We start from the raw sequence: 115,343 nt of genomic DNA on the forward strand, positions 1-115,343 counted from the left end.
TGTCTCCACCCGAGACTCAGTGAAATTGAAATCGCAGTGAAGATGCTGTGTACCCGCGGCTAGACGGAAAGACCCCGTGAACCTTTACTACAGCTTGGCACTGAACATTGAACCTACATGTGTAGGATAGGTGGGAGACTTTGAAGCAGAGACGCTAGTTTTTGTGGAGTCGTCCTTGAAATACCACCCTTGTAGTTTTGATGTTCTAACGTTGGCCCCTGAATCGGGGTTACGGACAGTGCCTGGTGGGTAGTTTGACTGGGGCGGTCTCCTCCCAAAGAGTAACGGAGGAGCACGAAGGTTGGCTAAGTACGGTCGGACATCGTACGGTTAGTGTAATGGTAGAAGCCAGCTTAACTGCGAGACAGACACGTCGAGCAGGTACGAAAGTAGGTCATAGTGATCCGGTGGTTCTGAATGGAAGGGCCATCGCTCAACGGATAAAAGGTACTCCGGGGATAACAGGCTGATACCGCCCAAGAGTTCATATCGACGGCGGTGTTTGGCACCTCGATGTCGGCTCATCACATCCTGGGGCTGAAGTCGGTCCCAAGGGTATGGCTGTTCGCCATTTAAAGTGGTACGCGAGCTGGGTTTAGAACGTCGTGAGACAGTTCGGTCCCTATCTGCCGTGGGCGTTTGAGAATTGAGAGGGGTTGCTCCTAGTACGAGAGGACCGGAGTGAACGAACCGCTGGTGTTCGGGTTGTCATGCCAATGGCATTGCCCGGTAGCTACGTTCGGAACTGATAAGCGCTGAAAGCATCTAAGCGCGAAGCAGGCCTCGAGATGAGTTCTCACTAGACTTTTAAAGTCTCTGAAGGGCCGTTGAAGACTACAACGTTGATAGGCAAGATGTGGAAGTGGTGTGAGCCATTAAGCTAACTTGTACTAATTACCCGTGAGGCTTAACCATACAACGCCAAACGCGTTTTATGTGATAGTGAAACAAGCGAAGAAGTTAATAGACTAAAGTAGATTACTGAAAACTTTTATTATCAGAATTCCAAATTTTAGTTAGTGCGTAGCGATACGGACTGACACCCAAATTTGCTTGGTGACAATAGCGTTTTGGACCCACCTGACCCCATGCCGAACTCAGTAGTGAAACGAAACAGCGCCGATGATAGTGTAGCATTTGTTATGTGAAAGTAGGTCATTACCAGGCTCCAAATAAGAGAAACCCGTTACAGAAATGTGACGGGTTTTTTTACGTCTGCAGGAAAGTGAAAATATTAGCTATCAGCCGTCAGCTATCAGTTGCACTGCGTCAAACTGACCACCGTATCGTGGGTTTAGTATCTCGACAATATTCTAGGTGATTGCCGTAATTAAGTAGCGCACCGACTCCAATTAGTCGGTATTTACTTTGAGGTTTTTTATGATCATTAAAGCGAGCTTAATGGCGTTAGTGACTGAGAAAAATATAATTTTGCTTTGTTAGTGGCTTTGATTTAGGATCAAAACAGTTTAAAACCATGAATGATTTGCCTGTGTATAGATTATTAATTAGCGCCTTATCCATTTTCTTTTGTGTTTCTGTATCAGCAGTTGAAGTAACTGATCTATATCAAGATATTTTGGTCGTAGAAGATAAATCTCGTGATACTCGTTTAGACGCTAGCCGCAAAGCGTTACTTAACGTATTAGTAAAAGTGAGTGGTGACAAAAGCGCAGATGAAAATCGAGTCGCTAAGCAACGCACTAAAGATATATCCGATTATATGCTGAAATTTGAATATGATGAGCGTATCCCCGGAGAGCTTAAATTATTAGTTAAGTTTGAAGCACGAAAAATCGATGCACTAATCAAAGAGCTTAATTTGCCATTGTGGGGAATGCAACGACCACTGGTTGCAATCTGGTTAGGGATTGAAGATAACAGGCAACGAGAGCTAGTAACTCAAGAAAGTTACCCACAGTTAGAGCAGCTCATTTATGATAAGGCAAGCCGTCGTGGATTACCTGTCGTTGTACCTTTGCTTGATTTACAAGATAGACGCCTTGTTGGTGTCCCTGAGGTTTGGGGGAACTTTTCTGAACCAGTAGAAGAGGCATCTAAACGTTACAGTGCTGAGCGCAGTATTACTGCTAGAATGTATCAAGAGTTTAACTCCGATAATTGGGTATTAGATTGGCGTTTTACTAATGACGAAATGTTTGAATCTAACCGAATTATTGGCTATAGACAGCAAATCGTTGCGCAAATGATTGATGATTTAGCGCAAGGTTTAGCTGGCGAATATGCGATCGATCCGAATGCGTATTATGAGCAACGTACTGCCAATTTGACCTTAAAAGGGACAGATAATTTTGTGGATATAGAGTTGGCAAAGCGCCGTCTACTCAACCTAAGTGTTGTCACCCAAGCGGTTATTATACGTAAAACTCCCGATTCTGTTGAATTTAAGCTAGATCATACCGGCACTGTAAACGATCTTAAAAAAGCCCTTGGTCTTGATAATGCCTTTAAAGATTATGTCGACCCCCGTGCTTTTTATCACATAGTTGATAAGCAAAGCCTAGAGTATCAATGGGTTGAAAACTAATGCTAACTCAAGAGCCAATGCAAATGGCGCTACCGGTTACTTTACCGGATGATGAAACATTTGCCTCTTATTTTGGGGGAGAAGACTCATTAGAGGTTAACCACCTTAAAGATAGCTTTTCTAAGCTATCTCAAGCTTTTCAGTATACTTATTTGTGTGGCTTAGGAGACTCAGGTAAATCCCACTTGTTATACGCCACCTGTATTCAAGCCCAAGAGCGTGGCTTATCGAATATGCTGCTATCAATGCGAGAAGTTCTACATTTTGGCCCGATGGTTTTAGATGGTCTTGAGGCGCTAGATGTATTATGTATTGATGATGTTCACTTAGTGGCGGGTAATGATGCATGGGAAAAAGCGTTATTTAATTTCTTCAACCGCTTTAATGAGCCTAATAAAATGCTGGTAGTAACTGCTGATTTACTGCCAAATATGCTTAATATTAGCTTGCCTGATTTAGAATCACGCTTGAAGTGGGGGACCACCTTTCAAATTCGCTCCATGAGTGATGATGATAAAGCACAAGCGCTAGTAAAGCGGGCTAACATGCGCGGTCTTGAACTGAGTGACGAATGCGCGCGGTTTTTATTAACCCGTTTAAGTCGTGATATGCGCGCATTATTGGATGTATTAGACAAATTAGATCACGCATCCATGGCTGCACAGCGAAAATTAACTATTCCTTTCATAAAATCAACGCTAAAGCTGTAGTAGGTCTAGAATCTAGACCCCGCTTTCAGTTATCATTAGCTAACTAAATTGTAATCACCTTCTTTGAAAGATCAGGTATCGAATGAACTTAGAAAATATATTAGCGCAAGCACTTGAGGCAGTTGCCAGTGCCAGTGAAATCGCGCAACTAGAAGAGATCAGGGTTAACTACCTTGGTAAAAAAGGCGAGATCACCAGCTTACTTAAAACACTGGGTAAAATTGCTCCTGAAGAACGCAAAGAAGCAGGCCAGGTAATCAATCAAGCTAAGCAAGATGTGCAAAGCGCAATTAATGACAAGCGTGAGCTTTTAGCGAGTAAAGCACTAGAAGAAAAACTAGCTGCTGAAACTATCGATGTAACTTTACCAGGGCGCGTTATGCCTTCTGGTGGCCTTCACCCAGTAACACGTACAATTGAGCGTATTGAAAGCTTTTTTGGTGAACTAGGCTTTGAAGTTAAATCAGGCCCTGAAGTTGAAGATGATTTTCATAACTTTGATGCCCTAAATATTCCTGAGCACCATCCTGCTCGCGCCGACCACGATACCTTTTACTTTAATCCTAAGTTGGTGTTGCGTACTCAAACTAGTGGTGTGCAAATTCGTACCATGGAAACAGAGCAGCCGCCGCTTCGTATAATTTCACCAGGGCGTGTATATCGTAATGACTACGACCAAACACATACACCTATGTTCCATCAGGTGGAAGGTTTAATGGTCGATACGGACGTTAGCTTTACTGAGCTCAAAGGTATTTTACATGACTTCTTACGTAACTTTTTTGAAGAAGATATGGAAATTCGTTTCCGTCCTTCATTCTTCCCATTTACAGAGCCCTCAGCTGAAGTTGATGTAATGGGTAAAGATGGTAAATGGTTAGAAGTATTAGGCTGTGGCATGGTTCACCCTAACGTACTTAAGTCTGTTGGTATCGATCCTGAAAAATACACCGGTTTTGCTTTTGGTATGGGTGTAGAGCGCTTAACTATGTTGCGTTACGGCGTAAACGATTTACGTGCGTTTTTCGAAAACGACTTAAAATTCCTAAACCAGTTCCGTTAAGAGTGAAGAAATAAAATGAAATTTAGTGAAAAGTGGTTAAGAGAGTGGGTAAATCCTGCAATTGATACGCAAGCTCTTTCGGAACAGCTTTCAATGGCTGGTTTAGAAGTAGATGGCGTAGAGCCGGCAGCAGCCAAATTTAATGGTGTTGTTGTAGGTGAGGTGGTTGAATGTGGCCAGCACCCTGATGCAGATAAACTACGTGTAACAAAAATTAATGTTGGTGGTGATGAACTGCTTGATATTGTTTGTGGTGCACCAAATTGCCGCCAAGGTATTAAAGTTGCTGTTGCCACTGTTGGTGCAGTATTACCAGGTGATTTTAAAATTAAAAAGGCCAAACTTCGTGGTCAACCATCATACGGCATGTTGTGTGCGTTTGATGAGCTAGGCATTAGCGAAGAGGGCGATGGCATTATGGAATTGCCGCTTGACGCGCCGATTGGCACAGATTTACGCGAATACTTAGGATTAGATGACAACATCATAGATGTAGATTTAACCCCTAACCGTGGTGACTGTTTAGGTATTAAAGGCCTTGCTCGTGAAGTTGGCGTACTGAACAGCATTGATGTTAATACATTAAGTATTCCAGCGGTAGCACCGACAATTGAAGATAAAGTATCAATAGAGTTGGTTAACGATGAAGCTTGTCCTCGTTATTTAGGGCGTGTTATCAAAGGCATTAACCTTAATGCTGAAACACCTCTATGGATGGTTGAAAAGCTACGCCGTAGTGGTGTGCGTTCAATCGACCCGGTAGTTGATGTGACTAACTTTGTGTTATTAGAGCTTGGTCACCCAATGCATGCATTTGATTTAAATGCGATTGAGGGTGGAATTAAAGTACGTAGTGCAAACGCAGGTGAAGAATTAGTTTTACTTGATGGTAACACTGCAAAGTTAAATGAATCGACATTAGTGATTGCCGATCATCATAAAGCGCTAGCCATTGCTGGTATTTTTGGTGGTGAGCAATCTGGCGTTACTGAAAAAACAGCTGATATTCTGTTAGAAAGCGCATTCTTTAACCCTGTTGCCATTGCTGGTCAAGCACGTAGCTACGGTTTACACACCGATGCATCTCATCGCTATGAGCGTGGTGTAGACTTTGCTCTACAACATGATGCAATGGAGCGCGCTACAGCGTTACTGCTTGAAATTGTTGGTGGTGAAGCGGGTCCTGTTGTTGAAGCTGTGGCTGCTGATAAGTTACCAAAAGTAACTGAAGTACGTTTACGTCGTTCACGTTTAGACCGCGTTATTGGTCATCATATTGAAGATGCGAAAGTAACCGATATTCTGACGCGTTTAGGACTTGATGTTAAATTTGACAATGATAGCTGGAGTGCTGATGTACCAAGCTACCGTTTTGATATTCGTATCGAAGAAGATTTAATTGAAGAAGTTGCACGTGTATACGGTTATAACAGCATTCCTAATGTTGCACCAACTGCAAAACTGAAAATGACCACGCATGATGAGTCAACTGTTGCCCTGAGCCGTTTTCGTAATGCCTTAGTAACACGTGGCTATCAAGAAGCCATTACTTACAGTTTTGTTGACCCTAAAGCGCAAGCTATTTTACACCCTGAGTGTAATGCATTGGTATTGCCGCACCCAATTTCAATTGAAATGTCAGCGATGCGTGTAAGTTTAATGCCAGGGTTGCTTTCATCTGTTGCGTATAACCAAAACCGCCAACAACCTCGTATTCGCTTATTTGAACACGGCCTTAAGTTTATCAGTGATGTAAATGCTGAAAATGGTGTATACCAAGTGCCTGTTATTGGTGGCGTTATTACTGGTTTGGTTCATGGTGAGCATTGGGTTGAAGAAAAACGTAACGTTGATTTTTATGACCTAAAAGGGGATGTTGAAGCATTACTTGCAATTACCAACGATGTTAGCCGCTTTGAAATTAAAGCTGAGCAATCTGATGGTCTTCATCCTGGCCAGTCTGCCGTTATTTATGTTGATGGTAAAAAAGTAGGTTTCTTTGGTGCATTACATCCTCAAGCGCAAAAATCGTTAGATATCAACAATGCTACTTTTGTGTTTGAAATTGAAATGTCGGCATTAGAAAAAAGAAATTTACCTCAAGCTGTAGGGGTGTCTAAATTCCCATCAAATCGCCGCGACATCGCGATTTTAGTACAAGACAGCGTTAAAATTGGTGATATTTTAAACGTCATCGGAAAAGTTGGCGGAAATCAATTGGTTGACCTAAACTTATTCGATGTGTATAAGGGCAAAGGTATTGAGCCAAATTATAAGAGTTTGGCGATTGCTCTAACACTGCAGGCGGTTGATAGAACACTCGAAGAGAAAGATATCAATCAGGTAGTTGATAACGTGGTGGCCGCACTGGCCGAACAGTTTAATGCATCGTTGAGGGACTAGATATGGCGCTTACTAAAGCCGACATAGCTGAACACCTATTTGAAAAGCTCGGGATCAATAAAAAAGATGCCAAAGATTTAGTTGAAGCGTTTTTTGAAGAAATCCGCTCAGCGCTTGAAAAAGGCGAGCAGATTAAGCTCTCTGGATTTGGTAACTTTGATCTTCGAGATAAGAAAGAAAGACCGGGACGTAATCCGAAAACGGGAGAAGATATTCCAATTTCAGCGCGTCGCGTAGTTACTTTTAGGCCGGGGCAAAAGTTAAAGACCCGTGTCGAAGTAGGCACAAGCAAAAAATAAACAAAAAGGCAGCGCAAGCTGCCTTTTTTGTATCTGTTGTATTATTTCCGGGGAGAAATAAATTTTCCTTGGTTTATTTGGTGTAATGTTTGCTCCGCGAGGGCATCTAAACTCTCTAAATTCTTTCCTTGTGCTATTAACTGCTGTTCAATTAATAATATATCGATATTTTTTATTCCAGAAAGCTCTGCTATTTTGGCAAAAATGTACGCGTGCTTATATTGGCGGTGCTTGTAAAAAAGACTAATTAAAGAGGTGTAAATTTCTGGATCAGGTATTTGCTTAGCTTGATTTAACGCCAGTGTGTTGTATAAAAAACCAATCGCTTTTTGCTCATCAACTTTAATGTAATAAGACGCTAAATAAAATTGCATTTCAGCACTTGTTTCCACCGCGGGGGTATTTTCTAGAGCAAGTAGCCGGGTGAGTGCCGTTTCATCATTGTTTCTTGACCAATGGTAATAGAGTAGGCCAGGGTGAGTGGTTGCATGTGTTTGCTGATAAATACGTGCCATTTCTCTATTACTGGTGAGGTAGGCTCGTCGACGGGCGGTAGTTTTACCTTTCAGTTTTATATGCTGAATATTAGCGGCTAAGCCAATACATTGGTTGTAATGCTCAAACGCTTTGAGTAGTTGATATTTGTTCTCATCGGCTGGTTGTAAGGATTCGCGGTAGCGAGAAAAAATAGTACGCTCTCGCAGTGCCTTACAGTGGCTATCGTGGTTAAGATCATTGCACATGGCGGGTGATTGCACACAAATATCTTCAACGGTAAAAGATTCTTCACATCCTGCAAGCAACAATGCAAAAGTGAGGGTTATGTGCTTAAAAGCCATCCGAGCCTCTCAATTTATTAGGGTCTGTTGACCTTTCAAGGTTGAATTTGCAGCAGTCTGTTTGGTATAGAGGCAAGGCAGAGCCTATGTGGTGTGGTTATTCCCCATAAATAGGCGATAACGCAGCATCAATGCCAAACAGGCGCTGCCCGAAGGGTTCTGCCTAGGGGCGATTTACTCTTTGTTGCCTACATGGATGTAGGTAAGGGGCGTGAGCAGGACGCGGAAGCTTTGCTCGGTTTTGACTTAGCCCACTAGGTTACAAACCTCGCGCCGCGATTAAACAGCCCCTAGTTTGAACAAATTTTAATCCGCAAAGGTCAACAGACCCTCATATAATATTATTCTAGCCTAAACTTTAGTCTCTAACAGTAGAGAATAAAATGAGATTAAATTAGAATAGGCCTGCCCGAAGGAATGTGTTGCTCTCAAAATTCGATACATTCTTAGGCTATCCGTTCAAAATTGTTTAATTAGGTAAAAAAAATGACCTCATCTCACGAGTTAGAATACACAAGTAGCTGGCAAGAACGTCAAGATTACGCTGAAAGCATGCAACCAATTATTGGTAAATTGTACCGTAATCGTGGTATTGAAATCGCTGTTTACGGCCGTCCATTAGTAAACTCAAGCACTATTGATATTATTAAGTCTCACAAATCAGTAGCCCAGTTTGAAGGAACTAAACTTCGCCTACGTGAAAGCTTCCCATTCTTAGAAGCTATCAGCAAAATGGAATTAAATTCTGCCCGTATCGATATTGGTAAATTAGCATACAGCTATTTATACACAGATGCTGCGAATGGCCGTTCAGTAGAAGAGTTCGTTAAAGACGAACTAGCTGAAATTGTTAATTCTGAGCCTAAAGCGCCACGTGACGTAGTACTTTACGGCTTTGGTCGTATCGGCCGCTTATTAGCACGTTTGTTAATTGAAAAATCAGGCCCATACGCCGACTTAAACCTACGCGCTATTGTTGTGCGTGGTGGTAAAGACGGCGATTTAGAAAAACGTGCAAGCTTATTGCGTCGTGATTCTATCCACGGTCCGTTCAATGGTTCAATTACCATTGATAAAGAACGTAATGCTATTAAAGCTAATGGTAGCTACATTCAAGTTATCTACGCTAATTCGCCAAGCGAAGTTGATTACAGTGCCTACGGTATCGAAAACGCACTTGTTGTTGATAACACTGGTATTTGGAAAGATGAAGCTGGTCTTGGTCAACACTTAGAATCTAAAGGTGCTGCAAAAGTATTATTAACAGCGCCAGCTAAGGGCAACATTAAAAATATCGTTTACGGTGTAAATAACCAAGATATTTTACCTGAAGATAAAATTGTATGTGCTGCAAGCTGTACAACTAATGCAATAACGCCAACATTGAAAGCATTAAACGATCAGTTTGGTATTAAGAATGGTCACGTTGAAACAGTTCACTCATACACTAATGACCAAAACTTAATTGATAACTACCACAAAGCAGAACGTCGTGGTCGTGCTGCGGCATTAAACATGGTTATCACTGAAACAGGTGCAGCTAAAGCGGTATCTAAAGCATTACCAGAGCTTGAAGGTAAACTAACAGGTAACGCAATTCGTGTACCTACACCAAACGTATCGTTAGCTATCTTAAACTTGAATCTTGAAAAGAGCACGACGGTTGAAGAACTTAATGCGTTTTTACGTGAAACAGCACTTCACTCAGACCTACGTGATCAAATCGATTACACAGCATCAACTGAAATCGTGTCTACCGATTTAGTGGGTAGCCGTTACGCAGGTGTTGTTGATTCTCAAGCAACGATTGTTGATGAAAACCGTGTTGTACTTTACGTATGGTACGACAATGAGTTTGGTTATAGCTGCCAGGTAGTTCGCTGTATGCGCGATATGGCAGAAGTCTCATTCCCAAGTTTACCTCGATAAACACTTGAGCAATTAAAAAAAGCCAGCACTTGCTGGCTTTTTTAGGTCTGAAGATTTTTAAAGTGTAGTGGTTATGGTACGCTTTATTAAATTGAGTACGTAGTAATAGCCGTTTAAAGTGCATTAACACGTACTTACCTCTTGGCTAAATCCTTTGGTCAAGACACACAGTTAACTAATAGGTTTGTTGTAATGAAAATCAGTAGCAATTTTGACAGTGGTAATATTAAAGTTATTGAAGCCACCGATCCGTTAAATATTCAGTTAGAAATTAATAAAGATCATCAGTCTGAGTTTTATCAGTGGTTTCACTTTCGTCTTGAAACAACGCCTTATCAATTACATCAGTTAAATATTAATAATCTTGATAAGTCTGCATACCCAGATGGTTGGGTAGACTACCAAGCTGTTGCCTCATACGACCGTCAAACATGGTTTCGTGTACCGTCTTCGTATGAAAATGGCACACTAACATTTGAGCTTGAGCCTGAGTGTAGCAGCGTTTACTTTGCCTATTTTGCTCCTTACAGCTACGACCGCCATTTAGACTTATTATCATGGGCACAAAGCCAAGAGCTTTGTCAGTTAGAGACGCTAGGTCAAACCCTTGATGGCCGTGATATGAGCGTGCTTAAAATTGGTCAGCCAAGTGCAGATAAAAAAATCATCTGGGTCACGGCTCGCCAACACCCGGGTGAAACTATGGCAGAGTGGTTTGTAGAAGGCTTATTACACAAGCTGCTTGATGATGAAGACCCACATGCAGCAGCCTTACTATCAAAAGCGGTATTCTATGTAGTGCCAAATATGAATCCAGATGGCAGTGCACGTGGTCACTTACGTACTAATGCTAAAGGGGTTAACTTAAACCGTGAATGGCAAACACCAAGCATGGAAAATAGTCCTGAAGTTTACTTAGTGCTTAATAAAATGCGAGAAGCAGGTTTAGATATGCACCTTGACATTCACGGGGATGAAGCCATTCCATATAACTTTGTTGCCGGTAGTGAAGGCATACCAAGTTATGATGCACGCCTAAAAGGCCTTGAAGACAGCTTTAAAGCCGCGCTTTTAACTATTACTCCAGAGTTTCAAGATACGCATGGCTACGATAAAGACGAACCAGGTCAAGCTAATTTAACAGTAGGTTCATCAGCGACCGCTGAAGAATTTAAAGCACTAACTTACACCGTTGAAATGCCATTTAAAGATAATAATGACTTACCAGATCCAGATTACGGCTGGTCAGATCGTCGTTCATATCAATTTGGTCAAGATACCTTAGCAGCCATTGTTAATGTTGTAGACAACTTAAGATAAAACGCTTGTTTTAAAGGGTATCAATAATTTTGATGCCCTTTTTATTTTAGGCTAAACCGGCCGTATCAAAAAATAAAAATCATTTCCCACCATCACACTAAAACGTTTCAATACACCTTCTCGACAGATTTAATAACCTATAATTTTAATCAATTCCCACTTAGTTAAACGTTGTCTTAGCAGGCTCAATATAAATAAACAATAAGTTGTTTTGAAAATTAACTGTTAACAAGGTTGGGTACTTAAGTTAATATCGATTGAGCAATAAGAAAGACGAAAAAGATTAACCCCTTATTTCGTAAAGCTTATGACAGGTATTCTGAGTAGCAGAGTATGGTAATTAATAATAATAAATATAACTGTGAGGATGTTCATGGAAGCTTTTGTAAGCGCCGTTAATGATGTTGTTTGGAGTGATGCACTCATCTATTTATGCCTAGGCGCAGGCTTATTTTACTCCGTACTAACTCGATTTGCTCAAGTTAGACATTTTAAAGAAATGTGTAAGCTATTATTTAGCCCCAACACCTCAGAAAAAGGGATCTCATCTTTTCAAGCTCTTGCTGTTTCATTGTCTGGCCGAGTAGGGGTTGGTAATATTGCCGGTGTTGCAGCCGCAATCGGTTTTGGTGGTCCGGGCGCTATTTTTTGGATGTGGGTTGTTGCTTTTTTAGGTGCAAGCACTGCATACGCAGAATCAACATTAGGTCAAATTTATAAACTAGAAGAAGACGGCCAATACCGCGGTGGTCCAGCCTATTATTTTGACCGTTGCTTAGGGCAAAAGTGGCTGGCTGTATTATTTGCTGTGTCGGCAATTATAGCCTGTGGAGTTTTTCTGCCGGGCGTACAAGCAAATGCTGTGGGCAACGCATTCACTCAAGTATTTGGTGATGGCGCTATGGTGTCTACAACTTTTGGTGACGTAGGCAGTTTTAAACTCGTTGCATTGGCCATTATTCTAATCGTTTTAGCGTTTATTATTTTTGGTGGTATAAAGCGCATTGCTAATTTTACCCAAATTGTAGTGCCATTTATGGCGCTTGGTTACATCGTATTGGCTTTAATTATCGTATTTTTAAACATAGACAAAGTACCAGGCATTTTCTCGCTTATTATTGGTGATGCATTTACAGCCCAAGCAGGCTTTGGTGCTGCAATTGCTTGGGGTGTTAAGCGTGGTATCTATTCTAATGAAGCCGGTCAAGGTACAGGTCCTCATGCTGCGGCGGCAGCAGAAGTTGATCACCCTGCACAGCAAGGTTTAGTGCAAGCTTTTTCTGTTTATGTTGATACACTTTTTGTATGTACAGCAACGGCATTAATGATCTTAATGACGCAGCAATACAATGTAGTCGGCACTTTGCCAGAAGGACAATTCATTATACAAAATGTTGATGCGGCAACTGAAGTGGGGTCAGCAGCATTTACCCAAATGGCGTTGTTTAGTGTATTTGGTAGCTTTGGAGAAGCGTTTGTAGGTATCGCTTTATTCTTCTTTGCTTTTACCACTATACTTGCTTATTACTTCATTGCTGAGACTAATATCGCGTACTTAAATCGCTACTTTAAAGGAAGTATTCCGCTTGTAGTGGTAAAACTTATGATTATGTTTATGGTAGCCTACGGCATGGTTAACAGTTCCGGTTATATATGGACTATTGGCGACATAGGCGTTGGCTTAATGGCGTGGATCAACATATTGGGTATATTAGCCATTTTCTTTGTCGCTAAACCGGCCTTATCATGTTTGAGCGATTATGAAGAACAAAAGAAAAAAGGTGGAAAAATCATATTTGATCCTGTTAAGTTAGGGATTAAAAATGCTACCTTCTGGGAAAAGCGCCTTGAAAAGCAATCAAAAGACGCTGAATAAACAGACCCTAATAACCTAATATGAACTATTGGGTTAAATTCAAAAAAGACAAAGAGCAATAAAACAAGTACAATGAAAAGCGCCGAAAGGCGCTTTTTTTATGCGTAGTATGGAGAGAGATGTATGGCGATTATTCGTTGCCCCAAATGTGCAAAATCAATTTCAGATAAACATCCGCAGTGTCCACATTGCCAAAGTAACGTTGCTGAATTAAATGCCGAGCAAGTTCAACAACTTCAACGTGAGCAGCGAATTAAAAAGCAGCAAATGTTTATGAACCACTCCTTTTTAGCGCTGATCTTATTTTTAGGTGGCTTCTTTTGTTTGTACTTCCTACAACCTCAAGAAAAAACACTTCAGTGGTATGCGTATACCTCAGCTATAGGCATTGGCTGTATTTGGTACCTTATTAACCGTATTATTTTAGTGACTCTGAAAAAGAAAAAATGACATGAATATTGACAACTTAGTACAGAATATTACTCCAGAATTATTTGAGCGCCTACAATATGGCGCATCAACAGGAAAGTGGCCAGATGGCACACCTTTATCAGATGAACAAAAACAACAAACAGTCCAACTTGTGATGTTGTATCAAGCAAAAGTAGCACAATCAAACGAGCAGTTTACCATTGGTGCAGATGGAGAAATGATCCAAAAAACCAAAGCGCAACTACAAAAAGAATTTAAATCAGATAACGAAATAGCTAGGTTCAGTGAAAATGATCTTTAAACACCTTTTTACACCAAAATGGAAACACCCGAAGCAACAAGTTCGTTTAGATGCGATTGAAAAACTTGATGTAGCACGCGACGTAACAATTTTAAGCACCTTAGCGCTTGAAGACTCATCGGCTGAAATTCGTCGTAAAGCACTGCAAAAAGTAAACGATTTACCGCTTTGGTGGAAAGCTTACAAGCAAGATCAGGCATTAAAAGATGTAGCTGAGCAGCAAATATCGTCTGCTGTATTAAACAGTGAAAGTAGCTTATCGGCGCAGATTAAAAATGAGTACATTGAACGTTTTGCACCGGTTAAAACCCTTGAAAAACTAGCATTTGCAGAAAAAGAACTGCAAGTGAGAGTTAAGCTCTTAAAACGCCTAGCAAACCCTAAACTGATTGAAAAAGCTTTTAAAGAAGCCAATGAAGAGCTGCAAAAGCAGTTAGTTGACTTAGTCATTACACAGCAGTTAACTAAAGCTTTGTTAAAGCATGCTCAAGGTGAAGCTAAAACGGCCCTTGAAAGCCATCTTGAAAACGAGCGTTTAGCGCTTGAAATGCCAGCGCAAGTTGAAAATGCTACCCGTGTTATTTTAGCCAAGCTTAATGCATTGCGTGATAAAAATGACTACGCCATTGTTGACCCACAAGCCGCAGAGCTCATGGCACAATGGCAAGCTCTAGAATTAAAATGGCTAAGTGAAGAACATGTAAAAACCCTTGATGCTAAGTATATTTCAATTACCGATAAGCTTGATGCCCACATTGCCATACTAAAAGCGCAGCACGAAGTAGAGCAGCAATGTTTAGCTCAGCAACAGCGCCAAGTGTTAGCGTTAGCTACGTTAGAAGCATTAAGTGAAGAAATTGAGAATGCATTACAGTTAGGGTTAGAAACGCCAGAGCAAATTCAGCAAGACTGGCTTAATGCAAAAGTAGCGCAAGCGAAAGACACGCTAGATAAAACGGAACTGGTGGCTGATCAGCAATCAAAACAAGTGATTAATAAGCTTGAGCAATTATTCTCACAAGTTGCTAAGTTGCCTGAGCTAACTGCGGCGATTAAAGAATATAAAATTGCCTACAATGCGCTTAGTGAAATAAAACCTGCAGAGCAACTTAGCGATTACGATCAACAGTTAACAGCATTCAATAATACCTTTAAAACTGCACGCAGCCACTTAAATTTACTTAGCGCTGATTTACAAGCGTCATTCAAAACTCAGCTTAATGCGCATAAGAAGCAGTTCTTAGCTTCAATGAGCGAACTCACTAAGCCGCTAGAAAAAACTCAAAGCCAAGCTAAGCGAAAAGCGCGTGATGTTAAACGTTTAATTGAAGAAGGGCGTTTTAATGTTGCATTTGGTGTATTTAAAGGCTTCGAAGAGCTATTTAATGCCCTAACTGAGAAATACCAACAGCCGCTGGTTAACTCAAAAGCTGATCTAGAAGCGCAGCTAGCTGATGCTAAAGATTGGCAAAAATATGCAGCGGCCCCTAAACGCACTGCACTTTTAGAAGAAGTAACACTGCTAGTTGATGAGCCTTGTAACGATCCGCAACAGCGTGCTGACCAAGTTAAAGTATTGCGTAAGCGTTGGAATGAACTAGGTCGTCTTGATACAGAGCAAGAAAAGCAGCAAGGAAATGAGTTTGATGAAAAAATTGAGCTATTGTTCGCACCTTGTCGTAGTTATTTCGCAGAGCAAGAAATCCAGCGTGAAGCGGCTAAAGTAGAGCGTGAGCAACTAATAGCGCAAATGCATGCACTGCATTTACAAGCGACAGAGGATGCTGATTTAGATTGGAAACAATTCGAAAGCCACTACAACCGATTACAAAAAGCATGGCGTAGTGTAGGTAAAGTTGATCCTAAAACATACCGAATTTTAAACGAGCGTTATAAGGCAGAACAGCAGCTAGTTGTATCTTCACTTAATGCGTTTCATAAAGGCAATGCCGCACTTAAAAATGAGCTCGTTGAGCAAGCGCAACAGCTATCTCAAAGTGAAAACCTAGCAGAGGCGTGTCAGCAGTTAAAGCAGTTACAGCAACAATGGCAGAGTATAGGGTTTGCAGGCTTAAAAGCTGAGAATGCACTATGGCAAAAATTCCGTGAGTTTAATGATGCAACATTCACTAAACGCAGCGAAGAGTTTGAGCAGCAAAAACGCGAGCAAGGTGAATCAGATAAGCTAGCAACAGCCGAACTAAATGAGCTCGAAGCGGTTTTAAATAGTGTTGAAGGTAAAGCCCAATTACTGGATCTGCAAACCAAAGTTAAAGGGTATATGCCATTTAAATCGTTAACGCCTAAAGTATCCGCTTTATTGTCAGCTATAGATGAAAAGCTAACCGGATTAGCCGCCAAAAACGAACAAGCTAACTTAAACGCATTATTTGTTGCGCTTGAGAATAATGAACCAGTGCCAAGTCAGTATACTGGTGTGGTAAAAACGGCATTAAGTATCGAGCAGTTGCTAACGCGTATGGAAATACTAGCCAACGTTAGTTCGCATGACTCAGCGCAAAGAATGGTTGAGCAAGTGGCAATGCTAGATGACAAGCACCGTGGAGACCACGCTGATTTAAACTATTATTTAAAGCAATTAATTGCACTCAGCGAAGGTTCAGTCAAAACTGACACACTAGCAAGGTTAAAAGTTATTTTTGCTGTAAATTAACTTTTATCAACTAAAATAAAAAAACCGCTATTAAAGCGGTTTTTTATTATGGCTACTTACTGCCAATACGATTAATGAATAGGGTTTTGTATGAAAATTTTTGTTTTTATTTCACTATTATTTTTAACTGCCTGTAACAGCACTCAGGGTATTTCGGTTTATTCATTTACAAATTCAGAGGTTGAGTCGTTACTAAATAAAGAGTTACCTAAATTAAGTGAAAAAGTTAGCCTGATGGGCTTACCTGTGCAGTTTGATGTAAATGATTTAAGCGTTAATATTGGTCCCGACAACAGTGATTATGTTTTATTAGGTGCTGATTCGAGCGCCGAGATTAATGCCTTTGCATTGAAGTATCCTGTGCGTTTAAAGTTACAAATACAAGGCACGCCTTTTTATGATAGCGAGAAAAAAGCCGTATTTTTACGTAATGTTAAGTTACGCGATTCAAGTATCGATGCAGGGGGTTTTAAAGGTAATTTAGAAGTGCTGGATAATGAGGCGATGGATGTCATGAATGCATTTTTAGCGGTTAACCCTGTTTATAAGTTAAATATGAACGACCCTAAAATGGCACTGTTAAGTAATTTACCCTTAGATTTAAAAGTAGTCGAAGGCGCGATTAAGCTAGTACCTCGGTTATAATTTAGATCTAATAAGCGTAATAAAACGTATTAATTGACCTTATTATTAATAGATTAGGTTAATTATGGCTAATGAGCGATCCGTTCCCACCTCTCGACTTTCACGATTTGCAAAGTTAGGCTCATTAGCCACAGGTGTTGCCACAAATATGTTAGTAGGTGGTGCCAAAAGTGCGCTTAGTGGTAAAGGCTGGGATAATAAAAGCTTATTACTCCAGCCGAAAAATATTGAAAACTTAGCCACTCAGCTGTCGCACCTTCGCGGTGCGGCAATGAAGCTTGGGCAGTTACTTTCAATGGATGCTGGCGACTTATTAACTCCCGAGCTTGCGCAGTTACTGTCTTTGTTGCGTGCCGATGCCAACCCAATGCCACATAAGCAATTAGTGAGCGTGCTAAAAGAGCAATGGGGGGATGATTGGTTATCGCGTTTTTCTCATATTGAACTAAGGCCGTTTGCAGCTGCATCAATTGGGCAGGTTCATTTAGCTTATATAGAAAATGGTGATCAATTAGCCGTTAAAATTCAATATCCAGGTATTTCTAAAAGTGTGGTAAGCGACGTAGATAATGTGATCACTTTACTTACTTTATCGCGATTATTACCTAAAGAATTGGATATAAAACCCTTAGTTGAAGAAGCGAAAGCGCAGTTACTAGCTGAGACTGATTACACCCTAGAAGCTCAGTATTTAGCAAGATACAAAAACCTGTTATCGACTAACCCCCATTTTAAAGTGCCTAGTGTGTATGTAGAGCACAGTACTGCGCAAGTGCTAACCATGGAGTATGTAGATGCCAAGCCTATAGAGGGCATTACATATTTACCACAATCAGATCGAAGTCGGGTTGCTGAGCAACTAATTGATTTGTTTTTTAAAGAAATGTTTGAGTTTAAGTTAATTCAAACCGACCCTAACTTTGCTAATTACCATTACCAACCAGAATCACAAAAAATCGTGTTATTTGATTTTGGTGCCACCCGAGAAATTACAGCTACCCTAAGTGATGCCTATTTAGCCTTGTTTAAAGCCGGCAGTAATAATGATCGTGAAGGTGTGCTCAATGCCGCCACTGCTATTGGCTATTTTAAAGACGCTCTAAAAGATGACTATAAAGAAAGAGTGATTGATTTATTTTTAATGGCTTGCGAGCCACTTCGCTATAATGGTGAGTTTGATTTTAAAAACAGTGAACTTGCTAGCAACATCAAAGATGCTGGAATGCAATTAAGTGCCCAGTCGCAGCAGTGGCATACCCCTCCTGTGGATGCATTGTTTATTCACCGTAAATTAGCTGGCTTATATTTAATTGCAGCGCGTTTAGACGCCAAAATAAATATTAAGGCGTTATTTAGCCATTATTAAGTGCTAAAGCAGGATAAAATTGGCATAATGCTCGCGATATTTCGCGAGGTTGTATTATGATAAAAAACTTTTTAAACGATCCTACCTTATTGCTCAATGCGGTAGGTGAGGGTATATATGGATTTGATTTGTCCGGTAATGCGGTATTTGTAAACCCAGCTGCAGAGCGAATGACTGGGTGGACGGCCGATGAATTATTAGGAAAAAAAATACATCAATATCATCATCATAGTCATGCCGATGGCACCCCTTACCCTGCCGATGAGTGCCAAATTTATTGCACTATGTTTGATGGCAAACGCCGCGAAGTAAAAAACGAAGTATTTTGGCGCAAAGATGGTAGTGCCTTTGCAGTTGAGTACACCTCCACTCCCGTTTATAAAAATAACCAGCTTATTGGTGCTGTGGCAGTATTTCGCGATATATCAGCACAACAGCAAACCCAAACCCAGTTGCACGAAGCGTTAGCTCAAGTAAAGCATCTAAGCGAGCAGCTAAAAGATGAGAACGATTACCTTATTGCCGAGCTTAACGAGGATTGGCAAGATTCAGGACTGGTTGGCCACAGCGCTGTATTCCAACGCATGTTAGATCAAATACAGTTAGTGAGTGAAACCGACAGCACCGTACTCATTCTTGGTGAAAATGGCACTGGCAAAGAGTTGGTAGCGCGTAACTTGCACCGTCTCAGTAAGCGCAACGAACAAGCATTCATAAAAGTAAATTGTGCGGCATTCACTCCAAGTTTATTAGAGTCAGAACTTTTTGGGCATGAAAGGGGCTCATTTACTGGCGCTAACGAGCGTCGTAAAGGACGTTTTGAACTTGCCGATCACGGCACCTTATTTTTAGATGAAGTCGCAGAGCTGCCGTTAGAGTCCCAAAGTAAGCTATTAAGGGTATTACAAGAGCGTGAATTTGAACGCGTTGGCGGTAGTCAAACCCTAAAGGTTGATATTCGCATCATTGCTGCAACCAACCGTAACTTGTGGGAAATGGTACAAGCAGGGCAGTTTAGAATGGACTTATATTACCGTTTAAATGTATTTCCTATTCATGTGCCAGCACTTAAAGAACGAAAAGAAGACATTCCTTACTTGTGTCAAAACTTAATTGCACAAATAAACAAGCGCTTAGGTAAGCAATTGCAAGGGTTAAGTACAAAAGCGATCAGACAATTACAAGCCTATGACTGGCCAGGTAACATTAGAGAGCTACAAAATGTACTCGAACGAGAAGCTATTTTATCTAAACACTCTACATTACAGTTAAGTCAGTCGCTCAAAGCGGGCGATGATAACGCCATAAACCCAACGCTTACACTTGATGAAGCACAAAAACAGCATATAAGTAGCGTATTAGCACTGTGTAATTGGAAAATTGCAGGTGAACAAGGCGCGGCAAATAAGTTGGGCTTACCAGAGAGCACCTTACGCTCAAAAATGCAAAAGTTAGGACTGCGTCGTCAGAGCTAACTCGTGATATATCGCGATAGTCGCTAAATATCGCGATATTATAGTTCGGTTTTATTTTTAAAGTCATTTAATATCAATGCTTTAGTTTAACTTTCAGTGTGGTCTGAAAGTTGCAAATACTTGTTTAGTACCCGTCACTATGAAGTAAGTAGCATGAAGTTTGATATTAAAGAAGAAGACATGATCATAAAGCCCTATAAAGAAGAGGGGCCAATTTATATACGCGAGCAAAAAGGTTTTTTTCAACGTATACGTCGCAATTTAGGCTGGTTGTTAATGCTGAGTTTTATTGCCATTCCGTGGGTTCAATATAACGGCCAGCAAGCGGTTTTATTGGATGTGGCCACCCAAAAATTTACTATTTTTGGCCTTACCTTGCTCCCTCAAGACTTTATGATTTTAGCCATGCTGTTTATGGTGGGAGCGTTTGCCCTATTTTTTGTTACCAACTGGCTTGGCAGAGTATGGTGTGGTTATACCTGCCCACAAACCATTTGGATGTTAATGTTTTCTTGGGTTGAGCAACGTATAGAGGGTACGCGTAACCAGCGTATTAAGCTTGATAAAAGCCCTTGGGATATTACCAAATTGCGAAAAAAAATCACTAAGCACAGTGCTTGGCTGGTTATTTCGATACTCACGGCGACCTCATTTTTAGCGTATTTTATCCCCGCTAAAACCTTGTATCTCGAAATGTTAAATTTAGAGTGGTCTGGGATCACCAGTTTTTGGGTATTTTTATTTGCGTTTTGTACTTATGGAAATGCGGGCTTTTTACGTGAAAAAATGTGTACTGTGGCGTGTCCGTATTCGCGCTTTCAATCGGTGATGTTTGATAAAGACACTCTGGTGGTTACTTACGATAGCGAACGGGGTGAAAATCGCGGCCCACGTAAACGCAAAGCTGATCCTAAAGCGCTTAATTTAGGTGATTGCGTAGACTGTAACTTATGTGTGGAAGTATGCCCTGCAGGGATTGATATTCGCAATGGCTTGCAATATGAATGTATTAACTGTGGTTTATGTATTGACGCTTGTGACGACACCATGGATAAGTTTGGCTACGAAAAAGGCTTAATTAAATACGCCAGTGAAAAGCAAATGGCAGGGCAAAAAACGAATCCATTTAGGCTTAAACTTGTAGGCTATGGGGCGTTAACTGCGCTATTAATTTTATCTATGTTTGCTTGGATGTTACAACGCACCCCTATAGAAGCTTCTGTGCTTAGAGATAGAAACGCATTGTATCGGGTAAATTACGAAGGCTTAGTTGAAAACCCTTACACACTTACTATTATCAATAAAACTCAGCAACCGCTGCATTATTCAATTTCAATTAGCGGTTTAGAGGGGGCTACATTGCAAAGCCCAAATGCTATATTAGTAGAGCCTGGGCTGATGAAAAGTGTGCCGGTAACGGTGACTGCAGACGGTTACGATTTAGCACGCAAAGTGAGTAAGCTGAGTTTTGTGATCACTTCGCAAGAAGATCCTGCAATTACTATTACCAAAGACAGTCAGTTTTATAAAAATTAATAAAGTATGAGTCCTAGCCAGTTAACAACCTGACTCGGCTAGGGCTAGCTGCTTAATTACAAATTTTTTGGCGCTTTGAAAATCATCAAACAAGCACTCTTGTAAATGAGCATCACGGCCTGAGCTGTGCATAATCCGCTGCAATTGCCTTATAGCAATAGGCGAGGTGAGGACAAACGCACTGATCAAACAGTTATTAATCCCCATTGTTTGGCTTACATCTATCATGTTTTTTTCAGCATCGGGGGTAGCAGCAATCACCTCAGGAGAGTGGCTAATATAACCCCAAGACAAATGTTTAAAAGGTTCAATGGTATTTAATAAAGCGGCTTTAAAATGATTTAATAACTGAGGGTTTAAGTTACCTTTAAACTGCCCAATAACTATATTACCTTCAACGCGCAAGCTATAACTGCCGTAGTTATTTTCAAATTTCAATAGCCGCTCCTTTTATTGATTATCTACTGCATTGGTCACTTATTTATAATGTAGTCTAAGGCACCTGAAATTGCAGCAACTTGCGCTAATATACACTCTTCAGGGTTAGCCGTTGCACTGTCTGGATATACTTCAGTGGTGGTGACATACGCAGCTTCAGAAAATCCCATACATAAGCCTAAATCACGGGCCGCGTAATTAATTACCCCAAATTGCGCTTGTGGTACACCAATTAATTGCTGATTTTCATCGCTAGGTGCAATATGCGTTACTTTTTCAACATGTTCAATAATTGCTTTTTGAAAAGCAGGCTCTGGTTTGTTGCTATCAGCCACTAAATAAAAGCCATCAGGAATGTTCCAGTTGGTGTTTACTTTGCCTTCACGAGCCGCGAGTGCTGGTCTAAATTCACTGTTATCAGAATCTGTTGTTTCATGTAAATCGATATGCGCGATTAAATCAGTATTTAAAGATTGCACATAGTTCATTACTGCCGCTGATTCTTGTGCTGGACTGCCCTGATAAAAAGAGCGGTTAGGGTCTACCGCATCTGGGTTCCAACGATTAATCGTTTCATAACCCCATGGGCTAATACAGGGGGTAATTACAATATTAAAGTGCTCAGCGTACTTATTTGCCAATGTTTTAGCGAATCTTAAAGCGCCATGAACACCACTGGTCTCGTAGCCATGTACGCCGCCAGTAATTAAAACAGTGGCTTTGTTTGTATCAAAATTAGTGGTTTTTAACGCGTACAAAGGGTAGCTACCTGCGGCATAATTAAGCTCACCGTATTGCTGTACTTCTAGAGTGCTTTTAAGTTCATCAATTAATGTTACGACTTCTTGTTGATAGCTTCGCTTAATTTTTTGTGCCTCAAGCCATTGGATTTTATTATTGTTGTTCCACTTCTCACCAGGCGTACCAATTGGGTAACTACTGTTATTCATATTAAACCTTTAAGTTGAATTATCTCTGCGGGCTATAGAGCACATAGACCATAATGACGAAAATAAAGCGTTAGCTTAACGCTGACTAAAATAGCGCGCAAGTATATGCGATAGTCACTGCATTAGTTAATGGCTGAGCTTGAATGCGGATAGTACCTTTGTTGCATAAAGTCTTTTAAAAACCATGCGGCAAACTCATGTCTGCACTCTACATCGGCTTTGCTGTATATGTAACACAGTGCATTTTAGATGTTGCAAGTAGGCGGCTACGCCCTGTATTAATGACCGCTACAACCGCTATGTTTGGTTTATTGCCGCTGGTGTTTGCAACAGGTCCAGGAGCTGAAATACAAAAGCCATTAGCTATCGTGGTTATTGGCGTGTTAATTACCTCCACTATTACTACCCTTTATTTATTACCTATCTTCTATGGTTGGTTGGAGAAAAAATATGGCTGAACAGTTACTTTTTACCCTAAATGCACCCACAAATATAAAAGATGACGTAGTTGATATATTAATAGGCATAGACTGTATAACCGGCTTTAACTTAAAAAAATTCAAGGCTATAGCAAAGAGCACAGCGAGTTTGATATTGCCGAGCAAGTAGAAGGGTATCGTAGTTTTTATCAATTTGAGGTGCATATTTTATTATCTGAACTTGCCATACTAAAAACGACGCTAAGCCCTGTTTGTAAGTACACACCGTTAAATATTGGGTAACCCCGGTTTATGAAAGTGAGCATATTGGATAGTTACCATATATTAGATTAACTTTGAGAGTCACTTCAATTGGATTAGTTATTAGACTTATTTAATTGATTTTGACAACTTATCAATGTTTAATTGAATGACATGTATTAATTGTTGTTTATTATGCACTTTCTCCATAAGTACTTCTTACTTAACGATCATCATACTGCCCATGATGAAGTCGCACACTGGCGGGTGAGTGCACTGCGGATAATTTTAACTCTCGTTACTTTGCTCTGTTTTTTGGTAGTTTGTTATACATACACCCGCGCAATTGAATTCAACCTAATTTACATTGCAGTTATTACTATTAGTTTTTTCACTATTGCTTTTAGTCTTTTATTAGCAAGTAAGCGATTTTACACATTTAGTGCAAACGCACTTTTATTAACTATCGTTGCTGGTAGTTTATCAATGAATTTATTTTTAACTGACTTAGAGCTTGCAAAGGTGGGTTCTATGTTTATGTATTCATGTCCCATCATTGCTCTTATGCTACTCGGTTACAGAACGGCTTTGGCCTACGGTATTTTAAACATCATACCTTTTTACATGATTATTAATAATGTTGATTTATCTGGCTATTCAGGAATATCAAGCCAATTACCAGAAGCTGACTTATATATTACAGGCCTGATATTTTTATTTTTTAATATTTGTATTCCACTGGCTACTGCGCGAACAATTGTTGCTGCCAAACGTTTAAACAAAACCATGTTAAATGCTAATAGCTTCCTTAAAGATAAAAACGAGCTTTATCGCACCTTATTTACTGAATCTAATAAAGCTAAAATTATTGTCGACGAAAATTTAGTAATTACAGATTTAAATCAACATGCTATTGAAATGTTTGGATTAAAAAACAGCTTGAAAGAAAAGGCTGAGAGAATTGATGGATTATTCCCTGCACTTAATAGCAAAGAGTTAAATATAAAAAATCAAATCATAGAATATAAGAGTCGCTACTATAAGAGTAATTATCAGCAAATAGCAATGAGTACAAATTACCGAGTGTATGACTTTTATGATTGCACGCAAGAGCAGTTAATTAAACAAAACTTGTCTATGATGGAGCAAGAGAACAAACGTCTAAGGTTTAGAGACTCGCAGACGAAATTGCCTAATCGAGAGTGGTTTGAGATGCAATGCGATAGGTTAACGTCTAAATATCAAAAAGGCTTTTATATCGTAGTCACACAAAGCGCAAATAGTGAATATTTAAATTTAAAACTTAAAAAGGCTGACTCCCAATCATTGCTAATTACTGCTTATAAGCGCTTAAAAGCAATGCCTGAAGGGCCCTTGCTTTGTGCGTATATAGAAGGTAGTAAACTTTGCTTTATTGTTGGTTCAAGCTCAAGTGAACAGCAAAACAAGTTATTAATACAAATTAAAAGCACTTTAGATCAAACTTATGATGTATTTGGTACTAATTACCAACAATCATTTTTATTTGGTTTTGCTAAGTGTCCTGAGCACGGTGAAGATAGTGCTATTGTTCTTAGTAATGCGTGTGAGGCGCTCAAGCTCGCAGACTATAACTTGCCTTTTAGTGGTTACAACCAAAAACAATCACAGGCTTTTATGGAAAAGTATGAAATTTCCATGTTACTTGATGAAGCTTTGCAACAAAATGATCTGTCAGTACATTATCAACCTAAAGTGAATGCAAAAGGTGAATGTATTGGGCTTGAAGCATTAGCTCGTTGGCATAGCTCTGTGCTTGGTAATATATCGCCAACTGTCTTTATTCCTATTGCAGAAGAGTACAGAATGATTAGTAGATTAACGGATTTAATTATTCAAAAAGTCTGCGCTCAAATTGCCCAATGGAATAAAGTTGGTTTGCCACTTTTACCTATAGCAATAAACATATCTTTGCTCGATTTTAGCCAAGCTGACTTTATGTCAAAATTGGTGAAATATTTGGCGGATTTTAATGTAAAACCGAATCAAATAGAATTAGAGCTTACCGAAACATCACTTGAGGCTAACCAAGCCCACTCTCTAAAACTTATGCAAACTTTGCAAGATTGGGGGTTCTCTATTACTGTGGATGACTTTGGTGTTGGCTACTCAAATATTGCACGCCTTGCTGATTACCCTATTGATAAACTTAAATTGGATCGCTCTTTAATAAGTCAGGTTACACGCTCTACACGCCAGAAAAGCTTAGTTAAAGCTATGCATGTGATGTGTGATGAACTCAATATCAAGTGTGTAGCCGAGGGAGTAGAAACCGAAGAACAGGTCTTAATAATGTCCGAAATGGGATGTAAAGAGTTTCAAGGTTATTACTTTTCTAAACCCATGAGTGCTCAGGTGTATGCTGAATGTATAAATGAAAATGGTCTTGTTTTTATGACAAAAAACTCAGCTACAATGAAAGGTAGTTGAATTTAATAACTATGTTCTAGCGACCTTTTCGGATTAAAATTTCAAACTAGGGTAACGAATTTTTTGGCGTTAAATGCTGCTGAAATATTTCAGCAGCATTTGAGCTGTTCTAGTTTATTCAAACAATCCTTTTATAACCGCGTGGCGGTTTTGCACCATTAATATGCCGTTAGCCCATACATACTCAGGGGTTAAGGTCTCTTTATCGAGAAGCACAACATCCGCGTCGCTTGTTGCTTTAAGGCGGCCTTTATCAAGTCCTAAAATATCGGCAGGGTTACTGGTTATGCTCATTAAAGCCTGCTCTATAGGGACGTTATATTCTTTGACTGCTTGCTGAAACGAACTCAGTAGGGATGCCTCTTTGCCCACCTCAAGCCCTAATAAATTAAAGTCTTTATCAAAAATAGGTAAACTAGCATGGCCATCTGAGCTCATAGTGAGTTGATTTGGTGCTACGCCTTGTTCTAAGCAGTAGGCAAGGGCATGGGCTGCTGCATATTCACCATGTGCTAAATCGTAGTCGGTGGTGCTGGTGGTAAAGTCGATAGTACCGCCCTGATCACAAAAGTGAATACCGGCATCAAGAAGTGCTTTATTGCGGTTCATATGCGTAGGATAAAACTGTTTAAGCTTAATATCACTTTGCTGAGCCACCTGATGCAAAATACTCAAGTGACTATCGACAGGGCCGACATGAATACTCACGGTGCCTTTTTTACCACTGAGCATACCGGCTACTTTGGCCTCGGCTGCCAATTCTGCTAATTGCTGGACCGTAGGTTGGCTACTGCGATGATCAGAAATAGCCACTTCGCCAACACCTATAAACTCCTCTATATACATGATGTCGTCAGTGATTGAGTGAGTAAGAGTTTTAGCGGGTAAATGATACGAACCGGTATGGCAAAATACATTCAGCCCTTGCTCTTTTAGGCCTTTTGCTTTGGCAACCAAATTGGTAAGCGTACGTGAGCTTGAGTCGGTACCCAGTGCGCCCACCACTGTGGTAGTGCCCGATAGGGTTGCATCGGTTAGGTTCATTTCAGGGGTGCGGCTGGCAAATCCAGCTTCGCCACCGCCACCGGTAATATGCACTAACGAGTCAACAAACCCCGGCGTAACAAGCTTATTTTTACCGTCAATTCGTTTGACGAGTACACTGCTGTCGAGGATTATATTTTCGTCAATAGCAATGATTTTACCACCGCCAATTAAAACATCTTGTGTGCCTAGGTAGGTAGGTGCATAAACGTTTGCACCTTGAATTAAAGTTAACATAACAAATTCTTTTTATTGATAATTAATAAAGTAAGCAAGAAATATAAAGCCGCTTGCTAATACAAAAAGTGCTAGAGCAAAGCGCCAAATAAACGCAGCCCATTCTCCCCAATCTAATTTCACGACCCCTAAACAACCAATTAAACTAGCTGAGGTGGGAATTAAAATATTGGTTAATCCATCACCTAATTGAAAGGCCAATACCACAATTTGCCTTGATACATTGAGCAAATCGCCAAGTGGAGACATCAGCGGCATAGTGATGGCAGCTTGGCCTGAACCCGATGAAACAAAAAAGTTAAATACACTTTGAAACACCAGCATTCCCCAAGCTGCAATGTAATCTGGCACACTGGCTATGCTACTTGCACAGTAATAAAGCAGGGTGTTGAGAGTTGAGGGAGTGGTTAAATCACTACCGCCTAATAGTAATACAATGCCTTTAGCCAGTGCGACTAATAACGCCGCTGGCAATAATTCTTGTGCACCGTGTTTAAACGCATCCGCGCACTCATTCGCGGTTAGCTTTTTAAACACGATGGCAATTATTGCACTGATAAGGCCAATACAAAAAAACTGTGCCGCAAGCTCAGGAATATAATATTGGCGAGCCATCACTCCCCATACAACCCAGGCTATGCCCAATACAAACACTAATAATGTGAGTGCATCGGCTAGGCTGAGTTTAATCGTTGGCTGATCACCCGTTTTTAGGGATTGTGTTTTTATCCGTTTTGCATAGCGCATAGTAAACACAAGGCCTACAAGGGTAAAACAAGCCCACGCTAACATACGAAAGCCCGCACCAGAAAATACTGGAATTTCAGCTATCGATTGCGCTATAGCAATGCTAAAAGGGTTCATCCATGAGGTGGCAAAGCCTATTTGCGTAGCCACATAAGTTGTAAGTACAGTGACTTTAGCGTCGTAGCCAAGTTGTTGCATAATAGGGAGCAGCACAATACAAAATGCAATAGCCTCTTCGCCCATACCAAATACCGCGCCGCCTAACGAAAATAGTAAAAACAGTAAGGGAATAAACAGCCATTCAACCCGCTTGGTTTTATTAATAAGTGCCATAATGCCGTTATTAATCGCACCGGTTTTCATAATAATGCCAAAGGCACCGCCAGTGATTAAAATAAACGCCATTACGCCAATAGCTGCACCATATTTATCACCCGACACTAAGCCTTCAAACAATACATTTGCTAAACCAATGTCCCCACCTTGTGCAAAAACAGGTGGTGATTGTTGGTCGTTAACGGCTTGATATTGTGAAAGCTGCACAGTGTGGCTACCAGATTCTGCATTAAATACCCCGGGGGTAATAAATACCGTGGCCATATAGGCAATCACTGCCACACACAGCAAAATGATGCTGGCATCGGGCATAGAAAATTGTTTTTGTTTCATAATTTCACTTTAATAAAAGGTCATTGTGTTGATGCGTAAATAAACGCTTAAACGTACTTTAGCACTTAATAGGCAGTGTCACTGTAGCCATGACCTGTAATAAAAGGAAGGCCGCAAAGCGTTTGCTTTGCGGCTAAGTGGTTAAAAACGGTAGCTAATACTTAATTTGTAATTAGCACCTAGGGCATTATGATTAATTGAATCAAAGCCACGGTTTGAGCCATAAAGAGTGGGTGGCTGTTTATCAAAAATATTATTGATGCGCGCACGCAAAGTCAGTGATTTATTAACATAAAAACCCGCTGATAAATCCCAAACGAGCCAGTCATCAACCTGATGCTCACCTTTTGAGTCTAATACGCCAAGCGAATCTAGCTCATCAATTTCACGACCACGCAGGCCTTTTATATCATCTTCGTAGCTGCTGGTGTAGTTTGCACCTAAGTTAAGGTAGTAATTTTGCGCTTCCCAATCTATTGACATACGCGCAACATTTTCAGGATAACGATAAGTTCCTACCAACTTCTCTAACGAGTCAGACCCCGGTTTATTACGTTCAAACTCAAGGTAATGAGTACCGTCAAACGCAAAGGTCAAATCGCCGCTTGGTAATACAAACCTATGGTCAAACTTAAAGTCTATGCCTGCTAATGTTTGTGTACCAGTGTTTTCAAGTGGGATAGCATGATCGCGAAACAACGGTAAAAATAGCTCGTCATCACGTGGGTTAAATTCATCTATATAACTGCTTAAAATTTCAGTTAAATTAGCGCCGTCTTGCTCTATGTTTAAACCACTGGTGTCGGTGACATCACATAATGCTTCATCGTACGATATGCCTTGCTCGCCCGGTGGGACAATGCCACAGTGACGAAGTGACGCATCAGTTATAGCGCGGTCGAGCACTGCGGTCATGTTGGTATCGATTACTTCTTCATGATCAAACTGCCAATAATCAATGGTTAAATTAGTATTAGCCGATGGACTCCATGCAAAGCCAACACTGATAGCCTCAGATTCTTCTGCATTTAGATTAGGGTTACCTAACTCTAACGAATTAACACTCACTTGGGTGCCATCACCCATACAGTATAAATCGGCTACAGCTTGGTTGGCACCACAGTCAAAAGTAGATTGCGTGGTTCTTAATTTAACGCCAGCTTGAGTTAATGATGGTGCTCTAAACGAGGTTGACCATGAACCACGAACAACTAACGAATCAGTCGGGCGATAGCTCAAACCTATTTTAGGATTAAAGGTGCCACCAAAATCATCGTAATGATCGTATCGACCCGCTGCTTGCAGCTCTATTTGCTCACTCAGTGAAATACTTAATTCAGCAAAGGCGGCATATTGAGTGCGCTCGGCTTCTGATAAGCTAGAGCCAAAGCCAAATACATCAACAAGGTAGTCTTTGTCTGCTTGAGCTTGTGAATTAAGCGAAGGAAAGTCGCTTAGCTCTTCACGGCGTGCTTCTACCCCAAATGAGGCATAGGCTGGTAGGTCGTTAAAGGTAAATAGTTCACCATTAAAGTTAGCATCCCAGCCGTAAACAGTACTTTCTCCACTGCGTGTTGGGCGAGCTTGCGCTGTTGCCAAAACGGCATCATTAGCGGCGTCGCCTTGAAGGAAAGGGTTGTAAAAAGGTAGCAACTCCCCAGATACACAATTTAAGTCAGTACCGTCATAACTTGCCAGCGTACCGTCTGAACATAGCTCGCCTGTAATCGCGCCATGAAACTGGTAACGATTATATACCCCTGCAATCGCTTCTTGCTCTGAACGTGAGCGAGAAAGAGTAACACCAGATTCCCAACCCCAATCACCAATTTCACCACTTAGACTGCTTACCAAGCGAAAGTTTTTCGTTTCTACTTCCACCGTTCTTGGGGCATTAAAGCGCGCGTCAAACGCAAAGCCATATACTTCTCGGCCACTTTGAGTATCAAATGGGTCAATATAAAGTTGATCCATTAAATCATTACTACCATCGGCATTATCGTAAATAAATAAGGCGTCTTCTAAAACATACGGGCCGTCGTCATCATTAATTTGGTTAATAGGTGAGGGCGATGAATACGCTTTTGCCTTGGTCTGACTGTAAAAAAAATCAGTATGCCATTGTAGACCACCAAGCTCACTATTAAACATAAAGCCAGTTGAAAGGCTTTCAAATGGCGTTTCTAGGTAATCATCTTGATTTGGGTAGTAAGCACAAATTTGTTCATCAAGTTCAGTAGTAACTAACTCGGTTTTGCAGTTTGGTGATGGAAGTTCGTTACCATCTCGGCTGCTGAAATAATAAATATTAGGTGAGTTCTCCAGCTTAGGTAAATAGGAGTAACCATTCACTAAAGAGGGAGAGGCCGTGTAATTACGATCGGTGGCTTTAAAAGCGTTACGGTCATATATATCTGCAAATACCGTTAAGTTACTCTCGCCTATTTTTGTACCATACACTAAGTTTAATTGTTTTTTACTTTCGTCATGTTGATCAAAGCTATCGGCAAACGAAGTATTGATTTCAGCGCCTTCAAAATCATCTTTTAAAATATAGTTAATAACACCCGCTACAGCATCGGCACCATAAACGGCTGATGCACCGGTGGCTAAAATATCAATACGTTCAATGGCCGCAAGTGGAATAGAATTAACATCTACAAAGTTTTCAGTGCCTGCAGCAAATGAGCTAGGCGCAACTCTTCGCCCATTTATTAATGTAAGCGTTGCTGATGGCCCCATGCCTCTTAAGCTCGCTGCTGATTGACCCGCTGGTGTTGAGGTAGACGTACCGCCACTTTCAGAGGTTGAAAATGTGCCACTTCCGCCTTTAAAAACAGATAAATCTTTGAGTAATTCATGAATGGTATTAGCACCAGAGCGTTTGATTGCATCTTGGTCTAGCACGGTTAGTGGAATAGTGCCTTCCAGATCAACGCCTTTTAAGCGAGATCCTGTTACTTCTACTCGTTCAATGTTGGTATTAGTTTGAGTTTCTTGTGCATACACACAAGTGACAGGGCTCAGTAAAGTGCTTACTGTGGCCGCAATAGTTAGTTGACGAAACATTGTAGTACCTTTTGTCTTTTTTAAGCGCGCAGAAATAGGTTTAATATTTCTTAAGGCTTTAATTATTATGGTTTTTTAGACAGGGCAATGGTGAAATGACACGCTGAGCCCCTCACAGAAATTAGTGAGGTGGTGGGCTACTCGTCAAACCACTCCGAAAGGTAGTGTGGTGAGTAGAAATATGTTGTAAGCAGTGTTGCTTTTTTAAACATAATTCTCGTTCCAAAAAGGTTTTTGACAAAGCTAGCAAATGGGTGCTAGCTTACTCGCGTTTTAAAGTTCCTTTTTTTTATAGCAAGTGAGAGACGCTCTCGCAAGTTATTTCTTATAATTTTTCACATGAGTGTAACATAATGGAACGAATAAATTTACCAAACAAGCGGTTAGTTAAATCGCGAATAATAACCGCTTTTTACTCAATTTTAATTGCTTTTTCGCTACAGTTAGGCGCAAAAGAGTCTAATCAAACTCTTGTTTTAGTGGGGGGAGCTCTCACAACATGCGCCAGTTTAAGCTCTAAAAACTGTGAAAAAAATACTCAGATCTCGGGTAAAACGCATAATGTATTTGCGCTCTCTCACACTAAAATTAGCCAAATAAAGCAACAATGGCCCAGTAAAAATAGCCAAGCTAAAAATAACACTATTAAAAATTTAGCAACAATGCAGGCTAAGTCATCGCCCACATTATCGAAAAAAGAACTGTTATGGTTGTGGCGCGATATTGATAGCAAACAGCTCAATAGTTTATCGGATCAAGAATACAATTTTGTAATAGATATGCTTGAAGTAGCTCAAATAAAAAGCGACAACACACGGCTAAAAGAGCGGGTAAATACTGCGCTTAATAGCGAATCGGCAGCGACAGAGATTTTGCAGTTTATATCGGGTAGTTTAAAAGTTAATAACTCCAACCCGAGTATACTGGCCATTACCGCCTCAAGCAGAGACCCTTATGAATCTGCTGATTTTTACGAAGGATTACTAAGCTTCCCTAATGTAAATTCGCAATGGCTTGCATTAACCCCTGCGCTTGCTAAAGCAATAACCACCAACAAGTGTGATGATTTAACCACGCTTAGGCACTCCGAAATGGGGCTATATCAACGCGAACATATTTACCCTGATCGCACACAAGCTGAATATCAATTGTGTAAAAAAGGCATCGACGCTTTAGTAGAGCTAATAAAAAACAGTACCGGTGTGATGTTTAATGGTGGCGATCAAAGCCTAACTCGAAAAGTATTATTTGATGAAAATAACCAGCCTTACCCTTGGACAAAAGCATTACAGTCTCGCCCTGTTATTGTTGGAACAAGTGCAGGTACCGCGGTGCAAAGTGGTGGGCAAGCCCACGCCGGGAATGTGGTGATGATCACCAATGGCACTAGCTTGTCGGCATTGAAAGAAGGCGCACAAGCCATTGATGCCCCAAGTGAACGCTCAAACAGCGATAGTTTAACTTACAACCGCTTTGGGGGTTTAGGCACATTTAGTTACGGTGTACTCGATACACACTTTAGCGAGCGAAACCGTACATTAAGACTAGGCACTTTGCTCGACGACTTAAGCGCAAACCAAGATCAGCCGACATTCGGTTTTGGTGTAGACGAAACCACAGCCTTAGTGGTGATTAAATCTGAAGCTGGCAATTTAATGACCGTAATTGGTAAAAATGGTGTAGTGATGGTTAAATCAACAGGGCAAGCTCAGGCTAAAACTAAAACCTATAGTTACTCTTATTGGCCTGTGGGAAGTGTGATTGATATTAAAAATAACGATTATACCTTAAGTCAGCGCAGTATTAGCCAAGCATTACCAGCAATTAAAATACCGCCTTTACCAGTTCAGCGTTTTGGCAGTATTTTAATGGATGCCAAATTACGCTCTTTAACGCAAGCCATGTGCCTTAGCCAAGAACAAACGGCTGTTGGTCAGCAAGGTGAGTTTATTATTAGCCTATCTACCACGCCTGAGTCGGCATATCATCGTATTAGTGCTGCGCAGTATGGCTGTGCGGTGAGTAATTTAGAAATTGCAGTGAGTACCTTTTAATTTAATGCCACGCAAGCTAATTTAATTAAACACGCTGCTTAGTTGATTTTAACTTTAGCGGCCATACTATATTTAAAGCGTGTTTATTAAATCACAACAAAAGGAAGGTTCATGAGTAAAGTAGCGGTTATTTATTTTTCGGGATATGGCCATACCAAAAAAGTGGCTGAATTTGTAGCTGATGGAGCAAACGCTCAACTTATTGCTATTGATGAAAATGGCGATATACAAGACGCCGATTGGGATACGTTAAACAATGCAGACGCCATTATTTTTGGTGCACCTACCTATATGGGCTCATATCCTTGGCAGTTTAAAAAGTTTGTTGATGCTACCTCTAAAGTATGGTTTACCATGGGGTGGAAAGACAAAATATTTGGCGGGTTTACTAATAGCGGCAGCCTAAATGGCGATAAACAAGTCACTCTAATTAGTATGCAAACATTGGCTTCGCAACATGGTGGAATTTGGGTAAGCCTAGGGTTACCACCGGCCAATAAACTGGAATCAACTCGTCAAGACATCAATAATTTAGGCGGTTCAGTTGGCGTATTAGTGCAATCACCTACTGATGCAGATGAATCTGCTATTCCATCAGGCGATTTAGAAACGGCCCGTTTATACGGCGAACGTGTAGCTGATATAGCCAAACGCTTAAAGTAAAAGTCACTCGATAAAATAAGTTAAAAAAGCCACATTGTGTGGCTTTTTTAGTTTGATAATTCCAATTTTTGTTGTTTGTGCTCTAGCTGGTATAGGCTTGAAAATTGACGTTTATGAACTTCAAATAAATACGCTCTTAGCTGCTCTTTACCATGGTGAATGTGTTTAATTTTTGCTGCTATGCCACACTTACTCTGCCTAACCGGTTCTATATCTAATGATATCGCCGCTTCGTTGGGTAAAATAAATTGCATATTCTGCAACTCATCAAGTTCACTGTGTACTGATGTGGGTTTTAAAAATATCCCTGTGCTAGATATAGATTCAATGCAAAAACCTTGGCTTTGGATATTTAATTCGCTCAACCGCCAGCTGCGCTGAATACCTTTAGTGTCAATTACTTCGGGGGCTTCTAATACAGTACTGAAATGGCCTAATTCATCGGTTTTAAATTGAAGTGGGAACCATAGTTGGTAGTGGGCTACTTCTGCTAATAAGGTTAATTTAGCTTGACCAAGTAAATGCGCAATACCATCTGGTATTGATGCTTGTACTGTTAACTTTGTTTCATTGATTAATGCACTACTTTGACTAGGTTCAAATAAGCCAGATAAAAAGTTAATTTCTTCGTCAGACAAATCCATGTATTTTCCTTAATACCTAAATTGTGGATTCTATTCCTCACAAGGTTACTGCCCAATGAATGAACAGTTTATTATTTTGTAAGCTCCGCATAGCGCGGCTAAATTTTTATACAATTAAAAATTTCAACCTTCCTGATTGAAATTTTAAGCTGTTGATTTTAATTGGTTTTGTTTGTTTTTAAACTCAGTGAGTTAAATAGTTGTATGCGTTTTTTAGTATTTTAACCTTATTATCACCAATAAGTTAAGTAATAAAGTGTACAAAATTAAAACGCTTCGCGATGTTTTTATATCAACAATGCGTAAATGAGACTTAGGTCTAGCTTACGAAGCATAAGGAAATACTTAGAATAGCGCCAAATAAAAATGGGGTTTAAGGGGTTCCAAATGCAATTAGAACGAATTCGTCGTAGCGACTTACACAACAAAGTAATGTCTGCAGAGCAGGCCAGTTTATTTATTAAAGACGGTATGACCGTGGGTATGAGTGGTTTTACTCGTGCCGGTGAAGCGAAAGCTGTACCACGTGCGCTTGCAGAGCGAGTGCGTGAAAACCCAATGAAAATTAACTTAATGACGGGCGCGTCATTAGGAAACGACTTAGATAAGCTACTAACTGAATCAGGTGCGTTAGCGCGTCGTATGCCATTTCAAGTAGACAGCACATTACGTAAAGCGATTAACAACGGTGAGGTCATGTTTATTGACCAGCATTTATCTGAAACCGTTGAACAGCTACGTAATCATCAGTTAACTATGCCTGATGTAGCGGTCATTGAAGCCGTAGCTATTACTGAAGAAGGCCACATAGTACCTACAACATCAGTGGGCAATTCAGCCAGCTTTGCTATTTTTGCCAAACAGGTAATTGTAGAAATTAATATGTTACACCAGCCAGAGCTTGAAGGGCTGCACGACATTTATATTCCATCTTATCGTCCTACACGTACGCCAGTGCCGCTAGTGAAAGTAGATGACCGCATTGGTAGTACTGCAATTCCAATTGATCCGGCTAAAATTGTGGGTATTGTATTTACCAATCAAAGTGACTCATTTTCAACCGTTACCGACCCAGATGCAGATACAGCCTCTATTGCACGTCACTTAGTGAACTTTTTTAAAGAAGAAGTAGCACAACAGCGTATGCCTGAAAACCTAGGCCCATTACAAGCCGGTATAGGTAACATTGCCAACGCAGTAATGATGGGTTTATTAGACTCTGATTTTAAAGACCTCACTATGTATTCAGAGGTACTACAAGATTCTACCTTTGATTTAATTGATGCGGGTAAACTTAATTTTGCATCAGGGTGTTCAATTATTTTATCAGAGCGTTGTAACTCACAAGTATTTAATAACCTTGAAAAGTATCGTGATAAGCTAGTACTTCGTCCACAAGAAATGTCGAACCACCCTGAAATTGTGCGTCGTTTAGGTATTATTGCAATTAACACTGCACTTGAGTTTGATATATATGGCAACGTTAACTCAACCCATGTGTGTGGTACTAAAATGATGAACGGTATTGGTGGTTCAGGCGACTTTGCACGTAATGCGCATGTATCGGTGTTTGTAACTAAATCAATTGCCAAAGGTGGCGCTATTTCAAGTGTTGTGCCTATGGTAAGCCATGTTGATCATACTGAGCACGATGTTGATATTTTAGTAACCGAGCAAGGCCTTGCTGATTTACGCGGTTTAGCGCCACGCGAACGTGCAATTGAAGTCATTAAGCACTGTGTACACCCAGATTATCGCAACGCCATGCTTGACTACTACGAGCGTGCATGTGTTCGTGGCGGTCATACGCCTCATATTTTAGAAGAGGCATTCAGCTGGCATACCCGCCTTGAGCAACAAGGCACAATGAAGCAAAGTTAATACATAAAACCCCGCATCTGCGGGGTTTTTATTTTGTAATTAGTCTAAAATATTAGACTCAGACCAAACCCTAAGATCGTGAAGAATTCCTAGTGCAGAGCGCCCAAACTCAGTGAGCTCGTAGGTGACAGCAATAGGTCTAGTGCTGATCACCGTCCTTAAAACCATCTTATTGGCCTCTAACTCTTTTAAACGTTGATCTATCATTTTTTTGCTCGCTCCACCTAACATTCGAGTTAGATCATTAAAGCGAACAGGTTCATCTTTTAAGTGATAAATAATAGAGCTTGTCCACTTCCCGCCAATTAAGCGCATTCCTTTTTCAATAGCACAAGGTTCTAAGCAGGCATTTAAAACTTTTTTTCTTCCCTTACTATCTGTTTCTATAGAGCTTTCCAAAATTTAACCTCTAAAATAGGGTGGTTACTAAAAGTATACTAATTGAATCTATTCTTCAGGTAACTATTATATACCACATTAAAGTAAAGACCAATTTTTGTACTATTTTTGGAGAGATCACATGAGCAAGGTACTCATTATAAATGCACACCAATATTATTCTTTTTCAGAGGGCAAATTAAATGCCACCCTAGTTGATGTAGCATCATCGATACTGATAGAAAAAGGCCATGAAGTTAAAACCGTAACTATGACAGATAGTATTGATGTAGAGGCACAATTAGCACTTCATAAATGGGCTGACGTTGTCTTACTGCAATCACCTATTAACTGGATGGGCGTGCCATTTTCGTTTAAAAGATATATGGACGAGGTGTATACAGCCGGTATGGGTGGCGCCATGTGTAATGGCGATGGTCGTCACCAGGACGACCCAAAAAGCGGTTATGGCACAGGTGGCACACTTAAAGATACTAAATATATGATGTCACTCACATTTAACGCACCAGAGGAGTCATTTAACAATTTAGAAGAATTTTTTAATGGTAAAAGTGTTGACGACTTAATGTTCCCAATGCATATGAACTTTAAGTTTTTTGGTATGACAGCAATGCCTACCATTGCTTGTTTTGATGTTATGAAAAACGCCGATATAGATACTGACTTAGCGCGCTTTAAAGCACATATAAGTACACACTTTTGAGAGGAAACACAATGACTAATGCATCACAGTATACAAATAAACTTCTTCCGGGGAGTCGTTTCCCAAAGATTAATTGCCCTGTACTAAATAGTAACGAAGTAGAGTTAGGGCGTGTCCAGCAAGACGCTGCTTGGCAAATGGTGGTTGTGTATCGTGGCCAGCATTGTCCTATGTGTACGCAGTATCTAAATCAGTTAGAAGAAATTAAACAGTCATTACAAGACATTGGAGTTTCTTTAATTGCTGTATCGGCCGACAGCGAAGCGCAGTTGTTAACACATAAAGAGAAGTTATCAGTGAGTTATCCCATTGCGTTTGAATTAAAGCCTGAACAAATGAATGCGTTAGGGCTGTATGTTTCTCAACCTCGCAACGCTCAAGAAACAGACCATTTATTTGCTGAGCCTGCTGTGTATGTAGTGAATGAACACGGTACAATACAAGTTGTTGATATCTCAAATAACCCATTTGTAAGACCAGATCTGTCTACTTTATTGCGAGGTATAACTTGGATTAAAAACCCTGATAATAATTACCCTATTCGTGGAATGCATAAAGGTTAATGTTTGATGGTTTAAGTTTGCCACTATGATCTGTAAAATAACTGCATATTATTTACAGACTCGCTATGGCGAGCAACACAGAGTAACCATAATGGAAAACAAACTAACTGCAATCGATACACTCGCTGAACTTGAAAGTTTTTTACTGCAAGTTGAAAACGGCGGCCTAGGTTTAACCGGCGTAGCAGGCGTGGGTATGGCAACTAACAATGCTGACGGCAGCCGTTTTGTAGCCGTGTTTGATGACAAGCAACAACTTTTATTAGCACGTGAAATTACCGAAGAGATCTTCCAAAGCGGACAAGACATGGTGCGCAACGGCGTAGGGCGTAAGCACTAGTACCTTACTACTAATTTAAAAAGCGCCAAATGGCGCTTTTTTTGTGGTTTTATTTTAAACAGGTGTTAAATATAAAATAAATTTACACAAATGGCACGCTATGTAATGGTTTCACTAGTTTTATTATGTAAAAGCGAAATAGCTCAGGTGAAATCATCAATATTCAACCGTTATCAGGTGTTAGTTAGTATGGACTTTATTGCTATCGGACTTTTCTTTTTAGTTCTTCTAATCGCTTTATCTATTGTTTGGAGCACGCTAAAAACGGGAATTTCACCGATGATGAGCTCAAGCAAAGCGCGCCAAACTATGCTTAATGCAATAAGCATGGATGAAAAAGGCGCATTAATTGATTTGGGTTCAGGTTGGGGGACGCTCGTTATAGCGGTTGCTAAAAATTATCCTAATAAACATGTTATTGGCTATGAGTTATCGTGGTTTCCTTGGATGGTTTCAGTGCTTTTTAAATATAGTTTGGGTTTAGGTAATCTTACCCTCTATCGTAAAGACTTCAAAAATGCCGATCTTAGTTCTGCGTCTACTTTGGTATGTTACTTGTTTCCTGGTGGTATGGTAGCGCTTGAAGATAAGTTAAAGCATGAAAAAGTTAATAATAAAATCACTATTGTGAGTAATACCTTCGCTTTACCTTCATGTAAACCAACTAACGTTATCAAGCTTAAAGATTTTTACCAAACGCCTATTTATGTATACCACTGGCAATCCAAATAGAGGGATATTATTTGGATTCAGTGCTTAGTTGATGTCATATTTTTTATCCATAAGTTCATGTTATCTGCAGACATTGGTTTGGCAATATAATAGCCTTGCCCATGATAGCAACCCATATCTATAAGTACTTTTTCGAGCTCTTGCGACTCGATCCCCTCTGCTATTAGGTTAAACCCAAATGCTTTACTTAGCGCCACGATACAGGTAACGATGGACTTGTCTTCATGGTCTGATAGGAGCTTTTTAACAAAGCTTTGATCTATTTTTAATGTATCTAAAGGTAATTTTTTTAAGTAACTCAAAGAGGCGTAACCTGTACCAAAGTCGTCTAACGCAATACTTACCCCTAAATTTCGACAGCCATTGAGAACGTCGACTGCCTGTTCAACGTTTCCAATGGTGGTGCTCTCTAAAATTTCTAATTCGAGGGTTTTTGGTTTTATATTATTAGTGCTGATGAGTAACTCTCTGAGGTTTTCAACAAAGCCCTCACTAAGTAAATGAGCTGGAGAGATGTTTACACTCATAGAAAGATGATTTCTAGTCCAAATTTTATGTTGTTTTAAGGCTTCAGCAAGTACCCATTCACCAATTAATATACCAATGTGTGGGTGCTCTAATGCCTCTGAAAAGTGACCAGGGTAAAGTAAACCCAAAGTAGGGTGATTCCAGCGTATTAAGGCTTCAACGCCAATCAACTGGTGATCCATTAAATTTACCTTTGGTTGATAATGTAGAATAAACTCTTTACGAGCAATGCCTTTTTCAGCAGCCAATAACAAATCATGTCTTGCATGCCTTAGGCTTTCTTCCTCTGGATCAAAAAACAGAATCCGGTTTGTTCCTGATCTTTTTGCTTGGTACATAGTTTGATCGGCTCTTCGTAAAATGTCATCACAAGTTAAGCCATCATCACTGGGAAGTGCAACGCCGATGCTGACTGAAATTTGAACGGAGCACGAAAACTCTGCTAATTTTATCGGATCATTTACCTCAATTAGCACGTCTTGTAACAGAATCTCATATTCTTGTATTGTGTGCGCAGCCCCTCTTAATAAAAGGATAAACTCATCTCCACCAATACGCGCTAGTGTATCTTCCTTGCGTAATGTGTTTTGTAGCCTTTGGGCAATGGTTTTCAACACGAAATCTCCGATTTCGTGACCGTATTTGTCATTAATAGGTTTAAAGTTATCTAAATCTAAATAGGCAACGGCGAGCTTTTGGTGAGATGTAATAGCTTGTTGAAGTTGATCGATTAAAATAGGGCGGCTTGCTAGGCCTGTTAGGCTATCGTAATGTGCCATGTCATGAAGTTTTTTCTCTGAGCTTGCGCGTTGAATAGAGCTAGATATAGAGTGTATCAACTGAGCGCTTTTTAATTGGTTTTTAAGTAAATAATCGCTTGCTCCTAGCCGCATAGCTTCTGCTGCTATTTGTTCATCTCCCAATCCCGTGATCATAATCACAGCGCAATGATTATTTACAGACTTTCTAATATTATCTAGCAGGGTAAGCCCGGAGCCGATACCTAATCGATAATCAACTATGACGCAATCAAACTCCCCATGTTCAAGATAAGACATCGAGCTTTCAATAGAGGATGCTTCTGAAATTTTCGCCTGTATGTTAGAGCGAGATATCATACGACGTATATGTTCTCTATCAACCGCATCGTCATCAACAATGAGTAGGTTAATAGTGTCGCAGCTTTCAAAATCATCTATTGAAGTTCTCATATCCATATCTCTTGCAAAATAGCTTATTCAAGCTCAATGGCATGTATATAAGCATCCATAAGTATCGCTAATTTGGCAAACTGCGGGCCAATTGCATGTTTAACCATATAACCTGCTACGTTGTTATGATACGCGCGAGTACGATCGTTATCCTCATTGGAGGTCGTTAGTATAAATACAACGGTATTGTTTAAGTTTTTATCTTTACGAATATGGTCTAAAAATTCAAACCCATTCATCACTGGCATATTTAAATCAAGTAATACCAAGTAAGGCTCCGATATTTCTTTTTGTTGCGCTTTTTCTCGTAACGCATCTAGCGCAAGTTTTCCGTTTTGTTTCCAAATTATTTTAATTTTAGGATCAACTTTTTTTAAGCTTCTTGTAACGGCTTCCGCGGCAACATCGTCGTCCTCAACAAGTAGTATGGATAGATTTTTGATCATAAATTCTCTTTCCTAGCAAAGCGTGGCCACCAAACATGAAATGTTGACCCTTTGTGCGGTTCATTTGAACTAACTGAAATGCGCCCACCATGGGCTTGTGCAAGGCGCCGACTAATAGACAGCCCTATACCTGAAACCGACTTATCATCGGAAGTTGTTTGAAACAAACTAAAAATACGCTCGTAAGCCTCTGGTGGTATACCGGGTCCATCATCAGTCACAGTGATATGGCAAAGCGTATTTTCTGCTACACAACTAATCTCTATAGTTCCTTCTTTACTGTCATGGTGTTTAATAGCGTTACTTAATAAATTACGGACCACGGTTTCAAGTGGCGTCCATGCAGTCACGATGGTATTTAATTGAATGTCTTTATGAATCTTCATTCCAACTGGTAAATCTAACAGTTCGGTAACGTTATAAATTAATTTATGCATATCGATTACTTGAGTATCTAGGCTGGCTTTACCAGCTCTTGCATAGGCCAATAAATTATCTATTAACGTCTCCATTTTGTGAATACGATCATCAATACGCGTTAAGTTATATTCGACTTCAGGCGTGGTAGTGCCCAAATCTTCTTTTACCCATTCAATTAAGTTTGAAATGCCTCGCAATGGAGAGCGTAAATCATGAGAGGCCACATAGGTAAATTCTTTCAGGCTAGTGTTATTTTCTTTTAGCTCGGTTTCCATTCGTTTTCGTTCTGTTATATCTAACAAGGACACAAATACCATGTCTTCGTCATTGGTGTTTATAAAAGGACTCAGGCCCACTTCAACTGGGAATTCTTTTCCATCTTTGTGTAAGGCGGTTAAATCTCTGCCTACTCCCATACTTCTGACACTGGGTTCACGATGAAATGAATGGCGAAGTGCTGAATGGTGCCCTTGATAGCGCTGCGGTAATAGCATTTCCATTTTTTTATCGAGTAATTCTATTTCACTGTAGCCAAAAGATTTACATAACGATTGATTAACCGCTTGAATAATGCCCGCTTGGTCTACTATTAACACACCATGTGGTGCAGCCTGAATAGAGCGTTGAAACATATTGTTAGCGCGCAGCCTTTGCGATATATCAACCAGTGTGGCTAAAACTAACTCTTGTTGTCCGTGTATTGGGTTTAAGCCTATTTCGATTGGGATTTGCTTACCATTTTTTTGACTCGCAAATAACTCACGACCTTCACCCATTAAGCGTTTTCGAGGGTTAACAAAAAACTGACTCATCAAATGGGTATGGTTCGCTTTAAATTGCGCTGGAAGTAAACTATCTATGTTCATTCCTATGAGTTCTGAATCCTCATACCCCAGTATTTCAGATAGTTGACTATTGGCAAAAAGGATCTGAGCATCAGTATTAACTATCATTGCCCCCATGGGTAAACAATTAACTAGCTGAGTTAAAAATGCTTCATCCATATTTACATTTACACTTGGCGAATTAGATTTTTTATTTACTTTTTTAAGGTCCATCAAGCATCCCGCAAGTAAATGTAGTTCCTATAGTATAGTAATAGTCGAACAAGTAATGAACAGCAAATCTAGAGGATGATCATATTGTTTAAATGCTAATTTTAATAATTTCTTCTTGTATTTTAGCGAGTCATTATGAACGTACTGTTCAGAGTGAGGTGTATAAAAGACGTGTTTCTTTCAGCTTTTAATAAAAATCATTTCACACCAACACAAAGAGTTTAGGTTGACACTTGACCTGTCTATTACTCTATAGTTTACATTTAACATCGCATTTAAAAATGTATGGAGTCATATGTGTATCGTATTTCTGAGCTAGGTGCATTAGTTGGTTTATCGAGGACCACTTTACTTTATTACGAAAAGCTTAAGCTAATTTCTAGTAAGAGGTTAGAAAGTGGCTACCGAGTATATAGCGAAAGAGTTTTACAGCAGGTGCGTTTAGTTCAACACCTAAAAAGTGGTGGACTGAGCTTGGCTGAATGTAAGTCTTGCCTCGATAGTAAGTTAGATAAGTCTGTTCTTAAGTTTCGTTATAACGAATTAGAAGAAGACATTAAACGAAAACAAAAGTCATTGGCTTTGCTGTCGTCTCTGTTAGGAGAAAACAGTAGCAAGTCATGGCATGAAATGCTTAGCGAAGTGGCTCCAGATGCGCATATTGACTGGTTAAAAACTCAAGGGTTTAACGAAAAGCAAGCTCTAAGAATTAGGTGGTTATCAAAAGATATGAACGAACATGACAAATATATGCAAGATTTTATGAGCGTATTTGCAGCACTAGAATCTTGGGGGCCTAATAGTGAAGAGGACACGAAAAAAGCGTTTCATTTACTTAGTACCAATCCTAAACGAATTTTAGAGATTGGCTGTGGCAAGGGTTACTCAACAATATTACTCGAAAGGTTATCGAACGCAGAAATAATAGCGACTGACAATGAGCAAAGTGCGCTTGATAAAGTAGAAGATAAAATAAAGCAGCATAACTTGAGTGAGCGGGTATCAACTAAATGCACCAGCATGACAGAATTAAACTTTGGCACTAAAAAGTTTGACGTTATTTGGGCTGAAGCCTCGGCTTATATAATGGGTATAGAAAACGCCCTAAAAAAATGGAAATCGTTACTCACCGACGATGGTACTTTGGTTTTTAGCGATTTAGTTTGGTTAACTGACAGCCCAAGTCAAGATGCTATTGATTATTGGAAGAGCGATTATCCAGATATACAAACAGTTAATACACGTAAATCACAAATAGAAAAAGCTGGCTACCAGCTTCAGCATACATTTACGGTATCAGTGCAAGCTTGGAAGAATTATTACGAGCCACTCGAACTGCGCTTACAAGATGTTGCATCAAAAATGACTGGGTCACAAGCTGTGGTTGATATTCAAAATGAAATAGATTTATATAAATCTCATTTAGGCGAATTTGGTTATCAGTTTTTTATTGCTAAAAGGCTTTAAGAAATCAATAACCATGGGCTAACCCATAGAATAAATAACTTTAGCTTAAACACCATTCATATTAACCGGTTGAATGGTGTTTTTAATTATTATTTGAAAAGTATTTAACTGTGGCGTCACATAATCTCAATACCATGGAAATCAAAAAGCAGAAAAACAGTCAATAAATTAGTCGGTGCGATAAATGTGCGATATTTTTTATTATTAAATTAGGTAGTACGAAAGGAAAGCAGTTTTTATTGAATAATATAGAATTATGAAAGGATTTAAATGGTCGGTATGGAGAGATTCGAACTCTCGACCCCTGCCACCCCATGACAGTGCGCTACCAAGCTGCGCCACATACCGACTTTGATAGCAATAGTACGTGTATTTATAAAAAAATCAATAAGCTTTTGTTTGTTTGGATGTTTATTGCGCAAGCGCTTAGTTTTAAGGACTTGCGCAGGAGACTCTTTACGGCCCTAGTCTTTATTTAACCACTGGTTGATCGTGTTATACATTTCATCTCGTAGTATTGGTTGTGCAGTTTTGTTAGGGTGTAAGTTATCGTTTTGCATTAGCTCGTTTTTTCCTGCTACTTTAAGTATAAAAAACGGCATTAAATGTGAGTTAGTAGCTTCACTAACACTGGCAAAGCTATCGGTGAACATTTTACTGTACCGAGGGCCATAGTTAGGTGGAATATATATTTCCATAAGTGCGGTTTGTGCATCTGCAGCTTGGCTTTTTTTAATTAAAGCGGTTAAGTTAGTTTGCATTTTAGTGATTGGAAAACCGCGCAGGCCGTCATTGGCACCGAGCTCAATAAGTACGTGAGTGGGTTGATATTGCTCAAGTAGCGCGTCTAATCGGCGCAATGCTCCGCCGGTGGTTTCGCCGCTAATACTGGCATTTACTAAGTTGATAGGGCGTTGCTCGGCATCGTATTTATCTTGTAACAATTGCACCCAGCCTTGTTCTTGTTTTAAGCCATAGGCTGCGCTTAAACTATCACCAAGTATTAAAATCGTGTTGTTAGCTGCCGCGTGTAGTGGGTTAATAACTAAAAATAAAATGAATACACAACGTAGGATTGAATGAGTCATATGTCAGCGCTTTCTCAATTAAATATAATTCAAGTAAATGGTTTGTCTAAAGTGGTTTCCACCTTTGAAGGTGAGTTGTCCATCCTCAGCGACATCAGCTTTAATGTCAAGCATGGTGAGTCTGTTGCTGTTGTTGGCACATCGGGTTCTGGTAAGTCTACATTATTGAGCTTGCTAGCAGGGCTTGATACCGCCAGCAGTGGCGAGGTAATGTTAGATGGTGAGCCTTTGCACAAGTTAGATGAAGAAGCGCGAGCAGCACTGAGAGCCGCTAAAGTCGGTTTTGTATTTCAGTCTTTCATGTTGGTGCAAAGTTTAACCGCACTTGAAAATGTGATGCTACCTGCAGAGCTTGCTGGCGAACATGACGCTAAAGAGCAGGGACTCGCCTTGCTTGAAAAAGTTGGTTTGAGTCATCGTATTGATCATTACCCATCGCAGTTATCTGGTGGTGAGCAACAACGTGTTGCTATTGCTCGTGCATTTGTGGGTTCGCCTAAAATACTGTTTGCCGACGAGCCATCAGCTAACCTAGATAGCAAAAACGGCCATATGATTGAGTCGTTATTATTTGATTTAAATAAGCAAAATGGCACAACGCTTATTTTAGTTACCCACGATGAAGCACTGGCGCAAAAGTGTGAACGTATTATTCAGATTGAAGCCGGTGAGCTGGTACATAATTCAACTGAGGAAATGGCAAATGTGGGCTAAATTAGCACTTAAACTATTTTCTCGAGAGTTTCGCCGTGGTGAACTAACCGTTATAAGTGCAGCCATTGCTTTAGCGGTGTTAACGGTGCTTACTTTATCTATGGTGACCGAGCGAATTGCACAAAGTATTGCGCAAAAAAGTAGTGCCTTTATTGCAGCCGATAGGGTGTTGGCCAGTAACCATGCCATAGATACCGCTTATATTACTCAAGCCAAACAGCAAAACCTCAAAACAGCGCAAATGGTGTATTTTGACACTATGCTGTTTGCAAACGATGAAATGCAATTTAGCTCAGTAAAAGCTGCGTCAAACAGTTACCCGCTTAAAGGCCAGTTAAAGGTTAAGTCGGGCTTAAACGCAGAAACAGAAGTTGCCCCGGGGGCACCAACCCCCGGTAACGTGTGGCTAAGTGAATCGGTTTTTTACAGTTTAAATATAAACGTAGGCGACCAAGTTGAGCTAGGTGCTGCGTTATTCAATGTGGAAAAGGTGATTGTTGAAGAACCCGATGCGCCGTTTAATGTGTTCTCTAGCAGCCGCAGGGTACTAATTAATATTGACGATGTACCAAAAACTGAAGTAATACAGCCCGGTAGCCGTGTATTTTACCGCCAGTTGTATGCAGGTGATGAAAGCGAAATAAATAGTTTTTACGATTGGTTAAAACCGCAACTTAAAGAAAACCAAAACTGGTATGGTGTTAAAGACCGTCAATCGCCCATTTCAAATAGCTTAAATAGAGCTGAAAGCTTTTTGTTATTAGCCGGTTTGCTAGGGATTATTTTAGCCGCGGTTGCTATTGCAGTATCGGCTAAGCGCTATTGTGAGCGTCAATACGACCCAGTCGCAATGATGAAAACTTTAGGTGGCAGCCGAGATATGATCCGTAAAATTTACCTTATGCACCTATTAATGGTATGTACCATGGCGGTGGTTGTTGGCCTAGCTATTGGCTATGGTTTGCAAGAGATGGCTACCGGTTATTTAGCTAAAAGTATGGGTACCGAACTGCCCATGGCTGGTTTTAAACCTTGGCTGGTGGCGATTAGTACAGGGGTTATTTGTGCGGTTATGTTCTCTATTAAGCCACTTTTAGATTTATTTGATATTCCACCGCTCAGAGTACTTCGCCGTAATTTAGGCGATCGACTAGCGGTAAGTAAAATTCATTTAGGGCTAAGTGCACTCACCGTGTTTTTATTAATGTGGTTATTTAGTAATAACATAAAAATTACGCTTATTTTGTTTGTCTCAACGCTTGCGCTTATTTTGGTGTTATTTTTAATCTCTAAGTTAATATTTGGCGGTGGCCGCAAGCTTGGCTTAAAGCCGGGTAACAGCTGGTCTTTGGCTATTGCGTCTATTCAAAAGCGCGCCAATGTTAATGCAGTGCAGTTAATTAGTTTTTCGTTAGCTATTAAATTACTGTTATTTTTAATTGTGCTTAAAAATGATATTATTTCTGATTGGCAGTCACAATTACCAAGTGATGCACCTAATGCTTTTTTAGTGAATATTACGCAAAATGAACTGGACCCAGTTAATGAATATTTAGCACAAAAAGGCATTCAGGTGTCGGAGTTTTACCCGACTATTCGTGGTCGCGTAAATGCCGTCAACGGTGAAGCGGTTGCGCGTGAAGTGTCACTGCAAGATAACGAGAAAAAAGACGAAGAAGCCCGCTCAGGCATTGGCCGCGAGCTCAATTTAACCTGGCTTGACGAAGTCCCTTCGCAAAATGACATTATCGATGGCCAGTGGTTTGGCGATGACGCCGTTGCCGAGGCCTCACTGGAAGAGTCGATGATGCAGCGCCTCGATGTTAAATTAGGCGATACTCTTACATTTTTAATCGGTGCGCAGTCGTTTGATGCTAAAATAACCAGTGTGCGAAAAGTAAATTGGGCCACACTCAAGCCTAACTTTTTTATTATTTTAAGCCCAGATGTACTTAGCGACTTTCCGGCAACCTATATTTCATCGGTACGCATTGAACCTGAGCAAAAGCGCGACTTTAGCCAGTTATTACGTTCATACCCCACTATTACAGCAATTGATGTAGATAATTTTGTTAAGCAAATACAGTCGACTATTGAGCAAGTGTCGTTAGCCATTGGTTTTGTATTGGCTATTGTGGTGTTATGTGGTGCGTTGGTACTAATATCGCAGGTGCAAGCAAGCTTAGGTGAGCGCATGCAAGAAATCGTAATATTGCGTACGTTAGGTGCTAAAAGCCGATTAATAAAAAATGCCACTTTATATGAGTTTTTATTACTGGGCGGTTTAGCCGGACTGGTCGCTGCATTTTTTAGTGATATTGCACTGTTAATAGTGCAGCAGCAAATGTTTGATTTGGCGGGTAAGCTGCATCCAAATATTTGGATTATTGGCCCCGTTGCTGGTGGCGTGTTTGTAGCAGGTTTAGGTTATTTTATGATTGCCCGTACGCTCAAACAAAACACCCAAGGCTTAGTGCGCGCATTGGCGTAAACTTTTTGGCCAAATAGAGTTTAAATGCCTACTTTTTAAGTAGGCATTTTTGTTTTGGCTTGGTACTGGTAATTTATACAGTGCTCTGGCATTATTAGCATTATTAATAAATAACAATAATGAGAGTGCTGTTTGGCCATTATTTTAGGGATCGATCCGGGCTCGCGTTTAACGGGTTACGGTGTGGTTGCGCACCAAGGTGCTAAGTTTACATACTTAGGCAGTGGCTGTATTAAATTAGCCGATCATGACTTTCCCACCCGACTTAAAATGATCTACCAAGGTATTACGCAGCTTATAGAGCAGTTTTCGCCTGAAACCTTTGCCATAGAAAAAGTATTTATGGCACATAACCCCGATTCTGCTTTAAAGCTTGGGCAAGCCCGTGGTGCTGCCATTGTGGGGGCCTCTATGGCCGACTTACCGGTGTTTGAATACTCTGCACGGCAAATAAAGCAAGCCGTGGTGGGTAACGGTGGAGCAGATAAATCGCAAGTGCAACATATGGTTAAAAATATACTTAAACTGCCAGGTACGCCGCAAGCCGATGCAGCAGATGCACTCGCGATTGCAATTTGCCATGCTCACTCTGAACAAAATTTAATAAAACTAGCGGGTAGCGCAAGCAAAACCGTTAGAGGACGTCTAAGGAAATAACAATGATAGGTCGCTTAAACGGCGTGTTAGTTGAAAAACAGCCCCCAGAAATATTATTAGAAGTGAGTGGCGTTGGCTACGAAGTACAAATGCCAATGACCTGTTTTTATGATTTACCCAAAGTGGGCGACAACGCCATTGTGTACACTCACTTTGTTGTACGCGAAGACGCACAGTTATTGTTTGGCTTTAATAATAAAACCGAACGAGCCTTATTTCGAGAGCTGTTAAAAGCCAATGGCGTAGGACCTAAGTTGGGTTTAGCTATTTTGTCGGGTATGTCGGCGCAGCAGTTTGTAAGTTGCGTAAATAATGAAGACGCTACCGCCTTGGTTAAACTGCCAGGGGTAGGTAAAAAAACCGCCGAGCGCTTAGTGCTCGAAATGAAAGACCGATTAAAGAATTGGGGCAACGACTTATTTACCCCATTTAGCGACAGCGCCGTAATAGAGCCTGCGAGCGATGCAACTATAGCTAATAATGCGGCCGATGATGCGGTTTCGGCGTTAGTGGCGCTCGGTTATAAATTGCCACAAGCGCAAAAAGCAGTAAAATCAGTAAGCAAACCCGATATGTCGACTGAGGTTCTAATTAAAGAATCTTTGAAATCAATGCTGTGAGTAAATTATGATCGAAGCTGATCGCTTAATAGATGCTGCTGAAAAAACCAATGAAGACACCATAGATCGTGCTATTAGGCCTAAGTTACTGGCCGATTATCGTGGTCAGCCGCATGTTAAGCAACAAATGGAAATATTTATTGAAGCTGCGCGTAGCCGCAGTGAAGCGTTGGATCATTTATTAATATTTGGCCCGCCAGGCTTAGGTAAAACCACGCTTGCTAATATTGTAGCAAATGAATTAAGCGTAAATATTAAAACGACCTCGGGCCCTGTACTTGAAAAAGCCGGCGATTTAGCTGCATTGCTTACTAATCTTGAAGAAGGTGATGTACTGTTTATTGATGAAATTCACCGCTTAAGCCCACAAGTAGAAGAAATACTTTACCCTGCAATGGAAGATTACCAACTCGATATAATGATAGGTGAGGGGCCTGCAGCACGCTCTATTAAGCTTGATTTACCTGCATTTACCTTAATTGGCGCAACCACGCGTGCGGGCTCATTAACCTCACCACTGCGTGATCGCTTTGGTATTGTACAGCGTTTAGAGTTTTATTCTGTTGAGGATTTGTCGCATATAGTGGGGCGCTCAGCGCATTACCTTGATTTAGAAATGTGTGACGATGGCGCAGCTGAAATTGCCAAGCGCTCTCGTGGCACACCGCGTATAGCAAACCGTTTATTGCGTCGCGTGCGCGATTACACCCAAGTTAAATCAGATGGTACGGTTAATGCCGAGGTTGCTCAACAAGCCCTCGATATGATTGATGTTGATAAAAGCGGCTTTGATTACATGGACCGTAAATATTTACTCGCCATCATCGAAAAATTTATGGGTGGCCCGGTTGGCCTTGACAACCTAGCCGCTGCCATAGGCGAAGAAAAAGAAACCATAGAAGATGTGATTGAACCGTTTTTAATTCAACAAGGGTTTATTCAGCGCACGCCTCGCGGACGAATTGTGTCGGATAATGCGTATCATCATTTTGGTTTACTTCCCAAGCAAGACTAATTAGCAGCCTGAGATAGATTTATTATCCAGAGTTTAGGTTAAATACTAAAGCCATTGTCTTTTTAACGACAGTGGCTTTTTTGTATGAGCAAACATTACGTATTTTACTTTGCCAATAATTCACAGAGCGTTAAGACATACCAGGCTATTGTTCGACTGCTTATTTAGCCCGAGTTGAGATGGTTTGATAAATTGTGGGCAAAAAAAAGCCCGCAAATAATGCGGGCAAACAACAAGTTTAAGGAAGTAATCTAGGGAACTACGTTTTACTTGTTGAGGTCATACCCCAAGAAGTAAAAAAGTAATACGAAATAAATCATATTACGAAGAACTGGATTCAATGAAATAGCTTTCATTTAATGCGCTAGCTCGGTATGGGAGAATAATACCGAAGCGACACAATTTGTTCAAACTAGAAAATTTATATTTTCAGATTAAAAAAACTAATAGCAGCGGTTTTTTGTTTTTGCTTATTGTTGCATGTTAATTAATCATTAATTCTATAAGTTAATGAAATGCTTTGTTTATGTATATTAACATATTAACGTTCGGTATTAGTTTTACTATTACGTTAAGGTAAGCATGTGCTGGTTATGAGTGCTTATGCATTAATTTTGAATAAACAGCGCATTTTGTCACTCTTTAGTGAAACTAAGCGCGCTTCCATAAAGCTTTGTTGTTATTTATTTATACAGTAGAACAAGAGTTAAGTAGTAAATATTGAGTAAAGCTGTTTTTTTTAACGTTTTTTGTTGTCTATTCACAGCAATATCGTTGTCAGCAGTAAATACACTAGATACACTAGCAAAACTTTAATGGTGGCTAATGTATTGCTAAGTTACCTTACTCAAATAAATCAATTTGATGTTTTTAATTATTTAGGAGTTTAACGTGGGATCAGGGCTTAATTTTTTAGATCTAATTCTAGAAGCCAGTTTGCTTGTGCAATTAGTAATGCTAGCGTTGGTTGCTATGTCGGTTATGTCATGGGCTATTATTTTTCAACGTAAAAAAGCCATCTCTGACGCCTTAGCAAATGCCAAAAAATTTGAGCAACGTTTTTGGTCTGGTGTTGACCTAAGTAAACTATATAACGAAATCTCTTCTCGCGGTGGCCAGTCTGCTGGTATTGAGGCGTTATTTACCTCAGGCTTTAAAGAGTTTGCACGTCATAAAAAAAATACTTTTCAAAGTGCGGGCATTGTAATGGAAGGCACACACCGTTCAATGCGGGTTGCGCTTTCTCGCGAAATAGAAAAACTAGAATCAAGCCTATCGTTTTTAGCAACGGTCGGTTCAATTAGCCCTTACATCGGCTTATTTGGTACGGTGTGGGGTATTATGAATGCCTTTATTGCCTTAGGTGAGGTAAAGCAAGCGACCTTACAAATGGTTGCTCCTGGTATAGCAGAGGCACTAATTGCTACAGCAATGGGTTTATTTGCGGCAATTCCAGCCGTTATTGCTTACAACCGCTTTGCTAACAAAGTTGAAAAGTTAGAATCTCACTATATTAACTTTATGGAAGAATTTGCCAATATCTTACACCGTCAAGCAGCTACCCAAATAGAGGCTCAAGCGAATGTACCAGCGTAAAAAGCGTCGCCCAGTCGCAGAAATTAATGTAGTACCATACATTGATGTAATGTTGGTGCTGCTTATTATATTTATGGCCACTGCGCCGTTAATTACTCATGGTGTAAAAGTAGACCTGCCAAAAATGGAAGAGTCGGACTTAGTCGATACCAAAGACACGCCACCCATTATTGCTTCTATTGATGCCGATGGTAAGTATTATGTGAGTGTCGGTACCGATCCTGAGGAGCCGATGGAAGCATTAGATGTAGCCGCAGTAATTAAGCTACAACTAATGAAAAACCCAGATGTGCCTGTGATGATCAAAGGCTCGGGTAAAGTGTCGTATCAGGAAGTGTTACTGTTAATGGACTTTTTAAAAAATGCAGGTGTACCGTCGGTAGGATTAATGACCGAATCCTTTGAGGGGACCAAGTAACTGTATGAGTAGTTCATTAATTAAATCAGTATTGCTGCATTTAGCGTTAGGCGGGTTTTTGTATGCATCAGCAAACATTCATCCTCCTAAACCTAAAGTAATGGAAGTGACGCTTAATGCGGCTATTCCTGAACCAGAGAAAGCGGTTTCAGCGGTTACGGTTGATCAAAAGCAAGTTGAGCAAAAAATAGCTGAGCTTAAAAAGAAAGAAGATGATAAAAAGCGTGCTGAAGATAAACGCATTCGAGATTTAGAACGCAGAGCTGCCGATGCACGTAAACAGCGTGAAGCTGAAGCAAGACGCATTAAAAAGCTTGAACAGCAGCGCAAAGCGAAAGAAAAAGAAACCGCAGAGGCGCAAGCACAAGCTAAAAAAGCCCGTGAAATAGAACAACGCGAGCGAGCAAAAGCGAAGCAAGCCGAAAAGCAAAAGCAAGAAGCTGAAAACGCAGCAAAAGCGGCTGCCGATAAACGCAAAGCGGAAGAAGCGGCACTTAAAAAAGCCGAACAAGAGCGTAAAAAGCGCGCTGAAGAAGCAGAACGTAAACGTCAGCAAGCATTGCAAGAACAAATGCTGCAAGAGCAGCTTGCCAAAGAGCAGGCGGCACGTAATAAAATACGTCAACAGCAAGTAGTGAGTGAAGTTGATAAATTCCGCGCATTAATTATGGCGCGTATTCAACAAAACTTATTAATTGATGAAAAAATGAAAAACCAGCAATGCCGCATTAACATCCGTCTTGGATTTAATGGGCTGGTAACACAAGTTAAATCGTTAGGCGGTGATAAGTTAGTATGTGAGGCTGCATTAAGAGCTGTTCGCATGGCCGACACATTACCGGTATCTAAAGATAAAGACGTATTCGAGCAACTAAAGAATATTAATATAACCATCGCGCCAGAGTTTTAAGGGATGACATGTTTAACAAAATTAAAATAGCCTGTTTAGTTTTAATATTAGGATTTCAGGGTGTTGCACATGCGGCACTTGAAATTGTTATTACTGAAGGTATTGACGGCGCAAGACCGATTGCGATTGTGCCATTTAAATACCAAGGTATTGGTCCTATTCCACAGCAGCTAAGTGATGTAATTGCTGCCGATTTAATGCGCAGCGGTAAGTTTAAGCCTGTGAGTGTGTCTCAAATGCCACAACAGCCTCACAAAGATGCTGATATTGATTACGGTGCTTGGGTAAATCAAGGTGTAGAAGCTGTATTGGTTGGTGAAGTAGAGCAGCAAACCAATGGACGCTATTTAGTGCGTTATGAGTTGGTTGATGTTATTCGCGGCCAAATCACTGGCGGTGAAACACAAATGATGAGCAACGGTAAGCTGGTTCAAAGCCAAGACCATATCTTAGAAGCGCGCCAAAGCGTGATCGGTGAAACCGGCTTTCGCCGTTACTCGCACCGCATCAGTGATGTAATTTATGAAAAACTAACCGGTGAAAAGGGCGCGTTTTTAACTAAAATAGCCTATGTTATTGTTCGTGATACTGACGAAAAGCCTTATCAGTTAGTGGTTGCTGACTACGATGGCTTTAATGAACAAGTGTTATTGCGCTCAAAAGAGCCATTAATGTCGCCAGTATGGTCGCCTGATGGTACTAAATTAGCGTATGTAACGTTTGAAAATCGCCAGAGCCAAATTTTTATTCAAGACATTTATACCGGTAAACGTGAACTGATCACCAGCTATAAAGGAATTAACGGTGCGCCGCAGTTCTCGCCAGACGGTAAAAAGCTACTGTTAGTGCTATCAAAAGATAAAACTGGTGCAACTGAGGTTTACTTATTAGACTTACTAACGCGTAAAGAGACCCGATTAACACGCCATCGTAGTATAGATACCGAACCTTCGTGGTACCCAAATGGTCAAGATATAGTATTTACGTCGGAAAGGGGTGGTAATGCTCAGATTTATAAGTTAAATTTAAAAACTGGCAGATCTCAAAGATTAACCTTTGACGGTGACATGAACCTAGCGGGTTCTATTTCACCAGACGGGAAAGAATTAGTGATGGTAAACCGTACTAACGGACAGTATCATCTTGCTAAGAAAGAGTTGGCTACAGGTGCGTTCCAAGTTTTAACTCGAACTCGCCTTGATGAATCGCCGAGCATAGCGCCAAATGGCTCGATGATTATATACAGCACGCTCCATAATAATAAACAGGTACTTGCGCTAGTATCGATGGACGGCCGTTTTAAAGCACGCTTACCTGTGCTTGATGGACAAGTGAAGGCACCGGCTTGGTCGCCATATTTACAGTAATAATTGCTGGTTTACTCAAAATAGGAATCTACTCAATGCAACTTAACAAAATACTTAAAGGCCTGCTAATTGCTGTGCCAGTAATGACACTAGCAGCTTGTAGCTCATCTTCAGATATCGATGAAAATGCAGCCAACCAGTCTAACCAAGCAACTGTTGAGCAAACAACAACTGATACAGTTGAAGTAGCAACAATGACGCCAGAGCAACAAGCTGAAGAGCAACTTCGTCAAAAGTACGAAGCGCTTCGTCAAGAGCAAATCATTTACTTTGGTTTTGACACTGCAACGATTCAAGGTCAATACGGCGAGCTACTTCGTGCACACGCTGAGTTTTTAGTTAAAAATCCTTCTGTTAAAGTATTAATCGAAGGCCACGCAGATGAGCGCGGTACGCCAGAGTACAACATTGCACTTGGTGAGCACCGTGGACAAGCAGTTGAAAAATACCTACAAAGCTTAGGTGTTTCTGCAAGCCAAATGTCAGTAGTTAGCTACGGTGAAGAGAAGCCAATGGTTAAATCTCGCACTGAAGAAGCTTTCGCTAAAAACCGCCGTGCGGTACTAGTTTACTAAGATAAGAGATATTATGAAGCCGAAAATTATTTTGGCAGCCATGATATTGAGCGGGAGCACCCAGTTAATGGCTGCTCCCGCTCCTGTTTCAGAAGCTGCAAGTTCACAGTCGAGCATTGAAAAGCGTTTAGCAACCCTTGAAAGCATGATGCAACAACGTAATTTCTTACAAGTAGAGTTACAGCAACAGCTTAACTTACTGCAAGATGAAGTGAGTCAAATTCGCGGTGTTACCGAAGAGCAAAGCTATAAACTTGAAAAGGTATTGCAGCGCCAGCGCGAGCTTTATCAAGAAATAGAAAACCGTGTTAGCCAAGCATATGCTAAGCCGGCTACTCCAGCGCCTACAACAGACTACACGCAACCAGGTAGCGATCAGAGCTACAGCAGTGATTTATCTGAAAACGAAGCGTACGAGCGTGCTGTTGCGCTTATAATGAAAGATAAGCGCTATGACCAAGCTATTCCAGAATTTCAAGCGTTCTTAACAACGTATCCAAATTCAGTGTACACCTCAAACGCACATTATTGGCTTGGGCAATTATTAACGATTAAAAATGACGGTGTAAAAGCAGCCGAGCATTTCAAAGTAGTTGTTAACGAATTTCCAAACTCAAATAAGCGCCCAGATGCAATGTTAAAGCTTGGTACACTTTTACAAGAGCAAGGGTTAAAGGCTGAAGCGCAAAAAATACTGAATGAGCTAATCAATCAGTACCCAAGTACAACTGCTGCTAAACTAGCCACAGATCGCTTATCAAAATAAATGTTGATGCTTGATTAGACTGCTTTTTGTCATAAGCGGTCTAAATTTGCTCAACTAGACATAAAAACTTAAAAAAAGAGACAATTTCGGTTGCACTCATTTTATAAATAAGTATTATAAGCGCCCGCAGCAAACGAATGGTAACCCCACTCGAAATGCGACAAAAAGAGCGGGTCATTAGCTCAGTTGGTAGAGCAGTGGACTTTTAATCCATTGGTCGATGGTTCAAGTCCATCATGACCCACCATTCTTTATTGTTAATAAAGTTTGGTCTTTAATCGGCGGATTTACGTAAAGTGTTAACAAACACACAGAGCGGGTCATTAGCTCAGTTGGTAGAGCAGTGGACTTTTAATCCATTGGTCGATGGTTCAAGTCCATCATGACCCACCATTCTTTACTGAATGGCTATAATCGGCGGATTTACGCAACCTTACTTTTTATAAGTAAACCAGAGCGGGTCATTAGCTCAGTTGGTAGAGCAGTGGACTTTTAATCCATTGGTCGATGGTTCAAGTCCATCATGACCCACCATTCTTTACTGAATGGTTATAGTCGGCGGATTTACGCAGCCTTACTTTTTATAAGTAAACCAGAGCGGGTCATTAGCTCAGTTGGTAGAGCAGTGGACTTTTAATCCATTGGTCGATGGTTCAAGTCCATCATGACCCACCATTCTTTATTGAGTGGTTATAATCGGCGGATTTACGCAGCCTTACTTTTTATAAGTAAACCAGAGCGGGTCATTAGCTCAGTTGGTAGAGCAGTGGACTTTTAATCCATTGGTCGATGGTTCAAGTCCATCATGACCCACCACTTCTGGTACACTTCTCCGTATAATATATTTCTTAGTATCTCCCTTATTTTTATTTATAAACTGCCTGACTAGATTGCTATTATTTAGCGTTCGTTTCTCGTATAATTTGCGCTATTAATTGCACTGTAAATAAAGTGGTCGAGAACATGAGTTTAGCTCAAACTATTATGCCTGAAGGTTATATTTTCCCTCCTAAGCCGGCACCGTTAACACAAGACGAAAAAGGCGAATATAAAGCGCGTATAAAACAATTACTGCAAGAGAAAAACGCGGTACTTGTTGCTCATTATTACACTGATCCTGAAATTCAAGCACTTGCTGAAGAAACGGGCGGCTGTGTAGCCGATTCACTCGAAATGGCGCGTTTTGGCGCTCGCCATGAAGCCGATATGATCATCGTCGCGGGTGTACGTTTTATGGGTGAGACTGCTAAAATTTTAACCCCTAACAAAACTGTGGTGATGCCTACACTTGAAGCGACTTGTTCATTAGATATTGGTTGCCCAGTGGATGAGTTTTCAGCGTTTTGTGATCAACACCCAGACCGTAAAGTGGTAGTGTATGCTAACACTTCTACCGCGGTTAAAGCGCGTGCTGATTGGATAGTTACCTCATCGTGTGCACTTGAAATAGTAGAGCACTTAGATGAGCAAGGCGAAAAAATCATTTGGGGCCCAGATAAGCATTTAGGCAGTTATATTCAAAAGAATACTGGCGCCGATATGATCATGTGGAACGGCGCATGTATTGTACATGATGAGTTCAAAACCAAAGCGCTAAAAGACTTTAAAGTCTTGCATCCAGATGCAGGCGTATTGGTGCATCCAGAATCACCGGCTGAAATTGTTGAACTCGCTGATGCTGTTGGCTCTACTAGCCAGCTTATTAAAGCAGCGCAAACTATGCCGAATAAAAAGTTTATTGTGGCGACCGATCGCGGTATCTTTTATAAAATGCAGCAACTATGCCCAGATAAAGAGTTTTTTGAAGCGCCAACGGCTGGTAGCGGCGCTACATGTAAAACTTGCGCTCACTGCCCTTGGATGGCAATGAACGGCTTACAAGCGATTGAGGAAGCACTGATTGATGCTAGCGGTAAAGAAGTGTTTGTTGATATGGATTTGCGTGAAGGCGCACTTAAATCATTAAATCGCATGCTAGATTTTACAGCCAATATGGCAAAATAATAAATAGCAATATAATGCATTAGATAAAGGCGATACTCAGGTATCGCCTTTTTATTTGCTTATGAGTAGTTAGTTTGATTATTGAGCAGTTAAAAGCATGATGTTAAAAAGGCCTTGCACCAAGCAAGTGTATTTCATACTATAGCGCGCTGTTGCAAAGCAACATTGTGGAGAGATGGCTGAGTGGCTGAAGGCGCACGCCTGGAAAGTGTGTTTAGGTTAATCCCTAACGAGGGTTCGAATCCCTCTCTCTCCACCATTATTCTATATTAGGACGTCTCAGGGCGTCCTTTTTTGTGCCTGTAATAAAGTTAAGCGTGTTGGCTTTGTACTTGGCGTTTGTTTTTACGCTGATGTTTTAATGTATACATTCGTTGGTCGGCTAGGGTTAAGCAGGCTTTGTAGTCATTACATTCCTCACTACTAGCTAAGCCATAGCTCACGCCTGATAACGGCCAATGTTTTTGAACTTGTTGATGAATATAGTTTAACGACTCGTTGATGCTCAGGGTGAGTTGGGCGAGCTGTTGTGCTGACTGAACGTTACACACACAAATAAACTCATCACCGCCGGTTCTGCATACCTCGCCTTTGTCGGCTAACGCATTTTGTATTAACCGCGTAACCTCAATGAGTAGCTTGTCACCGTGAGCATGACCTAGGTGATCGTTAACGCTTTTAATATTGTCGCAATCTATAAACACAATGAGATAAAAATTATCTAAGTTATCGAGCTTTTCTTGTAATTGCAGCCGGTTTCCTACTTTGGTGAGTGGGTCTATGCGTGATAGCTCTAGCGCTTTTATAAAATTATTTTGCTTTATTTTTAGCCATTCAGATAAAGAAAGTAAAATACAGATACAATCAATGGCCAGAGCAATAAGTACCCATAATTCAGGTGAACTTATTTCTATTAAATTTAGGTGCGATAAAATAAAAATAACTAAGGACAAGCTATAAACAAGGTTGCCAGTTAAAAAATATTTCGCTCTAAAGTCTTTCATCCCCAGCATTGTAAAGCCCAGTTTTAAGCTTAAATACACCCAAATGGCAGCAAGGAAATGAGCTAAATAAAACACCCAATGAAAGGGTAAAAAGGGGTTTAAAAAACCACAGGCAAGTGCGGTTATGGAGAAGTATTTTAAAAATCGGCTAATACCAGTGCGGGTATGTTGGTCAAAGTTAAATAAGTAATAGGCAAATGAACTGGCACAAGCAATAGCAAAGGCAAAAATATACATGCCAAAGTAATGGGTGTTAATTGCGTGGTAATTAAAAAGTAACGCAACTACCCCCGCGGCGAATGCCCAACCAATGCCGTGTAATCCTATATAACCTGCACAAAATAATGCCACGCGATGTCGTGTTTTAAAAAACATGATCAAGGCCATGCAAGCCAAGGTCAGCATTATAGTAATAGACACTAAGCTTAATGAATTGATATAAAACTGAAGTTTAATAAACCTAGATTGAGGAATAACATTAATGCTGACAGGTTTAGCAAAGTGTTTAGCATTAACATAAAGCCATAAAACACCGTGTGAATTAGCTTCTAGTTGTAATTCAAAAGCTCGGCTGTGCATTACAATGGCTGATGGGCTGGCACTATCTTGCGAAAAATCAGCGACTTTTCTGATCCCACTAGTATCTTGATAAAAAGCAACGCCACTATCTAAATAATTAATTTGGGGGATTATATACCAGCGACCTGCGCTCTCTGTGGTTAAACTGATTTTTGCTATTGCACTGCCATGGGCACTATACAGCGAAGTGACGGGAGTACTTACATTGTTATAAGCATTAATGAGTTGCTCACCTTGGGTTGGTTTAGCTAAATCTACTTGATGCCACATAGCTGACTTTAGTTGTAAGCTGTCATTTTGATTTAATGCTACAGCAAAAGCATTAAAACTAATGGTTTGAAATAGTAAACAACATATAAAATTGAAAGTGTACCGCATGTAATACCTAAGTTAGTTACCGGTAAAAATTGTACTGCATTTTTAACAGAATAATTATTGCTATGACCGCTTTAGCGTATTCTTGCTTTATAGTTACTAACTTTAATCACTAAACGGTGAGCTGTTATTATAAAAATATAGTTAATGATTAATTAAAGGGTTAATAATTTATCTAGTTTGGCTATTGAGCAATATTTATGACAAAAATACTCTTTAAGGTTTACGCTCGTGTAGACGTGTGATTAGTTTCTGATTGATTTACATGAATTTGATATTCATAGCGATGAATGATTATAAATCGCTATGCAAAAGGAGATACTTATGACTATTTTATTTAAAGTTATGCTCCATAATTTTATCTGATAACGCGCTAAGTATATCGACTACTTTAAAGCTTGCTTGCTCCATAAGAGATACTTTTTCAACAGCAGTATTGAGATCGCCTAATTGGAATGCTTCTAGAGCAGCAAAGCCATTTTTGTGGACATCTGCATGTGGTTTCTCTAATGCTTTGAAGTCGTTAATGCTTGAATATTTTAATGCACCTTCACCTTGATAGTACCATTGACCTAAACGGCACATGGTATGATCAGAAAAGTCTTCTGCCGTCTTGTTTGATTGACCTAAAATGACTTTATAAATATCGTATTTCCATACAATATGGTCCATTTTTACTGTTTGAATAAATGCATCCGCACTTGAATTAACAATAACGCTATACATATTTTGTGATAGTTCAACCACCTTTTTAGCAGTAGTATCAATTTCTAATGAGCTATTTGCAATGCCATCACTTTCTTCGCTAACGTTAGTAATGTTAGTTACAACGCTTTGCATTTGCTCATTAACCTTATCTATTAAATTAGATATCTCGTTAGATGCCTCAGAAGAGCGTTGAGCAAGCGTTCTCACTTCATCTGCGACGACTGCAAACCCTCGCCCTTGCTCTCCCGCTCTTGCTGCCTCAATGGCTGCATTAAGTGCGAGTAAATTTGTTTGATCAGAAATCCCTTTAATTATGTTTACAAAATCATTAATGCCGATTGTTACTGACTGCAATTCTTTAACGGATTTAGAGGCGGACTTTGTATCTCTTGAGATATTATGTGTTGACGATGAAGTCGTTGCTAACATATCTAAAATTGTATCAAGTAATTCTTGGGATGACTTAAATGACGTAATATCATTGATTAGTTTATGTGAAGTTGAGGCTAAGCTTTCTCTGATATCACTAATTAAATCAGATGACTGCAATGATAAGGTATTTAATTCACGCTGTTTTACAAATGCCGTATCGTTTGCTATTTCATTGTGGTTTAGTTGTGATTTCTCGCTGTTTACTGCTAATAATTGCTCCTCAAGTTTTTCATTGGCTTTTTTTAATTGCATTAACTCGTTATTTAACTCGTTAATTTTGTTTTTATATTTTGAATTGAACAGCATGTAGACCCCAATTTAAACACGGAAAATAAACGTTATATTTTTTATTAAATTTACCTGATTATAGATTACATAATTCGATTTTTAACAGGGCTGGAATTAATGTCCACCCAAATCGATTTTTATAAGAGTAAGTTACAACACAATAATAGATGCTTTATAACTTTTTGGTAAAAAACTTTTCATTTCATGCTTATAACAAACTTATTTAAAATGGTCACTATTTTAGAGGTTAGGGTCTGTTGACCTTTCAAGGTTGGATTTGCAGCAGTCTGTTTGGTATTTAGGCAAGGCAGCGCCTATGTGGTTTATTCCCCATAAATAGGCGATAACGCAGTATCCATGCCAAACAGGCGCTGCCCGAAGGGTTCTGCCTAGGGGCTATTTATTCTTTGTTGCCTACATGGATGTAGGTAAGGGGCGTGTGCAGGACGCGGAAGTTTTGCTCGGTTATGACTTGTTCTTACTAGGATGTAAGCCAGTAGAATAACGCAGGAGCAGTTATCGAGCCTACTAGGTTACAACCCTTGTGCCGCGATTAAATCGCCCCTAGCTTGAACAAATTTTAATCTGAAAAGATTAACAGGCCCTAATATTTTCTAATTGATTTATTCAACTGCGTTTGAAATTCATCAGGAAATAAAATTGTGCCGTCGTCTTCTTCGGTAGGGAACACGGCAACTAGTAAGTCGTCTTCTTCAAGGCCTGGCGTCCAGCGGCTAAACCAATCTGCTGTTGGAATTGCTTTTGGTGTACATCCTTCCCATTCACCGGTTGCCCATGCTTGTGCAAACTCACGGGTTGGCCATACGGGTACGCAATCGTCGTCTTCGTTAGTGAGCATTACGCAGCCGTCGTCATCGTTTAAAATCCACACTTGCTTAAACTGTTGCACAGTTTCGTACATGTATGCGAGTCGTTTTTTTGCGCCAAGACCTAAAATTACGTCGTCTTGCTTTGATAAATTGTCAGTGGTCATTTTTGGCTCTCTCTCACTGTGGGGGGAATACAAAAGGCAGCGACATACTGCGCTTTAAAATTAAGTTTAGCTAATGGCTGCAAGCAGCTCGTCGGCTAGTTGGTTTAGTGCGTCAGGGTCTTGATTTGTTAATGCATAAGTGCGCAATCCATAAATACCCATAACACAAAATCGTGCTAGTTCTATGGCACTTCGTCCATTGGTAATTTCTTTGTTATCTATCGCTTTTTGTAATTGCTGCGCAAAGGCATGCTCGTACGCCGTTAAATTAGTACGTAATACGTGGCAAATTTGTGGATCGTTACCCTCTACCTCGCTAATGCTTTTTGTAAGCAAGCACACTTTAGTTGCTTCGCCGTCAATACATTCTTGCACAATGATATTAAGGTATTGTTTCAGCGTATCTAAAATACAATTACTGTGCTCAAACAGCGCCGTAAATTGTGTATTGCGATCGGTTTGGTATTGCTCCGTAGCGGCTAAAAAAATACCTTTTTTATTACCAAATGCTCCATACAAAGAACCCGGATGTAAATGGGTTGCTTGAGTCAATTTTTGCATACTGGTTTTTGCATAGCCATGAAGCATAAACATGGCCATAGCCTGGCGTAGTACAAACTCTTTATCAAATTCTGCAGTTCTCATAATGACTCTTTTAGTGGAGAGAGTAGTAATGAAGAAATTTATTTTTCTTAGGCCTAGGTGGCAGTTTACGCAATCTTAAACAAAGTTTCAAAATTATACTTGAATATTCATTCAAGTGACCTTATCTTGAATGTACATTCAACAAAGGATAAATATTATGTCGATTGACTTACTTTCACCTTTTAAATTAAATAACAGCATAGAACTGCAAAACCGCGTACTTATGGCACCATTGACCCGTTGTATGGCAGATGACAATTTAGTGCCAACACAAGCCATGGTTGATTACTACGCTCGCCGTGCTGATGTAGGCTTAATTATTAGTGAAGCCATTATTATCCGTGCTGATGCTCAAGGTTATCCAAATACACCTGGGCTTTTCACTAGCGAACAAATTCAAGGTTGGAAAAAAGTCACTGATGCAGTACATGCCAATGGCGGAAAAATGTTTGCACAACTATGGCATGTTGGCCGTGTAGCACACCCTCACTTTTTTGGTGGTGATGTTTTGGCGCCATCTGCAATAGGGGTTGATGGTTCAGTACCGCGTATGCGCGAGCTCACTTATGTTACGCCAAAGCCTGTAACTACAGACGACATTAAAGGCTTAGTGGCTGACTACGCTAAAGCCGCAGAAAATGCGATGGAAGCGGGTTTTGACGGCGTAGAAATTCACGGTGCTAATGGTTATTTAATTGATCAATTTTTACATTATGCGGCAAATGAACGTGATGACGAGTACGGGCAAACACCAGAAAACATGTCTCGTTTTGCATTGGAAGTAACCGATGCAGTTATTGATGTTGTAGGCAATGAGCGTACCGCTATGCGTTTAACACCGGGTGCCTACTTTAATATGAGCGAAGACAATCGCGATAAAGCAGTATTTGACTACTTATTACCAGAGCTTGAAAACCGCAAGTTAGCTTATTTACACGGCGGTATTTTTGACGACAGCATGCGTTTTGATTCACTAGAAGGTAAATCAACCTCTGAGTTTTTACGAGCTGGTTATGCAAGTACCTTAGTGGGTGTAGGTAGTTATAGTTTTGAAACTGCGAAACAAGCGATTAACGACAATAAATTTGATTTAATTGCTATTGGTCGCCCGCTTATAGCTAACCCAGATTACATTAGCAAAATTAAAAACGGCGAAGAAGTCACAGCTTACAGTGATGAAATGCTAGCTGAATTGAAATAGCAGCTAATTTAGTAAAAACGATAGGACACTCATGGACAACTGTGAGTGTCTTTTTTTATACATTTATTTGCCATAATTTACTCATAATTGTTTAATCTTGCTGTCAATAAAGTTCCCCCTCGTTGTCATATTTAAAAAATAGACTGTGCCCGCTTTCATAATTACCTTTCATAATTAGAATCAAACGGGACAAGAATGTACGCTTTAAAAAATAAATCGATTTTGAGCATGGCTGTGGCCATGGCGGTATCAACTTCAGCTTATGCTAACGATAACGTGATAGAAGAAGTAACCGTTACTGCAAAACCAACCAGTTATGCAAACAACGTTATTGAACCTGCCATGCTTGAGCAACAAAGCTCGGTATCGAGTGTGTTATCGGTAATTGATAACTTGCCAGGTATTAGCATAAACGAAGGCGACGCATTTGGCGGCGACGATTGGTCAACAACTATTACCATGCGTGGTTTTAGTATTGACTCAAACCAACAGCAATTAGGTATGACGATAGACGGCATTCCTAATGGCGGCTCTAATTATGGCGGTGGTGCTAAAGCGAATCGTTACCTAGATAGCGAAAATCTTGTCACCGTGGAAGTAGGTCAGGGCACCTCAGATATTAAATCTGCCTCGTTAGAGGCGCTAGGCGGTACTTTTAACTTTGTAAGTAAAGCGCCTAGCTTTGAAAAAAGCACCACTTTTGCATACACCTCAGGCAGCCATGACGCAAGTCGCTATTACGTTAAACACGAAACAGGCACCATTTTTGATAATACTCAAGCGTATGTGAGTTATTCGCAAACCGATACTAGCCGTTGGATTGGCTCGGGCAGCAATGGCGGGAAAGATAACCAACACGCTGAAGCGAAATTTGTCACCACCCTTGATGAGTTAACTATTACAGGGCGTTTATCGTACGACGATGTAAGCGAAACCAACTACAATAGCGTGAGCTTGGCACAATTTGAACAAACTCCAGATTGGGATCAACTAACATGGAACTGGACAGGCGTTCCTCACTTTGACCAAATGTTTGCAGAAGGTTGGGGCACGCTGCGTGAAAACACTCTAGGGTATTTAAAGTTTGAATACGCGATTTCACCCATCTCATTGTTAACCGTTAGCCCGTATTACCATAAAAACTCAGGCCGAGGTGATTGGATCCCTCCTTATTTAACGTCTCCTGTAGATGAAAATGGTAACCCAACCACGGAAGGTGGTACAAACGCAGGCTCTTATGGCTTTACAGATAGTAATGGCAACCCACTTGCTCCCAACGCAGGTTGCACGGTTAGCTTAAATTGGCCGTGGGAGTCAGGCCCTGAGCTCAACCCTTCATGTTACGACGCTGATGCCACGCCTGTTATGTCTTATCGTCATACACATTATAATAAAGATCGTTTAGGGGTAACTGCTAATTATCAAGCAAGCATTGGCATGCACGATATTGAAGCCGGTTTTTGGTATGAGCAAAGCGACCGTGATGAGTCACGAGATTGGCATAAAGTTATAGATGCGCGTATTTATCATCATTTTGATAACACCCCTTATTGGACGCAATATAAAAACACCTTTGAGACCGATACGCTCAAATGGTACGCCCAAGACTCAATGGCATTTGGCGACTTAACCCTTAATCTAGGGGTGAAAAAGTACTTAGTAGACATAGAAAAGTATGACCATTATCAAAACGCCATCACAGCTAAAGTAAACAGTGATTCAGACCTTCTATTTAGTGGCGGCATTTTGTATCAGCTAAATAGTAATACTGAGTTATTTACCAGCTATAGCGAAAACTTTGCCGCCATTAAAGATGGTGTGCTTGAGCGCGACAGCTCTGACTTATCAGCTATTAAGCCAGAAACCGCTGAAAATATTGATCTAGGTGTACGCTATCAAAATAATGCACTTAAGCTAACGGCAACGGCCTATTCAATTGAATTTGATAACCGTATTACCTTTATCGCACCAGGCAGCGACACGGGGGGTATTGATTACACCATAGGTACTAACGGCTCGTACCTAAATGTGGGCGGTATTGAATCGACAGGTTTAGAGCTGTCAGCAAGTTATATGCTTAATAATGAGTGGAATGTATATAGCTCATACACCAATAATAGCTCTGAATACAAAGGCGATGCGCCAGGCTTTGAAGCAGGAGGCAAAGTAATTGATTCAGTAGATGATTTATTTGTGCTTTCAACCGATTATTACAGCGGTGATTTCCGCTTTGGTTTATCGGCTAAATACACTGGCGAGCGTGGCGATGTAGATAGCTACACCGTGGTTGATTTAAACGCAGGTTATACAGCCGAAGTTAACGCAGGCCCGTTTAAAGCCGTTGATATTGCTTTTGTGGTTTACAACATTACTGATGAAAGCTACCTAGCGGGCGGCACAGGCAATGGAAGCACTTACTTTATTGGCGCCCCACGCACAGCAGCCGTGACGTTAACGGCCACGTTTTAAAACGTAATAAACGTAATTAAGCCCATCATTGATGGGCTTTTTATTAAACGAGGTGTGTATGCAAACAATAGTAACAATACTAATAATCGGTTTGGTTTTACTTAACAGTCAGGCGGTTTTGGCAGCACCGCAAAATGTGGTGTTGGTAACTTTAGATGGGGTTCGCTGGCAAGAAGTCTTTAATGGTGCCGATAGCAAGCTGATTAATAATAAAGATTTTGTTAAACAACCAGCGCTATTAAAGAGCCAATTTTGGCATGAAAGTGTGCAACAGCGTCAACAGTTGTTAATGCCATTTTTAACTCAAACCATTGCAAAACAAGGCGTTATTATTGGCGATAGGGCTAAAGGCTCAACTATGTCGGTGAGTAATCCGTGGTATTTTTCATACCCTGGGTATAACGAAATTCTCACTGGCGAAGTGGATGAAAATATCAACAGTAACGACAAGGTATTCAACCCAAATAAAACTATTTTAGAGCGTTTAAACGCTCAGCCTGAATTTAAAAACAGCACCGCGTTATTTGGTAGTTGGGATGTGTTTCCTTACATTGTAAATACCCAGCGCAGTAAGGTGCAGGTGAATGCGGGGTTTATGCCCGTTGCTGATGATTTATTTGCCGACGCAGCGCTACTTAATGCGCTACAAACAGAAATACCCAGCCCATGGCACAATGTACGGCTTGATAGTTTTACCTATCGATTTGCTAAAGCTTATATGCTGGCGAAAAAACCAAGATTATTGGTGATTAGCTTAGGAGAAACTGACGATTTTGCTCACGATAGCCATTACGATGCTTACTTAAAGTCGGCCAAACAAAGCGATGCATTTTTAAAAGATTTATGGCAAACCATTCAAAGCACAGCAGGTTATAAAAATAATACTACGTTAATTGTTACTACCGATCACGGCCGTGGCAGCTACGCAAACGATTGGCAACATCACAGCTCTAAACGGGCATTAGCAAATTCGGAGCAGGGTAAAAAGGCATTTCCTGAGGGAATTATTGGCTCTGAGCATATTTGGCTGGCAGCTATTGGCCCTGCAATTAAAAATAACGGCTTAATTAAAACTAAAAACGAGCTTAAACAAGCGCAAGTTGCCGCCACCGTTTTAAAAGCACTTGGGCAAAACCCACACATAATTAACCCTAATATGGCACCGGCTATTAATGAGATTTTAAAATGAAACAGTTACTAAAAACCGTTAAGTATTCTGCACTGTCACTGACTATTGTGATTAGCAGTGTAGCAATGGCTGCGCCGTCTAAAATATTATTTGGTTCTTGCGGGCACCAAGATAAAGACATTCCTATATTTAACGCCATTAACAAAGAGCAGAGTGATTTATTTATTTTTTTAGGCGATAACATTTATGGCGATACTAACGACATGGCTGTACTTAAAAATAAATACCAACGCCTTGGGGCAAAGCCTGGCTTTAAAGCACTACGCGCAAAAACACCAATAATAGCCATGTGGGATGATCACGATTATGGTCAAAATGACGCGGGGAAAGAGTATCCGCATAAGGAAGCATCGCGACAAATCATGCTCGATTTTTGGCAAGAACCGGCAAATTCAAAACGCCGTACCCGTGCTGATGGTATTTATACCTCGTACATGTATGGCGAAGGCGAGCAAACCGTGCAGGTGATCATGCCAGATTTACGCTTTAATCGTGACACACTTAATTCTGTTAGCGAGCTTGAGTATTACACCAAGCGTAAACTAAATAACCAAGGCCCGTACAGTCCAACTGAAGTTAAAGGCGCGTCAATGCTAGGGGAGGCACAGTGGCAATGGCTTGAGCAAGAGCTGAAAAAGCCAGCGGCAATAAAGCTAATAGCGTCAAGCTTGCAGTTACTGCCAGATTTTACCGGCTGGGAGTCGTGGGCAAATTTTCCTGAGGATCGAAACCGTTTATTTGCGTTAATTAAAAAACACCAAGTAAATGGTGTGATTATTATTAGTGGCGATACTCACTGGGGCGAGATTTCAAGGTATCAACATAACCTTGATTACCCGCTTATTGAAATGACCAGCTCAGGCCTGACAGAAAAGTGGAAAGACGTTAGCCCTAACCAGCATCGTGTCGGTGATTACACGCATAATGTTAACTATGGTGATTTAAGCATAGACTGGCAACAAGTCGACCCTGCTATTTCATTAAAGCTTAAAGGCATTGAGGGTCAGGTTATTATGCAAAGTGACTTTAGTCTTTCAAGTATTTGTCCTTATAAATAGCATCACCATTTAAATAATAAACGCACTGCGGTTCAAGCTGTGCGTTTAAAAGTTCATCTATTGGCGGGCTAACTTGCTGATTTATTAACGCCAATGCTCCCTTAGCGCTACCGCTTAAATTGAAAATATCTTACACTGGCTTTATCTCAAGTAAGGCTGGTATCGTATGCTCAATATTATTCAATCAAACCGTATGGAAGCCCTGCAAGCGCAGTTTCATCAGCTATTAAAAATAAACCCATTGCAAAGCCCATTTGATAAAGAAGTGGTGTTAGTGCAATCGCCGGGTATGTCGCAGTGGCTTAAAATCGGTTTAAGTGAAAATTTAGGCGTAGCTGCACAGGTAGACTTTCCGCTGCCGTCGAGTTTTATTTGGCAGTTGTATCAGCAATTACTGCCAAACGTGCCTAAAGAGTCGGCCTTTAACAAACCTAACCTTGCTTGGAAATTATTTGCCATTTTACCCCAGTGCATAAATGAGCCGCTGTACTTACCGCTTAAAACCTATTTAGAGGGCGATATTGACGGCCAAAAAACCTTTGCTCTATGTGAAAAAATAGCCGATGTGTACGACCAATATTTGATGTACCGCCCCCATTGGATAGCCAGTTGGGATAGTGGCACCGATGAGCTTGATGATGTTGATATAACGATTGCGCCTTGGCAACCCGATTTATGGCGTCGTATCGTCAAATTAAGCAAGCAGCTGGGGCAAAGCCAATTTCACCGTGCCAATATGCAAGGGCAGTTACTCAGTGCACTTGAGAGCATGGATAGCAGCTTATTACCAAAACGCATTAGCTTATTTGGCATATCTGCCATTGCTAGCTCGCAGCTTGAGGTGTTTGAAGCCTTAAGTAAAAAAACTGAAGTGTTTTTGTTCTTTTTTAACCCTAGCGAGCATTACTGGGGCGATATCATTGATGAAAAAACAGCCGCTAAAATCACCGCTAAATATGCCAAAATGCCGCTGCTGGAAGCGCAGCAAAAAAAGCACACCAATCCCGATGAGGAATACTATTTTATTGGTAATCCGCTGTTATCGTCGTGGGGTAAACTCGGCCGCGATTATTTTGAGCAACTAGTGCAGCTTGATGCCCGCTGGATTGATGGCTTTATAGATGTATTTGACGACAGCTTACTTGGCCAAGTGCAAAGTGAAATTTACCAACTTGCCTTTAAAGGTGAGTCGCTCACCGATAACAAAGAATGGTTTATAAACGATGAGGGCAAGCTGCCAATAACTGCAAACGATGCAAGTATTACACTTAGTGATTGCCATACACCGCTTCGAGAAGTAGAGCGTTTACACGATTACTTACTTAATTTGTTTAATCAAAACTCAGCGCTTACCCCGAAAGACATCATCGTGATGATGCCCGATGTTGGCACCTACAGCCCTTATATTGAAGCAGTTTTTGGTGGTGCACAGGGCAGCCGATTTATACCTTATGCGCTAGCTGATTTAGCCATAGAGCAAGAAAAACCTGTACTGAGTTCGTTTGCCAGTTTGGCTAACTTACCGTTTTCGCGCTTCGGCGTGTCGGATATTCTCGATTTATTACAGGTTACCCAAATTGCTGAAAAATTTGGTTTAGAAGCACATGAATATGAGCAAATTCAGTATTGGTTGGAGCGTGTTGGCGTTAAATGGGGCGTAAACGCTGAACATAAAAGTAGCTTTGACTTACCCGCAATTGAGCTTAACACTTGGCAGCATGGCTTAAACCGTTTACTACTGGGTATTGCCATGCGCGATGAACAGTGCCCATTTAATGGTATTTACAGTGCCGATGAGGTTGAGGGCATGGCGCTCGATACACTCAATAAGCTGGTACACTTTATTGATGTGCTGCAAGACTTTAAAGCTAAGCTCACCCCCGATGACACACTCACCAATAAAGCCCAAATTTTAAATGAGCTGCTCAATACTATTTATGAGAGCGAAAGTGACGACAGTTGGGATTTATTAGTGCTGCAAAAAGTACTCGAAGATATTGGTAAGCACCACGATAACGGTGATTACAGTGAGGCCGTGTCGCAGCGCATTGTTAGCTATTTAATTAAACAAGGCATACAAGAAAAAGGTGTCGGCCAACGTTTTTTAGTGGGGCAAGTGAATTTTTGTACGTTAATGCCAATGCGCGCCGTGCCGTTTAAGGTAGTGTGTATGTTAGGCTTGAACGATGCCGATTACCCACGTACCGTGCAGCCTATCGGTTTTGACTTAGTACCTTACTCTAAAAAGCAAAAAGGTGATCGTTCACGAAAACTCGATGACCGTTACCTCTTTTTAGAAGCACTTCTCAGTGCCCGAGATAATTTATATATGAGCTACATTGGTCGCTCATGTTTTGACAACCAGCCGCGCATGCCATCAACGCTTGTCAGTGAATTGTTAGAATACATAGGTCGCAGCTTCAAACTTAGCGAACCCAGTGATAAATCCTTGCCAGATTGTCTTATTAGCCAACAACATTTACAACCTTTTAATAGTCAGTATTATCTGCCAGCTAGCGCTGAACAGGCAGGGCTTAACAACCACAGCTATAACCCAATTTGGCTGCCTAGCGAGGCCATTGAGCCAAAAGCAATTACTACGCTTGATGTAACGCCTCCAGAGCTACTTGATCTTGATGTGTTTATTCGCAGTGTGTGCCATGCCCAAGAGAGCTTTTATCAGCAAAGCTTAGGGTTACGTTTGCCGCAATTTAACGATATAGCCAAAGATGAAGAACCGTTTAGCTTAGATGCGCTACGCCGTTATTTTTACCTTGATGAAATACTTGAAGCTAATATTAACGATATCCCACTAAGTACCGAACAAATACTGCAGCGCGGTGAGTTGCCGCAAGCTCATGTTGGTAGCTTAATTTATGAAAGCATGCAACATCGCGTTGATGCGCTTGCAGGGCAAGTAAAACAACAAATAAAAGCGGGTAAAAGCGAACCGATAGAAGTATTACTGTCACTTGAAAACACCACCATTGAAGGCTGGTTAAACCATGTGTATATGCAAAAACAAGTGTTTTATCGCAGTGCTAGTATTAAAGCTAAAGATTTAATTAAAGGCTTTATTTATCATCTTGCTGCACAAAGCATGCAACAAGAGGTTGAAACTTTATTACTGGGTTTAGATAAACAAATTAGCTTTGCCCCAATGAGTAAAGCCGATGCCGATTTACTGCTCGCAGATTGGTTTGAGCTTTATAAAGCATTACGCAACAAGCCCGTGGCGTTTTTTCCGGTAAGTGGTTATGAATACGTAAAAAGCGGTGGTGATATGGCAAAAGCCAACAGTAAATTTAGTCCACAGTATATTGGCCGAGGTGAAGGAGAAAACCCTTATATTCGTTTAACGGTGCAATCACTTAATGACTGCCAAGACGAATTTATACATTGGAGCGATAAGCTACTCGCCCCATTATTCGAGCACGCCAAGGAGAGTGACTATGCAAGCGCTTAATCCACTCACTATGCCATTATCAGGACAAAGCTTAATTGAAGCCAGTGCAGGCACAGGTAAAACCTACACGATCACGGGTTTGTATTTGCGTTATTTATTGGGTATGCAAATATCCGGTGAGCTAAATACGCCATTGAGTGTTGAGCAAATTTTGGTAGTCACCTTTACCGATGCCGCCACGCAAGAAATTAAAGACCGTGTTCGTAGCCGTATTATTGCTGCGCGTGATGCGTTACTGGGGCAAGTACCCAATGATGAGCTAATTGAGGATGTAATAGCGGGCGTTGATGACAAGCACCGTGCATTTGACTTACTCGATGCCGCAGCTAAATCAATGGACGAAGCAGCTATTTTTACCATTCATGGTTTTTGTCAGCGAATGCTAAAGCAGCATGCGTTTGAATCCGGTGTGGCATTTAACTTAGAGTTCATTTTAGATGAGCGCGATATTCTGCTTGAAACCATAAAAGACTTTTGGCGCGCGTTTGTATACCCACTTAGTAAAGAAAAAACAGATGCGATTTTAGCGGTATTTGCCGCGCCCGAATCACTATTTAGTCATGTAAGTAGTATTTTAAATAAGGCGAACGCAGAGATAACCCCGCAAGTTAGTTTAGATGCGGTATGGCAAGCGCGAGATGAATACTTGGCGCGTATTCCTGCCTTTAAAAAAGCGTGCCTAGAGCAAGAGTTTATTGGCGCTGTTAAAGCATCCGATTTAAGTGGTTCAAAAACACCTGGGCGAAAGGGCAGCCTTGCTGCACTTGAAGCATTTTGCTTAGGCAATGATGACTTTTTTGAATTTGGTACCAGTAAGTATTCGTTTGAGGTGTGGAGTAGCGAGAACTTAAGTAATGCCGCTAATTATAAAAAAAATGGCACATTACTGACTCATCCACTTATTAGCCAATTCGATGCCTTAGCCGCACTTAACAACACCATTAACCAAGGGTTAAAAATTGCGATAGTGCAATATGCGGCGAGCTGGGTAAAAGCGGCCATAGTTAAACGCAAACAAGAACAAAGCGTGATCACCCCTGACGATTTACTGACTAATTTACACAGTGCCTTAAAGAGTGAACAAGGTGATGTGCTCGCACAAAAAATAGCGCAGTTATTTCCGGTGGCAATGATAGATGAGTTTCAGGATACTGACCCGATTCAGTACGGGATTTTTAGTAAAATTTATGCTCAAAGCAATACCACTTTAGCTATGATAGGCGATCCCAAACAAGCAATTTATGGGTTTAGGGGCGCAGATATATTTACCTACATTGGCGCAAAAGAAGCGGTAGATGAGCCACAACAATTTACATTGGGCACTAACTTTCGCTCAAGCAGTGATATTGTAAATAGCATAAATAGCTTATTTAGCAAATACGAAAACAGCTTTATTTATAACGACGCCATTCCATTTAATAAAGTGAAAGCGAAAGGAAAAAAAGCAGATGAGTCGTTTTTAATTGACGGTAAACCTGCCACCGCGTTTGAGTTTAATGTGTTTGTAGATGAAGCCGGCGATGAAAAAAATAAGCCGACCAGTAAAGGCTTAGGGCAAGCTCATTTAGCCACCCATTTTACCAATAAAATTGTTACTTTACTTGAGCAGGCAAACCAAGGAATAGCCTGTATTGGCAGTACGCCGGTAAGCGCTGCTGATATTTGTATTTTGGTGCGCGACCGCGTTGAAGCACAAATAATGAAGCAAGCGCTGAGTAAAGCTAATATTGCCAGTGTGTATTTGTCGCGCGACAGTGTATTTAGCCAAGAGTTAAGTCATCACTTGCTCAATTTTTTAACGGCTTTGCATGGTCAGTACGATGAGGCGTTACTACGCGGTGTATTAGCTGGCCCGTTATTTTGTTTAAGCTATAACGATATTTTTGCTCTAGCCGATGATGAAAATAGCTGGCAAGAACACCTAAACTTTTTTGCTCAACTTAGCCATATTTGGCATAAGCAAGGGGCAATGGCAATGCTCGAACGCTTACTGAGTCACAATCAGCTCAGTGCCAAGTGGCAAGGCTTGGGCTATAACGTAGAGCGGTGGCTTACCGACTTTAGACATCTTGGCGAAATACTGCAGCAAAAACAAATAGAGCTTGAAGGGACACTTCGTTTATTACGTTGGTTTGCGCAAAAGGTGAGCCAGCAAGATGGCGAAACAGTGCAAGTTCGCTTAGAAAGTGATGCGAACTTAGTTAAAATTGTGACTATGCACGCTTCTAAAGGGCTTGAATACCCATTGGTATTTATGCCATTTGCCAGTGGTTATCGTGAAACTAAAGACGCGCTTTATCATCAAAATGGCAAGTTGATTTACGATTTAAGTAAAGACGAAGACGCCTTGCAAAAAGCCGAACAAGAACGTTTAGCAGAAGACTTACGTTTGCTTTATGTGGCACTGACCCGTGCAGTGCATTTTTGTTCGCTGGGCGTGTATAACATTTCTCAAGGGCAAAGTAGCCGTTTAGCAATTCAAAGTAGTGCGCTGGGGCATGTGTTATTCTCAGGATTAGAGATAAGCAGTAGCCAAGTATGGCGCACCCATTTAAGTGAATTTTGTGAGGCTAATCATGCTATGCAATACCAGCAATTTACCTCAGGCGAATTACATGAGCAGGGCATACTTCGGTTAAAAAATAGTGACACTAAACAGCACGATTTACTTATTAATACAGTAACTGCGCAGATTGAACGTGACTGGCGAGCAACTAGCTTTAGTGCCTTGAGCTTTAAAAAGCATGCTGACCAACTTGCTCCAGGGCGCAGCGATGAAGATCATCAAAGAGATGAGTTTGCCGTGCAGCAAGATGAACTTCCTTCACCGTATAGCTTTCCTAAGGGTGCAAAACCAGGGAGTTGTTTGCACGAAATATTTGAGCAGCTTGATTTTACCAGTCCGGTAAATCATCCCACGAATGCCGAGCAAAACTTAACGGCTGTGATTGAGCGTGCTTTTGAAAAGTACCATATCGATGAGCAATGGCAGCAAATTACCGAGCAATGGGTACTCGATGCACTTAATTGCCCGTTAAACAGCAAGAATAATTTAAGTTTGAGCCAATTAGCGCCAAGTGACTGTTTAGTAGAAATGGAGTTTAATTTACCGCTTAGCAGCCTCAGTGCCCCTAAGCTTAATGAAGTGTTAATTAAACATTTTGGTTTTAACCAAAGTAAACTTGAGTTTGCCCATGTTAAAGGGTTACTAAAAGGCTTTATTGATTTAATTTTTTGCTACCAAGGCAAGTATTATATTTTAGATTATAAATCGAATTATTTGGGCAGTACCGCTGCCGATTATGTGTCTGAGCAGCTAGAGCAAGCAATGACCAGTCACCAATATCATTTACAGTATTTAATTTATACCGTAGCGCTGCATCGCTTGCTTAAACAGCGAATTCCCGATTATTCAATAGAGGCGCATTTAGGCGGTGTTTATTATACTTTTTTACGCGGTATGCCAGCAGGTGAGGGAGTGTACTTTAAACAGCTAAGTCCAGATCAAGTCGTTATTTTAGATGGCTTGTTTAGCCAAGGAGCCATGCTATGAGTGATTTAAATCAACAACCGGGTTTGTTTGATGACTTAGATGATGCCCCTATAGACGAACCTGTGCTCACAACAGCACAGCCAACGATGCAGGGCAGCGAAAGTATTAAAGTCGTGCCGTTGCTAACGTATTTAACGGACGAACATAGAGTGCGTGTGGTTGATGTAAAACTGGCTGAATTACTCAGTGGCACAAACGCACAGCAAGGGTATGACGACCTCTTTTATATAATTTTAATGCTGTGTTTATCGCAACAAAGCCAGCATAGCTGTTTAACCCTAACAGAGGTTGATTGGACTAATCCGTTTAATTTACGTCAAAGCGACTTTACTAAACTAGAAGGCACGCAGCCTGACACTCTCAGCCCATTTAGTAATGACTTTACGACTGAGGCAGCAATACGTTATTTACTCTCACATCACAGTGTTGGGGAGCAAAAGCCGCTGCAATTGTTTAATCAACGATTATATTTTTCTCGTTTAGCAGGCTATGAACAAACCCTTGCCCAACGATTACTGACAATGAGCGAACGACAACTTAACCTTGATGATGCAGTACTTGCTCAGTTATTAACCCGCTACTTTCCTGATGATCCGAGTATTGACATTGATTGGCAAAAAGTAGCGTGTGCGATTGCCGCCACAAAAGGGTTTAGTGTGATCACGGGCGGGCCTGGCACCGGTAAAACCACCACGGTAACAAAGCTGTTAGCGATTTTACAATCGTTATATAAAGCGGCGCCATTGAGCATAAAATTAGTAGCACCCACAGGTAAAGCAGCGGCACGGCTAACAGAGTCAATTTTAGGGGCTAAAAATAAGCTTAGTGAAATACCGGCTGATATTAACGCGTTGATCCCGCAAAGTGCGCAAACCATTCATCGTCTGTTGGGAGTTAAGCCATTTACCAATAAATTCCGACACGATAAAAGCAATCCGTTGCATGTTGATGTATTGATTATTGATGAGGCCAGCATGGTCGACTTATCACTTATGGCTAAACTAATTGAGGCCTTGCCAGATCATGCTCGATTGATTTTACTTGGCGATAAAGACCAACTTGCTTCGGTTGATACTGGCAGTGTAATGAGTGATTTATGCCAAGGGTTAGTGCTTGGACAAACACCGCGTTATTCAAAAGTACGCTGTGAGCAATTGAACACGCTGTGCTTTAATGGCGCTGTTAAACTAAATGCGCAAAGTCAAAGTGAGTTTAAACTTGCGGATTGCATTGCCTTTTTACAACATAGCTATCGGTTTGATGCAAAAAGTGGCATAGGTCAATTGGCGCTGGCTGTAAATACCAACAACCGAGGAATATTAAATTACGTTGAACAACAAAGCAGCGAAGGGCATTTTAGCGATATTATTTTAGACTATGATTTTGTTTCCACACCGATTGAAAAGTTAGTAAATAGTGCCGCAAGTCATTATGCTAATTACCTAACCCTGATAGCGCAAGGTGCCAGTGTTGCGAAAGTGCATGCAGCTTTTGCCAGTTATCAGTTACTTGCTGCGGTACGTGAAGGCGATTATGGTGTTAATAGTTTAAACCAGCGTATTGAACGGGTATTACAGCAGCAAGGTTTAATTAGCGTTAATCCTAATCAGCGGCATTATATAGGGATGCCGATAATGGTTAGTCAAAACGACTACCAGCTAAAATTATTTAACGGTGATATAGGGATTTTAATGCCCGATGATAGCGGCCAACTCAAGGCACTGTTTATTGATGAGCAAGGGAATGAACGGGCATTTTCACCCGCACGGCTTCCGGTGCACGATAAAGTGTATGTAATGACCATTCATAAATCCCAAGGCTCAGAGTTTAGTTATACCGCGATGGTGTTACCACCGCTCAAGCAGGCGAGTATCGGTATTAATAGGCAATTAGTGTACACGGGAATTACCCGCGCAAAACAGACCTTTGAGCTGGTGGCAGATAAAAAAGTGCTGCAATTGGCCATGGGTAAAAGTGTATCACGGGCGTCAGGCTTGTATGAGCGATTAGTGTAAAGCCATACTTATACTAATCTCTTATTTTTGGGGTTCGTTTTCTAAATAGGTTGGGTTGCCAGCCAAAATGCAGTGCGCCCAATCTTAGAAAGACGGTTACCAATAATGAACCTATAATGCACCATAAATAAGGAGCTTCTAATAAAAATAGTGTGGCATAGGTTAAGCCTCCTGCAAAGCACGCGGTGGAGTATAGCTCTTCGCGCATCACCAGCGGTACTTCTCTACAGATCACATCACGTATTAAGCCGCCAAATATACCCGTCGTCATTCCCATTGTAAGCGCAACAACCATGGTTGTACCTTCAATTAATGCTTTTTCAATGCCGACCACATTAAAAATAGCCATACCGATGGCATCAACCAGTAACATGTAATAGTTAGACAGGTCGGGCAAGTGGCGAATAAACATAACGGTGACAAAAATAGCGCCATAGGTAGCGTATAAATAATCGGGGTTGGCTATCCAAAATACAGGTTGGTTAAGAAGAATATCTCTGAGCGTGCCACCACCTAACGCAGTGACTGAGCCAACAACCACAACACCAAATCCACCAATATCTTTGTCGTGGCCTAATAATGCACCTGAAATTGCAAAGAATGCCACGCCAATAAGGCTTAAAAAATTAAAATACTCTGCCGTCATTGAGGTGTCCTTACCAGATTGAGAATTTATATTAGACATTAAAAGATAAGCGATTGGGGATTTATATTAGCTGAATAACACTGTCTATAATACAAGGACAAGGTTATTAGCCCAGTGCTTGTTATGCTGGTTCTTATTGTAAGTAGTCAACGACCAGTTGAGATAATGATTCTACGCCAAGTTGTAATGCGCTTTCGTCAACATAAAACTGAGGTGAATGATTACTTGGTGCCGTTTTAGCGTTTTGATCTTTCGGAGTAATGCCTAAAAAGTAAAACAGCCCAGGGGTTTCTAGTGCATAATAGCTAAAGTCTTCTGCACCGGTAATTAAATCTGTGGTAATAATGTTGTCAGCACCAGCAATACGGGCAAGTGTAGGGGTCATTTTTTGGGTCAGTGCAACATTATTTACTGTTACAGGGTAGCCGTGATCTATATGCACATCAGCTTTAGCCCCCGCGGATTCGGCAACCAGCTCAGCGGTTTTAGCTAAACGTTTTTTAATATCGGCACGCATCGTTTGATCAAAGGTTCTAATTGTACCAATAAGCTCTACATTATCGGGGATAATATTTGAGCGTATGCCGCCGTTAATCGCGCCAAATGAAATAACAGAAGGCGCTTTAGTTACATCTACCTGGCGAGAGGCAATTGTTTGAGTTGCCATTATAATTTGTGATGAAGCAACAATGGGATCTACGCCATTCCAAGGGCGCGAGCCATGAGTTTGACGACCCGTTACGTTAATTGTGAAAGAGTCTTCACTGGCCATTAGAGGCCCTTCTCTAAAGCCAATTTGACCAGTATTAAGTGAGCTGGTGACATGCAAGCCAAACACCGCTTCAGGTTTTTGTTTAAATAAACCTTCTTTTAGCATTAGCTCTGCGCCTCCTTCTTCTCCTTCGGGGGCACCTTCTTCATCCGGTTGAAATACAAACAGTACGTCACCCGCTAACTGATCTTTAATTTTTACCAGTGACTCTGCTACGGCCATTAGAATAGCAACATGAGTGTCGTGCCCGCAGGCATGCATAACGCCTACTTCATTACCACGATAGGTTGAGGTTTGTTTAGAGGCAAAGGGTAAATCAACTTGTTCGGTAACGGGTAAAGCATCCATATCGGCACGAAGGGCGATTAAAGGGCCTTTTTACCACCGCTTAATTTAGCCACAACACCGGTATGCGCAACATCGGTTTGTACTTCAAGCCCCAGTGATTTTAAATGGTTAGTAATGTACTTAGCGGTTTCAAATTCGCGATTACTCAGCTCTGGATATTGATGCAAATGGCGACGCCATGTAATGACTTTTTCACTTACACTTTGTGTTGCTTGTTCAAGTTGGGTGTTAATACTACTAGCAAAACTAGGCGCTGAAATTGCAGTAAATAAAACACTGCTAAAAATTATTTTTTTTATCATTTTAATTCCTTGATTTTCATCGTGTGTAATTAACTTACGCTATTACATCAATAAAAAGTAGTGTTGTTTAATAGTTAACCACAGTTAAAAGAAAGTTTATTGATACTGCTTAAGAAGGGGATAAAGCTATTTTGTTTAACACAATAGTTTGGCGCTTTTGTCGTATTTTAACGCAAATATTTAGCTTTAACGGTGAAAATGATAACAAAATGTTGCATTTTTTAAATTTGTTCCCAATACTGGTCAATGCATTGCTTTTACCATGCACTGACAACATCGTGTAATAAGCTAAGCATAATAAAAATATTCAATCAGTTAAGGATTAATATGAACAACACACACACTTTTAAACGCGCGACTTTATTTGCAGCAGCAATAGGGCTCTTAATGAGTTTTTCTGCGCTTAGTAAAGAGTATAAAGTAGTTTTAATTCATGGTTTGCAAGTATCCCAGCTTACCAATAAAGCAGGTAGTGATGTAGTAAACGATGGCCAAAGCTATTGGCAGTCTTATTGGGTAAACCGTGCCGACGAGCGCATTGACTGGCCTGCGTATGAACGAATAGAAGGAAAAATTACTACAGATTGGGTATGGCCCAAGCTACAACAGATCTCTCGCTCAAATTTATGCGAGCCAGGCTGCGTGTTTGTAACCCACTCTACCGGTGACTTAGTTGCCCGATATATTATAGATAACCAAGAAAACTGGCTAGAAAACGCGGGTTTAAAACCGCTTAATATTATTGCTACCTTTGATTTAGCAGGTGCTGGTGGCGGTAGTGAATTAGCCGACTTAGCGGTGAGTGCGTTAACCGGCGCATCGTGGAATTTTGCTGTAGATGCTGCATTAACTTGGTGGCTAGGCAGTGAAATTAATGAGGCGGTTGGTGTATTACATGATTTAAAAGTTAATAATGCACGTAGAATCGCGCCATTACCTGATGCGCGCACACCGCGTTTACGTTTTGTGGCCGATGGTAATGCTTACTTAGGTTTAACGGCTGGCTTTTTGCGTGGTAACGATGATTCGGTAGTCGCTACTCACTCATCATGCGGTGCAAGCTCGGTAAGCTCATTTGGCAGTTGTAGCGCCAATATTGATACCAATGGGCGTTTAAAATCGCAAGGTGATGCTGTTAGTAGCTTCATGCCATACCATTATCCATTAATGATGACTAACAGTTACAGCCATAACGAAATTCAACAAGCGCAGCACCAAGGTAATGTAACGGTGGCAATGAATAATATTAGCGTGGCTGGCGATAAATTAGGATATGAAACTGTCGATGAAACTACCGGTAGTTGGTTTTGGAAAAAACAATACCGCTATGTGAAAGACTCTGATAATTTGAGTGCTTCAACGCTCATATATAATGTGATCCCATAAAGGTGATTGTGCGTGCGGCTTTATATGCTGCATGCTTTTGGTACCAATTAGCTTTATGCAGTTATTTATTTTTAGCCAAAAAAAGCTTAATGCAAATTGCATCAGCTTTACGTTCTAAAAGTGATTAACTGCTTGATGTTATAGGATAAATAACAATGAAAAAATCCTACGTTATTGTTTTAGTAATAATAGTTACCGGCTTGATGTGGTTTTTAGGTAAAGGCAATGCTAGTTATTCAGCTTCGCAAACAACAGCTAAAGAGCATAAAAAAACACCTGAATTTGTTGCTATGCCAGCAAAACCTAAGGTACTAGATATTAAACCGAGCATAAAAAACATGCCTAAAGAGCAGCATGAGTTTAATGAAGATATAGCTAAAGCAGCATCGGCAGTCGCGCAGCAATATCAGCAAAGCTTAGCATTTCCACCTTATTCGCAACCTTTAACGGTATATGATGAAGACCGGCTTAAGCCAAATCAGTTTTTTCCTGTTACTAGCCCTGTAGGAGAGCAAGGGGGGGAGTTAACCTTAAGTTTATCTCAATATCGCTATGTCTATCCGCAAGCAATTGAATTAACCATAAGCGCACAAAATTTAGGTAAAGCACAGGTAACACTCAGTGATACGGATACCAAACAGCCGTTAAAAACACATAGCGGTGTTGCTCGTGACAATAAGCTAGCAATTACGTTTAAAGGTGAGGAAGACTATCCTCGTAATTTACAATTATTAGTTGAAGCCGACATTGCAGGTAAAATGGTCCCTGTGGTGGCACAAATACAATATATGCCGCCTAGTGCAACCCTAACTAGCTTTGATAGCGCGTATCCACGTAATGATAATATGATAGTGCCTGCTAATTTAACGGTTATAAAAAGTGGCTTATATCGCTTAAGAGCTAACTTATACAGTGGTAGTTCGCCATTAGCGCATTTAGTTGCTAAAGCACGTTTAAATGAGGGCAGCGAAAAAATTGATTTTAAAGCGCATTGGTCTGTTTTGCCTAAGCAAACAAATGGCTTACGATTGAGTGACTTTGTTATTGAGCGTATGTCGCCAAGCCCAGGTGAGCGTAACAGCTTTGGGCAAAGTAAAGTGAGTGAGTTTACTATTGAAGATTTTGCTTACGATAGCTTACAGCAGCTACCTTATCAGGCGAATAAACAAGAATTGCAGAGTTTAGAGTTTTTACAAGGATTAGCTGCCGGTAAGTAGCAGCATAGAACAGAGTGAAGGGTTTGCATTACTGCAAACCCTTAAAAAATTAGCTTAAATTAATTGTAACCACGTCGGCTTGGTTTAGTTCATCTTGTTCAGGATTAACCGGCGTTTTTGGTATATCTGGTTTATCTAACGCGATATCGCCACCATCAATAACGTCACCGGTTTGCAGATTAGCAAAATCAAACAATTGGTTATCAGCTAAATGCGAAGGTACAACATTTTGCATTGCAGTAAAAATACTTTCTATACGCCCTGGGTGCTCTTTATTCCATTGTTCTAGCATGTTCTTGGTGTGCTTACGTTGTAAGTTTTCTTGTGAGCCACATAAGTTACACGGAATAATAGGGTAGCCTTGACTAAATGCGTATTGGCTAATATCGGCTTCTTTACAATAAGCTAATGGGCGAATAACCATGTGCTCGCCATTATCACTCATTAGTTTAGCCGGCATACTTTTAAGTTTGCCGCCATAAAACATATTTAAAAACAAGGTTTCTATCATGTCATCGCGGTGATGACCCAATGCGATTTTAGTAGCGCCTAGCTCTTTAGCCGTACGATATAAAATACCACGGCGTAGACGAGAGCAAAGTGAGCACGTTGTTTTACCTTCAGGAATAATATCGGTAACAATACTGTAGGTATCTTCTTCGACAATTTTGTATTCAATATTTAAATTATCAAGGTATTCAGGCAGTACATGCTCAGGGAAGTCTGGTTGTTTTTGGTCAAGGTTAACCGCAAAAAGATCAAACTTGATAGGGGCAACACGCTGTAAATGTTGCAGCATATCGAGCATAGTGTAACTGTCTTTTCCGCCAGATAAGCACACCATGATACGATCACCTTCTTCTATCATGTTAAAATCCATGACAGCTTGACCTGTGAGGCGACGTAAACGCTTTTGAAGCTTATTTAAGTTGTGTTGAGCTTTGGCTTGAGCAGAATGAGACACTACGCCCCCTTATAAACAGTACGGCAAAATTAATTGCTAAAAATAAAGGGGCGTATTATATGCCATATGTAATATCACAGCTACAGCAAACGTTAACTTTCTGCGAGTGGACTTACATAGCCATCAGGTTTCAATGCAAGTACATCACAATCGAGGCTGTCAATAACATGCTCAGCGGTGTTACCCACTAATGCAGCACTTAAGCCGGTACGTCCCACAGTGCCAATAACCACTAACTCACTATTTAAACGACTTGCAACATCCGGTATCACATCTTCTGGCAAGCCCTCTTCAATAAAGCATTGATCAGAGGTTAAGTTAAACTCATTAGCTAATTCATTGGTTGATTCAATGTGATGTTTTTTAACTGATTCGTTGTAAAGCCCAGGATTAAACTCAGGAATTTCTATCGCAATATTTACCGGTGTAGCAGGGTAGGCATTGACTAAGTTAAGTTTAGCATTAGCCAGTTCACATAAAAATTGTGCATCTTTAATTATGCGTTTATTAAGTGATAGGTGTTGCTCATTTTCACTGACTGCATTCACAGCAGCTAAAATATTACCTTGTGCTGGCCATTGCATATCTTTAACAAATAGAACGGGCGTTGGGCATTTTCTAACTAAATGCCAGTCTGTAGGAGTAAAAATAACCGCTTTTAGTGCGCCATGTTGATGCGTACCTTTGATAACCAAGTCGTATTTATCATTGATAACGGTATTAATTATTGCCTCGTATGGGCGATTATGCCAAATAACTTGCGTATCTATATTTATATTTTGATAAGGAGAGATCAGCTCTTTAAGCCATAGCTCACGATCTTTAAGGACGGCTTGACGCATTGCTTCACGTTCATCGCCTGATAGCATAGTAGTCATTTCGTAAGAGAAATCGTAAACCGTCATAAATGCGGTAATGCTCGCACCCGACTTTTTGGCTAAATCTATTGAACGCGCGAGGGCATTTTGATCGTCTTTAGTTGGATCAATAACCGCGATAATACGTTTAATCATTTCCATTGTGCTACTCCATTCACTTAACAGTTATACATTCAGTGTAACGCAAATACACAACAGTTAAAGGGGGAAGCACTAAGATTATTGTTCTATATCAAGAAATAAAGTTTCTCTAATTTTAAAACTCTTTATGTTGAATAAAAGCATGAAGGGCTTTATAAAAATTTAATTATTCTCAGGTTTTATTGAAGTGTTATCTTCTACAGTAAATCCACTCGTTTTTTTCACAAAGCCCACTTCAGGTAGTAAGTTATAAACGTTATCTTTAATGGTAGAAAACAGATAACTCTTTCCACCTCTACTGAATAAGTTAATAAGATACCAATATTTTTTTTCAGGATAAACGGTCATATCAACGTTAATAAAGTGATTGTTATTGATATAAATGCCTCTAACGTATTTGTCATCTATTAGCTCGTCGGTTACATCTGACTGTATTCTAATGCCTCCCTTAGAACGTAAAATAGTGTTGTGAGTAAAATAAATATTTCCCCAATTAAAAGGCTCCGTTACACTTCTTGGTTTATTTGGGTAAGCATTGAGGATAAACTTATCACTGTCTATAAAGGTATTAGCAATAATTTTTACGTTAGAATAATAAGTAATTTCTATAGCAGTGCCTTTGGTGTTTTTGAAAGTGTTATATCTTACTAGAGCCTTTGATACAGGTTTAACCGTTGCAAATTTCAATGATCCCTTCAATCCCTCAAAAATATTATCTTCAACTGTAATATCATGCGTACCTCCATAGTTATTATTCCACGGGTGAGTAGTTGTTACTTGTGTGACATTTTCAAAGTAATTATTACGAATATCAATTCTGAAAGAATTTATATTCGCATCATGGGATGATAAATGTGAAGATGTTGCTCTTATAGCCGCATCACCAAAATCATAAAAGTGATTATGTTTAATTGAAATATCTTCGGAGCCTGCAAAAAGGATACCTTGCTCACCCCAAACATAATTAATTTTGTCTGTCGTTAACCCTCTAAAAATAAAACCATTAATTTCTATGAAGCGTGAATTATAAAAGGATAAAATATATTCTCCTTCAAATTGGTCACACTTTTTTAGTATGACGCCAGCATTAGCGGTGATAGTAATGTTACTAAGGTTTCTGACGATAATAGCTGAACATATATCGTAAACTCCTGGTTTGTCTATTTTAAGCTCAGAGTTTTCTGCAGTGTTTAAAATCAAGTCTTTTAGTGCTTGTGAGTCATCAATTCCATCATCGGGGATCATAGAGCTTGATACTTGACTACTAAATAAAATACTTAAAGAAAGAGTGATAAATAGAAATAAAGAATAAGGCATAAGATTGTCCTTCTATATAAGAGTGTAATAGGACGTAGTTGCTTTTATGTTAGAAAATGAGCTAGGTAAGTAATTATCTTCATCGACTCTTAAAAGTGAATGGTTAATACCTCTACTCAAAGTGTTAGTAGAGATAGAGCATAATTGCAATAATTACGCTCTGATTTAGGGGGGATTAATTTTAAAATGAGAAACTATTATTAACGGGGTTTTATAATAGCAGCTGTTTTTGCAAGCGCGTCATTATCTAAAATAGTAATAAACTTACCTTCTACTTTGATTAAATCTGCTTTTTGAAAACGGCTCAATAAACGGCTAATAGTTTCAACAGTTAAACCAAGGTAGTTGCCAATTTCACCGCGGGTCATGGTAAATCTAAATTCTTTACGTGAAAAACCACGTTCACCAAAACGCTCTGATAAATTATAAATAAAACTCGCTAGACGCTCTTCGGCAGACTTCTTATTGAGTAATAGCAGCATTTCTTGATCGTAGGTTATTTCACTACTCATTAAGCGCATAATTTGTTGGCGTAGCTTAGGCAACTTACCAGCGAGTTCATCAAGGGTATCAAAGGGGATTTCACATACCATTGAGGTTTCTAGTGCTTGAGAAAAGCTTTGGTGCTGCATTTTATTAATGGCATCAAATCCAACAAGGTCGCCAGCTAAATGAAAGCCTGTAATTTGTTCATCGCCTTGCTCAGACAATGTATACGATTTAAACGAACCCGAACGAACCGCAAAAATTGCATTTAAAGGCGCGCCCGATTCAAATAAGTAGTCACCTTTGTGTAATGGTTTTTTTCGCTCAATGATCTCATCAAGTTTATCCATTTCTTGGCCATTTAAAGAAAATGGTAAACATAACTGGCTAATACTGCAGTTATTACAGCTAATGGCACAATTACCTTTAGCACGACTTTGAGAAAAATCCATAAGTTCAATCCGTTAAATTTCTATGCACGACATTTTATAATGTTAATGCACTAGCTTATCTGTTGCAATGATCAGAAGGTAGATACCATACCAAATGATAACACTGCCTAATGTTATTCGTGTCCATGGGTGATTAAAAAGCGCATTTAGCTTTTGTGCAGCCATACCTAAGGTGATCATGGCAGGAAATGTGCCTAGAGCAAATGCCAGCATAACTAAAGCACCATTAATAGCGTTGCCACTGGTCATTGCCCAAGTAAGTGCAGAGTATACTAAACCGCACGGTAACCAGCCCCATAACGCGCCATAGCCAAGGGCTTTAAAAGGCGAATCAATGGGCATTAAATATTTATTAAGTTTAATTAAATGCTGCCAAATGAGGGTTTTACCCAGTTTTTCGAGCCACTGTAAGGTGGCGGCTAAGCGCATAATATAAATGCCAACCAGTAACATAAAAATACCGGCTAAAAATGACAGAAATAATGAAAAAGCAGAATTTTGCGTAGCAAACTGGCTACTAATACCCGCAACAAGGGCTCCTGCTAGCATATAACTTAAAGCTCGACCGCTGTTATAAGCTAGAGAATATAACCACGTTTGACGTTTATTGCTGGCAAGTTGTAATGAGCTGGCAATACCACCACACATAGCAATGCAATGACCACTGCCAATTAAACCCATTAAAAAAGCGCTAACAAAAATAGGGTCAATCATTACTTTTATTGTGCTGCTCTTTGTCGTCTTCAAACAAAATACTGTGGCCTTGCTTGTTTAAATCAGAGAATTGCTCGCCTTTTACTGCCCAAAAAAATACGCCAATAGCAATCAATACAAACAAAATAGCGATAGGAACTAAAATATAAATTATGCTCATAACTTTAATAGCCTTAGTGAATTACATATCACAATAATAGAGCTGGCAGACATACCAATAACGGCCATCCAAGGAGCAACTAAGCCCATAGCCGCTAGCGGTAATATAGAGCCATTATATAATAAAGAAAGCGCCAAGTTTTGCTTAATTATACGTCGTGTTTGTTTAGCAATAGTTAACAAATGCGAGATTGAAGCTAAGTCACTGTTAAGCAATACAACATCAGCACTGTTTTTAGATATATCGGCACCGGTTTCCATGGCGATAGATAAATGGGCACTGGCAAATACTGGGCTGTCGTTTACGCCATCGCCAACCATAGCAACAATTTCACCTTGCGATGACCAGTGATCAACGGCATTTTGTTTATCTTTTGGACTGCAACTGGCAAGTACTGAATCAAGCTTTAACTTTTTAGCTACTTTGGCACCCGCATCAGATGCATCACCAGTTAGCATATGGCAACTAAGGTTAGCCGCTTGTAAAACATTAATTAGCTTATCGGCATCAGCTTTAACTTTATCTACAAAGTAAAAGCGTGCAACAGCCTGCTTGTTTATATAAAGCGTGGCTTGTGCGTTGGTTTTCTTTGTATCAAACCAGCCACTTTTACCAATAGCGTAATGGGTATTATCAAACTGGGCGCTTATCCCAATGCCTGGGTGGAGTTGTACATCGTCAAATTTACGCTGTCCTTTAAACTCCTTAAATGCACTGGCAATAGGGTGTTCAGAATAACTTTCAAGCTGGGCTGCAATATCAAGAATTTGCTCTTTGCTGTAGTTATCATCAAGTATGTCAATCACGTCGAGGCTAAATTTACCTTGTGTAAGCGTACCTGTTTTATCAAAGGCAAATAAAGTGAGCTTTGATAGCGTTTCGAGCACATGCGCTTGCTTTATTAATATGCCTTTGCGGGTTAAGGTTGCTACAGCACAGGTTAATGCGGTTGGAATTGCTAAACTTAATGCGCACGGGCAAGTGGCCACTAACACCGAAATAGTGATCCAAAATGCAACGTCAGGGTCTACCTGATACCAACCAATCGCAGTTATGGAGGCAAATACTAGTAATACAGCAACAAACCACTGCGCCACTTTATCGGTAATTTCAACCAGTCTTGGGCGTTTTGTCAGGGCATTATGTTGCAGGCGAATAATTTGATTAAGCAGGGTGTTTTGGCCTAGCTTGTTGATTTTTATTTCAATTATACCATCATGATTAACCGTGCCTGCATACACGTTATGATCAATGTACTTTCGTACTGGTTGATGTTCGCCGGTCATCATCGACTCATCAACACTGGTACTGCCTTTAACTAATATGCCATCAGCAGGAATGGTTTCGCCTGCCTTTATTAACACAATATCGTTAAGTTTGAGTTTTTTGGCGGCAATGATGTGCTCATTACCGCGTTCATCGAGCGTACGGGCAGTAAGGGGTAACAACTTTTGCAAGTTAGCAGTGAATTCACTGGCTTTTAAACGCGCTCTAAATTCTAAGTATTTACCTAATAAGAGTAAAAAGGTAAACATACAAATAGATTCAAAGTAAACCTCGCCTACTTCCATTACTGTGGCATAACAGCTAGCGCCATAAGCACCAAAAATAGCCAATGATACTGGTAAGTCCATATTCAACTGTTTTGCTTTTAAGCCATTAATTGCATTACTTAAAAAGGGCAGGGCGCTGTATAGGATAACGGGGGTAGCGAGAATTAAACTGATCCATCTAAAGTACTGTTCAAAATTGCTGTCCATTCCAGAGAACATGCCAAAGTACATTGCAAAGGCAAACATCATCACTTGCATGGTCATCAAACCTGCAACACCGAGACGACGAATATACGCTTTGGCAGTTTGCTGCTTTTGCTGAGCTTCTAAATCAGATTGAAAGGGGTACGCTTTATAACCTATTTCAGCCAATGAGGTAATTAGCTCACTTAAAGGCGTGGCGCTTTTATCCCAGTGGATCATGGCACGATTTGTTGAGGTATTTACATCAACGCGTTTTACCGATTTAAGGTTTAATAATTGCTTTTCAATTAGCCAGGCACAGGCGGCGCAGGTTATACCTTCAACACTCAGTAATACCTCAGAGTTGTTGTTGTGCGTACTAATAAATTCATCTTGGATATCTTCATTGTCATAGCTTTTAATAAAAGCGAGCTGTTCAGGAACCAGTTGCTCTACTTTGCCGGCACTTACGGTGCGGTATTTGTAGTAGTCGGTCATTCCTTGGTCAATGATGTTTTGAGCAACCGCTTGGCAGCCAATGCAACACATTGGCTCAGCGGTATTGTCTATAATAACGTGTGCGTCAAACCCTGCCGGCACACTTTCAAGACAATGAAAGCAATTTTTAGACATACTAAATACTACTTATAGTTAGGAGTAACTAAAATGGTGGTTGTGGTTGGTAAAGTGACACTTTCTTTCATTTTCCAACTAGCATCAACAGGTTCAATAAACACTGAGTAAGCACCAGGCGTGTAGCTTTCTAATAATGCAGTAAACTCTTGATTAGCATTTGGAGTGAGGGTAGCTTCAAAATCATGAGCTTTTATAGTGCGATGAAAAAACGATAATTTTAGCGCATGAATGTTGCTCGTATCGCCTTTAGTAAATTTAAAGCTTACTCGCTCATCAGATACATTTAGGTCACCATGTAAATATAAAGCTTTTGCTTTATCAAATTTGATCAGCTCTAAATTAATTGCTTTGCCTTTTTTATAATAGTCATCAACGACCATATCTGGGCCGTTACCAATGGCTGTAATAAATAAACTAATGCAGCCAATAATTGCAGCTAGAGGGAAGAAGATTAAAAACCAAGGCCAAAAATTTTTATACCACGGAGTCGGTTGCATAGTTGCTCTAAAATTGATGAATGTGCAGCTATATTATAATAAATAAAAGAAAAAGACTAAAAAAAAGCCTCCGAGTGGAGGCTTTTTTGATCTGTATTAATCTATTGAAATAAAAAGATTAAAACTGAAACGTTTTGTTAACTTTATCGTTATTTTTCTTGCGATAAGCTATAAACGTAAGCAGTTAATAGGTGAATTTTGTCTTCGCCTAAGATCTCTTTAAAAGCAGGCATTACACCAGCACGGCCGTGGTTTAGTGTTTCTTCAACAGCACGTTGAGAACCACCGTATAACCAAATGTTATCAGTTAGATTAGGTGCACCGAACGGTAGGTTATGCGCAACTGAGCCTTTACCATCTGCACCATGACAAGCTGCACACATCGCAAATTTCGCTTTACCTGCCGCGGCATCTTTTTGGTTAACAGTACGACCAGATAGGCTAAGTACGTAAGCCGTCATTTCTTTAACGCCTTGCTCGCCTAATGCATCACCCCAAGGAGGCATTGCTGCAACACGGCCTAAAAGTAACGTTTCTCTGATTTTGTCAGGCGTACCACCATATAACCAGTCGTTATCTGTTAGGTTAGGGAAGCCTGTACCACCACGAGCATCAGAGCCATGACATTGCGCACAGTTTTGAGCAAATAAGCGTTGACCAATTTCAACTGCTAATTGACCTTGCGTTTGTTCATGTTTAGTGCCATTTTCAAGAGCGATTTGCTGAGCTGCATCACCCGCTAATTTAGAGTCAACCAATTCTAAAACAGGGGTTTTTGCCAATTCATTGAAAATTGGGCCAAAACGCTCTTCAGCGGCGCGGTATTCTGCATCTAGCTTTACAAAGCGACCGTTTTCTTGAGCGTCTACCACTGCTTCTTTCGATTCAGTTAAAGAGGTAACACCTTGATTTGAGCTGGTCCACTTTGCTAAGCCTTCCCAGTTACCTAAACCTGGGTAAGCTGCTAAGTAATAAACAGACCATACAAACGTTGCGAAGAACATGTAAGTCCACCATTTTGGTAGTGGATTGTTTAATTCTTCAATGCCGTCAAACTCATGTCCACAGCTTTCACCTTCTTTTACACCTACATAGTTTTTTAAGTTCCAAACTAGTAGACCAAAGATAATGATTAAGCATGCAAGGGTTAATACAATAACCCATATACTCCAAAAGCTAGTCATTTCTCAGACCCCTTTTCCTCGTTAGAGAGTGTATTGTTGTGTTTTTTTTCATCTTCAAATATGACATTAGCAGCGTCTTTAAAACGACTTTTACTACGCTTGCTATATGCCCATCCAACAATCACAATAAATAATACTAAAATTACCAGAGTCAAAATGCCTCTGTATGTCCCGTAGTCCATAATAATCTACTTCAAATGTGTGCCAAGTTGTTGCAAATAAGCAATAAGGGCTTGCATTTCTGTTGCACCTTTACCGTCATTCATTGCGTCAACTTTAGCAATGTCAGCGATTAATTCCTCGTCACTGCCATAACCTAAACCCGGGTGTTTTGGGTTTTCTGGGTTAATAGCAAACGTGTCACGGAAAATTTGTAGCTTTTTCAGAGTCAGGCTTGTATCAAGCGTGTTCTCTGCTAACCAAGGGAAGCCTGGCATATTCGACTCAGGAACCACTGCACGTGGGTCAACTAAGTGCGCATAATGCCAGTCATCTGAGTAACGTTTACCTACACGTGCTAAGTCAGGACCAGTACGTTTAGAGCCCCAAAGGAATGGGTGATCCCATACTGACTCACCCGCAACCGAGTAGTGACCGTAACGCTCAACTTCATCACGAAATGGACGAATCATTTGTGAGTGACAGTTAGCACAACCTTCACGCACATAGATGTCACGACCTTCAAACTCAAGCGCATTTAACGGGCGTAACCCATCAACGGGTTTAGTTGTGTCGTCTTGGAACATTAGCGGAGTAATTTCCACCAATGCACCAAAGCTGATTGCGAAAACAGTCAAGATGGCCATAAGGCCGATGTTTTTCTCGATAATTTCGTGTTTATTTTGCGAATTTTTATTGCTCATTATCTGACTCCGTTATGCTAACTGCGCTTGTTCATCAAGTTCTAGCGAGTTATTTTTCGCTGAAACTGTACGATAAACGTTATAAGCCATAACCAGCATACCTGTAACGATGAATACACCGCCTAAGAAACGCATAACATAGAAAGGATGAGAGGCTTCTAACGACTGAACAAAGCTGTACATTAATGTACCGTCAGAGTTAACTGCACGCCACATTAGGCCTTGCATTACACCTGAAATCCACATTGCAACAATGTATAAAACAACACCCACTGTGTGTAACCAGAAGTGTGTATTGATTAATTTAATGCTGTACATACGACCTTGCGAGAATAACGCTGGAATAAGGTGGTAAATTGCACCGATAGAAATCATTGCAACCCAACCTAATGCACCTGAGTGTACGTGACCTACTGTCCAATCTGTGTAGTGCGATAACGCATTTACAGATTTAATTGCCATCATTGGACCTTCAAACGTCGACATACCGTAGAAAGACAATGAAACCACTAAGAAACGAAGTACCGGGTCAGTACGTAACTTATGCCATGCGCCTGAAAGTGTCATAATACCGTTGATCATACCACCCCAAGACGGCACGAATAAGATAATAGACATCACCATACCTAAGCTTTGCGTCCAATCAGGAAGCGCAGTGTAGTGAAGGTGGTGAGGACCTGCCCAAATGTAAAGCGAGATAAGTGCCCAAAAGTGAACAACCGATAAACGGTATGAGTAAACTGGACGACCCGCTTGCTTTGGTACAAAGTAATACATCATACCTAAGAAGCCAGCAGTAAGAAGAAAACCTACAGCATTGTGCCCGTACCACCACTGAACCATCGCATCAACCGCACCGGCGTAAATTGAGTATGATTTAGTTAGTGAGACTGGAACAGCCATGCTGTTAACAATATGAAGTACTGCAACAGTAATAATGAAACCAGCATAGAACCAGTTAGCTACATAAATATGAGCCACTTTACGTTTAGCAATAGTGCCCATAAATACAACAGCGTACGTTACCCAAACAACAGCAATTAAGATATCGATAGGCCACTCAAGTTCTGCATACTCTTTAGAACTTGAAATACCCATAGGTAGAGTAATTGCTGCTAGAACAATCACTAACTGCCAACCCCAAAAGGTGAAGGCGGCTAATTTATCTGAAAGAAGGCGCGTTTGACATGTACGTTGTACGACGTAATAAGACGTCGCAAAAAGAGCACTTGTACCAAATGCGAAAATTACTGCGTTCGTGTGTAACGGACGAAGTCGAGAGTAAGTTAACCATGGTGTGTCAAAGTTAAGTGCTGGCCAAGCTAGTTGGGCAGCAATCAGAACCCCAATACCCATGCCAACGATGCCCCAAATCACTGTCATAATAGCGAATTGGCGTACAACTTTATAATTGTACTCAGTTTGTGATGCTACTGTTTGGCTCATTTTCTGGCTTCCGCTGCAATAAATGCGTTTAGAAATGAATTACCTACTTGTTAAAGTAGGACCTACTATTATTCCAAAGTATACTATCTAAACCCCACAATATGTGGTTGTTAAAGATAATAATCTCAAGAAATACTTGTTTTTTTTGCGGTTGAAATGATAAATTTTTTGGCCTTAAAAAGATAGGTCAATTGCGTAATAATATGACATCAATCAAACTTTATTGAGTTGCTGTCTATTTTTTGAGGTGATTTGTACCTTACTCACTCATTAAAGCCGATAATCAACCAACTTGCCCTAAATGTTGGGCCCATACATTAGATATTTGAGAACCTGCATGTATATATATAGAGTATGCTTACTTTCTTTTCTATTATTTTTACTAGGTTGTGACTTTTCTGGATCAACATCAACAGCAAAAGTAAGCCAATCGCAAACTGAGTGTAAAAATAACAAACCATGTCATTTTGAAAATCAAGTTAAGGTTTGGTTAAGCGAAGAAATCTTATCACCAGAGACACCGTTTTCAATTTATGCTCACTTACCTAATGATCTAACAATAACAGCGGCTAAATTGGAGGGAGTAACTATGTATATGGGTTACATTCCATTGCAGTTTACTAAACAAGATAATATTTGGTTAGCCGATACTATGGTTGGTATTTGCTCAGAGCAAAATATGGTTTGGAAATTAGTGCTCACTGCAGTTAATGAAAGCACTTCGGTTAACCAAACGGTTGAATATTATTTTAATGTTACTTACTAAAATGTTTTAGTTTTCAATTATTCATAATCGCACTATTTTTTGTGTAACACACTCCTGAGGCATAGTTTCTTTCCTAGCCGATGTTAGGGTCTGTTTTATGCTCAGCATAAAAAAGCTACATTCATTACTAAGTTAAAGCGCTGGGACTGTAAGCGCAATGATACCCAATGATCAAATCTGATCAGCGCTATACCAACATATGCAATAAAATACTTTTCTTCTATTACACCCTCGTTTTGCTATTACTCCTTTATAGGTATAGATCTAGATTGAAACTCTCAATAAACATAAAATTTGCACGATTAAAACTTTTAGTAAAAAAATTCAGACTAAATAAACAATCTACTTGCATAAATATGGTTAGTAATTAACACCTAGTTTTACCGTTTTAATAATGAGCTGTGATTAACATGTTAATTTACCTATTAAGGGCACATTAATGATTAAATTACATTTGATTACAAACTCCATATATTTGATTTCACCTATGTTTTTTATGTGATTGCGCTTGGTTAAGTTCATGACTTTTATCTGTTTTTATTAATTAACAATGAAACATGCTGTAACCTTTGTCCCTTTCATGGGGTACCTTAATTTTGGCTGTTTATATAGTGATCTTCCGTTAAGTTTTCGTTCAGTTAAAGGCGCCTAAGTTGCCCCCGCTCACTCAAAATTCTCATAAAAGTGAGCGTTACCAATTTAGGTAAATTTCAACAAGTAGGGTTCATCCATGAAAAAATCAACTCTTGGTTTAGCTGTAATTGCAGCAATCCCAATGTTCTCAAGTGTTCAAGTTTTAGCTGCAGACGAAGCAGTAAAGTCAATTGAAAAAATTCAAGTAACGGGTTCTCGTATCAAGCGTTCAGACATGGAAAACGCAAGCCCAGTTACACTTATCGGTGCTGATGACATTCAAGCTATGGGTGCAACAAGTATTGATAGTGTTTTACAAAAAATGACCGCTACGGGCGGTGCAATGACCAACCCAGGTATTAATAATGGTTCGGGTGGCAACGCACGTATCGATTTACGTGGCTTAGGTGCTAACCGTACATTAGTACTTGTTAATGGTCGTCGTATGATTGCATCAGGTACTGGTGCAGCATCAACGGTTGATTTAAACACTATTCCGGTTTCGATGATCAAACAAGTAGAAGTACTTAAAGATGGTGCATCTGCTGTATACGGTACTGATGCGGTAGCAGGCGTAGTCAATATTATCTTAAAAGATAATTTTGAAGGCCTAGACATGAACGTAAATTCTGCAATTACCGGTGAAGGCGATGCAACAGAAAACTCTATAGATTTCACTGTGGGTAGCTCTTTCGATAAAGGTAATATCGTTATCGGCATGCAGTACACAGATCGTGGTAAAGCATCACAAGCAGATCGTGGCTTTTCAGATTGCCCAATCGCAGAAGATGCAAACGGGTTAAACTGTAACGGTGGTTCTGTTTATGCTGAGGGTGGTCACATTTGGCAAGACAGTACTACAACAGCATTAAACGATAAAGGCGAAGAAGTTAGCGTTGGCTTGGCACAAGGCGACAACGGTTTAAGTGGTCAAGGTGGTCTACACCCATTTACTGATGCTGATCGTTACAACTTTTCACCAACAAGTTACTTATACACGCCAATGGAGCGTTTAAATTTAACGGGTATTGCAACTTACGAAATTAGTGATGATACAAGTTTATTCGCTGAGTTCACTTACACCAAGCGTTGGTCAGAGCAGCAAATGGCACCACAACCTGTATGGTTTGGTTTTAAATATGATGAATCAATGGGTGACTCACTTCTTGGTCAATCATACACAAGTAAAGTAGACCGTAACGGTGATGGTTACGCAGATGTAGATGCTGATGGTAAATACATTACTGAATCTGCAAACTATGCGTACGGTGATGATCTTTTCTACGGTCGCCGTATGTCTGATACTGGTCCACGTATTTTTGAACAGTCAGTTGACACTGTTCGCGCCGTTGTTGGTGCTGAAGGTTTTGTAGGCGATTACTCTTGGGACGTTTCAGCGAACTTCGGCCGTAACGATTCGGTTGATAAGTTAAGTAACTTACACAACATGGGTGCGATCGGCGATAGTATTTTACGTACCGTAGATGGCGAAGTTGAGGGCACATTTAACCCGTTAGATCAGTCTGCTTGGACTTCAGAAGATTTCCGTAAAAATGTATACACAGAAGTAAATAATGGTGGCAGCCAGTTATTCATTATCGCGGCATCTGTTTCTGGCGAGTTATTTGAATTACCTGCAGGTTATGCAGCATTTGCTGCGGGTGTAGAGCGTCGTCAAGAAAAAGCGTGGTTCACACCAGATTCACTAACTGCGCAAGGCCTTGCAAATGACCCTATGGTTGAACCAACAGCAGGTGGCTTTGATGTAAACGAAGCCTATGTTGAATTTGCGCTTCCACTACTAACAGATGCACCATTTGCGCAAAATGTAGAGCTTAGTGCCGCTATTCGTGCATTCGACTACAGCACGTTTGGTTCTGATAATACATGGAAATTAGGTTTAACATGGAAAGCAAATGATGAATTAATGCTACGCAGCGTTGTTTCAACGGCTTTCCGTGCTCCAACGGTTTCAGAATTATACTCAGGTAACTCTCCATCATTTAATCAAGTTGAATTCCCTGGTGCACAAGAGCAGGCTGAAGTAACTGTTGGTGGTAATGATGCATTAACACCAGAAGAAGCTGATACATTTACTGCGGGTATCGTGTATGAACCGCAGTGGTTTGATGGTTTCTCAATGACACTTGATTACTACTCAATTGAAATTGAAAACGCAATTGCAACTGTAGACAATCAATACATTGTTGATCAGTGTTTAGCTGTAGACACTAATGCAGGTTCTGCACTATGTCAGTCAGCAAATGTAAATCTAGACTCTACGGGTCGTATTACTTTTAACAACCAATTACAAAACATTGGTTCTGAAAAGACATCGGGTGTTGATTTAAATCTTGCATACAGCTTTGAAGCAGTAGGTCTTAACTGGAAAGCGGGCTTAGATACAACTTACTTAGATGAATATGTTGTAGAAGTAACTGGTTCTCCTGTTGATTACGCAGGGTTAGTAACATCTGGTTCAGGTGGTTACGCAGATCTTAAGTCAAACCTAACCATTAATGTGTCTGGCGATAACTGGGATGCACAATACCAAATGCGTTACATCGCGGGTATGGATAGCTACGCATGTCTAAATAAAGACACGTGTTATGCACCTACAACACCATCAGTTATCTATAGTGACCTAAGTGGTAGCTACCTAGTAAATGATACAGTTTCTCTTACTGCAGGTGTAAACAACTTGTTCGATAAACAGCCTCCTTACTACACTGGTAACAATGATTCAAACACTGACCCGTACACATACGATGTACTAGGTCGTCGTTTCTTTGCAAACGTAAACGTTAAATTCTAATTTTAACTAATTAGAATCACTAAAAGGCCTAGTTTTTACTAGGCCTTTTTTGTTGAACAAAATTAAAGAGGCACGTAAACTCAGGTAAGTAAAATTAGGAGGCACCATTGTTAAAGCAAGACGAAAACTTATCGTTTGTTATTGAACCGCAATTATCACCGCGTGCAGAGCAGCGTCTCGATCTTTATTTTTCTATCCCAAATGAAATGGGAATTAATGCACAAACACTCAGCGAAGAGACTTACTTTAATAACCAATTTAAATCTTTTGTAGCCTATAACGCGAATAACATTCACCTTCCATTAGTGCGAAGCCGCTTTGTGAGTAAAAACAAAGGTGAGCAGCAAGACTACCGACAAAATTTAAATTTATATTGTTATCAAGTACGTCTCGCCATTGATGCTGATATTAAAGATGCGTTAAAAATTCAAGAAAGCGATGAATTTTATCAACGGGCCATGGAGCTTTGCGAGCAAAGCCAAAGCTTACTCAGAAAACTCAGACGTTACACCCCAGATAACGAAAAGCTGATCCCGTTTTATACCAATGCTGATAATTACCTAAGTTGGCAAATTGAACAAACTTTTTTAAAGCTGCTTGATGAAGGGCCGCGCAGTAGCGATCACGCAAAAGAGCGAAATGACTTATTAAACTTTTGTAAGTCAGAAAGTGACTACCGAGCAGAGCAACAATATAATTCTGACTCAACACTTAAAGACGCCAACAGAATCACTAATAAAATGCGCCTATTGCAGCGTTTAATAGAGCATGGTGTGATTTTGCAGCGCCAAACCCGTTATCTTAATAGTTATTTAAAACGCTTGGTAAAAGGCTCTGTAACAGCCGTTATAATGGCTTTTGTGATGGTGGTTATTTTAAATGCACGTTCTACCTTTACTGAAATAACCGCTTCACTGATTTTGATTTTAGGGGTTATTTACGGGTTAAGAGAGATATTTAAAGAGGATATCACTCGTATTATTTGGCGTGCTATTGTGCGAGGACGGCCAAAATGGCGCTTTATTTTTAAAAACAGTATTACAAAAGATAAAGTAGCGAGTCAGTTTATTTGGTTAGAATATACGCGGTTTAAAAAAATCCCTAAAGAAGTTAGGAAAATTTTCTCTAAGCGTCGTCAGCAAAATAAACAGGCGGCGCAATGGCTGCATTTTGCTAGTGAAACGCGGGTCAGTGCTAAAGAATTTTTGCCAGGCTACGATAGCTTACAACAAACATTGCAATTTAATCTTGCACCATTTGCACGTTATTTAAAAAAGGGGGAAGGGAAGCTCTACCATTTAGAAAATAATAAAATCTCTAAGCAAGGAGTTGAAAGACGCTACCAATTAAATATGGTACTCGTTCAGACTGAATCTGATAATGCGCTGTATCAGCGCTATAAAATCACTTTAAATCGCAGTAAAATTGTTAATATAGAGCTGATTTACACCAGCGACAGTAAAAAAGAGGAATAACACAGGTTATTCCTGTTTTTACTTAAACTAAACTATTTATCCGTTAGTCCTTTTTTGCTGTATAGCGTTACTTTGTCTGATACTAAGGTAATTTCGATATTTTTAGCGTCATTACCCCAAGTACAGCTGGTATGCAGTGTTTTTTCTACACAATTATCAGCACTGCCTAAAAGAGCTTCAACTTCTGTTTTATCCATACCTATTTTAATCTTTTCGTAATTTTCTAAGCTTACTTTTGAGCAAGCTGCAAGACTGAGTGCTGCAAAAATAATAAAAAGTTTCTTCATTGCTACTTCCTTTGAAATGAGTATTGTTAATGATTAAATTTTCGAATTTGCACAATCATCCCTATACGAGGGTGATCAAAATAATGAATGTCTTCACTGAACACTCGTCTAAACTGTGAAAAGCGGGCTGACTCTAGATCGCCATTGTTACGTCTTTCATTTATATCAAAGTGTGCATTAATGAATAAGTAATGGCGCAAATGTATTTTGAATAGGCCATCTAATTCCCATTTCATTTCGGGAGATTGGACTTCGTCAAACAGTGGCTCAGGCGTATTTATTAAGCTAATAAAATCAGAATCTGCGTAGCTAATCGTGGTGTTCATATTGTTTTTTAATTGGCTGCCTGCAAACAAGTGAATGCTAGGCGAACGTGATTTGCTCGCACCTTCAAATCGCCACCCAGTATGTAATAAAGGAGTTAACCCTTTACGGTCTAGGGCTTGACGTTGTGATTCAAACTGCAACTGCTCAGGGGCTAACAGGTAAGTTTGCTCCATCGTCTCTTGTGCAGGTGCTTGAGGGATCACTGGCAGTACATCGTAACTCTTGACATAATCAATGCTGTCGTTACACGCTGCTGACTGAGGGTTTGAGTTGACTAGAGTGTCAGCAAAGGTACGCTTTTGAAAACGCGGATCGCCGTTTATACATGCGTCCATTGCTTGGCTTTTATAAACAGGGCTTAGTAAATCTAAGGTGTTTTTATCTTCAATGGCGTCGTGCTTTAAGCTAAAGTCTTCTTGTAGGTATGGGGCAAAGGGTTGTTTAAATATCAACACTTCTACTTCAAACCAACGCTCTGCAAATGCAGTACTACTAAACAAGCAGCATAAAACAACCAGCGATTTTTTCAGCAACATTAATGGCTAACCTTTTTTTTGAAATCTGCAATCATAGCAGTGATCATTTTTAAGCGTTCACGGGCATTCGCCTCGCTAATGGCAAAGCGTAATTTATTTGCGCCATCCATCTTATAAATATGTGGCGCACTTTGTATCAAACCAATAATGAAGCTAGGATTAACCTTAGTGTTTTGACTAAACTCAAAGTAGCCCCCTTTCGGGTTTGCCTCTATTTTAGTTATGCCTAAATTACTCGCTTGCATCTTTAGTTGTTGTAAACTAAATAAGTTTTTAGCTGCATCAGGTAACAAACCAAAGCGGTCTATTAATTCTACCTGCAGCTCATCAATATCAGCAAGGTTAGCACAACTTGCTACTCGCTTGTACATACCTAAACGCGCGTTAACATCATGAATATAATCATCAGGTAACAAGGCAGGTAACTTTAAGTCTACTTCTGTTTGTTTTTGTAATAGATTTTCAAGGGTTGGCTCTTGACCATTTTTAAGTGCGTTAACGGCTTGCTCAAGCATTTCCATGTATAAATTAAAGCCAATGGTTTGCATTTGCCCTGATTGATCATCGCCTAATAGCTCACCCGCACCACGAATTTCTAAATCATGAGTTGCTAAGGCAAAGCCTGCACCTAAATCTTCCAATGATGCAATCGCATCTAAACGTTTTTTCGCATCTTTAGAGAGTGCCTTAGGGTTACCGGTAAGTAAGTAAGCATAGGCTTGATGATGGCTTCTACCTACACGTCCGCGCAATTGGTGTAGCTGAGCAAGACCAAGTTTATCGGCTCTATCCATAATTATGGTGTTTGCTGTGGGCACATCAATACCGGTTTCAATAATCGTGGTACACACAAGGACATTGTATTTTTGATGATAAAAATCGGTCATTATTTGCTCTAGCTCTTGCTCTCGCATTTGACCATGTGCAGAGGTTACTGTTGCCTCAGGCACCCATTCGCTAATTTCTTGAGCGACACGTTCAATGGTTTCTACGTTGTTATGTAAAAAGTATACTTGGCCGCCACGTTTAATTTCACGTAGTACCGCTTCGCGAATAAGCTCTTCGTCGCGTTGGCGTACAAAGGTTTTAACCGCTAAACGTTTAGCCGGTGGAGTGGCAATAATTGATAAATCACGCATGCCACTCATCGCCATGTTTAATGTACGCGGAATAGGGGTTGCGGTCAGAGTGAGTATGTCTACATCAGCTCTCAGAGCTTTAATTTTTTCTTTTTGACGAACCCCAAATCGGTGTTCTTCATCAACAATTAACAGGCCTAAATCTTTAAAGTTGATATCTTGTTGAATCAATTTATGAGTGCCAATAACCACATCTAGCTTGCCATCATTCATTCTTTCAAGGGTTTCTTTTTGCTCTTTGGCCGAATTAAAACGCGATAGCACCCCCACTTCAATTGGAAAATCAGCAAAGCGGTCTTTAAAATTATCGTAGTGTTGTTGAGCAAGTAGGGTGGTAGGGACTAAAATAGCCACCTGCTTATTATCGTTAACCGCTACAAAGGCTGCCCGCATAGCTACTTCGGTTTTACCAAAACCAACATCACCACATACTAAACGATCCATGGCTTGTTTTGACTGCATGTCACCAAGTACCGCTTCAATGGCGTTACGTTGATCATCTGTTTCTTCAAACGGAAAGCTATCACTAAATTGGCGATAAGCTTGGCCATCAAGCGTAAACTTATTACCAGGCTTAGCCTGGCGTTGTGCGTAAATATCGAGTAACTCAGCAGCCACATCACGGACTTTTTCAGCGGCGCGTTTTTTTGCTTTATCCCAGGCATCAGAGCCGAGCTTATGCAGTGGCGCACTGGCCTCTTCACCCCCAGAGTAACGACTAAGCATATGAAGTGCCGATACCGGCACATACAGTTTTGCTTCACCTGCATAAGTAATGGTCACAAATTCAGTCACCACACCGGCGGCATCAATCGTTTGCAGCCCTTGATAACGGCCCACACCATGGTCAAGGTGCACAACCGGTTGTCCTTCTTTAAGCTCTGCTAAGTTACGAATTAACGCGTCTTGGCTTGCTTCATACTTGTGCTTACGGCGTCTGCGTTGTGATACTTTGATCCCAAGCAATTCTTGCTCGGTAATAATGCTCAAGCTTGGTTTAGTACTAAGCACCACACTTTGCTCAAGCGGACTGACAATTAAACCAACGTCATTACTGCTGTTGGTAAACTGCTCAAAGCTATCAAATTCTTTAAATTTTAAGCCGCTGGGTTTTAATATACTCAGTAATGATTCGCGTCGACCGTCCGACTCAACACTAATAACCACTCGGCCTTTTTTCTTTTTTTGCTCAGCTACATAGTTAATAAATGCATCGTAGGGTTGATGTTGTTTATGATCGATGCGTACATTGGGCAATTCATTAACTGCGAGATTTTTATTGCCCGCTTTTGTGCCTAACTTTGCTTGCGATAGACGAATGCGGCCATAATTGCCTAAATTAGAAAACAGCTCATTAATTGGCTGATATAACTCATCGGGTGGTAATAGTGGGCGTAGAGGATCTACACGGCGGTTCTCATAGCGTACATTAACATCGTGCCAAAAGTTATCTGCTGCATGCTCTAAATCTCCTAATTGCATGACGGTTGTTGAGTCAGGCAAGTAGTCGAAAATGGTTGCTAAGCCTTCAAAAAACAGCGGCATGTAATATTCTATACCTGCTGGCCAATTGCCTTTGCTGACCTGCATGTAGACAGAGTCTTGCTCAGCACTTGCGCCAAATTTTTCACGATAGCTTATTCTGAAACGTTCAATATCTGATTCGTTAGTAGGAAACTCATGAGCAGGTAGTAGCTCAATTTTTTCTACTTTATCGTCTGAGCGCTGAGTTTCCACATCAAATAAACGGATGGTATCAAGCTCATCATCAAAAAAGTCGAGCCTAAATGGATGCTTACTCCCCATGGGGTATAAATCAACAATTGAGCCGCGTATAGCGTACTCGCCATGCTCCATGACTTGTTGCACATGTAAGTAACCCGCTTGCTCTAAATTGTCCCGCAGAGCATGGGTGTCTAATCTATCGCCTACTTTAAAATTCAGCGTTGAGCCGTATATAAATGATGCTGGGGCGGTGCGCAGCATCAAGGTTGATACCGGAACAATGAGCACGCTTTGTTGCTCTTTTTTCAGTGTATTGAGTGTTGCTAAACGTGCTGAAATAATATCTTGGTGGGGAGAGAAGTGATCATAAGGCAATGTTTCCCAATCTGGAAAAACCATTACTGGGTTATCAGGCAGCAAGTACTCTAATTCTGTTTCAAGGCGCAGAGCACTTGGGGTATCAGGGGTAACAATTAACACTAAGTTGTCTTGCTGCTTAACACCTTGTGCAATAGCAATGCTTAAGCCACTGCCTAGAAGTTCGCCCCATTGAATTTTATCTTTTTGAGATTTTACCCAAGGCAAGGCTGCCCATTGCTCAAACGCCATTAATTACTCCATTAAATTAGGCTCTTAACGAGTAAGAACCACATTATTATTTAGTCACGGTAAATTTTTGTTAAATCTTGATAATGATCAATTCTACGGTCGCGTAAATACGGCCAGATACGTCTTACGTTCTCACTGCGTTTTTGATCAAGTTTTACCATTAATATTTGTTCATTTTGGTTATCAGCCTCTGCCAAAATCTCGCCTTGAGGGCCTGCAATAAACGAGTTGCCCCAAAATTGAATGCCGTCACTTTGACCGCTCGGGTCGCTTTCATGACCAACCCGATTACAGCTAATCACCGGAACGCCATTAGCAACCGCATGCGCTCGCTGTGAAATAACCCAAGCATCTTTTTGGCGGGTTTGCTCATCTTTATCATCGCGTGGATCCCAGCCAATAGCTGTTGGGTAAATTAAAAGCTCAGCACCGGCCATTGCCATTAAGCGCGCGGCTTCAGGAAACCATTGATCCCAACACACCAGTACACCTAGTTTACCTACAGAGGTTTGAATAGGCTCAAAGCCTAAGTCCCCAGGGGTAAAGTAAAACTTTTCATAAAACCCAGGGTCGTCTGGAATATGCATTTTACGGTATTTACCTGCAATACTGCCGTCTTTTTCAAGCACCACGGCGGTATTGTGATAAAGACCCGTAGCACGTTTCTCAAATAATGAAGCCACAATAACAATACCGAGTTCTTTGGCGAGTTCGCCTAAAGTGTTGCTACTTGGGCCTGGTATTGTTTCTGCTAAATCAAATACATCAACGTCTTCGGTTTGGCAAAAATATAAACTGCGGTGTAACTCTTGTAATACAACAAGTTGCGCGCCTTTACTAGCTGCATCGCGAATGCCCGCAATTGATTTTTCAATATTATGTCCAGCGTTGTCACTGTTGCTTTGTTGCACTAAGGCAACTGATAAATGTGCAGGGCTTGTCATTGTGCTGCTCCAGCTAAAAATCCACGAGGTAATTGCATTGTAATGCAGTGAAGACTGCCAAATTGTTCAATAATAGGTAAACAATTTACACCAATAATTTTGTGCTCTGGGTATGCTTTTTGAACCTGTGTTAAAGCACGTTGGTCGTTTACGTCATCATAAATAGGCACTAATACTGCGTTATTTATAATTAAGTAATTTGCATAGGTGGCAGGTAGACGCGTATTTTCATCGTCATACACGGCTTTTGGCCACGGTAACTCAATTAGCTTATATGGGGTTTGATCAGCAGTTTTAAAGCTTTGTAGTTGTTTTTCCATGGCATCTAGCGCGCTAAAATGCTCATCGCTTTTATCGTCACATTTTACATACACAAGGGTGTTGTTAGGTGCAAAGCGAACGAGCGTATCAATGTGGCTATCGGTGTCGTCACCGGCTAAATAACCATGATCAACCCATAAAAAATCAGTAGCGCCTAAGTGCGCTTTTAAAAGTACTTCTATGTCACTTGGGTTTAAATCAGGGTTACGGTTTTTATTCAGTAAACATTCGCTGGTTGTCAGCAATACACCGTGTTCATTAATTTCAATACCACCGCCTTCAAGCACCATATCGAGGGCCTGATACTGGTTACTTGTATTACTTAGCTGTTTAACTAATGTGTTGTTTATTTGATTATCAAGGGCGCTTTCAAACTTATTACCCCAGCCATTAAAGGTAAAGTCGAAGACTTTTAATTGATCTGGCTTTTCTATAGCGCTGCACGTAAGTGGGCCATGGTCACGCGCCCACGTGTCGTTAGTAGGAGTAACAACAAAATATACACGGGTTTGCTCAATACCAGCATCATTTAGTAACGAACTAATGTGGGTTTTTAATGCCTCATCATGAGCTACAATCACTAAGGCTTGTTGCGCGGTAATATGTTTTGCAAGTTCAATATAAACGGGTTCAACACGCGCTAAATTATCAGCCCAATCGGTATTTTTATGAGGCCATGTAAGCATAACAGCATCTTGCTCGGCCCATTCAGGTAAAAGTCTAAAGTTCATGGATTTTTAATACAAATAAAGATGGGGCTAGTTTAGCAGTTCAATTACAGCTAAGTCACTTTTAAATAAACGTTTGAACTACAATTTAAAGCGATTTAAACCAGTAAATAAACACTCGTGTTACTCGTTTGAACTCTCTTTCGCTTTTTCAAGTTGTTGGCGCTTTTTAAGTTGGCGTGTTTGTGCATGTAAACTGGCTCTAACAACCAACTCTTGATCACTGTCTCTTATTGATACGAATAGCAGGGTATACTGGTAATGCTCATTGTCTTGTTTTTCTATAGCAACAACTTCGCTATAACAATACACCGCAGAGGCTTCATGCTGTAAAAACAGTTTGGTACGAAATTTCTGACCTAATGTGTACAAATGTTCACTGGTAAACTTAATTCCGCCGCCGCCATAACTATCGCAATAAATTGAGTTATCTTCAGGTTGTTCTGAAGCTAAAATATGGCTCATGATCAAATCTATCTTACGCGACTGGGCTTGTAAAAACGTCGTCAGTTCTTGGGCAATATCTCCTAAGTTACGTAAAGGACCCAAAGCACTTTGATCTAAACTACTGACTTCGTTAGCAAGTTTAAATAAAGGCGGAATATCTGCGTCTAGTTCAGCCAAACTTTTTGGTACCACTGCGTCATCTACGGCAAATAGATTGACGCGATTGCTCTCTTCAATTTGAAAGTAAAGCTCAAAATCAGCTAATTTTTGATTATTCATTTTTAACTCCTAGCCTCTATCCGTTAATAGTAGCGTTGCGGTTATTAAATTACTACACAGCAACCCAATAAAAATTAAGCTAAATAAGGGTTTGGCTTCACTATAAAAACGCTAGGGGTGCTACTTTTTATACAGCCATAATGATTAAGAACATAATAAATATTAATACATTTATACTGAGTGCGTATATTCGCAACTAATAAATAACCAATAATTAACAAAATGCCTTGTAATTAACCATAAAACTCGTAATCTTACCGTAATAATAATAACAAGGGACTACCCACGTGGCTCGAGGAATTAAATTAGCCAGTACATTCTCAGATATATCCACGCAACTGCGGCGCTTTGTGTCTAAAATTGTGTTACCTGACGATGTTGATGATATTGTTCAAGAAACCTTTGTTAAAAGTTATGAAGCAGAGCTAAAACAAGATATTCAATACACCCGCAGTTATATGTTGAAAACAGCTAAACATCTCGCCCTAAATCATATAGCTAAATGGGATAATAAATTTAGTACTCCTTTAAATCACGAAACTGAACTTCCTAAATTGCTAAAATCGATGCAATTAGAAGATGAATATACCTCCAAAGAGCGTTTTTTACTATTTTGTCGTGCTACTGAGCAGCTAAGCCCTGTAGTGAGAAAATGTTTTATATTAAAAAAAGTATATGGGATGAGCCAAAAAGAGATCGCACAGCAAATGCAGCTAAGTCAAAGTACGGTAGAAAAGCACATTGCTAAAGGGCTACTAAACACCATGCTATATATGCGCGACGAAGCGCACGATGAGAATTGCCAACAAAGTGCGAGCATAGTGAGGGCTGTAAAATGAGTAACATCCATCAATTTACATCAAAAGAGTTAATCTTAGAAAAAGCATCGCAATGGATAAGCGCGATTGATCGTGGCTTAAGTACACAAGAGCAAGAGCAATTTAAACTGTGGATGCTACAAAGCACGGCTCATCAGAATGCGGTATATGAATTAGCACAACTGTGGGATGACTTAAGTGTGCTTAACGAGCTCAGCGTATTATTTCCTAATAAGCACTCAGCTGGCATTCAAACCAAGCCTGCTTATGTATACGGTATTGCGGCAAGTGTTGTTGCAGCCTTAATGATGTGTAGCTACTTTTTGCTAAACATGCAGAGCAACTTTAACCAAGATCTCGCTAAAGTAAATTACACAAAAATTTATAAAACAAAGGTTGGCGAGCAAGCAACCTATGTTTTACCAGATGGCACCATAGTTCAGCTTAATACCAATAGTTCACTAGAAGTCGCTTATAGCCAAGGACGCAGACAGTTATTACTAAGTCGTGGAGAAGGGCGTTTTAATGTAGCTAAAGATGCATCACGCCCGTTTAGTGTTATGGCGGGGGATAAAAGCTTTACCGCGCTTGGTACAGTATTCAACGTGCAGCGCAATACCTCATCTGATCTTGAATTGGTAGTTACTGAAGGTAAAGTAATGATCACCGACCCTAGTGTTGCTGTTAATGCTGACGATTTTAAAGCGTATCAACAAGCTGATAACAGCAACCAAGATATTCGCCAAATCAATGCCAACATTGTGATTTCTGGTGAAAAAGCCATTATTGAACAAAGCGTTACCAAACCAATCACACAGTTATCGGTTGATGATGTACAACGTGATTTAGCTTGGCAAAATGGCATGTTGATATTTAATGGCGAAAAGTTAGTTGATGCCTTAAACGAGGTTAGCCGTTATACCGCCACTCGGTTTGAATTATCATCTGATGAATTAGCGCGTATTAAAGTGGCAGGCGTTTTTAAAGCGGGTGATGTTGCAGGGCTTTTAGAGAGCCTACAAAATAACTTTTCAATTGAACATGAGCGTTTAGGCGAGCATGTTGTTAGTTTAAAATATCAAAAAAAATCATAGGTAATGGTAATGAAAATCACGCCATTGTTAATCAATGTTACTCATAAGGGTGTAAAAAGTAATTTAAAGATTAAAAAAATGATAAAAACCTATAGAGGATTTTTGTTTGCTAACTGTTTATATAAGTTGCGCAGTAACCATACGTGTTATTTAAGTCCGCTGGGACTCGTTGCACCGCTGTTTTTTAGTATCAGTGTGCATGCGAGTCAAACTGAGGGACAAATGATGCAGTTTGATATAAAAGCGCAACGAGCAGACAAAGCCTTAATAGAATTTGCTAAGCAAACTGAACAAACAGTGGTTTTTTCGTATGAGCTTGCTAAACAGTACGAGGCAAATTCATTATATGGATTTTATTCTCAACTCGATGCGTTAAACGCATTGTTAGCTGAGACTGAGCTCGATGCGGTTGTTGATCAAAATGGTTTACTGAGTATTAAACTCAAACAAATCAATAGGAAGAATAACAACATGATGAAGCTTTCAGGAGTTAGTGCTGCCGTATTACCTGCTTTACTTGCAGTTAATTCACAAGGAATAAATGCCGCTGAACAAAGCGCAGAAAAAAACATCGAAAAAATTGCTATTGTAGGTAGTCGTGTCGCAGGACGTTCAGTTGAAGACTTACCTGTCCCCGTTGATATTTTAAGTGCAGAAGCACTCGAAAACACCGGCCAAACAGAAGTTGGCCGCATGCTTCAAGCTATCGCACCTTCTTTTAACTTTTCAAGTTCATCTATTAGTGATGGTACTGATGCATTAAGACCTGCAACGTTACGTGGCCTTGGCCCTGACCAAACATTGGTATTGATCAATGGTAAGCGTCGCCACCAAGCAAGTATTATTCATATTAATACCTCGGTTGGTCGTGGTACTGCGGGTACTGACATGAATGCGATTCCAGCCTCAGCAATTAAACGTATTGAAGTGCTTCGCGATGGCGCTGCAGCTCAATATGGTTCGGATGCAATTGCCGGTGTTATTAATATCGTGCTAAAAGATGGCAGCGAAGGTGGTAAAGCGGCCGTTAACTACGGTGAGTATTCAGAAGGCGATGGCGAAACCATTAATATTGACTTTAATAAAGGCTTTGCTTTAGGTGATAACGGTTATTTAAATACAACTATTAACTACCGTGATCGTGCACCAACTAACCGTGCAGGCCTTCATGGCTCATGTCAGTTCTATGGCTGTACTGAACTTTCTGATGGTACCTTGCTTGCAGGTGATCCACGCGAATTAACCGCACCGCGTGATACATTCAGAATTGGCGATGCTGATTCTCAACAATTTGGTTTAACAGTTAACACCGGCTACGAATTAGGAGCGGGTGAACTATACGGTTTTATTACCTATTCAACTCGTGATAACGAATCAGCAGCATTTTTCCGCCATAATGCTAATGCAGGTGGTAACCCGGTACTTCAAGATGGCGATGCAACTATCCCAGCTGGTTTTTTACCTAAAATAAACACCACGATTGACGATATTTCATATAACTTTGGTTATAAAACTGAATTTGATAACGACTCAAGCTTAGACTTATCGTACACCTATGGTGAAAACAGTATTGACTACACGACTAGCGATACTATTAATGGCTCTTACGCGAATTTTTTACGTTATGATCAAGGCCTAAGTGCAGCAGATATTCGCGCCACGATTCCACGTCAAGGTTACGCTTATGGCATGGAGCTATCACTGCAAACGATCAATCTTGATTTTACTCAAAATTTTGATGACTACTCGTTAGCAATGGGTGCTGAAATTCGTACCGATGAGTACCGAATTTTAGAGGGTAGTGAATATGCATATCGTGATTACGATACCAACAATGGTGTTAATATTTACGATGGACTAAGCGGTGGTATTGGCAGCGAAAACGCATCCGGTGGCACACAAGGCTTTGGTGGTTCATCGCCAGCATCTTCGGTTGATGAGTCGCGTGATGTGATCTCATTTTACTTAGATGCTGAAGCTTACGTTATTGAAGATGTAATTATCTCAGGGGCGTTACGTTACGACAATTACAAAGGGTTTGGCGATACAGTTAACTTTAAACTAGCCGGTAACTGGTCAGTAACTGAAGATATTTCACTTCGTGGTGCGCTAAGCTCAGGCTTTAGAGCACCTTCAATGCAACAGTTGTATTTTAACAACATCAGCACACAGTTTGTTGTAGGCCCTAATGGCAATTTAGTGGCTGAAGAAGTAGGGACCTTTAGAAACGATTCAACCCTTGCGCAAAGTTTAGGTATTCCTAAGCTCACAGAAGAGAAATCTCAAAACCGCAGTTTAGGTATCGTTTATAACGTAAGCGATAATATTAATGTAACCTTAGATTACTACTCAATCGATATTGACGACCGTATTGTAATCAGTAATCGCTTAGGTAAAGGCTTATCAAGCAGCCTTGATGCCGCGTTATTAAGCTCGGGTGCAGGTGCAGGGCAGTTTTTCTTAAATGGCGCTGACACTGAGACACAAGGTATCGACTTTGTGGCTACATGGAATACAGAAGGCCTTGGCGGCACGCTTGATTTCACGCTAGCGGCTAACTTTACAGAAACCGATGTAGTGTCGTTATTTACACCAGCAGGTTCTGGTCTTGAAACCGTGCCAGTCGATGATGTGTTTTCTGATCAAGAAATTTCTATTATTGAAGAATGGCAACCAGAAGATCGAATTAACTTAAGTGCACTTTATCGTCGCGACGACTGGACAGTAAACCTATCGCTTAATCGCTTTGGTGAATACACAGTGGAAGATGGCGGCCGCCAGACTTATGGTGCTGAAATTTTAACTGACATCAAAGTAAATTACTTTGTGACTGACGATTTATCAGTAAATATTGGCGCAAATAACTTATTTGATGTTTACCCAGATGAAAACACCATAGGTAATTCACGTTCAGGCACAATTGTAGATGCTCAAGGTAACACCATTGTCAGCAGCGATGGTGTATTTAAGTACTCACGTCGTTCAGCGCCATTTGGTTTTAACGGTGCTTACTACTACGTAGGTGCAGAGTACCGCTTTTAATAACTCTCCTATTGTTATTTAACAACCAAAGGGCCGTAAGGCCCTTTTATCGTTTTTATAGTTAAAGTGTTTATAGTGTCATAAAAACTTCACTGTTTTTAGTTTATGAAATCTTTAATAATAACTGGACTAGACCAGATTGAGTGAAATAAATTATGAACAATTATTTGCTATTAACGCCCGGCCCATTAACGACCTCTAATACTGTTAAGCAGGCGATGCTTAAAGACTGGTGTACTTGGGATGATGATTATAATCGCGACATAGTGCAAACAATACGTAATAAATTAGTATCGCTTGCGACATCACAACCTAATTATACTAGTGTATTAATGCAAGGCAGTGGCACTGCCAGTGTAGAGTCAGCGCTTGGCAGTCTTATTCCAAAAACGGGTAAGTTACTTGTTATTAATAATGGGGCATACGGGAAGCGTATTGCTGAAATTGCCGACTATTTAGCAATTGACTGTCATGTTTTAAATTATACAGAAACGGCACTGCCAAACCTTAATGAGATTGATACTGTTTTAAAAAATAATTCAGGTATTACTCACATTGCAATGGTCCATTGTGAAACGACCACAGGTATACTCAATCCTATTGAAGAGGTTGGCTCACTAGCTAAAAAGTATCAAAAGGTATTTATTGTTGATGCTATGAGCAGTTTTGGCGGTATTGAGTTCGACCTTGCACAGTGGCATATAGATGTAATGATCAGCTCTGCAAATAAATGCATTCAAGGTGTCCCTGGCTTTGGCTTTGTGGTGTGTAAGCAAAGTATTATTGAGCAAAGTGAAGGTATTGCGCGCTCCTTGTCGTTGGATTTATATCAGCAATGGTTATGTATGGAGCAACACCATGGTAAATGGCGTTTTACCTCGCCAACTCATGTTGTGCGTGCATTTTATCAAGCCCTGCAAGAGTTAGATGAGGAAGGAGGAATAGCAGAGCGCTTTAAGCGTTACTCGCAAAACCAAAAGACTTTGGTAGCTGGTATGAAAGCGTTAGGGTTTGTACCTTTACTGAATGAGGAAGTTCATTCCCCCATCATTACCTCATTCTTGTCGCCTAGCGAAGAGCATTATGATTTTAAATCTTTTTATAGTGCGTTAAAGCAAGAAGGTTTTGTTATTTACCCTGGTAAAGTTTCTAACGCCGATTGCTTTCGCATAGGTAATATTGGTGAAGTAGATGAGGCCGATATACAGCGTTTGCTTGATGCTGTGGCAAAAAACCAATATTGGAAAGCTTAAAGCTAATTTCACCCGTGCAAGCGGTGCTTAATTTTCATTAAACACCGCTTTTTTATTGGCCATCAACCACCATTTCAATGGCATTATGCAACCAGTACTCAATGTTATAATCAACTAACAAACCATGCTCATCAAATCGCTTTCGAATAACGTGTAAGCAGGGTGTACCGCTATTTTTTTCAAGTAGATGACTCACTTCATCAGGTAATACCGTGACATTTATTATGCTTTGCTCTTTAACGATATTCGTTGCGTACTGTTTTGCCATAATATCGGTGATAGAGGTATCTAAGGGGTGTGAGTGAAAATCAGCAAAGCGTTTAGCATCACAATAAATATGCTCAAACATTACGGCGCGATTATCTAGACTACGTATACGTTGAAGATGATAAAGCTTTTGGGCATCTAACGCTCGGCAAATTTCAAGCTTTGCCTGCTGTTGTACACTCACGAGTGTCGTTTGTGCAACAAACCCTTGTTGTTTTGCCAATTCATAAAAATTGACTTTAGTAGCAGGGTGCCACTTTAATCTTTTTGGGGTGACAAACCAGCCTTTACGTTTTTGACTGAATATTAGGCCTTCAGCTTCCAACCTCAGAAGCGCTTCGCGTACAGTAATTCGGGTAGAACTAAACTTTTGTTGTAATTCTCGCTCTGAAGGCAACTTATGACCCGCTGCAATCACGTCGGTTTTTAGTAGCGCATGAATATAATTACGGATCTCTTGATATAAAAGCATCGTTTGATTATTTATCCTAAAAATATAGTAGCTTAGCTGAGTATAATATGACTTATATTGTTTATGGTGAGTATTATATTCAGCTAGTTTATGAATCGACTTTAGCAGCATTGCCACTTAATTTAGCCAAAAAATTATCAATACTGCGAACTGCTGCATTACTATCTTCTGCGGCCTCTTTACGTCTTATTGCATT

The 115,343-nt window shown here is 40.3% G+C and carries 89 protein-coding genes, 7 tRNA genes, 2 rRNA genes and 2 pseudogenes (2 of these 100 running past the window's edge); 61 read left to right on the plus strand and 39 right to left on the minus strand.

Annotated features, from left to right (window positions below; translation table 11 throughout):
- From FLM47_RS05695 to ihfA, 7 genes are all read left to right on the plus strand, one after another.
- Positions 1-915: ribosomal RNA gene (locus tag FLM47_RS05695) — 23S ribosomal RNA — on the plus strand (it extends 1,970 nt beyond the left edge of the window).
- 137 nt (positions 916-1,052) lie between these two features.
- Positions 1,053-1,167, plus strand: a 5S ribosomal RNA gene (rrf, locus tag FLM47_RS05700).
- Positions 1,168-1,492: 325 nt separating this feature from the next.
- A complete protein-coding gene (locus FLM47_RS05705; RefSeq protein ID WP_054201186.1) occupies positions 1,493-2,548 on the plus strand; it encodes a DUF2066 domain-containing protein in 1,056 nt (351 codons plus the stop codon).
- Positions 2,548-3,258, plus strand: a complete 711-nt coding sequence (hda, locus tag FLM47_RS05710) for a DnaA inactivator Hda (protein ID WP_010392888.1) — start codon at positions 2,548-2,550, stop codon at positions 3,256-3,258. Before FLM47_RS05705 ends, hda begins: the two co-directional genes overlap by 1 nt.
- 82 nt (positions 3,259-3,340) lie before the next feature.
- Positions 3,341-4,321, plus strand: a complete 981-nt coding sequence (gene pheS, locus FLM47_RS05715; protein ID WP_008468473.1) for a phenylalanine--tRNA ligase subunit alpha — start codon at positions 3,341-3,343, stop codon at positions 4,319-4,321.
- A 15-nt stretch (positions 4,322-4,336) separates the two neighbouring features.
- A complete protein-coding gene (gene pheT / locus FLM47_RS05720; RefSeq protein ID WP_178955648.1) occupies positions 4,337-6,724 on the plus strand; it encodes a phenylalanine--tRNA ligase subunit beta in 2,388 nt (795 codons plus the stop codon).
- Between the two features lie 2 nt (positions 6,725-6,726).
- Positions 6,727-7,023: an integration host factor subunit alpha gene (gene ihfA, locus FLM47_RS05725; RefSeq protein WP_008114070.1), complete on the plus strand. Its 297-nt coding sequence runs from the start codon at positions 6,727-6,729 to the stop codon at positions 7,021-7,023.
- Between the two features lie 41 nt (positions 7,024-7,064).
- Here ihfA and FLM47_RS05730 read toward each other — a convergent pair whose 3' ends face one another.
- Positions 7,065-7,862 (minus strand): DUF2989 domain-containing protein, encoded by a 798-nt coding sequence (locus FLM47_RS05730; protein ID WP_178955650.1) that lies wholly within the window; start codon positions 7,860-7,862, stop codon positions 7,065-7,067.
- Between the two features lie 486 nt (positions 7,863-8,348).
- On the opposite strand from FLM47_RS05730, the gene FLM47_RS05735 reads away from it, so the two are divergent.
- From FLM47_RS05735 to ccoG, 10 genes are all read left to right on the plus strand, one after another.
- Entirely contained in the window at positions 8,349-9,791 is a 1,443-nt protein-coding gene (locus FLM47_RS05735; RefSeq protein ID WP_010392881.1) for a glyceraldehyde-3-phosphate dehydrogenase, read from the plus strand.
- 192 nt (positions 9,792-9,983) lie between these two features.
- Positions 9,984-11,111 carry a M14-type cytosolic carboxypeptidase gene (locus tag FLM47_RS05740; protein ID WP_054200633.1) on the plus strand — a complete coding sequence of 376 codons (1,128 nt, stop codon included), beginning with the start codon at positions 9,984-9,986 and terminating at the stop codon, positions 11,109-11,111.
- A gap of 373 nt (positions 11,112-11,484) precedes the next feature.
- Positions 11,485-12,987 (plus strand): sodium:alanine symporter family protein, encoded by a 1,503-nt coding sequence (locus FLM47_RS05745; protein ID WP_178955652.1) that lies wholly within the window; start codon positions 11,485-11,487, stop codon positions 12,985-12,987.
- A gap of 123 nt (positions 12,988-13,110) precedes the next feature.
- A complete protein-coding gene (locus tag FLM47_RS05750; protein ID WP_008114079.1) occupies positions 13,111-13,437 on the plus strand; it encodes a hypothetical protein in 327 nt (108 codons plus the stop codon).
- 1 nt (position 13,438) lies between these two features.
- Positions 13,439-13,720, plus strand: a complete 282-nt coding sequence (locus tag FLM47_RS05755) for a YeaC family protein (protein WP_008114080.1) — start codon at positions 13,439-13,441, stop codon at positions 13,718-13,720.
- Positions 13,710-16,394, plus strand: a complete 2,685-nt coding sequence (locus tag FLM47_RS05760) for a DUF349 domain-containing protein (protein ID WP_178955653.1) — start codon at positions 13,710-13,712, stop codon at positions 16,392-16,394. The genes FLM47_RS05755 and FLM47_RS05760 overlap by 11 nt, the downstream gene beginning before the upstream one ends.
- 90 nt (positions 16,395-16,484) lie before the next feature.
- Positions 16,485-17,039 carry a DUF1439 domain-containing protein gene (locus tag FLM47_RS05765; protein ID WP_010392868.1) on the plus strand — a complete coding sequence of 185 codons (555 nt, stop codon included), beginning with the start codon at positions 16,485-16,487 and terminating at the stop codon, positions 17,037-17,039.
- 64 nt (positions 17,040-17,103) lie between these two features.
- Positions 17,104-18,405 carry an AarF/ABC1/UbiB kinase family protein gene (locus FLM47_RS05770; protein WP_178955655.1) on the plus strand — a complete coding sequence of 434 codons (1,302 nt, stop codon included), beginning with the start codon at positions 17,104-17,106 and terminating at the stop codon, positions 18,403-18,405.
- A gap of 56 nt (positions 18,406-18,461) precedes the next feature.
- Positions 18,462-19,880 carry a sigma-54-dependent Fis family transcriptional regulator gene (locus FLM47_RS05775; protein ID WP_178955656.1) on the plus strand — a complete coding sequence of 473 codons (1,419 nt, stop codon included), beginning with the start codon at positions 18,462-18,464 and terminating at the stop codon, positions 19,878-19,880.
- A 153-nt stretch (positions 19,881-20,033) separates the two neighbouring features.
- Entirely contained in the window at positions 20,034-21,416 is a 1,383-nt protein-coding gene (ccoG, locus tag FLM47_RS05780; protein ID WP_178955657.1) for a cytochrome c oxidase accessory protein CcoG, read from the plus strand.
- A gap of 21 nt (positions 21,417-21,437) precedes the next feature.
- Here ccoG and FLM47_RS05785 read toward each other — a convergent pair whose 3' ends face one another.
- Both FLM47_RS05785 and FLM47_RS05790 read right to left on the minus strand, forming a co-directional pair.
- Entirely contained in the window at positions 21,438-21,854 is a 417-nt protein-coding gene (locus tag FLM47_RS05785) for a hypothetical protein (RefSeq protein WP_178955659.1), read from the minus strand.
- A gap of 35 nt (positions 21,855-21,889) precedes the next feature.
- Complete coding sequence (locus FLM47_RS05790; RefSeq protein WP_138608851.1) at positions 21,890-22,804, minus strand: M14 family metallocarboxypeptidase; 915 nt, start codon at positions 22,802-22,804, stop codon at positions 21,890-21,892.
- 242 nt (positions 22,805-23,046) lie between these two features.
- Between FLM47_RS05790 and FLM47_RS05795 the strand changes: the two are divergent.
- Both FLM47_RS05795 and FLM47_RS05805 read left to right on the plus strand, forming a co-directional pair.
- Positions 23,047-23,262, plus strand: a pseudogene (locus tag FLM47_RS05795) (efflux RND transporter permease subunit); the annotation flags it as partial.
- Between the two features lie 417 nt (positions 23,263-23,679).
- Positions 23,680-25,953 (plus strand): EAL domain-containing protein, encoded by a 2,274-nt coding sequence (locus FLM47_RS05805; RefSeq protein ID WP_178955661.1) that lies wholly within the window; start codon positions 23,680-23,682, stop codon positions 25,951-25,953.
- A gap of 114 nt (positions 25,954-26,067) precedes the next feature.
- Here FLM47_RS05805 and iadA read toward each other — a convergent pair whose 3' ends face one another.
- From iadA to FLM47_RS05820, 3 genes are all read right to left on the minus strand, one after another.
- Positions 26,068-27,234 (minus strand): beta-aspartyl-peptidase, encoded by a 1,167-nt coding sequence (gene iadA, locus FLM47_RS05810; protein WP_178955663.1) that lies wholly within the window; start codon positions 27,232-27,234, stop codon positions 26,068-26,070.
- 12 nt (positions 27,235-27,246) lie between these two features.
- The gene (gene yfcC, locus FLM47_RS05815) at positions 27,247-28,650 is read right to left on the minus strand and encodes a putative basic amino acid antiporter YfcC (protein WP_178955664.1); all 1,404 of its coding nucleotides are present in this window, start codon (positions 28,648-28,650) and stop codon (positions 27,247-27,249) included.
- A gap of 141 nt (positions 28,651-28,791) precedes the next feature.
- The gene (locus FLM47_RS05820; RefSeq protein WP_178955666.1) at positions 28,792-31,719 is read right to left on the minus strand and encodes a TonB-dependent receptor domain-containing protein; all 2,928 of its coding nucleotides are present in this window, start codon (positions 31,717-31,719) and stop codon (positions 28,792-28,794) included.
- 353 nt (positions 31,720-32,072) lie between these two features.
- On the opposite strand from FLM47_RS05820, the gene FLM47_RS05825 reads away from it, so the two are divergent.
- Together FLM47_RS05825 and FLM47_RS05830 are read left to right on the plus strand one after the other, a co-directional pair.
- Positions 32,073-33,773: a cyanophycinase gene (locus FLM47_RS05825; RefSeq protein ID WP_178955668.1), complete on the plus strand. Its 1,701-nt coding sequence runs from the start codon at positions 32,073-32,075 to the stop codon at positions 33,771-33,773.
- A gap of 111 nt (positions 33,774-33,884) precedes the next feature.
- Positions 33,885-34,436: a flavodoxin family protein gene (locus FLM47_RS05830; RefSeq protein ID WP_178955670.1), complete on the plus strand. Its 552-nt coding sequence runs from the start codon at positions 33,885-33,887 to the stop codon at positions 34,434-34,436.
- Between the two features lie 47 nt (positions 34,437-34,483).
- Here the strand turns inward: FLM47_RS05830 and FLM47_RS05835 are convergent, their stop codons facing one another.
- On the minus strand, positions 34,484-35,080 hold the full coding sequence (locus FLM47_RS05835; RefSeq protein WP_054200650.1) for a hypothetical protein: 597 nt from the start codon (positions 35,078-35,080) through the stop codon (positions 34,484-34,486).
- A gap of 387 nt (positions 35,081-35,467) precedes the next feature.
- Between FLM47_RS05835 and FLM47_RS05840 the strand changes: the two genes are divergently transcribed.
- A complete protein-coding gene (locus tag FLM47_RS05840) occupies positions 35,468-36,961 on the plus strand; it encodes an acetyl-CoA hydrolase/transferase family protein (RefSeq protein ID WP_178955672.1) in 1,494 nt (497 codons plus the stop codon).
- A 39-nt stretch (positions 36,962-37,000) separates the two neighbouring features.
- On the opposite strand, the gene FLM47_RS05845 is transcribed toward FLM47_RS05840, so the two are convergent.
- On the minus strand, positions 37,001-37,360 hold the full coding sequence (locus FLM47_RS05845; protein WP_010392830.1) for a helix-turn-helix domain-containing protein: 360 nt from the start codon (positions 37,358-37,360) through the stop codon (positions 37,001-37,003).
- A 121-nt stretch (positions 37,361-37,481) separates the two neighbouring features.
- Here FLM47_RS05845 and FLM47_RS05850 point away from each other — a divergent pair, with 121 nt between their 5' ends.
- The 4 genes from FLM47_RS05850 to FLM47_RS05865 all read left to right on the plus strand — a co-directional run bounded on the left by FLM47_RS05850 (position 37,482) and on the right by FLM47_RS05865 (position 39,698).
- The gene (locus FLM47_RS05850) at positions 37,482-38,063 is read left to right on the plus strand and encodes an NAD(P)H-dependent oxidoreductase (protein ID WP_178955673.1); all 582 of its coding nucleotides are present in this window, start codon (positions 37,482-37,484) and stop codon (positions 38,061-38,063) included.
- Between the two features lie 11 nt (positions 38,064-38,074).
- Positions 38,075-38,626: a redoxin domain-containing protein gene (locus FLM47_RS05855; RefSeq protein WP_178955675.1), complete on the plus strand. Its 552-nt coding sequence runs from the start codon at positions 38,075-38,077 to the stop codon at positions 38,624-38,626.
- Positions 38,627-38,717: 91 nt separating this feature from the next.
- Entirely contained in the window at positions 38,718-38,966 is a 249-nt protein-coding gene (locus FLM47_RS05860; RefSeq protein WP_008114111.1) for a hypothetical protein, read from the plus strand.
- 147 nt (positions 38,967-39,113) lie between these two features.
- A complete protein-coding gene (locus FLM47_RS05865) occupies positions 39,114-39,698 on the plus strand; it encodes a methyltransferase (RefSeq protein ID WP_256872129.1) in 585 nt (194 codons plus the stop codon).
- Positions 39,699-39,715: 17 nt separating this feature from the next.
- On the opposite strand, the gene FLM47_RS05870 is transcribed toward FLM47_RS05865, so the two are convergent.
- From FLM47_RS05870 to FLM47_RS05880, 3 genes are read right to left on the minus strand one after another with little or no spacing between them, the layout of a single operon-like run.
- Positions 39,716-41,437, minus strand: coding sequence for a GGDEF domain-containing response regulator (locus tag FLM47_RS05870; protein WP_232735491.1), 1,722 nt, complete (start codon positions 41,435-41,437; stop codon positions 39,716-39,718).
- A 23-nt stretch (positions 41,438-41,460) separates the two neighbouring features.
- On the minus strand, positions 41,461-41,883 hold the full coding sequence (locus tag FLM47_RS05875) for a response regulator (protein WP_138608864.1): 423 nt from the start codon (positions 41,881-41,883) through the stop codon (positions 41,461-41,463).
- Positions 41,880-43,361 carry a PAS domain-containing sensor histidine kinase gene (locus FLM47_RS05880; RefSeq protein WP_138608866.1) on the minus strand — a complete coding sequence of 494 codons (1,482 nt, stop codon included), beginning with the start codon at positions 43,359-43,361 and terminating at the stop codon, positions 41,880-41,882. The genes FLM47_RS05875 and FLM47_RS05880 overlap by 4 nt, the downstream gene beginning before the upstream one ends.
- Positions 43,362-43,658: 297 nt before the next feature.
- On the opposite strand from FLM47_RS05880, the gene FLM47_RS05885 reads away from it, so the two are divergent.
- Positions 43,659-44,828 (plus strand): MerR family transcriptional regulator, encoded by a 1,170-nt coding sequence (locus FLM47_RS05885; RefSeq protein ID WP_178955679.1) that lies wholly within the window; start codon positions 43,659-43,661, stop codon positions 44,826-44,828.
- A 271-nt stretch (positions 44,829-45,099) separates the two neighbouring features.
- Here FLM47_RS05885 and FLM47_RS05890 read toward each other — a convergent pair.
- Both FLM47_RS05890 and FLM47_RS05895 read right to left on the minus strand, forming a co-directional pair.
- Positions 45,100-45,176: transfer RNA gene (locus tag FLM47_RS05890), tRNA-Pro, on the minus strand.
- A 116-nt stretch (positions 45,177-45,292) separates the two neighbouring features.
- Complete coding sequence (locus FLM47_RS05895) at positions 45,293-45,916, minus strand: arylesterase (protein WP_178955680.1); 624 nt, start codon at positions 45,914-45,916, stop codon at positions 45,293-45,295.
- Here FLM47_RS05895 and FLM47_RS05900 point away from each other — a divergent pair, their 5' ends adjacent.
- From FLM47_RS05900 to FLM47_RS05985, 18 genes are all read left to right on the plus strand, one after another.
- Positions 45,917-46,630 (plus strand): ABC transporter ATP-binding protein, encoded by a 714-nt coding sequence (locus FLM47_RS05900; RefSeq protein ID WP_178956845.1) that lies wholly within the window; start codon positions 45,917-45,919, stop codon positions 46,628-46,630. It abuts the gene before it with no gap.
- Complete coding sequence (locus FLM47_RS05905; RefSeq protein ID WP_178955682.1) at positions 46,620-49,121, plus strand: ABC transporter permease; 2,502 nt, start codon at positions 46,620-46,622, stop codon at positions 49,119-49,121. The genes FLM47_RS05900 and FLM47_RS05905 overlap by 11 nt, the downstream gene beginning before the upstream one ends.
- Before the next feature lie 132 nt (positions 49,122-49,253).
- On the plus strand, positions 49,254-49,778 hold the full coding sequence (gene ruvC / locus FLM47_RS05910; protein WP_008114131.1) for a crossover junction endodeoxyribonuclease RuvC: 525 nt from the start codon (positions 49,254-49,256) through the stop codon (positions 49,776-49,778).
- Positions 49,779-49,780: 2 nt separating this feature from the next.
- Positions 49,781-50,398 (plus strand): Holliday junction branch migration protein RuvA, encoded by a 618-nt coding sequence (gene ruvA, locus FLM47_RS05915; protein WP_008114133.1) that lies wholly within the window; start codon positions 49,781-49,783, stop codon positions 50,396-50,398.
- Positions 50,399-50,405: 7 nt separating this feature from the next.
- On the plus strand, positions 50,406-51,413 hold the full coding sequence (ruvB, locus tag FLM47_RS05920) for a Holliday junction branch migration DNA helicase RuvB (protein WP_178955684.1): 1,008 nt from the start codon (positions 50,406-50,408) through the stop codon (positions 51,411-51,413).
- A gap of 891 nt (positions 51,414-52,304) precedes the next feature.
- Complete coding sequence (gene tolQ / locus FLM47_RS05925; protein WP_008114137.1) at positions 52,305-53,009, plus strand: protein TolQ; 705 nt, start codon at positions 52,305-52,307, stop codon at positions 53,007-53,009.
- On the plus strand, positions 52,996-53,427 hold the full coding sequence (gene tolR, locus FLM47_RS05930) for a protein TolR (RefSeq protein ID WP_008114139.1): 432 nt from the start codon (positions 52,996-52,998) through the stop codon (positions 53,425-53,427). Before tolQ ends, tolR begins: the two co-directional genes overlap by 14 nt.
- Positions 53,428-53,431: 4 nt before the next feature.
- Positions 53,432-54,337: a cell envelope integrity protein TolA gene (gene tolA / locus FLM47_RS05935; protein WP_138608872.1), complete on the plus strand. Its 906-nt coding sequence runs from the start codon at positions 53,432-53,434 to the stop codon at positions 54,335-54,337.
- An 8-nt stretch (positions 54,338-54,345) separates the two neighbouring features.
- A complete protein-coding gene (tolB, locus tag FLM47_RS05940) occupies positions 54,346-55,704 on the plus strand; it encodes a Tol-Pal system beta propeller repeat protein TolB (RefSeq protein WP_075169407.1) in 1,359 nt (452 codons plus the stop codon).
- 35 nt (positions 55,705-55,739) lie between these two features.
- Positions 55,740-56,279 (plus strand): peptidoglycan-associated lipoprotein Pal, encoded by a 540-nt coding sequence (pal, locus tag FLM47_RS05945; RefSeq protein WP_138608874.1) that lies wholly within the window; start codon positions 55,740-55,742, stop codon positions 56,277-56,279.
- 13 nt (positions 56,280-56,292) lie between these two features.
- Positions 56,293-57,045 (plus strand): tol-pal system protein YbgF, encoded by a 753-nt coding sequence (gene ybgF / locus FLM47_RS05950; protein ID WP_010392784.1) that lies wholly within the window; start codon positions 56,293-56,295, stop codon positions 57,043-57,045.
- A 171-nt stretch (positions 57,046-57,216) separates the two neighbouring features.
- Positions 57,217-57,292: transfer RNA gene (locus FLM47_RS05955), tRNA-Lys, on the plus strand.
- A 70-nt stretch (positions 57,293-57,362) separates the two neighbouring features.
- Positions 57,363-57,438, plus strand: a tRNA-Lys gene (locus FLM47_RS05960).
- A gap of 65 nt (positions 57,439-57,503) precedes the next feature.
- Positions 57,504-57,579: transfer RNA gene (locus FLM47_RS05965), tRNA-Lys, on the plus strand.
- A 65-nt stretch (positions 57,580-57,644) separates the two neighbouring features.
- Positions 57,645-57,720: transfer RNA gene (locus FLM47_RS05970), tRNA-Lys, on the plus strand.
- 65 nt (positions 57,721-57,785) lie between these two features.
- Positions 57,786-57,861: transfer RNA gene (locus tag FLM47_RS05975), tRNA-Lys, on the plus strand.
- A gap of 147 nt (positions 57,862-58,008) precedes the next feature.
- Positions 58,009-59,049: a quinolinate synthase NadA gene (gene nadA / locus FLM47_RS05980; protein ID WP_008466811.1), complete on the plus strand. Its 1,041-nt coding sequence runs from the start codon at positions 58,009-58,011 to the stop codon at positions 59,047-59,049.
- A gap of 169 nt (positions 59,050-59,218) precedes the next feature.
- Positions 59,219-59,308: transfer RNA gene (locus FLM47_RS05985), tRNA-Ser, on the plus strand.
- Between the two features lie 52 nt (positions 59,309-59,360).
- On the opposite strand, the gene FLM47_RS05990 is transcribed toward FLM47_RS05985, so the two are convergent.
- The 4 genes from FLM47_RS05990 to FLM47_RS06005 form a co-directional block, all read right to left on the minus strand.
- Positions 59,361-61,010, minus strand: coding sequence for a diguanylate cyclase (locus tag FLM47_RS05990; RefSeq protein WP_178955685.1), 1,650 nt, complete (start codon positions 61,008-61,010; stop codon positions 59,361-59,363).
- A gap of 330 nt (positions 61,011-61,340) precedes the next feature.
- A complete protein-coding gene (locus FLM47_RS05995; RefSeq protein ID WP_138609272.1) occupies positions 61,341-62,453 on the minus strand; it encodes a methyl-accepting chemotaxis protein in 1,113 nt (370 codons plus the stop codon).
- Positions 62,454-63,039: 586 nt separating this feature from the next.
- Positions 63,040-63,429: a DUF2750 domain-containing protein gene (locus FLM47_RS06000; RefSeq protein ID WP_138609064.1), complete on the minus strand. Its 390-nt coding sequence runs from the start codon at positions 63,427-63,429 to the stop codon at positions 63,040-63,042.
- 66 nt (positions 63,430-63,495) lie between these two features.
- Positions 63,496-64,074 (minus strand): TetR/AcrR family transcriptional regulator, encoded by a 579-nt coding sequence (locus FLM47_RS06005; RefSeq protein WP_008109773.1) that lies wholly within the window; start codon positions 64,072-64,074, stop codon positions 63,496-63,498.
- A gap of 157 nt (positions 64,075-64,231) precedes the next feature.
- Here FLM47_RS06005 and FLM47_RS06010 point away from each other — a divergent pair, with 157 nt between their 5' ends.
- The 7 genes from FLM47_RS06010 to recD all read left to right on the plus strand — a co-directional run bounded on the left by FLM47_RS06010 (position 64,232) and on the right by recD (position 79,025).
- Complete coding sequence (locus FLM47_RS06010; RefSeq protein WP_178955687.1) at positions 64,232-65,275, plus strand: alkene reductase; 1,044 nt, start codon at positions 64,232-64,234, stop codon at positions 65,273-65,275.
- A 195-nt stretch (positions 65,276-65,470) separates the two neighbouring features.
- Positions 65,471-67,744, plus strand: coding sequence for a TonB-dependent receptor domain-containing protein (locus FLM47_RS06015; RefSeq protein WP_178955689.1), 2,274 nt, complete (start codon positions 65,471-65,473; stop codon positions 67,742-67,744).
- 58 nt (positions 67,745-67,802) lie between these two features.
- Entirely contained in the window at positions 67,803-68,933 is a 1,131-nt protein-coding gene (locus tag FLM47_RS06020; RefSeq protein WP_178955692.1) for an alkaline phosphatase family protein, read from the plus strand.
- A complete protein-coding gene (locus FLM47_RS06025) occupies positions 68,930-69,991 on the plus strand; it encodes an alkaline phosphatase D family protein (RefSeq protein WP_178955693.1) in 1,062 nt (353 codons plus the stop codon). The genes FLM47_RS06020 and FLM47_RS06025 overlap by 4 nt, the downstream gene beginning before the upstream one ends.
- 166 nt (positions 69,992-70,157) lie before the next feature.
- Positions 70,158-73,457 (plus strand): exodeoxyribonuclease V subunit gamma, encoded by a 3,300-nt coding sequence (recC, locus tag FLM47_RS06030; RefSeq protein ID WP_178955694.1) that lies wholly within the window; start codon positions 70,158-70,160, stop codon positions 73,455-73,457.
- Entirely contained in the window at positions 73,444-77,010 is a 3,567-nt protein-coding gene (recB, locus tag FLM47_RS06035; RefSeq protein ID WP_178955695.1) for an exodeoxyribonuclease V subunit beta, read from the plus strand. Before recC ends, recB begins: the two co-directional genes overlap by 14 nt.
- Positions 77,007-79,025, plus strand: a complete 2,019-nt coding sequence (recD, locus tag FLM47_RS06040) for an exodeoxyribonuclease V subunit alpha (RefSeq protein WP_178955696.1) — start codon at positions 77,007-77,009, stop codon at positions 79,023-79,025. The genes recB and recD overlap by 4 nt, the downstream gene beginning before the upstream one ends.
- Before the next feature lie 13 nt (positions 79,026-79,038).
- Here recD and FLM47_RS06045 read toward each other — a convergent pair whose 3' ends face one another.
- Together FLM47_RS06045 and FLM47_RS06050 are read right to left on the minus strand one after the other, a co-directional pair.
- Positions 79,039-79,671 carry a trimeric intracellular cation channel family protein gene (locus FLM47_RS06045; protein WP_138609080.1) on the minus strand — a complete coding sequence of 211 codons (633 nt, stop codon included), beginning with the start codon at positions 79,669-79,671 and terminating at the stop codon, positions 79,039-79,041.
- 133 nt (positions 79,672-79,804) lie between these two features.
- Positions 79,805-81,093, minus strand: a pseudogene (locus tag FLM47_RS06050) (amidohydrolase).
- A 327-nt stretch (positions 81,094-81,420) separates the two neighbouring features.
- Here FLM47_RS06050 and FLM47_RS06055 point away from each other — a divergent pair.
- Together FLM47_RS06055 and FLM47_RS06060 are read left to right on the plus strand one after the other, a co-directional pair.
- Positions 81,421-82,479 (plus strand): hypothetical protein, encoded by a 1,059-nt coding sequence (locus tag FLM47_RS06055; RefSeq protein ID WP_178955698.1) that lies wholly within the window; start codon positions 81,421-81,423, stop codon positions 82,477-82,479.
- 155 nt (positions 82,480-82,634) lie between these two features.
- On the plus strand, positions 82,635-83,696 hold the full coding sequence (locus tag FLM47_RS06060) for a hypothetical protein (protein WP_178955700.1): 1,062 nt from the start codon (positions 82,635-82,637) through the stop codon (positions 83,694-83,696).
- A 49-nt stretch (positions 83,697-83,745) separates the two neighbouring features.
- Here FLM47_RS06060 and ttcA read toward each other — a convergent pair whose 3' ends face one another.
- The 12 genes from ttcA to ccoN all read right to left on the minus strand — a co-directional run bounded on the left by ttcA (position 83,746) and on the right by ccoN (position 95,170).
- The gene (gene ttcA / locus FLM47_RS06065; RefSeq protein WP_178955702.1) at positions 83,746-84,660 is read right to left on the minus strand and encodes a tRNA 2-thiocytidine(32) synthetase TtcA; all 915 of its coding nucleotides are present in this window, start codon (positions 84,658-84,660) and stop codon (positions 83,746-83,748) included.
- A 92-nt stretch (positions 84,661-84,752) separates the two neighbouring features.
- Positions 84,753-85,679 (minus strand): universal stress protein UspE, encoded by a 927-nt coding sequence (uspE, locus tag FLM47_RS06070; RefSeq protein ID WP_178955704.1) that lies wholly within the window; start codon positions 85,677-85,679, stop codon positions 84,753-84,755.
- A gap of 162 nt (positions 85,680-85,841) precedes the next feature.
- On the minus strand, positions 85,842-86,996 hold the full coding sequence (locus FLM47_RS06075; protein WP_178955706.1) for a right-handed parallel beta-helix repeat-containing protein: 1,155 nt from the start codon (positions 86,994-86,996) through the stop codon (positions 85,842-85,844).
- 200 nt (positions 86,997-87,196) lie between these two features.
- Entirely contained in the window at positions 87,197-87,934 is a 738-nt protein-coding gene (locus FLM47_RS06080) for an FNR family transcription factor (protein WP_138607043.1), read from the minus strand.
- Between the two features lie 42 nt (positions 87,935-87,976).
- Positions 87,977-88,648, minus strand: a complete 672-nt coding sequence (locus tag FLM47_RS06085; protein ID WP_178955708.1) for a sulfite exporter TauE/SafE family protein — start codon at positions 88,646-88,648, stop codon at positions 87,977-87,979.
- Positions 88,641-88,808, minus strand: a complete 168-nt coding sequence (gene ccoS / locus FLM47_RS06090; protein ID WP_008109812.1) for a cbb3-type cytochrome oxidase assembly protein CcoS — start codon at positions 88,806-88,808, stop codon at positions 88,641-88,643. Before ccoS ends, FLM47_RS06085 begins: the two co-directional genes overlap by 8 nt.
- Complete coding sequence (locus FLM47_RS06095; protein ID WP_178955710.1) at positions 88,805-91,177, minus strand: heavy metal translocating P-type ATPase; 2,373 nt, start codon at positions 91,175-91,177, stop codon at positions 88,805-88,807. Before FLM47_RS06095 ends, ccoS begins: the two co-directional genes overlap by 4 nt.
- Positions 91,178-91,185: 8 nt before the next feature.
- The gene (locus tag FLM47_RS06100; protein ID WP_178955712.1) at positions 91,186-91,677 is read right to left on the minus strand and encodes a FixH family protein; all 492 of its coding nucleotides are present in this window, start codon (positions 91,675-91,677) and stop codon (positions 91,186-91,188) included.
- Positions 91,678-91,826: 149 nt separating this feature from the next.
- Positions 91,827-92,861, minus strand: a complete 1,035-nt coding sequence (gene ccoP / locus FLM47_RS06105) for a cytochrome-c oxidase, cbb3-type subunit III (protein ID WP_178955714.1) — start codon at positions 92,859-92,861, stop codon at positions 91,827-91,829.
- Positions 92,858-93,043: a cbb3-type cytochrome c oxidase subunit 3 gene (locus FLM47_RS06110; RefSeq protein ID WP_010389598.1), complete on the minus strand. Its 186-nt coding sequence runs from the start codon at positions 93,041-93,043 to the stop codon at positions 92,858-92,860. Before FLM47_RS06110 ends, ccoP begins: the two co-directional genes overlap by 4 nt.
- Before the next feature lie 6 nt (positions 93,044-93,049).
- On the minus strand, positions 93,050-93,724 hold the full coding sequence (gene ccoO, locus FLM47_RS06115; protein ID WP_008109817.1) for a cytochrome-c oxidase, cbb3-type subunit II: 675 nt from the start codon (positions 93,722-93,724) through the stop codon (positions 93,050-93,052).
- Between the two features lie 12 nt (positions 93,725-93,736).
- Positions 93,737-95,170, minus strand: a complete 1,434-nt coding sequence (gene ccoN, locus FLM47_RS06120; protein ID WP_010389600.1) for a cytochrome-c oxidase, cbb3-type subunit I — start codon at positions 95,168-95,170, stop codon at positions 93,737-93,739.
- 337 nt (positions 95,171-95,507) lie between these two features.
- Here ccoN and FLM47_RS06125 point away from each other — a divergent pair, with 337 nt between their 5' ends.
- From FLM47_RS06125 to FLM47_RS06135, 3 genes are all read left to right on the plus strand, one after another.
- Positions 95,508-95,936, plus strand: a complete 429-nt coding sequence (locus tag FLM47_RS06125) for a hypothetical protein (protein ID WP_178955716.1) — start codon at positions 95,508-95,510, stop codon at positions 95,934-95,936.
- Between the two features lie 730 nt (positions 95,937-96,666).
- Positions 96,667-99,384 carry a TonB-dependent receptor gene (locus tag FLM47_RS06130; protein ID WP_178955718.1) on the plus strand — a complete coding sequence of 906 codons (2,718 nt, stop codon included), beginning with the start codon at positions 96,667-96,669 and terminating at the stop codon, positions 99,382-99,384.
- Positions 99,385-99,491: 107 nt separating this feature from the next.
- Positions 99,492-100,859, plus strand: a complete 1,368-nt coding sequence (locus tag FLM47_RS06135) for a hypothetical protein (RefSeq protein ID WP_178955720.1) — start codon at positions 99,492-99,494, stop codon at positions 100,857-100,859.
- Between the two features lie 32 nt (positions 100,860-100,891).
- Here the strand turns inward: FLM47_RS06135 and FLM47_RS06140 are convergent, their stop codons facing one another.
- The 6 genes from FLM47_RS06140 to FLM47_RS06165 all read right to left on the minus strand — a co-directional run bounded on the left by FLM47_RS06140 (position 100,892) and on the right by FLM47_RS06165 (position 108,201).
- A complete protein-coding gene (locus FLM47_RS06140) occupies positions 100,892-101,146 on the minus strand; it encodes a DUF3862 domain-containing protein (protein WP_178955722.1) in 255 nt (84 codons plus the stop codon).
- Between the two features lie 26 nt (positions 101,147-101,172).
- Positions 101,173-102,009 carry a peptidoglycan binding protein CsiV gene (locus tag FLM47_RS06145; protein ID WP_178955724.1) on the minus strand — a complete coding sequence of 279 codons (837 nt, stop codon included), beginning with the start codon at positions 102,007-102,009 and terminating at the stop codon, positions 101,173-101,175.
- Positions 102,009-105,482, minus strand: a complete 3,474-nt coding sequence (gene mfd / locus FLM47_RS06150) for a transcription-repair coupling factor (protein WP_178955726.1) — start codon at positions 105,480-105,482, stop codon at positions 102,009-102,011. Before mfd ends, FLM47_RS06145 begins: the two co-directional genes overlap by 1 nt.
- A gap of 50 nt (positions 105,483-105,532) precedes the next feature.
- Complete coding sequence (locus tag FLM47_RS06155) at positions 105,533-106,426, minus strand: carbon-nitrogen hydrolase (RefSeq protein ID WP_178955727.1); 894 nt, start codon at positions 106,424-106,426, stop codon at positions 105,533-105,535.
- Entirely contained in the window at positions 106,423-107,478 is a 1,056-nt protein-coding gene (locus FLM47_RS06160; RefSeq protein WP_178955729.1) for an agmatine/peptidylarginine deiminase, read from the minus strand. Before FLM47_RS06160 ends, FLM47_RS06155 begins: the two co-directional genes overlap by 4 nt.
- Before the next feature lie 120 nt (positions 107,479-107,598).
- Positions 107,599-108,201 (minus strand): PilZ domain-containing protein, encoded by a 603-nt coding sequence (locus tag FLM47_RS06165; protein ID WP_010389613.1) that lies wholly within the window; start codon positions 108,199-108,201, stop codon positions 107,599-107,601.
- Positions 108,202-108,488: 287 nt separating this feature from the next.
- Here FLM47_RS06165 and FLM47_RS06170 point away from each other — a divergent pair, with 287 nt between their 5' ends.
- From FLM47_RS06170 to phnW, 4 genes are all read left to right on the plus strand, one after another.
- On the plus strand, positions 108,489-109,040 hold the full coding sequence (locus FLM47_RS06170; protein WP_178955731.1) for an RNA polymerase sigma factor: 552 nt from the start codon (positions 108,489-108,491) through the stop codon (positions 109,038-109,040).
- The gene (locus FLM47_RS06175; protein ID WP_178955733.1) at positions 109,037-110,113 is read left to right on the plus strand and encodes a FecR family protein; all 1,077 of its coding nucleotides are present in this window, start codon (positions 109,037-109,039) and stop codon (positions 110,111-110,113) included. Before FLM47_RS06170 ends, FLM47_RS06175 begins: the two co-directional genes overlap by 4 nt.
- Positions 110,114-110,122: 9 nt before the next feature.
- Positions 110,123-113,155, plus strand: coding sequence for a TonB-dependent siderophore receptor (locus FLM47_RS06180; protein ID WP_178955735.1), 3,033 nt, complete (start codon positions 110,123-110,125; stop codon positions 113,153-113,155).
- Positions 113,156-113,310: 155 nt separating this feature from the next.
- A complete protein-coding gene (gene phnW / locus FLM47_RS06185; RefSeq protein WP_198522997.1) occupies positions 113,311-114,408 on the plus strand; it encodes a 2-aminoethylphosphonate--pyruvate transaminase in 1,098 nt (365 codons plus the stop codon).
- Between the two features lie 52 nt (positions 114,409-114,460).
- Here phnW and FLM47_RS06190 read toward each other — a convergent pair whose 3' ends face one another.
- Positions 114,461-115,147 carry a GntR family transcriptional regulator gene (locus FLM47_RS06190; RefSeq protein WP_178955737.1) on the minus strand — a complete coding sequence of 229 codons (687 nt, stop codon included), beginning with the start codon at positions 115,145-115,147 and terminating at the stop codon, positions 114,461-114,463.
- Between the two features lie 88 nt (positions 115,148-115,235).
- A protein-coding gene (locus FLM47_RS06195) for an FAD-dependent oxidoreductase (RefSeq protein WP_178955738.1) crosses the window boundary here: on the minus strand, positions 115,236-115,343 show its 3' portion. It continues 1,284 nt past the right edge of the window; the window shows 108 of its 1,392 coding nt (coding positions 1,285-1,392); its start codon lies off the right edge, out of view; its stop codon occupies positions 115,236-115,238.

Origin of the sequence: Pseudoalteromonas sp. Scap06, assembly GCF_013394165.1 — a bacterium.
GTDB lineage: Bacteria > Pseudomonadota > Gammaproteobacteria > Enterobacterales > Alteromonadaceae > Pseudoalteromonas.

Bases quoted from the DNA above. Each gene is read 5' to 3' on its own strand.
- hda (WP_010392888.1), top strand. From the start codon at position 2,548: ATGCTAACTCAAGAGCCAATGCAAATGGCGCTACCGGTTACTTTACCG.
- pheS (WP_008468473.1), top strand. From the start codon at position 3,341: ATGAACTTAGAAAATATATTAGCGCAAGCACTTGAGGCAGTTGCCAGT.
- pheT (WP_178955648.1), top strand. From the start codon at position 4,337: ATGAAATTTAGTGAAAAGTGGTTAAGAGAGTGGGTAAATCCTGCAATT.
- ihfA (WP_008114070.1), top strand. From the start codon at position 6,727: ATGGCGCTTACTAAAGCCGACATAGCTGAACACCTATTTGAAAAGCTC.
- FLM47_RS05730 (WP_178955650.1), bottom strand. From the start codon at position 7,862: ATGGCTTTTAAGCACATAACCCTCACTTTTGCATTGTTGCTTGCAGGA.
- FLM47_RS05735 (WP_010392881.1), top strand. From the start codon at position 8,349: ATGACCTCATCTCACGAGTTAGAATACACAAGTAGCTGGCAAGAACGT.
- FLM47_RS05740 (WP_054200633.1), top strand. From the start codon at position 9,984: ATGAAAATCAGTAGCAATTTTGACAGTGGTAATATTAAAGTTATTGAA.
- FLM47_RS05745 (WP_178955652.1), top strand. From the start codon at position 11,485: ATGGAAGCTTTTGTAAGCGCCGTTAATGATGTTGTTTGGAGTGATGCA.
- FLM47_RS05750 (WP_008114079.1), top strand. From the start codon at position 13,111: ATGGCGATTATTCGTTGCCCCAAATGTGCAAAATCAATTTCAGATAAA.
- FLM47_RS05755 (WP_008114080.1), top strand. From the start codon at position 13,439: ATGAATATTGACAACTTAGTACAGAATATTACTCCAGAATTATTTGAG.
- FLM47_RS05760 (WP_178955653.1), top strand. From the start codon at position 13,710: ATGATCTTTAAACACCTTTTTACACCAAAATGGAAACACCCGAAGCAA.
- FLM47_RS05765 (WP_010392868.1), top strand. From the start codon at position 16,485: ATGAAAATTTTTGTTTTTATTTCACTATTATTTTTAACTGCCTGTAAC.
- FLM47_RS05770 (WP_178955655.1), top strand. From the start codon at position 17,104: ATGGCTAATGAGCGATCCGTTCCCACCTCTCGACTTTCACGATTTGCA.
- FLM47_RS05775 (WP_178955656.1), top strand. From the start codon at position 18,462: ATGATAAAAAACTTTTTAAACGATCCTACCTTATTGCTCAATGCGGTA.
- ccoG (WP_178955657.1), top strand. From the start codon at position 20,034: ATGAAGTTTGATATTAAAGAAGAAGACATGATCATAAAGCCCTATAAA.
- FLM47_RS05790 (WP_138608851.1), bottom strand. From the start codon at position 22,804: ATGAATAACAGTAGTTACCCAATTGGTACGCCTGGTGAGAAGTGGAAC.
- FLM47_RS05805 (WP_178955661.1), top strand. From the start codon at position 23,680: ATGCACTTTCTCCATAAGTACTTCTTACTTAACGATCATCATACTGCC.
- iadA (WP_178955663.1), bottom strand. From the start codon at position 27,234: ATGTTAACTTTAATTCAAGGTGCAAACGTTTATGCACCTACCTACCTA.
- yfcC (WP_178955664.1), bottom strand. From the start codon at position 28,650: ATGAAACAAAAACAATTTTCTATGCCCGATGCCAGCATCATTTTGCTG.
- FLM47_RS05820 (WP_178955666.1), bottom strand. From the start codon at position 31,719: ATGTTTCGTCAACTAACTATTGCGGCCACAGTAAGCACTTTACTGAGC.
- FLM47_RS05825 (WP_178955668.1), top strand. From the start codon at position 32,073: ATGGAACGAATAAATTTACCAAACAAGCGGTTAGTTAAATCGCGAATA.
- FLM47_RS05830 (WP_178955670.1), top strand. From the start codon at position 33,885: ATGAGTAAAGTAGCGGTTATTTATTTTTCGGGATATGGCCATACCAAA.
- FLM47_RS05835 (WP_054200650.1), bottom strand. From the start codon at position 35,080: ATGGATTTGTCTGACGAAGAAATTAACTTTTTATCTGGCTTATTTGAA.
- FLM47_RS05840 (WP_178955672.1), top strand. From the start codon at position 35,468: ATGCAATTAGAACGAATTCGTCGTAGCGACTTACACAACAAAGTAATG.
- FLM47_RS05850 (WP_178955673.1), top strand. From the start codon at position 37,482: ATGAGCAAGGTACTCATTATAAATGCACACCAATATTATTCTTTTTCA.
- FLM47_RS05855 (WP_178955675.1), top strand. From the start codon at position 38,075: ATGACTAATGCATCACAGTATACAAATAAACTTCTTCCGGGGAGTCGT.
- FLM47_RS05860 (WP_008114111.1), top strand. From the start codon at position 38,718: ATGGAAAACAAACTAACTGCAATCGATACACTCGCTGAACTTGAAAGT.
- FLM47_RS05870 (WP_232735491.1), bottom strand. From the start codon at position 41,437: ATGAGAACTTCAATAGATGATTTTGAAAGCTGCGACACTATTAACCTA.
- FLM47_RS05875 (WP_138608864.1), bottom strand. From the start codon at position 41,883: ATGATCAAAAATCTATCCATACTACTTGTTGAGGACGACGATGTTGCC.
- FLM47_RS05880 (WP_138608866.1), bottom strand. From the start codon at position 43,361: ATGGACCTTAAAAAAGTAAATAAAAAATCTAATTCGCCAAGTGTAAAT.
- FLM47_RS05895 (WP_178955680.1), bottom strand. From the start codon at position 45,916: ATGACTCATTCAATCCTACGTTGTGTATTCATTTTATTTTTAGTTATT.
- FLM47_RS05900 (WP_178956845.1), top strand. From the start codon at position 45,917: ATGTCAGCGCTTTCTCAATTAAATATAATTCAAGTAAATGGTTTGTCT.
- FLM47_RS05905 (WP_178955682.1), top strand. From the start codon at position 46,620: ATGTGGGCTAAATTAGCACTTAAACTATTTTCTCGAGAGTTTCGCCGT.
- ruvA (WP_008114133.1), top strand. From the start codon at position 49,781: ATGATAGGTCGCTTAAACGGCGTGTTAGTTGAAAAACAGCCCCCAGAA.
- ruvB (WP_178955684.1), top strand. From the start codon at position 50,406: ATGATCGAAGCTGATCGCTTAATAGATGCTGCTGAAAAAACCAATGAA.
- tolR (WP_008114139.1), top strand. From the start codon at position 52,996: ATGTACCAGCGTAAAAAGCGTCGCCCAGTCGCAGAAATTAATGTAGTA.
- tolA (WP_138608872.1), top strand. From the start codon at position 53,432: ATGAGTAGTTCATTAATTAAATCAGTATTGCTGCATTTAGCGTTAGGC.
- tolB (WP_075169407.1), top strand. From the start codon at position 54,346: ATGTTTAACAAAATTAAAATAGCCTGTTTAGTTTTAATATTAGGATTT.
- pal (WP_138608874.1), top strand. From the start codon at position 55,740: ATGCAACTTAACAAAATACTTAAAGGCCTGCTAATTGCTGTGCCAGTA.
- ybgF (WP_010392784.1), top strand. From the start codon at position 56,293: ATGAAGCCGAAAATTATTTTGGCAGCCATGATATTGAGCGGGAGCACC.
- nadA (WP_008466811.1), top strand. From the start codon at position 58,009: ATGAGTTTAGCTCAAACTATTATGCCTGAAGGTTATATTTTCCCTCCT.
- FLM47_RS05990 (WP_178955685.1), bottom strand. From the start codon at position 61,010: ATGCGGTACACTTTCAATTTTATATGTTGTTTACTATTTCAAACCATT.
- FLM47_RS05995 (WP_138609272.1), bottom strand. From the start codon at position 62,453: ATGCTGTTCAATTCAAAATATAAAAACAAAATTAACGAGTTAAATAAC.
- FLM47_RS06000 (WP_138609064.1), bottom strand. From the start codon at position 63,429: ATGACCACTGACAATTTATCAAAGCAAGACGACGTAATTTTAGGTCTT.
- FLM47_RS06005 (WP_008109773.1), bottom strand. From the start codon at position 64,074: ATGAGAACTGCAGAATTTGATAAAGAGTTTGTACTACGCCAGGCTATG.
- FLM47_RS06010 (WP_178955687.1), top strand. From the start codon at position 64,232: ATGTCGATTGACTTACTTTCACCTTTTAAATTAAATAACAGCATAGAA.
- FLM47_RS06015 (WP_178955689.1), top strand. From the start codon at position 65,471: ATGTACGCTTTAAAAAATAAATCGATTTTGAGCATGGCTGTGGCCATG.
- FLM47_RS06020 (WP_178955692.1), top strand. From the start codon at position 67,803: ATGCAAACAATAGTAACAATACTAATAATCGGTTTGGTTTTACTTAAC.
- FLM47_RS06025 (WP_178955693.1), top strand. From the start codon at position 68,930: ATGAAACAGTTACTAAAAACCGTTAAGTATTCTGCACTGTCACTGACT.
- recC (WP_178955694.1), top strand. From the start codon at position 70,158: ATGCTCAATATTATTCAATCAAACCGTATGGAAGCCCTGCAAGCGCAG.
- recB (WP_178955695.1), top strand. From the start codon at position 73,444: ATGCAAGCGCTTAATCCACTCACTATGCCATTATCAGGACAAAGCTTA.
- recD (WP_178955696.1), top strand. From the start codon at position 77,007: ATGAGTGATTTAAATCAACAACCGGGTTTGTTTGATGACTTAGATGAT.
- FLM47_RS06045 (WP_138609080.1), bottom strand. From the start codon at position 79,671: ATGACGGCAGAGTATTTTAATTTTTTAAGCCTTATTGGCGTGGCATTC.
- FLM47_RS06055 (WP_178955698.1), top strand. From the start codon at position 81,421: ATGAACAACACACACACTTTTAAACGCGCGACTTTATTTGCAGCAGCA.
- FLM47_RS06060 (WP_178955700.1), top strand. From the start codon at position 82,635: ATGAAAAAATCCTACGTTATTGTTTTAGTAATAATAGTTACCGGCTTG.
- uspE (WP_178955704.1), bottom strand. From the start codon at position 85,679: ATGGAAATGATTAAACGTATTATCGCGGTTATTGATCCAACTAAAGAC.
- FLM47_RS06075 (WP_178955706.1), bottom strand. From the start codon at position 86,996: ATGCCTTATTCTTTATTTCTATTTATCACTCTTTCTTTAAGTATTTTA.
- FLM47_RS06080 (WP_138607043.1), bottom strand. From the start codon at position 87,934: ATGGATTTTTCTCAAAGTCGTGCTAAAGGTAATTGTGCCATTAGCTGT.
- FLM47_RS06085 (WP_178955708.1), bottom strand. From the start codon at position 88,648: ATGATTGACCCTATTTTTGTTAGCGCTTTTTTAATGGGTTTAATTGGC.
- ccoS (WP_008109812.1), bottom strand. From the start codon at position 88,808: ATGAGCATAATTTATATTTTAGTTCCTATCGCTATTTTGTTTGTATTG.
- FLM47_RS06095 (WP_178955710.1), bottom strand. From the start codon at position 91,177: ATGTCTAAAAATTGCTTTCATTGTCTTGAAAGTGTGCCGGCAGGGTTT.
- FLM47_RS06100 (WP_178955712.1), bottom strand. From the start codon at position 91,677: ATGCAACCGACTCCGTGGTATAAAAATTTTTGGCCTTGGTTTTTAATC.
- ccoP (WP_178955714.1), bottom strand. From the start codon at position 92,861: ATGACTAGCTTTTGGAGTATATGGGTTATTGTATTAACCCTTGCATGC.
- FLM47_RS06110 (WP_010389598.1), bottom strand. From the start codon at position 93,043: ATGGACTACGGGACATACAGAGGCATTTTGACTCTGGTAATTTTAGTA.
- ccoO (WP_008109817.1), bottom strand. From the start codon at position 93,724: ATGAGCAATAAAAATTCGCAAAATAAACACGAAATTATCGAGAAAAAC.
- ccoN (WP_010389600.1), bottom strand. From the start codon at position 95,170: ATGAGCCAAACAGTAGCATCACAAACTGAGTACAATTATAAAGTTGTA.
- FLM47_RS06125 (WP_178955716.1), top strand. From the start codon at position 95,508: ATGTATATATATAGAGTATGCTTACTTTCTTTTCTATTATTTTTACTA.
- FLM47_RS06130 (WP_178955718.1), top strand. From the start codon at position 96,667: ATGAAAAAATCAACTCTTGGTTTAGCTGTAATTGCAGCAATCCCAATG.
- FLM47_RS06140 (WP_178955722.1), bottom strand. From the start codon at position 101,146: ATGAAGAAACTTTTTATTATTTTTGCAGCACTCAGTCTTGCAGCTTGC.
- FLM47_RS06145 (WP_178955724.1), bottom strand. From the start codon at position 102,009: ATGTTGCTGAAAAAATCGCTGGTTGTTTTATGCTGCTTGTTTAGTAGT.
- mfd (WP_178955726.1), bottom strand. From the start codon at position 105,482: ATGGCGTTTGAGCAATGGGCAGCCTTGCCTTGGGTAAAATCTCAAAAA.
- FLM47_RS06155 (WP_178955727.1), bottom strand. From the start codon at position 106,426: ATGACAAGCCCTGCACATTTATCAGTTGCCTTAGTGCAACAAAGCAAC.
- FLM47_RS06160 (WP_178955729.1), bottom strand. From the start codon at position 107,478: ATGAACTTTAGACTTTTACCTGAATGGGCCGAGCAAGATGCTGTTATG.
- FLM47_RS06165 (WP_010389613.1), bottom strand. From the start codon at position 108,201: ATGAATAATCAAAAATTAGCTGATTTTGAGCTTTACTTTCAAATTGAA.
- FLM47_RS06175 (WP_178955733.1), top strand. From the start codon at position 109,037: ATGAGTAACATCCATCAATTTACATCAAAAGAGTTAATCTTAGAAAAA.
- FLM47_RS06180 (WP_178955735.1), top strand. From the start codon at position 110,123: ATGAAAATCACGCCATTGTTAATCAATGTTACTCATAAGGGTGTAAAA.
- phnW (WP_198522997.1), top strand. From the start codon at position 113,311: ATGAACAATTATTTGCTATTAACGCCCGGCCCATTAACGACCTCTAAT.
- FLM47_RS06190 (WP_178955737.1), bottom strand. From the start codon at position 115,147: ATGCTTTTATATCAAGAGATCCGTAATTATATTCATGCGCTACTAAAA.